General features: G+C 40.5%; 94 protein-coding genes, 1 tRNA gene and 2 pseudogenes (1 of these 97 only partly in view). 85 read left to right on the top strand and 12 right to left on the bottom strand.

Annotated features, from left to right (window positions below):
• The first annotated feature begins 155 nt into the window (after positions 1-155).
• The 26 genes from DAHG_RS15835 (at position 156) to DAHG_RS15710 (ending at position 23,108) form a co-directional block, all read left to right on the top strand.
• The gene (locus DAHG_RS15835; RefSeq protein WP_022939327.1) at positions 156-368 is read left to right on the top strand and encodes a hypothetical protein; all 213 of its coding nucleotides are present in this window, start codon (positions 156-158) and stop codon (positions 366-368) included.
• Complete coding sequence (locus DAHG_RS15830; protein ID WP_022939326.1) at positions 365-820, top strand: hypothetical protein; 456 nt, start codon at positions 365-367, stop codon at positions 818-820. Before DAHG_RS15835 ends, DAHG_RS15830 begins: the two co-directional genes overlap by 4 nt.
• A 154-nt stretch (positions 821-974) precedes the next feature.
• Positions 975-1,388 carry a helix-turn-helix domain-containing protein gene (locus DAHG_RS15825; protein WP_026881028.1) on the top strand — a complete coding sequence of 138 codons (414 nt, stop codon included), beginning with the start codon at positions 975-977 and terminating at the stop codon, positions 1,386-1,388.
• Positions 1,388-2,731, top strand: coding sequence for a terminase large subunit domain-containing protein (locus tag DAHG_RS20700; protein ID WP_022939325.1), 1,344 nt, complete (start codon positions 1,388-1,390; stop codon positions 2,729-2,731). Before DAHG_RS15825 ends, DAHG_RS20700 begins: the two co-directional genes overlap by 1 nt.
• Positions 2,732-2,733: 2 nt before the next feature.
• Positions 2,734-2,973 carry a hypothetical protein gene (locus DAHG_RS15815; RefSeq protein WP_022939324.1) on the top strand — a complete coding sequence of 80 codons (240 nt, stop codon included), beginning with the start codon at positions 2,734-2,736 and terminating at the stop codon, positions 2,971-2,973.
• Positions 2,970-4,604 carry a portal protein gene (locus DAHG_RS15810; RefSeq protein ID WP_022939323.1) on the top strand — a complete coding sequence of 545 codons (1,635 nt, stop codon included), beginning with the start codon at positions 2,970-2,972 and terminating at the stop codon, positions 4,602-4,604. The genes DAHG_RS15815 and DAHG_RS15810 overlap by 4 nt, the downstream gene beginning before the upstream one ends.
• On the top strand, positions 4,579-4,749 hold the full coding sequence (locus DAHG_RS21215) for a hypothetical protein (protein ID WP_022939322.1): 171 nt from the start codon (positions 4,579-4,581) through the stop codon (positions 4,747-4,749). Before DAHG_RS15810 ends, DAHG_RS21215 begins: the two co-directional genes overlap by 26 nt.
• 54 nt (positions 4,750-4,803) lie before the next feature.
• On the top strand, positions 4,804-5,532 hold the full coding sequence (locus DAHG_RS15800; protein ID WP_022939321.1) for a hypothetical protein: 729 nt from the start codon (positions 4,804-4,806) through the stop codon (positions 5,530-5,532).
• A gap of 13 nt (positions 5,533-5,545) precedes the next feature.
• Complete coding sequence (locus DAHG_RS15795) at positions 5,546-6,355, top strand: hypothetical protein (protein ID WP_022939320.1); 810 nt, start codon at positions 5,546-5,548, stop codon at positions 6,353-6,355.
• A 13-nt stretch (positions 6,356-6,368) separates the two neighbouring features.
• Positions 6,369-6,701 carry a hypothetical protein gene (locus tag DAHG_RS15790; RefSeq protein ID WP_022939319.1) on the top strand — a complete coding sequence of 111 codons (333 nt, stop codon included), beginning with the start codon at positions 6,369-6,371 and terminating at the stop codon, positions 6,699-6,701.
• Positions 6,702-6,742: 41 nt separating this feature from the next.
• Entirely contained in the window at positions 6,743-7,333 is a 591-nt protein-coding gene (locus DAHG_RS15785; protein ID WP_022939318.1) for a hypothetical protein, read from the top strand.
• Positions 7,320-9,173: a hypothetical protein gene (locus tag DAHG_RS15780; RefSeq protein WP_022939317.1), complete on the top strand. Its 1,854-nt coding sequence runs from the start codon at positions 7,320-7,322 to the stop codon at positions 9,171-9,173. The genes DAHG_RS15785 and DAHG_RS15780 overlap by 14 nt, the downstream gene beginning before the upstream one ends.
• Positions 9,173-11,053, top strand: a complete 1,881-nt coding sequence (locus DAHG_RS20695; RefSeq protein WP_022939316.1) for a hypothetical protein — start codon at positions 9,173-9,175, stop codon at positions 11,051-11,053. The genes DAHG_RS15780 and DAHG_RS20695 overlap by 1 nt, the downstream gene beginning before the upstream one ends.
• A 1-nt stretch (position 11,054) precedes the next feature.
• On the top strand, positions 11,055-11,978 hold the full coding sequence (locus DAHG_RS21755) for a hypothetical protein (protein WP_022939315.1): 924 nt from the start codon (positions 11,055-11,057) through the stop codon (positions 11,976-11,978).
• A gap of 14 nt (positions 11,979-11,992) precedes the next feature.
• Positions 11,993-12,349: a hypothetical protein gene (locus tag DAHG_RS15765; protein WP_022939314.1), complete on the top strand. Its 357-nt coding sequence runs from the start codon at positions 11,993-11,995 to the stop codon at positions 12,347-12,349.
• Complete coding sequence (locus DAHG_RS21205) at positions 12,346-12,498, top strand: hypothetical protein (protein ID WP_022939313.1); 153 nt, start codon at positions 12,346-12,348, stop codon at positions 12,496-12,498. Before DAHG_RS15765 ends, DAHG_RS21205 begins: the two co-directional genes overlap by 4 nt.
• A gap of 74 nt (positions 12,499-12,572) precedes the next feature.
• Positions 12,573-14,054, top strand: a complete 1,482-nt coding sequence (locus DAHG_RS15755) for a hypothetical protein (RefSeq protein WP_022939312.1) — start codon at positions 12,573-12,575, stop codon at positions 14,052-14,054.
• Positions 14,055-14,066: 12 nt separating this feature from the next.
• The gene (locus tag DAHG_RS15750; protein WP_022939311.1) at positions 14,067-14,441 is read left to right on the top strand and encodes a hypothetical protein; all 375 of its coding nucleotides are present in this window, start codon (positions 14,067-14,069) and stop codon (positions 14,439-14,441) included.
• A gap of 16 nt (positions 14,442-14,457) precedes the next feature.
• A complete protein-coding gene (locus DAHG_RS21200; RefSeq protein WP_022939310.1) occupies positions 14,458-14,622 on the top strand; it encodes a hypothetical protein in 165 nt (54 codons plus the stop codon).
• Positions 14,623-14,626: 4 nt separating this feature from the next.
• On the top strand, positions 14,627-14,881 hold the full coding sequence (locus DAHG_RS15740; protein WP_022939309.1) for a hypothetical protein: 255 nt from the start codon (positions 14,627-14,629) through the stop codon (positions 14,879-14,881).
• Positions 14,868-15,113, top strand: coding sequence for a crAss001_48 related protein (locus DAHG_RS15735; protein ID WP_022939308.1), 246 nt, complete (start codon positions 14,868-14,870; stop codon positions 15,111-15,113). Before DAHG_RS15740 ends, DAHG_RS15735 begins: the two co-directional genes overlap by 14 nt.
• 11 nt (positions 15,114-15,124) lie before the next feature.
• On the top strand, positions 15,125-15,469 hold the full coding sequence (locus tag DAHG_RS15730; RefSeq protein ID WP_022939307.1) for a hypothetical protein: 345 nt from the start codon (positions 15,125-15,127) through the stop codon (positions 15,467-15,469).
• A 3-nt stretch (positions 15,470-15,472) separates the two neighbouring features.
• Positions 15,473-15,766, top strand: a complete 294-nt coding sequence (locus DAHG_RS15725) for a hypothetical protein (RefSeq protein WP_022939306.1) — start codon at positions 15,473-15,475, stop codon at positions 15,764-15,766.
• A 3-nt stretch (positions 15,767-15,769) separates the two neighbouring features.
• Positions 15,770-16,537 (top strand): M23 family metallopeptidase, encoded by a 768-nt coding sequence (locus tag DAHG_RS15720; protein WP_022939305.1) that lies wholly within the window; start codon positions 15,770-15,772, stop codon positions 16,535-16,537.
• 1 nt (position 16,538) lies between these two features.
• Positions 16,539-17,807, top strand: coding sequence for a hypothetical protein (locus DAHG_RS15715; protein ID WP_022939304.1), 1,269 nt, complete (start codon positions 16,539-16,541; stop codon positions 17,805-17,807).
• Positions 17,808-17,819: 12 nt separating this feature from the next.
• The gene (locus DAHG_RS15710) at positions 17,820-23,108 is read left to right on the top strand and encodes a MuF-C-terminal domain-containing protein (protein ID WP_022939303.1); all 5,289 of its coding nucleotides are present in this window, start codon (positions 17,820-17,822) and stop codon (positions 23,106-23,108) included.
• A 39-nt stretch (positions 23,109-23,147) separates the two neighbouring features.
• On the opposite strand, the gene DAHG_RS15705 is transcribed toward DAHG_RS15710, so the two are convergent.
• From DAHG_RS15705 to DAHG_RS15685, 5 genes are all read right to left on the bottom strand, one after another.
• Positions 23,148-24,002 (bottom strand): N-acetylmuramoyl-L-alanine amidase family protein, encoded by an 855-nt coding sequence (locus tag DAHG_RS15705; protein ID WP_022939302.1) that lies wholly within the window; start codon positions 24,000-24,002, stop codon positions 23,148-23,150.
• Between the two features lie 164 nt (positions 24,003-24,166).
• Positions 24,167-24,252: transfer RNA gene (locus tag DAHG_RS15700), tRNA-Leu, on the bottom strand.
• A 181-nt stretch (positions 24,253-24,433) separates the two neighbouring features.
• On the bottom strand, positions 24,434-25,621 hold the full coding sequence (locus DAHG_RS15695) for a HAMP domain-containing sensor histidine kinase (protein WP_022939301.1): 1,188 nt from the start codon (positions 25,619-25,621) through the stop codon (positions 24,434-24,436).
• Positions 25,615-26,298: a response regulator transcription factor gene (locus tag DAHG_RS15690; RefSeq protein ID WP_022939300.1), complete on the bottom strand. Its 684-nt coding sequence runs from the start codon at positions 26,296-26,298 to the stop codon at positions 25,615-25,617. The genes DAHG_RS15695 and DAHG_RS15690 overlap by 7 nt, the downstream gene beginning before the upstream one ends.
• A gap of 48 nt (positions 26,299-26,346) precedes the next feature.
• A complete protein-coding gene (locus DAHG_RS15685; RefSeq protein WP_022939299.1) occupies positions 26,347-26,652 on the bottom strand; it encodes a hypothetical protein in 306 nt (101 codons plus the stop codon).
• A gap of 405 nt (positions 26,653-27,057) precedes the next feature.
• On the opposite strand from DAHG_RS15685, the gene DAHG_RS15680 reads away from it, so the two are divergent.
• The 30 genes from DAHG_RS15680 to DAHG_RS15525 all read left to right on the top strand — a co-directional run bounded on the left by DAHG_RS15680 (position 27,058) and on the right by DAHG_RS15525 (position 56,537).
• A complete protein-coding gene (locus DAHG_RS15680; RefSeq protein ID WP_022939298.1) occupies positions 27,058-27,261 on the top strand; it encodes a cold-shock protein in 204 nt (67 codons plus the stop codon).
• Between the two features lie 242 nt (positions 27,262-27,503).
• Positions 27,504-28,214: a response regulator transcription factor gene (locus DAHG_RS15675; RefSeq protein ID WP_022939297.1), complete on the top strand. Its 711-nt coding sequence runs from the start codon at positions 27,504-27,506 to the stop codon at positions 28,212-28,214.
• On the top strand, positions 28,177-30,423 hold the full coding sequence (locus tag DAHG_RS20685; protein ID WP_022939296.1) for a sensor histidine kinase: 2,247 nt from the start codon (positions 28,177-28,179) through the stop codon (positions 30,421-30,423). Before DAHG_RS15675 ends, DAHG_RS20685 begins: the two co-directional genes overlap by 38 nt.
• 145 nt (positions 30,424-30,568) lie before the next feature.
• Positions 30,569-32,530 carry a helix-turn-helix domain-containing protein gene (locus tag DAHG_RS15665; RefSeq protein WP_022939295.1) on the top strand — a complete coding sequence of 654 codons (1,962 nt, stop codon included), beginning with the start codon at positions 30,569-30,571 and terminating at the stop codon, positions 32,528-32,530.
• 133 nt (positions 32,531-32,663) lie between these two features.
• A complete protein-coding gene (locus tag DAHG_RS15660) occupies positions 32,664-34,043 on the top strand; it encodes an MATE family efflux transporter (RefSeq protein WP_022939294.1) in 1,380 nt (459 codons plus the stop codon).
• A gap of 12 nt (positions 34,044-34,055) precedes the next feature.
• Positions 34,056-35,045: an MBL fold metallo-hydrolase gene (locus DAHG_RS15655; RefSeq protein WP_022939293.1), complete on the top strand. Its 990-nt coding sequence runs from the start codon at positions 34,056-34,058 to the stop codon at positions 35,043-35,045.
• The gene (locus DAHG_RS19975) at positions 35,042-35,455 is read left to right on the top strand and encodes a PTS sugar transporter subunit IIA (protein WP_022939292.1); all 414 of its coding nucleotides are present in this window, start codon (positions 35,042-35,044) and stop codon (positions 35,453-35,455) included. Before DAHG_RS15655 ends, DAHG_RS19975 begins: the two co-directional genes overlap by 4 nt.
• Entirely contained in the window at positions 35,445-36,098 is a 654-nt protein-coding gene (locus tag DAHG_RS15645; protein ID WP_022939291.1) for an HAD family hydrolase, read from the top strand. Before DAHG_RS19975 ends, DAHG_RS15645 begins: the two co-directional genes overlap by 11 nt.
• A gap of 67 nt (positions 36,099-36,165) precedes the next feature.
• The gene (locus DAHG_RS15640; protein ID WP_022939290.1) at positions 36,166-37,395 is read left to right on the top strand and encodes a neutral/alkaline non-lysosomal ceramidase N-terminal domain-containing protein; all 1,230 of its coding nucleotides are present in this window, start codon (positions 36,166-36,168) and stop codon (positions 37,393-37,395) included.
• Positions 37,396-37,496: 101 nt separating this feature from the next.
• Positions 37,497-38,267 carry a PTS sugar transporter subunit IIC gene (locus DAHG_RS19970; protein ID WP_022939289.1) on the top strand — a complete coding sequence of 257 codons (771 nt, stop codon included), beginning with the start codon at positions 37,497-37,499 and terminating at the stop codon, positions 38,265-38,267.
• Entirely contained in the window at positions 38,257-39,054 is a 798-nt protein-coding gene (locus tag DAHG_RS15630) for a PTS system mannose/fructose/sorbose family transporter subunit IID (RefSeq protein WP_084744628.1), read from the top strand. The genes DAHG_RS19970 and DAHG_RS15630 overlap by 11 nt, the downstream gene beginning before the upstream one ends.
• A 9-nt stretch (positions 39,055-39,063) precedes the next feature.
• Complete coding sequence (locus DAHG_RS15625) at positions 39,064-39,555, top strand: PTS system mannose/fructose/N-acetylgalactosamine-transporter subunit IIB (RefSeq protein ID WP_022939287.1); 492 nt, start codon at positions 39,064-39,066, stop codon at positions 39,553-39,555.
• A gap of 60 nt (positions 39,556-39,615) precedes the next feature.
• Positions 39,616-40,488: a ChbG/HpnK family deacetylase gene (locus DAHG_RS20680; RefSeq protein ID WP_022939286.1), complete on the top strand. Its 873-nt coding sequence runs from the start codon at positions 39,616-39,618 to the stop codon at positions 40,486-40,488.
• 144 nt (positions 40,489-40,632) lie between these two features.
• Positions 40,633-40,968 carry a helix-turn-helix domain-containing protein gene (locus DAHG_RS15610; RefSeq protein ID WP_022939284.1) on the top strand — a complete coding sequence of 112 codons (336 nt, stop codon included), beginning with the start codon at positions 40,633-40,635 and terminating at the stop codon, positions 40,966-40,968.
• Between the two features lie 10 nt (positions 40,969-40,978).
• The gene (locus DAHG_RS19960) at positions 40,979-41,404 is read left to right on the top strand and encodes a MarR family winged helix-turn-helix transcriptional regulator (protein ID WP_022939283.1); all 426 of its coding nucleotides are present in this window, start codon (positions 40,979-40,981) and stop codon (positions 41,402-41,404) included.
• A gap of 31 nt (positions 41,405-41,435) precedes the next feature.
• Positions 41,436-42,245 (top strand): hypothetical protein, encoded by an 810-nt coding sequence (locus tag DAHG_RS15600; protein WP_022939282.1) that lies wholly within the window; start codon positions 41,436-41,438, stop codon positions 42,243-42,245.
• A 10-nt stretch (positions 42,246-42,255) separates the two neighbouring features.
• Positions 42,256-43,287 (top strand): YdcF family protein, encoded by a 1,032-nt coding sequence (locus DAHG_RS15595; RefSeq protein WP_022939281.1) that lies wholly within the window; start codon positions 42,256-42,258, stop codon positions 43,285-43,287.
• 27 nt (positions 43,288-43,314) lie between these two features.
• A complete protein-coding gene (locus DAHG_RS15590; protein WP_022939280.1) occupies positions 43,315-44,151 on the top strand; it encodes a putative manganese transporter in 837 nt (278 codons plus the stop codon).
• A gap of 46 nt (positions 44,152-44,197) precedes the next feature.
• Positions 44,198-44,764, top strand: coding sequence for an aminoacyl-tRNA hydrolase (gene pth / locus DAHG_RS15585; protein ID WP_022939279.1), 567 nt, complete (start codon positions 44,198-44,200; stop codon positions 44,762-44,764).
• A 2-nt stretch (positions 44,765-44,766) separates the two neighbouring features.
• Positions 44,767-48,207, top strand: a complete 3,441-nt coding sequence (mfd, locus tag DAHG_RS15580) for a transcription-repair coupling factor (protein WP_022939278.1) — start codon at positions 44,767-44,769, stop codon at positions 48,205-48,207.
• A gap of 68 nt (positions 48,208-48,275) precedes the next feature.
• Entirely contained in the window at positions 48,276-48,764 is a 489-nt protein-coding gene (locus DAHG_RS15575; RefSeq protein WP_022939277.1) for an AbrB/MazE/SpoVT family DNA-binding domain-containing protein, read from the top strand.
• A gap of 27 nt (positions 48,765-48,791) precedes the next feature.
• Positions 48,792-49,073, top strand: coding sequence for an RNA-binding S4 domain-containing protein (locus DAHG_RS15570; protein WP_022939276.1), 282 nt, complete (start codon positions 48,792-48,794; stop codon positions 49,071-49,073).
• A gap of 406 nt (positions 49,074-49,479) precedes the next feature.
• Entirely contained in the window at positions 49,480-50,097 is a 618-nt protein-coding gene (locus DAHG_RS15565; protein WP_022939275.1) for an RDD family protein, read from the top strand.
• Between the two features lie 175 nt (positions 50,098-50,272).
• On the top strand, positions 50,273-50,599 hold the full coding sequence (locus DAHG_RS15555; RefSeq protein WP_022939273.1) for a PTS sugar transporter subunit IIB: 327 nt from the start codon (positions 50,273-50,275) through the stop codon (positions 50,597-50,599).
• Complete coding sequence (locus tag DAHG_RS15550) at positions 50,600-51,943, top strand: PTS sugar transporter subunit IIC (protein WP_022939272.1); 1,344 nt, start codon at positions 50,600-50,602, stop codon at positions 51,941-51,943.
• 1 nt (position 51,944) lies between these two features.
• Positions 51,945-52,469: a GrdB-related putative oxidoreductase gene (locus DAHG_RS15545; RefSeq protein WP_022939271.1), complete on the top strand. Its 525-nt coding sequence runs from the start codon at positions 51,945-51,947 to the stop codon at positions 52,467-52,469.
• Positions 52,470-52,518: 49 nt separating this feature from the next.
• The gene (locus DAHG_RS15540; protein ID WP_022939270.1) at positions 52,519-53,562 is read left to right on the top strand and encodes a zinc-binding metallopeptidase family protein; all 1,044 of its coding nucleotides are present in this window, start codon (positions 52,519-52,521) and stop codon (positions 53,560-53,562) included.
• Positions 53,555-54,616: a M42 family metallopeptidase gene (locus tag DAHG_RS15535; protein WP_022939269.1), complete on the top strand. Its 1,062-nt coding sequence runs from the start codon at positions 53,555-53,557 to the stop codon at positions 54,614-54,616. The genes DAHG_RS15540 and DAHG_RS15535 overlap by 8 nt, the downstream gene beginning before the upstream one ends.
• Before the next feature lie 10 nt (positions 54,617-54,626).
• Positions 54,627-55,745, top strand: coding sequence for a Sapep family Mn(2+)-dependent dipeptidase (locus DAHG_RS15530; RefSeq protein WP_022939268.1), 1,119 nt, complete (start codon positions 54,627-54,629; stop codon positions 55,743-55,745).
• 147 nt (positions 55,746-55,892) lie between these two features.
• On the top strand, positions 55,893-56,537 hold the full coding sequence (locus tag DAHG_RS15525; RefSeq protein ID WP_022939267.1) for an HAD family hydrolase: 645 nt from the start codon (positions 55,893-55,895) through the stop codon (positions 56,535-56,537).
• A gap of 56 nt (positions 56,538-56,593) precedes the next feature.
• On the opposite strand, the gene DAHG_RS15520 is transcribed toward DAHG_RS15525, so the two are convergent.
• Positions 56,594-58,501, bottom strand: a complete 1,908-nt coding sequence (locus tag DAHG_RS15520) for a BglG family transcription antiterminator (RefSeq protein WP_022939266.1) — start codon at positions 58,499-58,501, stop codon at positions 56,594-56,596.
• A gap of 190 nt (positions 58,502-58,691) precedes the next feature.
• On the opposite strand from DAHG_RS15520, the gene DAHG_RS15515 reads away from it, so the two are divergent.
• The 16 genes and pseudogenes from DAHG_RS15515 to DAHG_RS19935 form a co-directional block, all read left to right on the top strand.
• Positions 58,692-59,573, top strand: a complete 882-nt coding sequence (locus DAHG_RS15515; RefSeq protein WP_022939265.1) for a YitT family protein — start codon at positions 58,692-58,694, stop codon at positions 59,571-59,573.
• A gap of 95 nt (positions 59,574-59,668) precedes the next feature.
• Positions 59,669-60,619 (top strand): N(4)-(beta-N-acetylglucosaminyl)-L-asparaginase, encoded by a 951-nt coding sequence (locus tag DAHG_RS15510; protein ID WP_022939264.1) that lies wholly within the window; start codon positions 59,669-59,671, stop codon positions 60,617-60,619.
• Between the two features lies 1 nt (position 60,620).
• Positions 60,621-61,388: a copper homeostasis protein CutC gene (locus DAHG_RS15505; protein WP_022939263.1), complete on the top strand. Its 768-nt coding sequence runs from the start codon at positions 60,621-60,623 to the stop codon at positions 61,386-61,388.
• Entirely contained in the window at positions 61,376-62,464 is a 1,089-nt protein-coding gene (locus DAHG_RS15500; protein ID WP_022939262.1) for a DUF871 domain-containing protein, read from the top strand. The genes DAHG_RS15505 and DAHG_RS15500 overlap by 13 nt, the downstream gene beginning before the upstream one ends.
• Positions 62,465-62,478: 14 nt before the next feature.
• Positions 62,479-62,790: a PTS lactose/cellobiose transporter subunit IIA gene (locus tag DAHG_RS15495; protein ID WP_022939261.1), complete on the top strand. Its 312-nt coding sequence runs from the start codon at positions 62,479-62,481 to the stop codon at positions 62,788-62,790.
• 168 nt (positions 62,791-62,958) lie between these two features.
• On the top strand, positions 62,959-63,621 hold the full coding sequence (locus DAHG_RS19955) for a suppressor of fused domain protein (protein WP_022939260.1): 663 nt from the start codon (positions 62,959-62,961) through the stop codon (positions 63,619-63,621).
• Positions 63,618-64,808 (top strand): DUF4272 domain-containing protein, encoded by a 1,191-nt coding sequence (locus DAHG_RS15485; protein ID WP_022939259.1) that lies wholly within the window; start codon positions 63,618-63,620, stop codon positions 64,806-64,808. The genes DAHG_RS19955 and DAHG_RS15485 overlap by 4 nt, the downstream gene beginning before the upstream one ends.
• 93 nt (positions 64,809-64,901) lie before the next feature.
• A complete protein-coding gene (locus DAHG_RS19950; protein ID WP_022939258.1) occupies positions 64,902-66,968 on the top strand; it encodes an ADP-ribosylglycohydrolase family protein in 2,067 nt (688 codons plus the stop codon).
• 25 nt (positions 66,969-66,993) lie between these two features.
• The gene (locus DAHG_RS19945; RefSeq protein ID WP_022939257.1) at positions 66,994-68,088 is read left to right on the top strand and encodes a BMP family lipoprotein; all 1,095 of its coding nucleotides are present in this window, start codon (positions 66,994-66,996) and stop codon (positions 68,086-68,088) included.
• Between the two features lie 77 nt (positions 68,089-68,165).
• The gene (locus DAHG_RS15470) at positions 68,166-69,722 is read left to right on the top strand and encodes an ABC transporter ATP-binding protein (RefSeq protein WP_022939256.1); all 1,557 of its coding nucleotides are present in this window, start codon (positions 68,166-68,168) and stop codon (positions 69,720-69,722) included.
• Positions 69,715-70,830, top strand: coding sequence for an ABC transporter permease (locus DAHG_RS15465; protein ID WP_022939255.1), 1,116 nt, complete (start codon positions 69,715-69,717; stop codon positions 70,828-70,830). Before DAHG_RS15470 ends, DAHG_RS15465 begins: the two co-directional genes overlap by 8 nt.
• On the top strand, positions 70,823-71,743 hold the full coding sequence (locus tag DAHG_RS15460) for an ABC transporter permease (RefSeq protein WP_022939254.1): 921 nt from the start codon (positions 70,823-70,825) through the stop codon (positions 71,741-71,743). Before DAHG_RS15465 ends, DAHG_RS15460 begins: the two co-directional genes overlap by 8 nt.
• Positions 71,744-71,750: 7 nt before the next feature.
• Positions 71,751-72,683, top strand: a complete 933-nt coding sequence (locus DAHG_RS15455) for a nucleoside hydrolase (RefSeq protein WP_022939253.1) — start codon at positions 71,751-71,753, stop codon at positions 72,681-72,683.
• A gap of 45 nt (positions 72,684-72,728) precedes the next feature.
• On the top strand, positions 72,729-74,006 hold the full coding sequence (locus DAHG_RS19940) for an amidohydrolase (RefSeq protein ID WP_022939252.1): 1,278 nt from the start codon (positions 72,729-72,731) through the stop codon (positions 74,004-74,006).
• The gene (locus DAHG_RS15445) at positions 73,987-75,306 is read left to right on the top strand and encodes an alpha-L-fucosidase (RefSeq protein ID WP_022939251.1); all 1,320 of its coding nucleotides are present in this window, start codon (positions 73,987-73,989) and stop codon (positions 75,304-75,306) included. Before DAHG_RS19940 ends, DAHG_RS15445 begins: the two co-directional genes overlap by 20 nt.
• A 119-nt stretch (positions 75,307-75,425) precedes the next feature.
• Positions 75,426-75,857 (top strand): annotated as a pseudogene (locus tag DAHG_RS19935) (GNAT family N-acetyltransferase); the annotation flags it as partial.
• A gap of 57 nt (positions 75,858-75,914) precedes the next feature.
• Here the strand turns inward: DAHG_RS19935 and DAHG_RS15435 are convergent.
• Positions 75,915-76,745, bottom strand: a complete 831-nt coding sequence (locus tag DAHG_RS15435; protein ID WP_022939249.1) for a histidinol-phosphatase HisJ family protein — start codon at positions 76,743-76,745, stop codon at positions 75,915-75,917.
• 111 nt (positions 76,746-76,856) lie between these two features.
• On the opposite strand from DAHG_RS15435, the gene DAHG_RS15430 reads away from it, so the two are divergent.
• The 4 genes and pseudogenes from DAHG_RS15430 to DAHG_RS21455 all read left to right on the top strand — a co-directional run bounded on the left by DAHG_RS15430 (position 76,857) and on the right by DAHG_RS21455 (position 78,795).
• A complete protein-coding gene (locus DAHG_RS15430; RefSeq protein ID WP_022939248.1) occupies positions 76,857-77,747 on the top strand; it encodes an AraC family transcriptional regulator in 891 nt (296 codons plus the stop codon).
• A 41-nt stretch (positions 77,748-77,788) separates the two neighbouring features.
• Positions 77,789-78,088, top strand: a complete 300-nt coding sequence (gene yabP, locus DAHG_RS15425) for a sporulation protein YabP (protein WP_022939247.1) — start codon at positions 77,789-77,791, stop codon at positions 78,086-78,088.
• Positions 78,088-78,330 (top strand): annotated as a pseudogene (gene yabQ, locus DAHG_RS22170) (spore cortex biosynthesis protein YabQ); the annotation flags it as partial. The gene yabP and the pseudogene yabQ, both read left to right, overlap by 1 nt.
• Before the next feature lie 147 nt (positions 78,331-78,477).
• A complete protein-coding gene (locus DAHG_RS21455) occupies positions 78,478-78,795 on the top strand; it encodes an FtsB family cell division protein (protein WP_060694836.1) in 318 nt (105 codons plus the stop codon).
• A 27-nt stretch (positions 78,796-78,822) separates the two neighbouring features.
• Here the strand turns inward: DAHG_RS21455 and DAHG_RS15415 are convergent, their stop codons facing one another.
• Complete coding sequence (locus tag DAHG_RS15415) at positions 78,823-79,860, bottom strand: HNH endonuclease (RefSeq protein ID WP_022939245.1); 1,038 nt, start codon at positions 79,858-79,860, stop codon at positions 78,823-78,825.
• Between the two features lie 126 nt (positions 79,861-79,986).
• Between DAHG_RS15415 and DAHG_RS15410 the strand changes: the two genes are divergently transcribed.
• Entirely contained in the window at positions 79,987-80,673 is a 687-nt protein-coding gene (locus DAHG_RS15410) for a hypothetical protein (RefSeq protein ID WP_022939244.1), read from the top strand.
• Positions 80,674-80,749: 76 nt separating this feature from the next.
• Complete coding sequence (locus DAHG_RS15405; RefSeq protein ID WP_022939243.1) at positions 80,750-81,367, top strand: manganese efflux pump; 618 nt, start codon at positions 80,750-80,752, stop codon at positions 81,365-81,367.
• Between the two features lie 28 nt (positions 81,368-81,395).
• Here DAHG_RS15405 and DAHG_RS19925 read toward each other — a convergent pair whose 3' ends face one another.
• Complete coding sequence (locus DAHG_RS19925) at positions 81,396-82,751, bottom strand: MATE family efflux transporter (protein WP_034457396.1); 1,356 nt, start codon at positions 82,749-82,751, stop codon at positions 81,396-81,398.
• A 136-nt stretch (positions 82,752-82,887) separates the two neighbouring features.
• Here DAHG_RS19925 and DAHG_RS15395 point away from each other — a divergent pair, with 136 nt between their 5' ends.
• Positions 82,888-83,781, top strand: coding sequence for a LysR family transcriptional regulator (locus tag DAHG_RS15395; RefSeq protein ID WP_022939241.1), 894 nt, complete (start codon positions 82,888-82,890; stop codon positions 83,779-83,781).
• A 37-nt stretch (positions 83,782-83,818) separates the two neighbouring features.
• On the opposite strand, the gene DAHG_RS15390 is transcribed toward DAHG_RS15395, so the two are convergent.
• Entirely contained in the window at positions 83,819-85,813 is a 1,995-nt protein-coding gene (locus DAHG_RS15390) for an alpha/beta hydrolase family protein (protein WP_022939240.1), read from the bottom strand.
• A gap of 166 nt (positions 85,814-85,979) precedes the next feature.
• On the opposite strand from DAHG_RS15390, the gene DAHG_RS15385 reads away from it, so the two are divergent.
• The 4 genes from DAHG_RS15385 (at position 85,980) to DAHG_RS15370 (ending at position 88,841) form a co-directional block, all read left to right on the top strand.
• Positions 85,980-86,549, top strand: coding sequence for an HD domain-containing protein (locus tag DAHG_RS15385; protein WP_022939239.1), 570 nt, complete (start codon positions 85,980-85,982; stop codon positions 86,547-86,549).
• Positions 86,546-86,866, top strand: coding sequence for a PucR family transcriptional regulator ligand-binding domain-containing protein (locus DAHG_RS15380; RefSeq protein ID WP_022939238.1), 321 nt, complete (start codon positions 86,546-86,548; stop codon positions 86,864-86,866). Before DAHG_RS15385 ends, DAHG_RS15380 begins: the two co-directional genes overlap by 4 nt.
• 18 nt (positions 86,867-86,884) lie before the next feature.
• Positions 86,885-87,622, top strand: coding sequence for a PucR family transcriptional regulator (locus DAHG_RS15375; protein ID WP_022939237.1), 738 nt, complete (start codon positions 86,885-86,887; stop codon positions 87,620-87,622).
• A 97-nt stretch (positions 87,623-87,719) separates the two neighbouring features.
• A complete protein-coding gene (locus DAHG_RS15370) occupies positions 87,720-88,841 on the top strand; it encodes an aminotransferase (RefSeq protein WP_022939236.1) in 1,122 nt (373 codons plus the stop codon).
• Between the two features lie 61 nt (positions 88,842-88,902).
• Here the strand turns inward: DAHG_RS15370 and DAHG_RS15365 are convergent, their stop codons facing one another.
• Positions 88,903-89,538, bottom strand: a complete 636-nt coding sequence (locus DAHG_RS15365) for a hypothetical protein (protein ID WP_022939235.1) — start codon at positions 89,536-89,538, stop codon at positions 88,903-88,905.
• Positions 89,539-89,590: 52 nt separating this feature from the next.
• On the bottom strand, positions 89,591-91,426 hold the full coding sequence (asnB, locus tag DAHG_RS15360) for an asparagine synthase (glutamine-hydrolyzing) (RefSeq protein ID WP_022939234.1): 1,836 nt from the start codon (positions 91,424-91,426) through the stop codon (positions 89,591-89,593).
• 168 nt (positions 91,427-91,594) lie between these two features.
• Here asnB and gpmI point away from each other — a divergent pair, with 168 nt between their 5' ends.
• The gene (gene gpmI / locus DAHG_RS15355) at positions 91,595-93,166 is read left to right on the top strand and encodes a 2,3-bisphosphoglycerate-independent phosphoglycerate mutase (RefSeq protein WP_022939233.1); all 1,572 of its coding nucleotides are present in this window, start codon (positions 91,595-91,597) and stop codon (positions 93,164-93,166) included.
• A gap of 121 nt (positions 93,167-93,287) precedes the next feature.
• Positions 93,288-94,381: the 5' portion of an MATE family efflux transporter gene (locus DAHG_RS15350; RefSeq protein ID WP_022939232.1), read on the top strand. Its footprint extends 250 nt past the window's final position; only the first 1,094 of its 1,344 coding nucleotides appear in the window; its start codon is at positions 93,288-93,290; its stop codon lies beyond the right edge, outside the window.

Here is a 94,381-nt window from a genome sequence, read left to right as displayed (position 1 = left end):
GAAGATATAAAAGAAATCGACAGTGAACCACATTATTTGGTTGCTTATTTTGATTGGGGTGCAAAAAAGCCACAGAGCAGATGGCTGCCTGAACATTTGGTTACAAGCTATGTATCTGCTGAAGATTTTGAAAAAGTAAAGATGGTGGTAAAAGAATGAGAATCAAAGAAGGCGACTATATCAACGGATACAAGGTTGAGAGAGTATTAAGAAGAAGTAAACCTATAAGTTACTTAGTCACATACTTTTGCCCGTTTTATCAAAAGCCACAAAGCAAGCAGCTGACAGATGATGATGTGGTTACATACATGAGTAAAGGCGATTTTAACAAGATGTGTAAATACATAGAGAGAGCGAGGCTTAAATGAATTGGAAATCAGAAAAGGATCTCTTGATTGATGAAGAGGACGACTTAAGAAGATATGTCAGAGGCGAGCTGATGAATTACTATCTTTATCTGCATAAATGGCATGTGTTAGAAAGCAAGCGTCAATCACTCAAATGTTCTTCTGGTGGCAGTGTTATACAGATGCCTGATGGTGCATCAGACGGCAAAAGTCCGCAGCAGCGGATGATGGATAAGGACTTCGAGTTGCAGGAGCTTCAAGAACCGTTTGAAAAGCGTATGAGAGCTATTGATCGCTGGGTAAGTGTACTCACAAAGCCTTACTATAACGTGATTAAGGAATACGTGATGAAAAACAGATGCCGAAATCCTAGAGAGGTTGGATTTAGTTTGAAACTGAGCGAAGAGGCAGTCAGAAAGCAAGCTGAAAGGGCAATTTGCCAGATTTGTTCAAGAAATAAGAAAATTTTGTGAAAGTGTCACGGTGTGACGGGTTTGGACGTGTTATAATGATAGTGTGGAATTAGCGGGGATACATTCCCCACCCATTAAGTTCCTGCTAATTCAGGCAAAAGGCATCTATGGTAATCATAGGTGCTTTTATTTTAATCAACAGGAGGTGAATGACATGGCAAAATACGATTACTGGTTAACTGATGATGGCTTGCAGCTGCTTGCAGGATGGGCACGATCAGGATTAACTGATGAGCAGATAGCCCACAACATGGGTATTGCTGTGTCAACTCTCTATGAATGGAAGAAACGTTATTCGGAGATTTCGGAGGTCTTAAAAAACAACAAGGAAATTGCTGACATAGCTGTTGAGAACGCATTGTATAAGCGTGCAATAGGATACTCATATACCGAAACAACCAAAGAGGATGGCAAGGTTATTAAAACAGTTGAAAAGGAAGTAGTGCCAGATACAACGGCACAGATATTTTGGCTGAAGAATAGGCAGCCAGAACGTTGGCGGGATAAGCAGGAAATACAGAACAGCGGCAACATGGACTTCAATGTAACAATCAAGGTGGTTGAGTAATGAATATAGAGATCACCAAGAAGCAGCAATTATTTATAGAATCACAGGCATTTGAGACATTGTACGGAGGTGCGGCAGGCGGCGGTAAATCCTACGGACAATTAATTGATGCCTTTTTATATGCGCTGAAATATCCGACAAGTAAGCAGTTAGTGTTAAGGCGGACTTTCCCGGAGCTTGAAAAGTCACTGATCCGTGTATCGTTAGGTATGTATCCTGCCGAGGTTGCTAAGTACAATTCAGGGAATCATGTGTGGACATTTAAAAATGGTTCATTAATCGATTTTGCTTATTGTGACAACGAGAATGATGTTTACAAGTATCAATCCGCAGAATATGATGTGATTCGTTTTGATGAGCTGACACACTTCACCGAAACCATGTACACCTATTTATTAAGCCGTATTCGTGGTGCTAACAGCTTTCCTAAGTTCTGCAAGAGTTCTACAAACCCCGGTGGTATCGGTCATACATGGGTCAAGGCAAGATTCATTGATATTGGACCGCCTATGCAGCTTCATGACTTCAAAGGAGGATCACGGAAGTTTATTCCTTCTTTAGTCACCGAGAATAAATTTCTCATGGAATCAGATCCGGGTTATCTTGAACGCTTAGAAAACCTAAGTGAATCAGAGAAACAAAAGCTGCGGTATGGTAACTGGGATATCTTCGAGGGACAGTATTTTGATGAGTTCAGACGTGACATTCATGTATGCAGACCTTTTGATATACCGTCACACTGGAAACGTTATTTTACTATGGACTATGGCTTAGATATGCTTGCGGGATATTGGATTGCTGTGGATACTCAAAACCACGCTTATGTGTATAAAGAGGTGTATGAGAGTAATCTTATCATCAGTGCGGCGGCAGAACGCATAAAAGCATGCAATGGTGAAGATAAGATATATAGTTACTTAGCGCCGCCCGACTTGTTCAATCGACGTCAGGAGAGCGGAAAAAGCGTTGCTGACATATTCAGTGAGCATGGTATTGCGCTATCTAAAACATCTAACAAGCGTGTGAATGGATGGCTGGCAGTGAAAGAGTGGATCAAGCCTTATAAAGACGAAACAGAGACATTAACAAGTGCTTTAAAGATATTTCCAAGCTGTGTGAATCTGATTCGAACGTTGCCGGCAGTGCTGCGTGATACTAAGAATTATGATGATGTAGCAAATGATCCACATGAACTGACACACGCACCTGATGCATTGAGAGGCTTTTGTGTTAGCCATACATCACCAACAAGAACGATTCAACAACCACCAAAATTTAATTTTGACTTTGAAAAATCTAAGAAGAAACCGGGAGGGCAAGGCACGAAATCACGTGCGATATAAACATGGAAATCTTAACTATACTAACAACGGTAGCTGTAGGAGCTGCCTTTTTATTTGCGTACCGTAAAGGGCTAAGAGATGGTTTAGCACTTAACAAGAGCGAGGTCAAGACAGCACTTGAACCCTTGTTTAAACCGCCTAAGTTGAAACGAGAGACGAAAGAGCAGCAGCGTGCTAAGTTGATTGCTCAGAATATAGAAAATTATAAAGGGACAGCAGAGGGGCAGGTGAAAGTCAAATGAATGATGAGTTAGCACAGAAAATATGGGAGCTATATCAAAAAGGTGTAGATCATCATAACAAGATGGCTTTATACTCCAAGACCACACAAGCTTATGACTTTTATGAGGATAGGCAATGGGTAGGCGTAGAGGCAGGCGGTGAGACATTGCCCTTTTACAACTTTATCAAGCCCATAGTGAAATATAAAACAGCCTCAATCGCTATGAATGAAATGGCTATTGTTTATACTCCGCTAGAATCCGATGAGGTTTTTCAGCAGGCATGTGAGACACTCAATAGATATGCTGAAAAGCAATGGGAAAAACTGAAAATGGCTACATTGGCATGGAATCTTGTTAAAGCAGGCAATATTGCCGGGGATAGTTACATTTATTTTTATGATGGTGGCAACAAGGCACAAATCATTGACAACACCAATATCTATTTGGGAGATGAACAGCTGGCAGATATACAAAAGCAACCGTATATCTTGATCAGCGAGCGATTAAGAGTTGAAGATGTGAAAAAGATTGCTGAAACTAACGGAATTGATCCTGATGAGATCACCAGTGATGAACAAGAGCATCAAACGAACAAACCAATCGAAGTCAAGGACGAGAACGGCAAGTGTACATCAGTTTTAAAGTTATGGAAAGAAAATGGCGTTGTACATTTTTGCCGAGCTACTAAAAATGTTGTGTATGAGCCGGATACAGCGATTGCCGGTTTAAGCTATTATCCGGTGGCAAGTTTTATCGTTGAGCAGCTGCATAACTCCGCAAGAGGTAACGGCGAGGTAAGACCATTGATCCCTAATCAGATCGAGGTTAACAAGACGTTATACAGACGATCAAGTGCTGTAAAAACTGCTGCTTTTCCTCAAGTTGTTTATGATACTGAGCGTATTGATAACCCTGAAATGATTGGTGAAGCAGGAACTGCCTTAGAAGTACATGGAAGCGTGTCAGCCGTAAAAGACATGATCTCATACTTACAGCCTAACGGCATCAGCAACGATGCGAAGGTGTTGGGCGATGAGATGCTACAAACAACCAAAGACCTTGCCGGTGCTGGTGATGCAGCACTCGGGCAGATCAACCCGGAACAGGCATCGGGTAATGCCATTATTGCAGTACGTGACCAAGCGGCTATACCGCTGAATGAATCCATCAGCAACTACAAACAGTGCATTGAGGATATAGCTAACATCTGGTACAGCATGTGGGTTGCCTACAATGTAGAAGGTATGCAAGTGACGATCACTGATGAAAACGGTCAGGAGCAGCAGGCGGTAATAGATGCAGAAACATTGCAACAACTGCAGGTCAATGTACGAGTAGATGTATCACAGGCAAATCCATACAGTAGGTACGCGCAAGAAAAATCCTTAGAAAACTTATTTATGAACCAGCAACTGAGTTTTGAAGAATACATCAATGCTCTTGATGATAGCTCATCAGTGCCAAAAAATAAGATGCTGGCTGTTATCGAAAAGCGAAAACAGCAGCAAGATAATGAGCTGATGATGCAGAATCAACAACTGCAGGCACAGAACCAGCAGTTAAATGAGTACGTCAATCAAGTAGCTCAGCAATTAGGTTATCAAGATCAAGGAGGACGGCAAAATGTCATGCAGCAAATGCCAATGTGAAATGAGGATCATTAAAGCAGAAAACGTGATCCGCAACGGTAAATTATTTGTTGATCATCATGTCAAGTGCATCAATCCACAGTGTGCGGATTATGACAAGGTGCAGATCATCAGCAATGAGCAGCCGGTAACAATCAGTAATTAAGCGCTAAGGCGCTTTTTATATCGCATTGAATAGCGTAAAAATCAAGGAGGAAGCATGGAAGAATTAGAAACAAGCGTAGAAATGCAGGAGGTCGCTGAACCTGAAACACAAGTCGAAGAGACACAGACGGAACCGGTAGTAGAACAGGCGGAAACGGAGGAAGTCGCCAAACCTCAACAGACACCGGAAGAAAATGCAGCCTTTGCACGTATGCGCAGAGAGCAAGAACAAGCAAGACGTGAAGCAGAAATCTACCGCAAGCAAGCGGAGCGCATGGCACAAGCTGCCAGCAAATTCGGCTATCAAGGTAATCCGGATGAGGTTGCTGATCAGATCGAGGCTGCCGCAACCGGTAAACCGTTAGAACAGGTACGTTCAGAGCGTTTACAGCGAGAACAATCAATGCTTCAAGCCCAGCAGGCGGCTGCGGAAAGAGATCTATACAAAAACCAGCTGATCGAGTTTCAAGTTAAATCCGCAATGGAAAGAGACTTGGCAGCGATCCGCAAGATTGATAAAACAGTGAAAAAACTGGATGATCTTGGCCCTGAGTTTGCGAGTTTGGTAAACAGCGGAGTTGATGCACAGACTGCTTACTTTGCAGTAAAGGCAAAAGAGCAAGCCAACACCAAGCCAAAACCTAAAGATATAGGCGCGATTGGTGCGGGTAACAAAGAGAAAGATTATTATACGCCTGATGAAGTGGATCGTTTAACCGACGAAGAAATGAATGATCCAAAAATCAGAGCGAAGGTAAGAAAGTCAATGACTAAATGGAAATAGGAGGAATAAAACAATGAGTTATGCAAATTTTAAGCCTACATTCTGGGCAAAGGAAATTCAGGTAGCATTAGAAGCAAAATGCAAAATCGTGAATGACTGCTGGACAGCATTCGAAGGCGAGTGTAAGAAAGGGGAAAAGGTTAAAATCATTGGTTTGGGTGAAGTGACGATTGGTGATTACAACGGTCTGCTGCCTGATCCTGAGACACTGGCTGACAGTTCCGTTTATATGGAAATCGACCAGGCCAAATACTTCAACTTCAAGATTGACGATATTGACAAGGCACAGACACGTGAAGGATTAATGGAAATGTATTTGGATGAAGTTACCGATAAGATGGCACGTGTTCGTGACCGTCATGCAGCTTCAATCGCTTTACAGGCTGGAGGCATGTCAGCTTCTACTAAATTGACAACACCGAAAGACGCGAAAGCGTTGATTGATGCCGGTTTACTGTATCTGAGAGAGAATAATGTGGAGATTGAGGATAAGGTTTTCATTGAAATTCCTTATTTCATGTATCAGTTATTTAAGGACAATTTGGTAGAGCTTAAAACCAACAATGACGAGCTGATTAAAAAAGGTATTGTCGGTATGTACGACAACTGCGTTGTTAAGTATTCAAACAATCTATACAATGATGGCACAGACACATACGCAATGATACGTACCAAGAAAGGTATTGCATTTGCTTCGGGCATCGACCAGACAGAAGCATACCGTCCTGAAAAATCATTCAGTGATGCAATTAAAGGTCTAAACACATTTGGCGCCAAATCAGTACGTCCAAAAGAATTATATGCAATTAAGGTACATAAATAGGAGGATATAAAAAATGGCAAAGACAGAAGTAGTAAACACAAAATTAAAATTTAATGAACCAAAAGAAGTCGGTGCAGCCGTAACTTTAACGGCAGAGGGTGCAGTGGTTGATTATACAGGCAGCTCTGATGAATTGATCCTGTTACTGATCGGTGGTGCAGCTGCAACCATCAAAGCCGGTGATGGTATCCAAGCTACCAGTGATCTAGCAGTGCCATTTGTTACTGGAAAGCAGAAAGCCGTTGTCGTGGAATCGGGTAAATACTTATTCCACACCGGAGAAAACAAAGGGAAGATCGTTATTGAAGGAACTGGTGCAACCGTTCAAGTGATTCAATTACCATAGGGGGCTTACAAGCCCCTTCTTTTTGTAAAAGGAGGGTAGACATGGACTGGAAAACTATCAAATTACTAAGTTTGCAGAAGATGTTTTTAATCACAGGCAACAGCATAGTAGAAGATGAAACCACACTAGAATATCTCAATAAGATGTGGGGAGCTGCCAACGAGGCAATGATTCGGCTTGCGACTATCGGTAAGACGATCATGCGACAGAAAACGATTGATCTAAGTGATGAGCGCATTATATCTGCGGATAAAATGTATATCAATTTGCTTGATTTCTGCACTGACTTATTCAATGTCAATACTGCGGGTGTAAGGCTAAACGAAGAACCGTTCAGCCGTTTTGAACTTTACGGTCACACAATGGTGCTAGAACCCCAAGAAGGAATGCTGTCTGTCTTGTATTACGCTTATCCAGCACTTTTAAAGCCGGATAGTCCCGATGATACAGAGATACCACTTGATATAGATGCTGCTGTATTAATACCACTCTATATTGCCAGTGAGCTGTATAAAGATGATGATAACTCACTGGCTACCATGTATCGAAATCAGTTTGAGACAGGGCTTGAAAGTCTAGTGCCTAAACAACAAACAAATAAAGCGAGGTTTGTGCGTCATGGCGCAGTTTAAAGTACCGGCAAGTCCTAAGCTGTACACCGTCAATATTGAGCAATTCAAGGGCGTTGATTTTAGCAATAACCCTACTCAAGTAGCAAATGGTCGCAGTCCCGATGCCGTCAACATGATTAGTAATCAGGCAGGGTTTCCTATTAAAACACAAGGCTACGAGTTAGTCTATGATTTTGGTTCAAGAATCAACGGTATCTATCGCTTGTATGACGGTCAGGAGCATTTGCTTATCCATGCTGGCACGAAGCTGTATGAGGGCTTTACAGAGCCGACATTGCTTAGTGATAACATGGCAGATCAAAGATCAATGGGATTTCAGATGTCGGAGAAATTATGGCTGCTTGACGGTGCATCGTTTAAAGTATACGGAAAATTTGATGATACTTACGCTGTTAAAGATGTCACGGAGATTGCTTATGTGCCGACTACCTCTATTGCTAGGGGGGCAGCTTCCGGAGGGACAAGCTTTGAGAACGTCAATCTATTGCAGCCAAAGAGAAAAAATAGTTTCCTTGCGAAAAAAGACGAAACAACATTTCAGCTTGATGCGTCAGAGATTACCGAGGTGCTGGAAGTTAAGGTGTTGGATAAGTCGGGTGAGTGGGTTGTAAAAACAGTGGATACGGATTATACCGTTGATTTAGCGCTGGGGCAAATCAAGTTTACGACTGCACCTGGTGAAAGCCCTGTACTTGGTCGTGATAACGTGGAAGTCTTGTTTAGTAAGCAAGTAAGCGGATATACAGACAGGATCAATAAATGTACTACTTACGGTATTTATGGTGTCGGCGGTACGGATAACCGTGTTTTCTTGACTGGTAATCCTGATATGGCTAATTTTGACTGGTTCAGTGCAGTTGATGATCCATCTTATATTGGTGATCTTAATTACTCCCGCATTGGGCAATCCTCGGCAATCATGGGATACCGTAAGATCGGTGAGTATATGTCAATCCATAAAGAGGACAACGAACAGGACCCGACAGTGTATTTACGCAGCGGTTACTTGGACAACAACAATAATCCGGTATTTAGCGTTAAGCAGGGTGTTGTTGGTGTCGGTGCGGTGAGTAAATACGCATTTGCTAATTTGCGTGACGATCCATTATTTTTATCAAGACAAGGTGTCAATGCGGTAGTGACTAACTCGATCACTGGCACACGATTTGCACAGGATCGCAGCTATTACATTAATGCCAGATTAACGCAGGAGCCGAACATGGAAGATGCAACAGCTATTGAGCATAACGGCTTTTACTATCTCAGCATGAACGGTCATGTATATGTAGCGGACAGCCGGCAGAAAACCTACGAAAAGAACGCCGTATCAGAAAGTTATCAGTATGAATGGTACTACTTAGATAACCGGGATGCCCGGTGTTGGTTCGCAAACGATGAAAGCTTTTATTTTGGCAGGACAGATGGTAAGCTGTGTAAATTTAATGATTTAATGTTTGACCTTGACGAGCCAACGAAAGCCTATTGGACGACGCCGTTATTTACTTTTGGTGAGCTGATCCATTATAAGACACTCAAACAGTTTATCCTGATGCTGAACCCTTACTTAAAGAGTTCAGTTGATATTTATTATCGGGTGAAGTCGGTGGAGAAGCTAGTTAAAAGCCAACAGTCGGACATTTTTGACTTTAACAATATAGATTTTGAACGTTTTACTTTTAATACAGATGATGGGCCAAGACTTATGGCCACAAATAGAAAAGCAAAAAAATTCATGATGATCCAGTTCTTATTTAAGAATGAACAACCTGAAAGCTTCGGCTTTTTACAGCTTGCGTTGAATTACATCATCTTGAATGCAAGATATAAAGGAGGCAGCTAATGTCACTCAATGATTATAAAATAAACACATTTAGTAAGCCTGTTTCCGCATTGGCAGACAGGCCAAGAATCACCGCTGCCGAGCTTAAAGCATGGTTTGACAGCAACAGTACCAATGAGATTAAAACGAGCATCAACAGTCTTATTGACGCTCTTGTTGCATTGACAGGAGCTGATCAGATCGGTGTAAGTGTAGAGGGTATCGCACAGCAGACCGTATTCGGTGTGCTGACAGCTCTTAAAGTCTTGATCGATGATCGCTATACGATTGCTCAAACAGACAGTCGATTATTATTAAAATTTGATGATGCGAATGCACAGGATTTAGTTAAGACAGTCAATATTGATAGACAGACCGGTGTATTTACTGTTACTAAGTATGATGGCACTGTTGAGACTTGGGACACGGCCATAGAAAAGGTAGCAATTGATGCCAAGCTAGACGGTACAGATTTTGTATTAACGCTGGTTGATGGCACTGAGCAAAGAGTGTCTTTATCAGCCTTTGTAGATACATATAACTTTATTACCAGTGATACGATACAGGTAATAGAGACAGTCGGTAATAGCTCAAAAAGTTACACGTTTAATATAAGACCAGGATCAATCAAAACTGAAATGATGGACCCTCAGTTATTAACGACGATCACAGGTTATGTTGAGAGTGCTTCAGCTTCCGCAGCCAGAGCGGCAAGGAGCGCCGAATCAGCCCTTACATCAAAACAAGATGCAGTAAGTTCTGCGGCAGCTGCTTTAACAAGTGAGCATAACGCAGCGCAGAGTGAGGCTAATGCTTTACTGTATAAAACTGCAGCCGAGGAATCAGCAGCAAGCGCCGAAACATCAGCAACCGAAGCTGCAGAAAGCGCAAAGTCAGCGTTAGCAAGTAAAACCGCAGCAGCTAATTCAGCGACAGCGGCATTATCAAGCGAAACAAAGGCAAAAGCCAGTGAGACAGCCGCAGCAACAGCAAAAGTGTCAGCAGAAGCATCTCAAACTGCCGCATCTACATCAGCGGTTGAAGCGGCGAACAGTGCAGCATCAGCCTTAGCGAGCAAGAATGCAGCTGCCACATCCGCGACAAATGCCTCAGCAAGTGAGACAAAAGCGAAAGCCAGTGAGACAGCAGCGTTAACCTCTCAAACCTCGGCAGCATCATCAGCGGATCGCGCTGAGGAAGCAGCAAAACGAGCTGAAAATATCGCCGGCCTTGAAGTAGTCGTAAAATCAGATATTATCAATAATCTAACATCAGGAGGTGTAGAAAAGGTTCTATCTGCTGAACAAGGTAAAATCTTGCAAACCAATAAAGTAGATAAAGTATCAGGTAAGGCATTATCAACTAATGATTATACGAATGCAGAAAAATCAAAGCTTGCCGGATTGTCTAATTATAATGATACCCAAGTTAAAAGTGATATTACTGCTGCTAACACTGCTATCGGTCAGCTACAAACAAGAGTTGAGAGTGTTGATAACAGTAAAGTAGATAAGGTCAGCGGCAAAGGATTGTCAGAGAACGATTACACGACTGCTGAGAAAAATAAGTTAGCAGGATTGTCTAATTATGATGATACTGAGCTAAGATCAGATGTCGAAAAGTTAAAACAATATCCGATCAACGAAGCATTAACTTTATTAGCCGCTAATTGGTCTAGTTCAACTCCAGCAACTTATACAGTAACAGACAATCGTTATACTGCTGCTGTATCTGATTGGGATATACGTCCCGGTGTAAATATGACAGAGGCAGAGACTGATGTATTAAGTGCAGCTGACATTGATATAGACGGCAGCCATGATGGTTATTTTGTGCTAACTGCAAATGGTGATAAGCCGACAATAGACTTACCAATTTTGATAAAGATATGGAGGTTGTAGAATGATTGATAATCGATTAGTAAAGGCTGGAGGCTCCAGTAATTTACTGTATGTGTTAGAAACTATAAGTGAGAATACGACATGGATCTGTCCGGAAAATATCGCGTCAAAAGTCTGTGTGAGATTGTTTGGCGGAGGTGGTGGTGGCGGTTGTGGAAATTTTAGATATACAAATGGTCCTTTGAATGGGGGCGGTGGAGGCGGAGGCGGACACATGGCTTATGGAGAAATAGATTTAGCTGGTGGAACTTCGGTAAATATAACTATTGGAAGCGGAGGAAGTATTGGATCGAATGCTGGTTCAACAACTAATCTTACTAATGGAGGCAACGGTGGAGCAACATCTTTTGGATCCTATGTATCTGCTCAAGGCGGCGGGGGTGGAAAATCTGCAGGGTCTTATAGTGGAGGCTTAGGAGGCGCTGGCGGTTCAGGTGGCGGTGCTGGCGGTGCTGGCGGTGCTAGTGATAGCTCTGGTGATATATCTGAAGTAGCTGGAGGATCCGCTACTTATGGAGGCATAGGAGGTGCTGGAGGAATCAGGGTTAATCGTACATCTTATGATGGGAAACCGGGTGGTGATGGAATAAATATAACTTTATTAAATAACCCTATGTTAATAAAAGGCATCGCTAAAGGAGGAACTGGTTCTATTGGAGGTTATACAGGAGTTGGAGGATTTAGTAGCTGTTCAGGCGGCGGAGGTGGCGGAGGTGGCTATGGATCACCAGGAACTAACGCCGTGAAAGTTTCTTACAGTGGAGGCTGTGGTGGAGGCGGCGGTGGATATGGAGGCTCATACGGTTATGCTTGCGGAGGCACCGGAGGAGTATATGAAAATACTTCACCAACTAAAGGAACAAAAGGCGTCGTGTTAATTTCATATTTGGTAAAACAAAAGAAGGATGAGTTGTTACCCATTTAATGGAGGAAATATAAATGAGAATAGCAGAAATCAATTACAATCAAGTCGTCAATATCCGAACTGATATTGAGAGTATAGAAGTTGCATATAGAGACTACTATGCCTCTAATATTTTATTAAAAGAAGCCCATGACGAAGTTCTTGTGGGTTGGGGATATGACGAAGAAAATAATCAATATATCCAGCCGAGTGCAGAAGGTATGACATATTATGCAGAGGGTGAATATTGGATGTTGCTGCCGGATGGTTTAACACAGGAACAGATTGTTGCAGATATTCGGGACTCAAGAATCAAGCAGAATCAAGATATTGTGGATTACTCAATTGACAAATACACAATGGAATTGATTGCGGAAGGAGTAATATCATGAGAACTTATGTAGAAAGTTTGAAACGTTGTTTTGATAAGGGGGAAATCACCTCAGTAAAGATACAAATGATGATCACCTTAACGGATGAAGAAAAGGAATACATTCTCACTGAAAAAGACAAGGAGGCAATATCACAAAATGATAAATAATAATATAAAAATCTCGGGGGGGGGGGTATAATAGTACATCATTAATTAGTGATTTTGTATCCCCGTGGTATCTATTGGCACAAGCTGGCAATCTGCGTCCATTTAAAGATCTGGAAAACGAGAATATTGTTGAACCATATTTCACAGGTTTATATACTTGTGTCTATACAAAAAATTATTTTGTATTTTTACAGCAAGCAAGTGACGATGTATATATTTACATCGAAATATATAAGCTTGAAACATGGGAAACCGTATTAAAAAGGAAAATGTTTACTGAATACTCAAACAAATCGGTATTAGGAAGTTGCGTTGCCTTAAACATGACGTATGAGGATGATATTTATTTGATTGCTAGTGATTTTTCGTCGATCTTGAATATAAGGATTGATGAGACTCAAGCAAACAAATATGTATTTAATCTGATTACGCTGCCAAGAAAAATGACTGATTATGTGTCGATTTGTACGCTTGGTAATACTGCGTATATGTTTGGATTCAGGACAGACGGGGGTACATCATCAAGCGCAAACACTACCTACACAAGTGTTATTAAATTTGATGCTCAGTCAAAAGCTGTTACAGTATTAGGCGTAAATACAAGCGACATGGGTTTCAATGTAGGTGACCAAAATTCAAGTAACGCGCAAAGATCGTCCGGGGTTTACGGATGTTTCCCTTATAGTGATAATGAAATCATGATTTTTGGTAAGCACGCAGACACCGAATTAAAGACGACGCGCATGGTCTTATATAACACCATAACAGGTGAAAACAAAAATGTTACTGACGATCCTGAATATACTTATCTAAAAAAATTAAACACATTCAGCACTTTATTCGGTAGTTCGACAAGCAATATTAAAAGCGCAAGAAATCCTGTATCTGCAAATGGTTTGATTTTATATTCAACTTCAAACTCTATAACAATACCAACAGGTGGCGGTAATTCAAACAATAACAACTGGTATTTGGATAATAAAAATTCCGCCCATATTACCTTGCGATTACATATTGTCGTTGATACTAAAGATAAAAAATTGTTTAGTACATGGATCCCGGATATGACACCGTCTTCTGTGTACATAAGTGGCTCTTACAGCAGCGGCAGATATGGACTTTCTTACAAATGGTTAAGTGCTGATGGATCATTTAGACAGGTGCCTTCAGGAGCTAATACAACCGGTATTGATATTCGGCGAGCGCTTGTATATGACTTAAATCGTAAATCAATCAAGGCGTTTTCGATGGATACAACCGATACAAAGCTGAGGGCTGTTGGTGCAATGATGATAGACTTTGTGGTGGTTGTAAAAAAAGGGGTACAGGTTAAACCTTTTTCCGAGATACCATCACCAATGCAAGTGCGCTTCGTGCGGCCGTCAAATCTTAGCATCATAAATGTCGAACCAGATGGAGAAGGTTATTACGAGGCGCCCGAAGAATGTTATTTATACATGGCGATTGAAAACGATAGGGTCATTAAGCCGTCAACATATCCTTTAGATGGGTATCCATACATCAACGAGCAGCCATTTAAAATTTTGGTAAGGTAGGGGGTGTATAATATGCTAAATAGATTAGATGGCTATGATGTAATAGAGGCTGAATTGCAAGAATATCTTGCTGGATTGACAGCGCCGGTATTTGATGTAGAGGTAATAAAAAAAGAAAATATATACGAAGTGTACTGCAACAGTACACTTTTGTATTTTTCGGAGGTGGAAGTGAAAGCCGATGAAGAAAAGAAACGTCTTGAAGATTGCTGGCAGCTGGAACAGGCGCAAAAGCACTTTGCAGACAGAAAGATTATGCCGATGCCTGAGCCTGAACCTGTGCCAGTATTGACCGACAGGGAATTAATAGAACGGATATTAGACATACAAATCGAACAGGCGTTAAACGTTGAATATCTTGCTTGCTTAAAAGAATTAGAAATTTAAAGAAAGGAGTTTTGCAATGACAACTTATGAAATGCTCGAAAAGCATATCAACAGTAAAAAAAGAGATGGTGTATTTGATGATTTAATGAAGGACACACTTAAACACAAACTTGATATTTTCTTGCTGTTTAATCGCATCAGTGAAAGTCAGTATAATATACTAATGAAACAAATGGAGTAAGCAGATGTTCGGTTATGAAATAGTAAAAAAGAAAAAGAAGCGTGATCCAATCCGCTTTTCTAAAAAGATTATGATTATTTCAATGGTATTTATAACAGTCTACATTGTGGGCTGTTTTATTTTGTCTTGGCACGTTGGCACACCAATAGATAGTACACTGCATACATGTGTATTTGCGTATTTTTCGGTAGAAGGTATGGCTAATGCTTGGATAAAAATCACAAAAATAAAGGAGGAAAAGAAAGATGGAATTGAATGAAACGATTAAATTGATGAATAGCAAAGATTATAAGGATAGGTTTAGAGCTGAGTATTATCAGCTTAAAATCAGATATGAAAAATTACATAAAATGGTAGTCAAATATGAAGCTGAAAAGCTAAAATTTACACCTTCATGTACTCTTGAACTTTTGAAGGAACAGAAATCACATATGGGAAGATACTTGTACTGTTTAGAAGTAAGAGCAGAAATTGAAGAAATAGAACTTTAGGAGGAAATCAAATGAAATGGTTAATTGAAAATTGGTATTTAGTAGTAGCTGGTGTCGTGTGCTGTGTAGGCGTTGTTTATGGGTGTAGAGTGTTCATGAACAAGCCGACTAACGAACAGGTGGCAAACATCAAAGAGTGGCTCAGATGGGCTGTTATGGAAGCTGAGAGGGAATTGCAAGGTGGGACAGGGCAAGCGAAGTTGCGTAAAGTCTATGATATGGCTATTGCAAAATTCCCGTGGTTATCGTTTATCGCATTCGATAAGTTCAGTATTTGGGTTGATGATGCGCTTGTTTGGATGAAAGAACAATTAAAAGTAAATGAAAACATCAAGGCGTATGTAGAAGGGAAATAGAGAATGAAAGAATTTTTAATGACAACTTACACGATAGTTTTACCAATCCTTATGGGATACATCGTGTGGCTATTAAAAGAACAGAAGAAAACAAGAGATGCCAACAGTGCGGGTACTCTTTGTCTGTTAAGGGATAAATTGATGTTCTATCATGATAAATACACTGATAAAGGCATGATACCTCCATATGCGCTAGAAAACTGGGAAAAGATGTATAAGGCTTATCGTGAACTTGGTGGTAATGGGATGATCTTAGGTATGGACGCAGAAGTAAGAAAACTGCCATTGGAGCATTAACGTATGGAAAAGTTACAGTTTCCGATGAAATGCATAAATATCACTCAAGGCGTAAACGGCCAGTTATCTCATCAAGGCACTTATGCGATAGATAACGCCGGCAAAGACACAGGTATTGATGATGTCTATGCACCTTGTACTATGATTATAAAATATAAGGATAGCAGCACAAACGGTCATGCTGTATTTGCACAATCTACTGATAAAGTCCAGTTTGCAGACGGTAGCATTAATTATGCAACAATGATGTTTATACATGACAATGACATATCAGATTTAAAGGTTGGTCAAGTAATTAATCAAGGCGAAGTCTTTTATCAAGAGGGAGTGGCTGGAAAAGCAACCGGCAACCATTGCCACATTGAGGTGGCTAAAGGAAAATACACTAAACCTTATGAGTTCAATGTTTATAAAGTTTATATGTTACCAAACTCTGTCCATCCTGCATCAGCATTTTATATTGACAACTGTAAAATTATCAACGGTGCTAACTATCAATGGAAAAAGACCACAGACAAGCTGACTTGCTGGGTAAGCTGTGGCAATGCTAAATGGCAGTATCGCAAAGACGGCCGTTTAATCAAAAATGACATGACATGGGATGCTGAATACGGTGCGTGGTATGCATTTGATAAAGATGGCTTCATGATCCGCAGCTCATTGTTTCAGTTTCAGGATAAGTTCGTATGGCTTCAGGAAAGCGGGAAGATGCTGAAGAATGCAGAGCTGCACTTAAAGGCAGATAACAGCGGTTATCTGAAGGAGGTATAACATGGCTAGAAAAAAATCATCATATGAAGAATACTACAATCAAGCCAAAGCTGATTATGACAAATATAGCTCAGGCGGAAGTGGTAAAGGTTATTGGACAGCTATCGATGATAAAAATTGGAAATACACCGATCAGTACGGAAACTCTACAACAGATGTTAAAAATCCTGACGGTTCTTATAAATATGGATCAACATGGGATTCTAGCGCCGGTAAATGGGTAGGTACTGACAGTTTAGTTGATGCTGATGCTAAAAAGCAATATGCAGAAAACGCTATGGGGTATTTCGGTAGCATGATGGAAGCAGAGCGAGAAGCAGCTCGTCGTGAAGCAGAACGTCGATCAGCTATTGAGGAAGCTTATGCAGCTCAACGCCGTGCAGAACTGGAACGCCAGCAAGCACAGATAGGCCAGATCAATAACTTACGTCCGGAATACAATCAACAAGCTGAAATGACAGCCCAGCAGGCTTATATCAATAAGATGTTAGCCGAGAAAGGATTGAACGAGAAACTGGCAGCTAACGGATTATCAGGAACAGGTGTCAGCGAATCAGCTAAAATCTCAAACGAAAATAACTATGGCAACTCACTCAATCAAACCTTGCAGGCTCGTGATGATGCATTAAGAGGACTGGACAATCAGATACAGGCAGTACAGTCAGGCGGTAATGCAAATTTATCAGCGATCGAAGCTGCCTATCAGCAACAGGTTTTAAATGCCTTAGAGCAGCAGCGTCAAGAAGAATGGCAGATGAAACAGTATCAAGATGCAATGGCTCAGCAGCAGTGGCAGAATCAGTTTGCTCAAAATCAATTTAACACAGCTAACAGTCAATGGCAGCAGCAGTTCGATTATCAGAAGCAGCAAGATGCATTAGCAGCCCAGCAGGCATTGCAGGCAGCTGCGGCAAGATCTTATTCTGGCGGTGGTAGTGGTTCCACAAAATCAAGTGGTTCCAGTATGAAGATCAGTGAAGTTGATAAAATCATTCAAGAAAATTTAAAGAATGGTTATTTACCATCACAAGACATGATGGATGCATACAGTAATTACTATGGTCATGATTTAACCTTACCGTATAACAGCGATAATGTCAGCCAATTAATTGATAAAATCAAAGAGGGGCAAAGATACAACACATTCAAAGCAGCAGATAAAGGGACTGAAGCTAAATTGATTACAGATTACCTTAAAGCTGTTGCTCAAAGTAATCCTCAGTATACGGATATTGATATAGCACAAGTATTAAGGCAGTTAGGCTATTAGGAGGTGTGACTTATGTCTAAACCGTTATCATATTATGTTGATTTAGTAAGAAACGCAAATACAGAGAATTTACCTGCAAGGCTAGAACGGTATCGGGCAGCGTATGAAAACAGCAATAAACCAGCAGAAACAAATCAAGGGGGTACTCAATCGAGTACTCCTTTATTGCCTATAAGACAGCAAGTATCTCTTCCTGGTCCTACTAACAATCAATTATCGAATGCTATCCTGATGCCAAATAACGTGCAAGTTAAAGCGAATCAAGCAATGATACAGCAAGGGTTACAGCCGGCTTATTTGGGGCAAGCTCCAACAATAACACAGCCGCAGCCATTACCTGATCCATCTACTCTGCAACGAATAGGCTCGGGTGCTACCGGTGTAGTAAAGAGTATGTCGGCCACTATACCAATGTTTGTTGATACTGCAGCTCAGACACTCGAAAACAGAAACAAAGACAGTCAAAATCACTTTTATACTGATGCTTATAAAGAATACCAAAATCTGTATAATCAAATTGAAACATATAAAAAACAGCATCCGGATAGCGTGAGAATAATTACTAAACCTGATCCTACTGATCCAAGAGGTGTTAGAAAAATAACTGTTACCGAATATTCTCCTGAATTGCAGGTGTTAATGAATGCAATGAAAGAAAAAGAGGATTTTATGAATTTGCAGAGGGATACCACGCCTGTATCTAGTGATTCTTTAGGCATGGAAATGTATAGAGATGCAAATAAAGATAAAGAATATGCTTTACAAGGCTTAGATGCAACTGGTCGTTTTCTAGGTTCAACATTGATGAGCATTGGACAGAATGCATTAACATTACCATTTGCTACTGTAAATCCTGCTTTATCTCTTGGTATGATGAGCGCAAATGCGGCCAGTGATAGAATGGGTGAATTAAACGAGCAAAGAGTATCTGCCGGTGAAGCATTGGGTAGAGGTCTGTTATCAGGAGGTATAGAAGCATTTACAGAAAAGGTTTCAATTGAAAGTCTTTTAGATATTGCAAAGAAAGCACCTGAGACTTTAAGACAAGCAATTAAAACAACCTTGCAGCAAGCTGGAACAGAAGCATCAGAAGAGGCTGTTTCCTATACTTTAAATGCTTTAGCAGATTATGCTGCTGCTGATCCAGAAGCTGAATTTAATATAAGAGGTTTATTAGAAAGTGCTGCTGGCGGTGCTTTAAGTGGTGGATTAATGGGCGGTGGAGCGAATTTAGTTGGCTATGCAAAAGGTAGCAATAATGTATCTTTTGAAGATTCAAAACAAGCTGTAACATTGCCTTTAGGTCAGCAGTTAGTAAATAACGATATAAATCAGAATTCTCAGATAGATACTATAAAGCCTCAATTGAATCAGGAAAATTTATCAAATGAGCAGATTGACACACACAAACCGCAGCCATTACCGACAGCCAAGAAGCCTATGTACAAAACCATTCCATTAGCTCCGGATTATGCAGCTCAGCTTGTCGGACAAGATACCTATAACACGTTGCAGCAGATTGCTAAGAAAGCTAATACAATGGTATCTATTGTTCAAGGTACAGGTTATGATGGTTACTATCAAGATGGCAGAATTTATATTAATGTGAATAGCGATAAGCCTGTCTTAACAACCATGAAACATGAATTAACGCATCACATTGAAACTTCTGATTCTTACAGTGAATTACAGCAAATGATGATGAATGAATATTCAAGATCATCAAAGCAAGGGGTAGAAAGAGCAATCAAGAACATTCAGAATGATTATGCTGATCGGGGCATTGTGCTAAACTATGAAGATGCAAGACATGAGTTTGCTGCTAAGTATGTAGAAGAAAAGCTGTTCACCGATGAAGCATCTATCAAAAAGCTTTATCAGGAACAGCCTAATTTATTTAAACGTATCTACGAATGGATCAAGGACAGCATTAAATATGTGCGTTCTAGTAATGAACAGCGTGCCTTGATGAAAATGGAAAAAATGTATACTAAAGCAATGGATGAAACTGTTAAAAAATATGTGAGCGATACGAACGGCAATAAGATTGCCTATTCAATCAATAAACCATTTTCTGAACAAGTGGATGATGTGCTGAATGGAACTTTTGATAAAACAAATATGTTATTTGTTACAAATTCAAACGCAATTATGCAAAAAGTGTTAGGAAATGATTATCCAGTTTTAATGACACCATACCATATTGAATCTACTTATTTTTCTGATGGGAATAAAAAAGGTATCAATTATCATGGCTATGGAGAATTAATTAAGCAAATTCCGGAAGCATTACAAAAACCTATTATGATAATTCAAAGTTCATCAAAATTATTAAATAATGCAATTTTCATTACTGAAATAAAAGATAAGAATGGGCATAATATGATCGCTCCAATTGATGTTGATACAAGTGGTATGTATAATAATATACAAATAGATGCCAATGTATTGGACACATTTTATGCAAAAGATGATTCGAAAGGTTTCCTTGAAAAAATAACAGGAGATGACATATTATACTTAGATAATAAAAAAAGCCAACAACTTTTTAACGCGCAAGGGCTCCAATTGCCCAACCGGGTAAAAAAACTTGATGGCTTCATACATAGTGTACGCAAAAGCGATCAAAAAGTCAACTATCAAATGAACGGAAATTACAAGACAGATATGCAAATTGCATTAGAAAAAGCAGGATTGTTAAACTCAGATCAAAAACCATCAATGGGAAAATCATTATCTGACTATGATCAAATGCTGAAAGATTATGGCGCAATCAAAACAGGTGTAGACCCTGCACGTATTGATCCAGTTCCTAAGCAGACATCAGATAAAGATGTAACTAGCTTATATGCCAGAACTTTAATGGAATCAGAAGTTACACCGAATGATGTTGTGAATGATTTGAAAACAGAGATTGCAAATGGAAAGATGAGCCATGAGGTTATATCAGATAAACAATCTTTAAAGTATGCGGAAGATATGCTGAATAATTACGGTTATCAAGCGTCTAAGGCTGTCTGGAACGATATTGTAAATGGACACACCCCTGCCGATAAAAACTCTATTGCTCTAGGGCAGCAGTTATATAATCAAGCGATTAACAGCGGCAATACTGCAGAGGCTATGAAGATCGCTTCTGAGTTAAGTGTTCAAGCTACTAAGGCCGGTCAGAATGTTCAGGCTTTCAGCTTGCTAAAGAAAATGACACCTGACGGGCAGTTATATTCACTGCAAACGATTGAAAATCAGTTGAATCAAGAATTGTCTAAGAAATATGGCAATAAAGCACAACCGGTTAAAATCAAGGAGGGCATGGCTAACGATCTGCTTAATTCTACAAGCCATGAGGAAATGCTGAATCGAGTAGATAACATCAAGCAAGATTTAGCGGATCAGATGCCGGCTAACTGGATGGAAAAATGGAATGCTTGGCGTTATCTATCAATGCTTGGCAATCCTAGAACTCACGTCAGAAACATTGTTGGAAATGCTTTGTTCATGCCAATGAAGCAGATGAAAGATATTATTGGGTATGGTTTAGAAAATGCGTATAAAAATACTTTGGGTACTGATGATTTCAAAATGAGCAAATCTTTGTTGAGCAAAGCGGATCAGCAGCTTGTTCAATGGGCTAAGTCCGATTATGAGCAGTATAAAGATGCGGTTATGGGTGAGAATGGCAAGTATCAGGATAAGATAGGTATTGAAAGACAAAAACGCGTCTTTAAAAGTAATGTGCTTGAATGGCTGAAAAACTTCAATTTCACTGCACTTGAAAAAGAAGATGCGTGGTTTTCTAAATATCATTATGCAAACAGTTTAGCGCAATATCTGAAAGCAAACCAAATTGACCCTAACACCGCTTCAATAACTGTTCTGGATGAAGCTAGAAATTATGCCGTTCAGGAAGCTCAGAAAGCTACATACCGAGATAACAGTTATTTCGCACAGTGTATCAACAACATGAAAAACAAGAATAAGCTGTCTCAGGTCATTGGTGAAGGCTTTATGCCATTTACAAAGACCCCTATGAACATCTTACAACGAGGAATGGAATATTCACCTGCAGGAGTTGTTAAGGGTGTGTATGACATGCTTACGAATGTGCAAGACGGCAAAATGACACCGAATCAGGCCATTGACGAGATAGCTTCAGGTTTAACAGGTACAGGTTTATTCTTATTAGGCTCATGGCTTTCGTATATGGGCATATTGACGTCGACAGGAGACGATGATGATAAGAAAAAAGACAAGTTCGATCAGGCTATGGGCGCACAGGATTATGCTATAAAAATTGGTGATGTATCTTATACAGTAGATTGGGCAGCTCCTTCATCAATGCCAATCTTTATGGGAGCTTCCTTATTTGAGGATATGCAGAATCAAAAAGGTTTCTCTGTTACGAATTTCATTGACAGTGCAGCAAGGATCGCTGAACCAATCATAGACATGTCGATGTTGCAGGGAATTAGTTCCACGATTAAAACCGCAGGCTATAGTGACAGTCCTTTAACTGACATACTGATTAATATGTCAACAAGTTACTTATCGCAAGGAGTGCCAACGTTGCTTGGACAAATCACAAACATTGCAGACGGTACACGACGTGATCCGTATTATGTAGATAAGAACTCACCAATCCCTCAAATACTGCAAATACCTATTAATCGAGCGTTAACAAAGATTCCATTTGCGAATCAATTAGTACAGCCTAAACTAGATGTATGGGGCAATGAACAAAAAGACAGCTTACCGGAGCGTATCTTTGAAAATACATTATCCCCTGGTTATATATCCACAGATAAACGAACCGATCTTGAAAAAGAATTAGAACGTCTGTACAAAATCAATTCAGACTACAACACGCTGCCATCCTATCCAAGCAAGTATTACACAGTCAACGGTGAGACTAAGAACCTGACCGCAGCTGAATACGATCAGTATTCAAAAGAAGTAGGGCAGACATCACATGAATTATTAGAGGATACCATTTATTCAGCCTATTATAAAAAAGCCAGTGATGAACTGAAAGCCAATCTGATCAATGATGTATATGAATATGCGAAGCAATCAGCAAAACTGGAACTTACACCGGGGTATAAAGCTGACAAGTGGGTAACTAGCGCAATGGAAGCTGATAAAGTAGGCATTGAGGTAGATGATTTCATCTATTACAACAACATCAAGGGTAACAATTCAGAAGATATTCAGAAGATGCTGAATGATTCCGGTTTATCAAGAATACAGAAAGCCTATATGTATAGAGTGTTAACGTCTTCTAAAAAGAATCCTTATGAATAGAAAAAAGGTGTAGGCTCTTACGGCTTGCACCTAATTTTTTTATTTAACAAACTTTTTGTAATCAGCATATACCTCTTGATACCATTCTGTTTGATTCTTTATAAATTCTGCTGTATTCTCACTATTTGTATTAAAATCGCCTAGAAAATAATCAACTGTTGTGAGCATTTGGTTTAATATATCAATGTTAAATTCAGGGAAGTATTTTGGTAACTTTTTAGTTTCTACAAATTCATCAAACCAAGTTTTAATTTCAACGACATATAGACGATCATCATTATATTCCTCTTTGAAACATGTACTATCTGCATAACTCAAACTTTCAAATTGATTATACATATCATCAATTTGTTCATATACATACTCGATATATTTTTCTTTCTTTATATTTCGTGCTGTCTCTTTTAAATCATCATGAAAGAAAGTGGTTAGTTGATCAATGTATCCATTTAAATTGTATGCTTCATCGATAGCTGTATCAAAATTGCAAATTAAATCATATTTTTCTGTTTTTATTAAACTACCATCATTTGCAAATGTATATAAATTATCTAAAAGTCGAATTTTACCTACAACCATATCACCAGAATCGGTAAAAAAATATTTTTTTTCGTTGATTGTTTGCCATCCAGTTTGCATTATACCGTTGAAGGGATTCAACCAATACCACTTGTTTCCATCAGCTGCCCAACCTGTTTTCATTGCTCCGGTTTTATAGTCCAGATAATACCAGCAATTCATACTGTCTTTGATCCATCCGGTTTTCTTTTGACCGTTTTCATAAAAATAATAAATTCCATCTTCTTTAATCCAGCCTGCACTTTCTTCAGCTTTTATAGGTGCAGATGTAAACAACATCAACAATGCCAATACTAATGCGGATATTTTTTTCATATTTCCACCCTCCAAAGTTATACTCATTATAACAAAAAAACGAATGATTAATAGCAATTATAAAACAAAATATAAAATATACTAGATAATTGTAGGAGTTTTGTAGGAGCTTTAAGTATTTAAAAATAAAAAAACGCCGATATTTCAGCGTTTTATTAATATCATGGTGCAGAAGAAGGGATTTGAACCCTCACGCACGTGTGTGCACTGCCACCTGAAGACAGCGTGTCTGCCGTTTCACCACTTCTGCATCTGCTTGATAATTTTAACCTATTTTAACTAAATTATCAAGACTAAAAGTGATTTCTTTTGAAAAATAACCGATTTTCTGGCAGATTGTCTTAAGTTGAAGTTAGAATATGATATTATAATAAATTTCAAGATGGATATGCTATCCGAACAAATGATATAGCTTCCCCTTAATCATCTGTTTATTTTTTAAACATTACAGTAAAAACAGTGCCTCTATTTGGCTGGCTGTCTACATCAATTTCAGCATCATGTTTTTTTATTATATCATTCACCAACGATAAACCTAACCCTGATCCGCCCATTAACCGTGAACGGGACTGATCTGCACGATAAAATGGTTCGAATATATGCTGCATATCTTCTTCATTAATACCGATGCCGCTGTCACTGACAGATACCTTGATTTTAGCTTCCTCTTCGATAGCCGTTATCAAAATAGTGCCATTTTCAATATTATACTTAATCGCGTTTTCCACAAGATTAAACAAGGCGCGGTAAAGCATCACAGCATTTCCTTTAAGCTTTATATCATCAGAAATCTGCATTATAACCTGTAAATGCCGGCTGTCGATTTGTGCTGCAAGCTCATCAACTATGCGTGTGAAAACATCTTGTATGTCTATGATATCATTCATATCACATTCTTTATCTGAAGATAACGTAAATAAATTTTCTACTAATTCAATCATTCGCTCAGTATTTGCTTTTGTAACTGTTAATGCCCATTCCATTTGTTCCTGTGTAGGCTTTTCATCAAGCTCTAAGACATCAAGACCAACCTGTATCGTTGCCAGCGGTGTTTTTAACTCATGAGCCGCGTTTGCGCTGAATCTTTTCTGCCGTTCAAAGGAACTATTGACTTTATCCATCATTGTATTAAATGATTTGCCTAACTGACTTATCTCATCCTCGCGCTCAGTAGTTTCTACATGCAGCGATAAATCATTGTTACTGACCTTTTCAATCGCTGAAGATAACTCTCTGACAGGCTTCAATGCCTTGCCAGCCATCAGCCAGGCTGCCGCACCGCCAAGCAGAGTGATTAAACATAAGCCGGCGATTCCCCATAAGTTAAATTGGCGTGTGGCTTGTGTTAAAGTAACCACTATATCAATATTGTTATAGGAAGGATCGGTCTCTGACTCTTGATCCAATGTTTTAGAGTCAACAAGAGCAGCCGAAGGTTCAGCTGCCTTAAATGTTAATGCGACATCTGAATCAGGAGCGGTAAAAATGATTGGCAGATCCTTCACAAAAATTCGGTCTGCGTTAAACATAAAGAAACATGTCAGAAGAACAGCCATACTAGTAGTCAGCAGTGTGGATAACAATGTTAATCTAGCCCGCAGTGATAATTTTTTCAGCATTCAGCATCCTCCTTATTAATTACATAACCAGCCCCTCTTATATTTTTAATAATATTCTCATCACTGAAGGCTGCCAGCTTTCGCCGAATGGTACTGATGTATACCTTGATTTGATTGGAAAAAGGATCTGCTTCACTGTCACAGACATGTTCAAGCAATTCCTCAGCACTGACTGGCCGTCCCATATTCATCATTAAATATTCTAGAATTGAAAACTCACGCATCGATAGTTCAATAGGCATACCCTTAAAGCTGGCCTGCTTTTTATTTGTATCCAGATAAAGACCGCCCCGTGAAAGGGCAGCCTCATTCTGAATAAAGGTACGCCGAAGCAGGACACGTACACGAGCCTCTAGTTCCTTAAAATGAAAGGGCTTGGTCATATAATCGCTGGCCCCTCCATCTAATCCTTCAATCTTATCACTGATATCACAGCGTGCGGACAGAATCAGCACTTTAGCTGGCAGATTCTTATCACGAATATGTTTAAGTACATTTAAACCATCCATGCCGGGTAGATTAAGATCAAGGATCACTAAATCATAATCATTGTATTCACAAAGCTCGACAGCATCTTGACCGTTATCGGCAGCATCTACAGCATAACCGCTTTTGCGCATACCATAGCATAATGCCTGCTGCATATCTTTTTCATCTTCTACAATCAAAATCTTCATCTGCCTCACATCCTTATCTGTTTATTTAAACAATCACAATATTAAACTTTATTTTGCTTTTTTGAAAGTAATAGTCACATTACTGTCATCAAGAGTACCGGTTGTTGTGGTAATATAAACCTTTTCCCCGTTATCCATGATGAAGGTATCACCTTTTTCATCATTGCCTAATTCTAAATTCTGAATTTCACCTTCAGTATCACCGCCGTCAATGACTATAGAGTTTTCTTCAACTGTAACACTAGGTGTAATTTCTGCCGCAATCTCTGTTTCACCAGCTGCGAATGCCGGCAATGCGGTAAGCATAGTAAGCGCTGAAGCGCTAAGTAAACCAAATGCAATTTTTTTAATCATGTTATGATCCTCCTTTAGTATTCATCAGATGTGAGTACTTGTGATTGCATGGTTACTATACCAAAACGATGGTTAAAGAAAAGTTAGAGGATCAAGGAATTTTAAAATGTCTGTTATCACAAACAATTAATATAATAAATATAACGCATCTTGTCGGTCATAGCAAAATTAAACGATGCTTTATTTACGGCACGATGAATAAAAAAGCTTATATTTGCATTATTTTACGAAATAGCTTGACTATTGGGCTGATAACGCTTATGATGAACAAGTAATTCAAAGCAATATCTATGATTCACTTATTCACATTCGAGAGTTGTATTTATGTCTTAGGTACAAGGAAGAATGTGTTTTTTTATACCTATCGACTTCAGCTTGTTTACAGAACAAAATGGAGGTACTAAAATGAGTACAGGAACAGTTAAATTTTTTAATGCAGAAAAGGGCTATGGTTTTATTACTGAAGAAAGCGGAAAAGAAATTTTCATTCATTATTCAGCAATTCAAATCGATGGCTATAAGACTTTAAATGAAGGTCAGCGTGTAAGATTTGCCATTGTTGAAGGAAACCGCGGCGAACAGGCTGCTGATGTTACTTTAATTGCTTAATTAAAAACATGAAAAGTGTTGAAATTCGTTATGAGTTTCAGCACTTTTTTCTATTTAACAGCCATGTGCTTTAAGCCTTACTGTAAGATAAATGAAGATTTGGCAGGATATATCAGCTAAGGATGACTTTTATTTCCGACAATGATACAATTCTTATATCATGTAAGATTTATTTAAGAAAAGCGTTCTGCTTTTTGTAAGAACCGTGTTCTATTATATAGACAGGCCAAGGAGGGGTTAAGATGAATGAATGTGTGCTTGTAGTTGATGATGATCATGAGATTGTGAAAGCCATTGCAATCCTGTTAGAAAAGGAAGGCTATCATGTTTTAAAAGCCTATGATGGTGTACAGGCACTTGAGCTGATTGCTCAGCATTCCATTCAATTGATTCTGATTGATGTCATGATGCCTAAGTTAGACGGCTTGTCTGCCATCATGAAGATACGCGAAAGACGTAATTTACCGATTATTGTGTTAAGTGCCAAGAGTGAAGACACGGATAAGGTTTTAGGGCTGTCCATGGGAGCTGATGATTATATCACCAAACCTTATAACTCACAGGAATTAGTTGCCAGAGTCAGAAGTCATTTAAGACGCTATACGCGGCTTGGCGATATCAACAGTGTTAATTCAGTCAATATTATTAATAATGGAAGACTGCGTTATCATGTGGATGAGCGTTCGCTGTTTGCGGATGATGAGCCAGTAAAGCTGACAGCGATAGAAACTAAAATCATTGACCTGCTGATGCGCAATTTAGGCAGAGTGTTTCCAGCTGAAGAAATATACCGCCGTGTCTGGGATGAAGAAGCTTATTCCTGTGAAAATACAGTAATGGTACATATACGCAGAATTCGTGAGAAAATCGAACTTAACTCTAAAGAGCCAGAGTACTTAAAGGTGGTGTGGGGCATTGGATACAAAATTGAAAAAATGGAAAAAAACATTTAGCTTTATCGCATTTTTCCTCGGTATAAGTATATTGCTTGGCAATCTGTCATCACTGTTTGTACGTTACAGCAGTGTAGACGTTTTAAAAAAAGATGTAAGCAGTGCTTTTTCCGGTGATTATCAGACAACAGATGAATTTAGATACTATGTGTCAGATTATCTGGAACGTTTTCTTGTAATGGCATCCGGCGGCAATATCAGCAGCTGGTATAATTACTATAATGGGTATACAAATGAAATCTATGAGAGCGATATTTATTCATCCTATGCTACAACTTATACTTTTAATAATTTAGTGCCGGATGATGAAGATGATGGTACTGTCAGCCGAAGTCTTATCGATAAGCTGCATGACAGACTTAAAGATGATAAAAATGTCCTCTATCAGATTTATCATGAAGGCAAGCTGTTATATTCTAATAATGATGATTTGAAATTAGATAAGAATGGCACGCTGCCGGAAGGCTATAATTTTTTCCTTCACTTTGATGGTAAACAAGTCACTATGATTAAAGACGGGGAAGAGCTTGACGTATATGGTGACGGTTATTATCGCGATGAGAGTGATTGGTATGTGCCTGGATATAAGAATTTCACATTGGATGAGAAATCAGCAAAATCAGAGATTGTCATAGCCTTTGCGAAAGAACCTAAGATTTACATGTTTGGAAATTATTCTGAGAGCGGCAGTGTTCAGCGTGATAATTCATTATATTGGCTGAAGGTAAACTTTGACAACAGCAAATCAGAGTATATCTCACAGGGCTTGTCAATCATTTTAGGTTTAATTTTAATCGTTATCTATATTATTCTGCGCAAAGATAAAAAAGCAGCGGATAAGAAGATTGCGGAATTGACGGGTCATGTGTGGTTTGAGATAAAATTATTGATTTTAATTCTGCCGTTTTTATTGCTGCTTCTGTCTTTTAAAGAATATCTATATTATTATCTGAATGAGCTTTTCTATGGCTATGAATATATTGAATGGGATTATCTCTATTATGGTCTGCAGCGGATATTGGAAGGCAGAACTTATATCCTTCTTGTATGCTTCTGGCTGATTTATCTTGTAATTAATGATATGCGTTATAATCGAGGTCGTTGGTGGCATGGAATCTGCAGCTATGTTTATAACATATTTAAGACTAGTGAATTGAGACTGCCTTTTCAAAAACGTATTACGAATCGCTATCTGCCTGTATTTATTGCTGAGGTGGTTTTGGCAGCCGCTTCTCTCAGTGCGATTATTGTGGCATGGCGCAGCTATTATGAACCTATCAGTATTACGACTTATGCATTATTCTTCCTGCTGGTTGCCGGTCTGCTGATTTTCTTCCAGCTAGCCTATGCGAAGAATAACAAGACGATCAGTCAGGATGTCGGCGCGCTGATTAATCAAATCGAAGCGGTGCATAACGGCGATTTGACGAATACTCTGCGAAGACCTGAAGACGCTGATCTTGCGAAAGCGGTTAATGAATTAAATGATATTCAACAGGGTATGTTTACGGCGATGAATGAACAGATAAAGAGTGAGCGCATGAAAGTAGAGCTTATTTCTAATGTATCACACGACATAAAAACGCCGCTGACTTCTATCATCAGCTATATTGAATTATTGAAACAGGAAGAAGAGCTGCCTGATCATGTTCGTGAATATGTTGCGATTCTGGATTCTAAATCTCAGCGTTTAAAAGAGATGGTAAAAGATGTGTTTGAGATCAGCAAGGCGGCCAGCGGTCAGCTGCCGGTCAATATTGAAGAGCTTGATTTAGGTAAATTACTGCGTCAGACTTTAGCGGATATGCAGGAGAAGATTGATGAGAGTGATATTATTCTGAGAACTGAAATCATGGCTGATCCGGTTATGATTTTAGCAGATGGTCAGCGTCTCTATCGGGTGTTCCAAAATTTAATTGGTAACGCGCTGCTATATTCGCTGCCTGGTTCAAGAGTCTATGTAACCCTGAATCTTTCAGGTGAAATGGCGATTGCCTGTGTTAAAAATACATCTAGGACAGAAATACCGACAGATCTTGATTTCACAGAGCGTTTTGTACGCGGTGATGAAAGCCGCACAGATGGCGGCAGCGGTCTTGGCTTATCTATCGCGCGCAGCTTTACTGAAGCTTGTAACGGTGAATTCAAAGTCGAAACAAATGCGGATCTATTTACTGTCACGGTTAGTTTTAAGCGAGTTAAAGAGTAATTACTAGAAAGCGGGGTGTCCTCCGCTTTTTGTTTTGGTTAATTTCAAAAGGTTTCTGAAAACTAAGAAAGCGTTTACAACAAAGATTGCTTGTGCTAGAATCAAAATGTCATGAATTTAACGTTAAATGTTGAGGAGAAGAATTATGGAGGCGAACATGCGGGTGATAAAAAAACAGGCAATTATCATGTATTCATTATTGAATGCAAATGAACCAATCAGCGGTTTAGTGCTTGCCAAGCAGAGCGGTTTAAGTTTAAAAACTGTTAAAAAAGAGATCGATACATTAAATGATTATCTAAATACTGTCGGTTTTCAAATTGTAAGCCGTTATGGAGTGGGTTATGAATGTGAAATTTTAGATGAAAAGAAATTCAGCCATTTTGCGGAAAGTTTTAAATCTTTCTATCACAATCATCACTATTTTGAAAATAATCAACGTGAAAGAGTGCATTTTATCATTCGCCGTCTGCTGACCAATACAGGTAATTTATTTATCTCTGATCTTGCTGATGATTGCTGCTGTTCACCTTCCATTATAAATCGTGATATGATTGAAGCTAAGGCGCTTCTGTCAACCTTTCGTTTGCAGGTAAAAAATAAAACCAACAATGGTTTGATTGTAGTGGGCAATGAATGGGATATACGCTTAGCTCTGATTTATGAGCATAAGATTTATAAACGATTCCCATCGGAAATAGACTATGATGAATATGATTTCTCAAGGTTTTTCCTTTCTGGTTTAGGCATCTATAAGCAATTAAAATCCTTGGTACTGGAGAAACTGAAGCAAAATAATCTGCATATGTCAGGTTTAGTCATGGGCAAGGTAGCTTATACGATCATATTGTCAATAACCCGAAAAGCATACAGTGATAATTTGGAACTGCCTGAATTTACATATACTCACGCATCACTGCTGCCATCCTATCAAGCAGCCAAGGAAATTTGGGAATCATTAGCTGCCACGGATGATGTCACTTATACGGAAATAGATATTCTCACTTTAGCGGGGGTCATCAGCGCTTATCAGACTTATCTTCCCTCAGATTTGAATTTTCTTGAATATCCTGAGGATTTTTATAAGCTGGCAGATGAATTTCTAGATTACTTTGACAGCTTTTACAATATTAAATATTTTGATATGATTTCATTTCGAGAAGATCTTGCCTGTAACTTTGCATCCTTATTTTTTAAAACGATTTATCATATATCTGTAGATCATGATATAGTCAGCAATCTGTACAGCGATGGGTTGTCTACACTGGACTACTGTATGATTCTTTATAAATTTATTAAAGAGAAAACAAGTCTGGAAGCTTCAATTTATGATATCGCCAGCTTTTATTATATTTTCAATGAGTTTGTTACAGCGATGAACAAGCAGATTAAAAGAAGGGTATTAGTAACCCTGCGTTCAGGTTATTATAAAGCAAAGAATCTGTGTTCAAATTTAAGTACGATTAAAACACCGTATGATATAGAGTTCATACCTGCAGAATTCAGTGATTTATTTCGGTATAATCCCAATGATTTTGATTTTCTGGCAACCAATATAGAAGCTAAGGATTTAGATGATTCATTAAAGAGTAAGGTGCTGCCAGTCTTTTATTTCCGTAAAAACATCGACTTTGTGCGTTTCATTAATCAGGTGAATAAGCCTAAGTATTTCCGTACACATGAAATGGTTGCGATTGAAGATATCTATTACCCAAAAGATATAAAAAATGGTAAGGATTTGTATGATTATATTGCGGCTGAAGTATTAAAATCATGCGAGAATCTTGAAGCCTTCTTTCAGGAGGTTGATGAAAGAAATGCGATCTTATCACCGGAAAGGAAGAATCAGCTTGCTGTATTGCGTTCGTTTAAAGATATCCTGCATCAAACCTTCCTCAAGATAATTATTTGTGATAAGCCATTTCGCTTTAAGGATGAAATGATTCAGACAATTATTGTCTATAATTCTCGTGATAATAATGTCGAGCATCTTCAGTTTATGAGCCGTTTTATTGCTCGTTTAATGCATAGTGATGAATTAATCTTTACTTTTGAGCGCATGACTGATTATGAAATTGTACGGCGTGTGCTGGAAGAAAGTGAATAAAGTTGGTCTTAGGGCCAATTTTTATTTTACGCCTTTAGTTAAAGGTAAATTTATAAATTAAGTTATTGCTCCTTTTATTTTAAACTATGACTGACAAGCTGGTAGTACAGCTTAAAATGAGGAGAGTGATTGAATGGAGGCAGTTTTAAAAAAAGATAAAGTAGGCATTAATCTTACTGAAGGGAAAATTTTAAAAACGCTTCTTATCTTTGCCATTCCTATTATCTTAACTAATTTGATTCAGCAATTTTATTCAATGGTTGACTTGATGATTATTGGTAAGTATATGGGCAGTGAAGGTACAGTAGGGGTATCCACCGGCGGAGAATTGGCCGATATGCTGATGCCGATTGCCAACGCGTTCGCAATGGCGGGGCAGATTTATATTGCTCAGCTAGTTGGCGCTAAGGATGAAAAAAGGGTAAAGGAAACAATTGGCACATTGCTGACATTGATGATGCTGGTGGCTATTGTTTGTGCGGTATTCGGTGTTTTTTTCCATACGGATATTCTGCGCTTACTGAATTGTCCATCTGAAGCATGGGAACAGGCAGCTTCATATATGATTATAACCGCTTTGGGAGTTCCTTTTATTTTTGGTTATAACGCTGTCTGCGGAGTGTTGAGAGGTATGGGTGAATCAAAGCGGCCATTGTATTTTATTATGATTGCTGCCACGGTAAATATCGTGATGGATATTTTATTGGTTGCGGTCTTTAGAATGGAGGCTGCCGGTACGGCAATCGCTACAATCCTTTCACAATTTGGTTCATTTGCAGCTGCATTTTATTATCTTTACAAGCATAAAGAGCAATTTGATTTTGAATTAAAGCTTTCTTATTTCAAAATGAAATGGGAGCCATTAAAGCTGATATTAATTTTGGGTATTCCGCAAATGGTAAGATCAAGCTTTGTTCGCTTCTCTATGCTTTGGGTTAATTCTAATGTTAATTCATATGGATTGGTAATTTCCGCAACCAATGCGGTAGGCAATAAGATCAATAAATTCCTTGAGGTGTTTGTTTCAGGCGTTAATACAGCTTCAGGTGCTGCGATCGGACAGAATCTTGGTGCCAAAAAGATTGATCGGGCCAGCAAAATCACATGGGTTACTCTGGCATGCTGTCTGGTACTGGCAAGTGTTTGCGCGGGTATCGCGTTATTTGCTCCAAAGGCACTGTTTGCCATCTTTACACCGGATCAGGCGGTTATTGATGAAGGTGTAATTTACATGAAGATTATGATTATGCATTTCTTTATGTCGGCAATCACAGGGACATTCCAGGCAATGGTTACAGGCTGCGGTTTCGTTTCGCTTGGCTTCTTAATTGGTATTCTGGATGGTGTTGTCTGCCGTATCGGCTTCAGTCTGCTGTTTGTTAATGTATTTAATCAAGGTGCTTATGGTTATTGGTGGGGTACCGCATTTGCCCGCACCTTACCAGGACTGCTGTGCTTTGCTTACTTTATGAGCGGCAAATGGAAAACGCGTAAATTGCTTAGTGATAAATAGGAGGTTAATGATATGAAAGGATATCGAGAAATAGAATCACAATTAAAATCAAAACGTATTGTATTCAGAGAAAGTGAAAGTCCGCTTAAGTGGCCGTTTATGAAAATTCTTCGTGAACAGTCAAAGACTAAAATGACGTTTGCATGTAATCCCTATGCGGAAGTATATAAATTCAGAGATAATGTATACGGTATTTTTACGGAAAGTCTTGATGGTATGGGTGATCCGTGGATGTATCTTATTGAGGGGCCTAAAAAAGCGCTGCTTGTTGATACTGGTTTTGGCTGCGGTGATTTAAAGGGTCTGATTCGTGAAATTATTCATGATAAAGAATTAATTGTTGTTAATACTCATTCACATTATGATCATGCTTATGGTAATGCTCAATTTGATAAAATATATTGTCATGAAAATGAAGTATTCAGGATGAAACGAACACAGAATCCACATATCTGGGATTATTTGTTTGATAAAGACGGCAAATGTATCTGGACAGAATTTGACCGTAACGATTTAGTTTCTTATAAAGACTATGAAATTATTCCTATACCGGATAATTATATCTTTGATTTAGGTGATGGCTATGAAGTTGAGGCAATGCTGATTCCTGGCCATACACCGGGCCAATGCGGTTATCTTGATAAGCATAATCATATTTTATTCTCAGGTGATACATCCCACTTTGGGCAGCAGATTGCTGAAGAACCAAATACTCATTTCTGTTCTGTGAATGAATATGTGAAAGCGTTAAGGAAAATTGTAGCGAGAATTGATGAGATTGAAGGAGTATTCCCCGGTCATGGCGCTGTGGATCAAACAAATACAGTGCTTACTAACTGGCTTGAGGCGGCAGAGGCAGTATTAGCAGATCCGCAAAGTTACGATTATAAACGTGAAGTGGAAAGAAATGGTGAACGTTTTATACAATATGGTAAGAAGATTTATCAGGGCAGTCAGCTTACTTATACGATGCAGCATATCTTAAAGGAGGCAAGTGAATGAAGGGATTGGTAATTGTCAGTCATGGTTTGCTGGCGGCAGGGATGCTTGATTCCGCAAAGCTGTTTCTAGGCAGCGAGCTGCCGCAGGTTAAGGCTTGCTGTTTAAAAGCGGATGATTCACCGGAAGCTTTTGGAGATCAAATTCAGCAGGCGATTGATGAAGTGAATACAGGCGAGGGAGCTATTGTCTTTGCCGATTTATTTGGCGGTACACCATTTAATCAGACTTTGCCGCTGCTCAGCGATCAAATTGACTGTATCGCCGGTATCAATTTCGCGATGCTGTTGGAATATCTGTCTAAAAGAACTTTTGAAGAGGTGGATCTGCCTTCAATCGTACAGGGCGGCCAGCAGAATATCATTGAAGCAAAGGGCTACTTGTCAACGCTGACTTTAGACGATGATGATTAAAGCGGTGCTCTTTGATTTTGACGGTGTAATCGCACAAACAGAAACGTATAAGCTAAAACAGCTGATGCTCATGCTGGATCATTTTCAGGTAGCCTATACCAAGGAACAAATCTTTTCCATGGCAGGTACCATTGGCAGTGAGGTTTTGAAAAAAATGCAGAAGTTATTTTATCAGGATGCCGCATTTATTGCTCATCAGGATGAAATTCTTGCTTTTAAGACAACCCGGCCTGATTTAAAAGCATTAAAAACGAAAAATTTAGATGAATTGCTGACGGTTTTAAAAAAACGGTATCTCAAGCTGGCAGTGGCTTCTAACTCATCCGCGGCAAGACTGCAGACGGCTCTTGATTCACTTTCCATTGCTTCGGCATTTGATTTAATTGCCAGCGCAACTGATTTAGGCAGGCTTAAGCCTGATCCGTATGTTTATCAATATGCGATGGCAGTCTTTAATGTCAGACCTGAGGAAACATTAATTATTGAAGATTCTCAGTTAGGGATTGCGGCAGGTAAAAAAGCAGGCGCGTATGTAGCAGCCTTAAAAGACGAATTAGGAGCTATTGATCAGCGAGGCGCAGATATAATCTTGGAGGATATCGGCAAGGTTGTTGAATTTATCGATTTTATAAATTTACCATGAGTAGAGGGAAATTTTCTGAATTGAGTTAAGCGCTTCCATTCGATAGAATGAACATGGAGATGGTAATATGAAAGCAAGCAGTGTAAGAATATGTCTGACACCTGAAAAAGAGTTTTATTTAATTGGCTATGGTAATCGCTATGAAAGCCGCCGTCAGCCTGCCAAGGGTGTACATGATGATATTTATGCAATATGCAGTTTAATTGAAGTAGATAATCAGCAGCTTTATATATTTAATGCTGATTATATTGAATTTGAAGAAGCTTCCTGTAATGAGATCAAGGCCATGCTGGCACAGAAGTATCAATTGAATCCTGATTTGATTTTCTTCAGTGCTACACATGATCATCATTCTGTTATGTCTTATCATAAGCATTGGTCAACAGGTATCTTTGATCAGCAGTATTATGATTCCTTTGTCGAAAAGGTGGAGGCAGGCTATTTGCAATGTGTTAAAGAGCTGCAGGAGAGTGAGGCTTATTATGGCAGCGGTCAATGTTTAGGTTATTATGGCAGCCGCATCTATTATGGTGAGGAAGCCGATAATGAGGTGATTCTGGTAGAATTTAGAAATGCTGAACAAAAAACAGTAGCTGCCTTATGTAACTGGGCAACGCATTCAACGGTTCTTGATCCGGAAAATGATTTGCTGACTGCTGATTTAGCCGGTGCTGTCAGGAATAAACTGGCGGCTGGCATCGGTGTTTATCCCGCGATGATCGTAGGAGCTGCCGGTGACTGCAGTAACCGTGCTTATCGGCAGGGTACAGATTATGACGAATTAGAACGCTGTGCGCAAGGCTGTGCCCAGCAGATTCTGAAGATTGAGGTTAATCAAAAGCTTGACCTTCACTTTGAATCATGTTCTACTGTAACGTATCATGTCCAATATAAAATTAATGATGAACGTGAATACTTAAATGCTTATCGTGAGAAATACAGTTTACAGCTTGCAGCAGCTCAAGATGCTCAGGCCCGCAAGCTGGCATTAGATAACATTGCTCAGATTGACCGTAAGCTGCAGATGCAGGATGTCGATCTGACGTTATATTCAACGATAGTTAAATGCAAGGATTTAGAAATTGTCTCTTCTCCCGGTGAGTTAGGCAGCGAGCTTGGCATCAGCATCAAGCGTCAAAGTCCAGCTAAGTGCTGCCTGATCTTCGGATATACAAACGGTTATTATTCATATATCTTACAGCCCAGATTATATCAGGACTCCGCAAGGGCAATCGGCAGCAAATACCGCAAGGAAGATGTCTTGGGATATATGAATGTTATTGAAGCGAATTTGTAGAATTAAGGATATAACATTGTATATGAATTAACCGTGCGCGCAGTTAATTTTTAAACCAATGAATATCATATATCAATAGCTATAAAGGGGGTAAATTACTTATGTTTACAGCTATGCAGATCATTCTTATTCTGTTATGGTTCACAGGCTATGACGTATACTCTAAATTATTTGGAGGCTTTACAGCCGGTGGATGTGTATTACATGGCGTTGTTGTCGGCACGATCATGGGAAACATGGAGGTTGGCTTATTTATCGGCGGTACTTATGAGCTGATGAATATCGGTTTAAATCCATTAGGCGGATCAACGGTACCTGATTACAATATGGGAACCGTTATCGGTACAGCCTTTGGCGCAATATCTGGTGTAGAAACAGGTATGGCAGTCGGTATTGTAGTAGCTACACTTTCCACAACACTTGATGTTTTTGGTAAAACAGCAGGATCATTCTTCCTACATAGAGCACAAGCTTGTTTTGAAGCTCATGACTTTAAAAAAGGATACAACTGGATTCATATTGGCTTAGCACCGCTGACTTTATTAAAAGTTACAATTCCAACAATTATCGTTTTGGTAGCCGGCAGTGCCTTAGTTGCTGGTATTACTGAAGCCATTCCGGTATGGCTGCTTCAGGGCTTTAAAAATGCCGGTAATATTCTGCCATGTTTAGGTTTTGCCATCCTGCTTCGTCAGTTACAGGTAAAGGGCAATTTCCAATACTTACTGATTGGCTTCTTCTGTTTCGCTTACTTGGGTGTTAATGCCCTGGGTACAGCATTAGTTGGTTTAGCATTAGCGTTATTAGCATTTAACCAGCAGAATAAATTTGCGGTTTTAGAAAAAGCATTAGGAGGTGACGATGATGAGTAAGCTTACTAAAAAGGATGTTCAAAAGGTACAGCTGCGCAGCTGGATGTATCAGTGGCAGTCCTTCTCTTATGAAGCGATGCAGGCAACCGGTTTTACACAGGCAATCGGACCAGCTATCGAAAAGATTTATGAGGGCAATGATGATGTGATAGCAGATAAGCTTCAAAAATATTTGGCATTTTATAACACAGAAAATACTATGTCACAAATCATCATGGGTGCTTGCTTAGCTATTGAAGAAACGGAATCCGATGCCGCTACGGATATTGCAATCGGTATCCGTACAGGTCTTATGGGACCCTTTGCCGGCTTAGGTGATTCATTATTCAAAATCAGTACGAAGGTAATTTTAAGTTCATTAGTTGGTTATATGGCATTAGATGGTTCAGCTTTTGGCTTAGTATTGGCATTCTTAGTGAACATTGTTGCTTTTTACTGCATAAAGTATTATTTCTTCTGGCTTGGCTATCGTGAAGGAACAGCCTTCATTACAACCAAACAGGATCAAATTAAAGCGCTGACAAATGCGGCAACCGTATTAGGTTTAACTGTGGTAGGCTGTATGATTCCTTCTACCGTTAAGCTGCAGGTTATCTTTGAATATGTCAATGGTGACGCTGCTCAGTCGATTCAGGCAATCCTCGATTCAATTTTCCCATTCTTATTGCCAATATGCGCTACGGTTCTGGTATACTTAGGATTAGGTATGAAGAAAATGACGACTGTAAAAATGGTATGGACGATAATTATCGTTGCCGTTTTACTTACCTTCTTCCATATCATTTAGGAGGACATTATGCAAACTATAGTTGCTGTACGTATTGACGAACGTTTAATTCATGGCCAGGTTGCCACAATGTGGGCTGGCGCATGGCGATGCACCCGCATCATTGTTATTGATGATAAATCGGCATCCGATGATGTATTAAAGGCAGTGTTAAAGATTTCCTGCCCAAATGGTATCCGTCTTTCAGTATTAACTGTTGATAAAGCTGCCACTAATCTGAAAAATAATAAATATGACACTGATCGGATCACAATTGTCTGCAAGAACCCAAGAGTGCTTTGGGAACTGCATGAAAAAGGTTTCGACGTCGAAAATATTACAGTAGGCAATATGAGTAAAGCCTCAGATAAAATAGCTGTATGTAAATCAGTAGCTGTTTTACCTGAAGACGCAGAGGCATTTCATAAGCTGGATGAACTAGGTGTTAAGCTGGAATATCAGCTTGTACCTTCAGAAGCCGCTACTGATTTTATGCCTATGCTGAATGCAGCTTTGAAATAAGGATCATGGGAGATAACCGTTTTGGCTATCTCTCATTTTTAATAAAAAGGAGATAATTAAATGAAACTAGTTATGAGAGCTGATGATTTTGGTTATACAAAAGCATATAATGACGGCATGATTAAGGCGGTTAGAGAAGGTGTTGTAACCTATGTGGATCTAATGCTTGACTGTCCTGGAACGGAGGATGCCATTGAACAAATCAAAGCCTATCCATGGGTTTCAGTAGGCTGGCATGGCGGTCATTTCTGGGGACGGCCAGTTGCTGATCCAAAGCTGATTCCATCCTTGCTGAATGAAGCGGGACAGTTTAAATTCAGAGTTGACCAGGCGCTTAAAAATGATGTTGTTTATGAGGAAGCATTGATTGAATGCCGGGCGCAGATTGAACGCTGTATCCGTCTGTTAGGTCATGCCCCAATCTGTACGACCATAAATCATGATTTATTATTTGAAAAAGCACGGGCGCAAGTATGCGATGAATATGGCATTGCTTATGATTTCATGCGCAAAGTTGACCGCAAAACCAGAAAAGAAGCGGTACCGGCGGATCGATGGAAGCATTTGAATATATTTATGCCGTGCCAGCATGATTCATGTTATAAGATTCTCTATTCTGATTATGCTGAAGAAAGAGAAAAGTATGATCCTGTCGCTTATTATCTGAATGATGAGGATCAGCTGTTAAAAGAGGATATCGTCATAACAGCTTGGCATCCAGGTTATCTTGATGATTATATATACTTTGATTCATCGAAACATTTTAATTTAGCTCGGGTGATTGACATAAAGGCAATGTGTGATCCAAAGCTGAAACAATGGATCATCGAGAATAAAGTTGAATTAGTGAATATTAAAGATGCCCTGTATGGCAGTCAGGATTATCAGAACTATCTGCACAGTATTCACAGCCGCTTGTATATGGGAGAATGATTGTTAAATTAAAGAAAGATTCAATTGTGAATCTTTTTTTCTTCATCATGCGAAGTTATCAGTTTTCAGCATTCAGCACCCACTTATCAAAGTATCATAACTGTGTTAAAATAGTGCTGACAGATTAATCGCTGAGGTGAAACAATGGAACGTAGCAGTTTTGGTATTCGATTAAAGGAATTAAGGGAAGAAGCAAACTATTCCCAAAAGGAATTAGCGCCGCTGCTTAATGTTTCAGTAAATACGATATCCTCTTATGAACGGGGTTTGATTCATCCCAGTGACCAGACTAAAATAAAAATTATGGAAGTATTTAATGTAACTATGGACTATCTGTTAGGTGTTTCTGACTTAAAAAGCTGTACATCTGAGAATGATGTAATTTATCTGCCTAGCGGTTTAAGCCGCCGCGCGCAAAGAGATATTCGTTTTGTGATTGAATTTATACTTGATAAAGAACGTAAAGGCTTCTACAAGTGAGGTGATCGTGATGGCTGAATTGAATCCATGTGTAACCTTTGCCAAAATTATTAAAAAAGACCGGCAGGCATGCATGAAAAGCGTTGCTGAATATTCATTAGCGCCAAATGAAATTGATGTATTATTATACCTTTCCAATAATCCTTCATTTAATACGGCTAAGGATATATGCAAATACCGCGGTATTTCAAAATCATTAGTCTGCCATTCAGTAGATTCTCTATGCAGCCGCGGTTTTCTGACTATCAAGGAAGATCCCAAGGACAGAAGAATTTTGCGGTTAACGCTGAGTGAGAGCTCGGCACCCGTGCTTGCCAAACTAAAAAAGGCGAGACAGCAGTTTCAGGCTTCATTGTATCAGGGATTGAGTAAGGAAGAGATCAAGGCTTTTCAAAGTGTATTGGAAAGTATGATTAAGAATGCGCTAAGTGAGTAAACTGTTCTATTAGAATAGCAGGGGGAATAAGATGATAAAATATGATTCCTATGATAAATCAGTCAAAGTGCCGATTGGACTGAATTTTATTGATGTACTCTATCTGGAAGGCCTGCGTGAGAACGGTATTCAGATCTTTATATCATGCTTTCTGCCGACTATTGCCTATCTGGCGCTGATCGTTACGATGAATCTTAAATTCGAAATGTTTGTCTTTCTGCCGATAGCGGTCATCAGCGTCTTGCTTTATCTGGTCATTCATACACGCGGTCTGCAGGCTGAAAGCAAAATATTAAAGGGGTATGAATATATTCAGCAGCAGCATTTTAAAACTGATAAAGTAAGGATTTTCCCGCTGAATGATGGGGATAAATATAAAGATTATGTGAGTCAGTATGGGTTTGCGACCAAAGATAATTTTGAGATTTGGTTTTATGGACAAACTTTAAATGATTTATTGAAGGCCAAGAAATTTAAACCGCGTTTTGAATATGAAGAGGAACGTTGGGTTGAGGAATACCGCAAGACCTTCTTTGGCTATCTCGATGAGGATTATGATGTTGATATCATCTTTGATACGGATTCAGTAAATGCTTATTTAAAAACGATTATGAGTAAGATGACAAAGCTGGAAATCTTTTCGATGCTGTTTAATAATGCGAAAATAATCATCCGCAAAGAGGTACCCTCGGTTTTCACAAACAGTGAGGCAGAGCTAGCCGCGATGGAGGTAGAGAAGCTGATCATTAATAAGCTTTATGCGAATATGACGGTTGATATCTTTATTTGCGGGGGTCTTCAGACTTTTGAGTTTATACGCTATTTTGTTTTAAAGAAATAAGGAGACATTTATGAGATTACTCGCTGAAATTCTGCTTGCAGCCTTTTTTATCTCGTATTTCATCGATAAACGAACAGTTTTAAATGGCAAGCTGTTATGCGGCAGTATGCTCTGTTTTATGATTTATCTGCTGCAGTCTATGCAAAATAGTCCGCATTTGATTATTTCAGCTATGGGCTTTTTCCTGTTATGGGCAATCATGACGGTACTGCCGCTGCTGTTTTTTTCAGTGGGTGCGGCGATGATTTTTAACGGCTTTTTATTAATCAAATTTGAAGGAAAACGGTTGTGCAATCTGCTGTCTTTTGCCGTAGGCTTAGGCATGTTCACAATCTTCCTTTTTATTTTTTATCTGCCTATTTATGCCTCTAATCATGCCCTCTATCTGCCGATGCCGATCTATTACGGAATCGTTGGTTTAGTGGGTTATTTTACGTTTTTATTTGTCAGCTTTCTGGTCAGTTCAATGCTTTTTAATTTGAATAAGCCTAAGCTGGATCAGGATTTTATTATCATTCTTGGCTGTGGTTTGCTTTATGATAAACCTTCACCTTTATTGATGCAGCGTATTGATGCCGGGTATAATTTTTATAAAAAGCAGCAGCATTATAATGACAGCACACCAATTTTTATCGTATCGGGCGGTCAGGGTGCTGATGAAAAGCTTGCGGAAGCGGTGGTAATGAAAATGGAGCTGCTGGCAAGAGGGATACCGGATGAGAAAATTTTAGTGGAGGATCATTCACGGACAACCTATGAGAATCTTATTTACTCTAAGGAAATGATGGATGCGGTTAAGCCAAAATATCGCTGTGTGATAGCGACGCATAATTATCATCTGTTTCGTGCAGGCATCTATGCTCGTAAAGCCGGCTTGAAAAGAGCTGAAGGAATTGGCGCACCAACGGTTTCTTATTATCTGCCGATGGCCTTTCTGCGTGAATTTATCGCCTATCTGAATATGAATAAAGCGATAAATCTCTATATTATCTTATTTGTTCTATTCGTTTCAGTGTTCTTTACCATCCGATCTGTGCTATAATCTAACGTGCCTTTAAGGAGGGATTGCATGATTGATGTAATAATTGACGCATTAGTGGATACAGTTAAACTGCTTCCGCTCTTATATTTATCTTATTTACTGATTGATTTTATCGATAAACGCAGTTCAGCTTACCGTTTAAATTATCTATTTATTAAAAATCTGGGTCCCTTATTCGGAGCCTTGCTTGGTTTAGTGCCGCAGTGTGGTTTCTCAGTTATTGCCGCCTCACTCTTTGCGCAGCAGGGGATCAGTGCCGGTACCTTGGTTGCCTGCTTTATGGCTACCAGTGACGAAGCGCTGCCGATGCTGCTGGCTTATCCTTCAGAATATAAAAGTCTGGGACTGCTGTTAATATTAAAGCTGGTAATCGCCATTCTGTCGGGTTATCTTCTTGATTTTGTACTTTATAAAAAAACACTGAATGAAGAGGATGATTTTGAGATCGAACTCTCTGATCCGGGCTGCAGCTGCGGTTCAAATAGTTTTATGAACGCGCTGAACCGTACTTTGAAAACTACAATGTTTATTTTAGGTATTAATTTGGTAATCGGCTTTGTCCTGTTTGGTATCGGTGAAGATGCCCTGTCCTCATTGCTGAATGTACATCCAATGCTTCAGCCGTTTGCGGCGGCACTGATTGGCTTTATTCCTAATTGCGCGGCTTCTATTCTGCTGGTACAGCTTTATGTGCTGGGCGGCTTGTCTTTTGGTTCAATGGTGGCTGGCTTATGTACGGGAGCGGGCATCGGCATGGCTGTTTTATGGAAGCAAAACAAGAATAAACGCGAGAATAGTCTGCTTTTGTTGTATATGTTTTTATTCTCATCAGCAGCGGGTCTGCTTCTGCAAATAATGCTTTAATTTTAAATTTTAGTACGCTATAATGATTGATACGCGAGGTGATTAGATGAAATTGATCGTAGGACTTGGCAATCCAGGCAGAGATTATGAAAAAACGCGTCATAACACGGGTTTCATGACACTTGATGAGGTTGCTTCAAGGTTGAACACAGATGTAAATACAAAAAAATTTAAAGCGCTGATCGGTAATGTCAAGGTCAAGGGTGAAACGGTGATCCTGATGAAACCGCAGACTTATATGAACCTTTCCGGAGAAGCGGTAGGTGAATGCGCGCGTTTTTATAATATACCAGTAAGCGATATTTTGGTGCTTGTCGATGATTTAGATCTGCCGGTGGGTAAGATTCGTTTAAGAGAAAAGGGCTCAAGCGGCGGCCAGAATGGCTTGAAGAACATCATCGCTCATTTAGGTACGCAGGATTTTAAACGAATACGCATTGGCATCGGCAAAGATCCGCTGATGCTGACGGCTGATTATGTACTTGGTAAATTTCCAAAGGCCGACCGGGCTTTGTTTGAAGCGGCCAGAGATAAAGCAGCCAGTGCGGCTATTGAATTCATCGACCGTCCTTTTGCGGATGTGATGAATAAATACAATCAGAAGGACGCTTAGTTATGAATTGTTTATTAAATGAACTGGTGAAGAATCCAGCGGTCGAGAGTCTGCTGCGCAAAGAAAGCTCATTAGGGAATTTATCATTAACTGAAGAAGCACTGCTTTATGCGGCATTATACAGACAAAGCCGGCAGTCATTACTGATAGTGAAGAATAATGTTTATACAGCACAGAAGCTGATCGAGCGGCTGACCCCCCTCGTTGATGTTGAGGTGCTGCCTTTTGTCGTGGAGGAATCGCTGAGAGTTGAGGCCATTGCCGCCTCTCCGGAGAGTAAAGCGGTACAGCTGGAAACCATGAATGCGATGCTTGAAGGCAAGGCTAAAATTGTTGTGGCTCATACCGGCGCGCTGATGCGTTTTATGCCCTCACCGGAATTATTCAAGGCTGTAAGCATGGAACTGAAGGTTGATGATGAAATCAGCATGGATACATTAAAAATGAAGCTGTTTATGGCAGGTTATGAGCACGTGTCAAGAGTTGACCAGCCGTTATGCTTTGCATCAAGGGGCGGTATTATCGATGTTTATTCAATGAATGAGGATTATCCGATCCGTATTGAATTCTTTGATACTGTTATCGAGAGTATCCGCTGTTTTGATCCGGCAACTCAGCGAACGATTGAAAAACGTGACCATGTGAAAATCATACCGGCTACGGATTTGCTGTTTACCGATGAAGATATCAGCACGATCATCGAAAAGGGCAATGTGCTGAAAAAGAAAGCACAGCGTCAGGCAGAAGCAGCTATACAGCGTCAGTTTGATATTTTTATTGAGAATGATTTTGATGCTTTAAGCAACCATCAAAGAGAAAATCACCTATACCGTTATTATGCTTTGCTGGATCAGCATAGTTCATTGCTGGATTATGCCCAAGACGCATGTATCATTCTTTCTACTGATGAGGAAATTCATGAAGTTGAGAAAAAAGTCAATGAAGAAACTATTGATTACATTCAGGAGCTGAATGCCACAGGTCAGGGGTTGCCTGTCTATACACAGTTTAATTCAATCGATAAGCTGACTGCCGGCCGTGACTGTATTCATGTTAATTTGTTTGTGAACATAGAACAGCCAATCGTCAGCGGTTTTCTGCAGCTGCCGCGCCCTGAGCTTTCTTTAGATAAATGCTTGGACATGGCTGTAAAGGAAAGCAAGAAAAAAAGCGTGCTGTTCTGTTTAGATCATTCAGAAATCGGTATTGTGAAAAAGTATTTTAATGATCATGAGATCCGATATCAAATGATTGATGAAAATGATAAAATTCCAGAGGGTATTTCACTCTGTGTCAAAAAGCTGGCAGAAGGGTTTGAACTAACCGAAGAAAAGATCGTTGTTTATTCATCTAAAGAAATCTTTCATGAACAGAAAAAGCTTGGCCGTTATACGAATAAATTTAAACAAGGTGAAGTTCTTGATGATTATCTTCAGCTTGAAAAAGGTGATTATGTCGTACATAACCAGCATGGTGTGGGTATGTATAACGGGATTGTTACCAAGGAGATTGAGGGTCATCACAAAGACTTCCTGCAGGTAATTTATAAAGATAATGATGTTTTATTCATTCCTTTGGAGCAATTCCGTCTGATTCGAAAATTTGTTTCTAAGGAGGGTGCTTCACCGAAACTGAATAAGTTAGGTTCTAGCGAATGGGAGAAGACCAAGAAGCGCATCAGTCAAAATGTCGCCGAGCTTGCGCAGCGGTTGGTTGCTCTTTATTCATTGCGCAGTGAAGATATCGGCTTCGCTTTTTCTAAGGATACACCTTACCAGCTTCAGTTTGAGGATGATTTTGATTATGATTTAACACCGGATCAGAAAAAAGCGGTGGATGAAATTAAACAAGATATGGAATCAGCGAAGCCAATGGACAGACTGCTTTGCGGTGATGTTGGCTTTGGTAAGACAGAGGTCGCAATCCGTGCGGCTTTCAAGGCTGTGGTTGACAATAAGCAGGTAGCTTATCTGTGTCCAACCACCATTCTTTCGCAGCAGCATTTTAAGACCTTCAAGAAACGTTTTAGAAACTATCCGGTGCGTATCGAAGTATTAAATCGTTTTGTACCGCCGCAGGAACAGAAGAAAATTCTTCAGGATCTGAAGGATGGCAATGTTGATATATTGATCGGCACCCATCGTTTATTGTCCAAGGATGTCGTTTTTAAGGATCTTGGCTTTTTGATTATCGATGAGGAGCAGCGTTTTGGTGTTCAGCACAAAGAGAAAATCAAGGAATTAAGAACCGGTATCGATGTTCTGTCACTTAGTGCGACACCGATTCCGCGTACTTTGCAGATGTCATTAATTGGTGTGCGCTCACTCTCTCAGCTAGATACGCCGCCGATGAACCGTATGCCGGTGCAGACCTATGTTGTTGAGAAGAATTTTAATTTAATTAAAGAAATTATTCAGCGCGAGGTTGCCCGTGACGGACAGGTGTTCTATTTATATAACAATGTTAAGAATATTTATGCGACGGCAACGAAGCTGCGCAATGAATTGGATATGGAAATCGGAATCGCTCATGGCCAGATGGACAGAGAAGAAATCGAAGATGTCATGATGCGTTTTACCAACAATGAATATCAGGTATTAGTCTGCACCACAATCATTGAAACCGGTATCGATATCCCTAATGCCAATACCATTATTATCGAGGATGCGGATAAGTTTGGGTTAAGTCAGCTCTATCAGATTAAGGGCAGAGTCGGCCGTTCAGACCGCTTAGCATACGCATATCTGCTTTATTCACCGCAGAAGCAGCTTTCGGAAATCGCGACGAAGCGTTTAAAATCAATTAAAGAGTTTACGCAGCTTGGCTCTGGTTATAAGATTGCCATGCGTGACTTAACGATCCGCGGCGCCGGTGATATGCTTGGCCCGCAGCAGGCTGGCTTTATTGATACGATCGGTATTGATATGTATATTGAAATGCTGCATGACGCGATTAATGAACAAAAGGGAATTAAAAAAGTCGTGCCAAAGGAAATCAAACGTGCCAATGTCAATGTCGACGCCTATATCCCAAGTACCTTTACCGATCAGGATTATGAAAAGATTACGCTTTATCAGCAAATCGATAAAGTTGAGACTAAGGAAGAACTGCTGGCAATGATGGATATGATTGAGGATAACTATGGTTCACTGCCTAAATCTGTGCAGCTGCTGTTTGAAAAGAAGCGTCTTGATATACTGATTAATGAGGCAAATGTAGAAAATTTCAAAGAAAATGCCAAGGATGCCGAGCTTACCTTTACAGAGCAGTGGTCGAAGCATGCTGACGGTGTGAAGCTATTTGAACAAATCACAGCTTTATCCCGTGATATTGTACTGCGTTATACACAAAATAAGATTAAAATCCGCTTTCCTAAAAACAAGAACTGGCTGAAACAGGTCATTGAGGTTCTGGAAATGAGCGGAACTGTTGTCAGAGAGTAAAAATTTGCATTAATCGGTTATAAAAGCTCATTCTTTGCCAATACTAAACGTGCAAGGAGTGTGAATGAATGAAGGCAACAGGTATCATTCGCCGTTTAGATGATCTTGGACGTTTAGTTATACCCAAGGAGATCAGAAAACAATATCGATTAAAAGAAGGCGATTCCATCGAGTTTTATATTGAAAATGATAAAATTATTCTGCAGAAATATGAGCTGCTTGATAAACATATGCGTGAAATTCAGGATATGTGTGAAACATTGCAGAGTGTATTAAACAAGAAAGTGCTGTTTATTAAGGATGAGGTAACGGGAACCCAGCAGCCCTGCGCGAAATCATTGTTCTCACATGCGGTTGTTTACCGGGATACTCCCTTTACCAAGGAAAAGATTTTTGAGAATGACGCGTCACTTTATGATGGCTGTTTCTTTCCCGTTGTGGTTGAAAGCTACTGGCAGGGCAGTTTTGTTTTATTGAGCAATGAGCCTGTAGATGTGAAGGAGAATCGCTGTGTCGCGGCGTTTGCGCAACTTTTATCTCGCAAATATGAGGTTTAAATGTTAAAATAGTTGCGAGGTGATGGCATGCGTTTAGATAAGTACCTAAAAGTAGCCAGAATTCTGAAGCGGCGAACCGTTTCAAAAGAACTGGCGGATAATGAACGTGTACTGATCAATGGCAGGATAGCAAAACCGAGCAGTGAGGTCAAGGTTGGAGATATCATAACGATTGTCTTCGGATACCGTGAACTGACAGTCAGAGTTTTGATGCTTTCTAAGCAGGTTTCTAAGTCTGATGCGGCTTTAATGTTTGAAATTATTGAAGAAAAAACCGAAAATCATGATTTTTCGACGCAAAATGAATAAATCTTATAAATTTTTGATTTTCATGGTTACATTTATGAAATTATGTTGTATAATGATGTTGACAAAGTTAATAGCTGATTATTAATTTGTTAGATATAACAATAGATTCACAGAAAAACCATTTTTCTCTTCCCCTTAATTATAAACATCTAGCGTTATATTATTAACTAAAGAATCAATCGAAAGATTGATTTTTTTGTTTTTTGTGAATCAGCGTGCAAAAACTTAGAAATGAATGTCAGCACAGAAGCTAAATAATATTCTTTAGCGAAATATCATTTCCTCTATGACTGAATATCATTGATATTTCATTAAAATGGATACAATTTCCTAATGCTAGGAAATTGTAGTTAAGCGTTTTCAGCTTGCTTCGTTTATAATAGAAGCATAAGCTGGAGGATGTACTATGGCAAAGAAAAAAATGGTTGTAACAAATAATTCAAGCCGCGGCGGTTATTTTATAAGAAGAGTGTTGGCATTTGGTATTGATTGGTATTTATCCGGGGTACTGGCTAATATCGCGATTTCACTGTGCTATGGCTTTTTCAATCAGGGACAGATTGAGGTACAGTATAATCTTAACGGGATGACAAGCTCTCAGGCGTGGATATTGATGGCTGTCCTGTTTCTTATTTTCTTATTCTATTACGTCTGGGTGCCATGCCGGATCTGGATTGGTCAGACACCTGCTCAGCGAATGCTTCAGATCAAGGTGTTCCATGATGATCACAGTGAAGTCACTTTTAAAACCATGCTGATTCGTTTTGTGCTTGGCTGTCTTGTATTAGAAGGCACCTTCTATTTCTTCACATCGACATTCAAAACCTTGCTGATTACAAAATATCTGCCATTTGATACAGGCATGATGGACATGCTGCTGAGCGGTCCGGTAGCAGTCATCTGTGTGTTATCCTTATTGCTCGCGTTAAGAGATAAGGATCAAAGCCGTATGATTCATGACAGGATTTCACACACGCACGTGGAAGATATTTATGTTCCCGGCAAAGTTCAGAAAGCATTATAGATAATTATCGAAGCTGACAAATTGATGAAGTCAGCTTTTTTATTTGAAAAGGAAAAAAGTAAGGAAACCGATTTCCGCAGTCAGCTTTACCATTTCCTAATGCACGGAAACAGAATTGATGATAACGCTTCCTTTGCTGAGATATACTTGAATCAGCCAAAGGAGGATATGAATTATGCGTAGAGTTTATTTATTCTGTAATGCAGGGATGTCTACTTCATTGTTAGCAAGCAAGATGCAAAAAGTAGCTGAAGAACACAATTTACCAATTGAAGTAAAAGCATTCCCTGACTCTAAGATGGACAACATTATCGCAGAATTTAATCCGGACTGCATTCTGTTAGGTCCGCAGGTTAAATATCTGTATGAAAAGGTTGTCGAAAGATATGGGCATTTGGGGCACCCAATTTTTGTCATTGACAGTACAGACTATGGTTCAATGAATGGGGAACGGGTACTGAAAGCCGCTATCAAAAAAATGAAAGAGAGCGAGGCGAAATAAATGTTTGATAAATTAGAAAAATACTTATCACCAGTTGCTGACGCTTTATCTAAAAACAAAATATTAAGCGCGATTCGTGATGGTTTCTTGATTACAGTACCAATTGTAATCGTAGGTTCAATATTCTTATTAATTTCCAATTTCCCGATTACTGGCTGGTCAGAAATGGTTGCCAGTGTATTTGGTGAAGGCTGGGAAGTTTATCTTGACGCGCTTACTTCATCTACCTTTGATGTTGTAGCGCTGACAGGTGTCTTATCAATCGGTTATTGCTATGCCCGTGAAAAGGGTGTCGATAAGATTGCCGGCGGTGTAGTAGCACTGACTTGCTTCCTGATCATCACACCAAAGACACATATCGCTTATGTAAATGAAGCCGGTAAAGCATTCAGCGGTTTCTCTTTCGGTAATCTTGGTACATCAGGTATGTTCTTATCAATGATTACAGCGATTCTTTCGGTATCAATCTTTGCTTGGGCAATGCGTAAGAAACTAGTTATCAAGCTGCCTGACGGTGTTCCGCCAGCGGTAATGGATTCCTTTGCTGCATTAATTCCAGCTGCTTTCGCAATGGTTACCTTCTTTATTGTAAATATTATTTTCACGAATACTGCTTACGGAAGTGCTCATGCGTTCATCTATGAAGTCTTGCAGGCACCATTAGTAGGTCTAGGACGTTCTAATCTATTTGAAGTTATTTATCAGTTCTTATCAACTTTATTCTGGTTCTTTGGTATTAATGGACCAGCGGTTACAAATACCATTTTCGCGCCGATCCATAAAGTGCTGACGCAAGAAAACTATGAAGCAGCTAAAGCAGGTATCGCAATGACAAATGTCTTTACTTCTGCTTTCTCTGATTTCTTCTGTAACTATGGCGGCGGCGGTTCTACCTTAGGCTTAGTTATTCTGATGGCCTTTACCGGTAAATCAAACCGTATTAAAACATTGGGCAGACTTTCTCTGCCGGCAGCAATTTTCGGTATTAATGAACCGATCATCTTCGGTCTGCCGATTGTATTAAATCCATTGATGGCGGTGCCGTTTATCTTCGTACCAGTGTTAAATACAATCACGGCGACGATTGCGACATCAATTGGTATTCTGCCGATTACTGCCGGTGTGCAGCTGCCATGGACAACACCAATCTTATTCTCAGGCTGGCTGGTTACCGGAAGCTTTATAGCCTCACTGTTCCAGCTTGCACAGCTAGCGATGGATATGGCAATCTACTTCCCATTCCTGAAAATGCTTGACCGCAAGTATCTGGAAGAAGAAGCAAATACAGCGAATGAATCAGATGAACTTGATGATCTTTCATTTGATGATCTCGTTTTAGAGTAATATGAAAGTCCTATTGATATTTGACTCAGGTCTGGCGGGTGCCGGCGGTAAGAGTAATCCGAATGTTGAGCTTACAGCTAAAAAGGGTATCATCGGTACCGGTGAGATGATGGAGCCATATTTCAAAAAGATCGGGGCTGAGGTTATCGCAACCTTATATTGCGGCGTTGGCTATTTCAAAGATCATCAGGAAGAAGTAGTGAAGAAAATGACCGCAATGGCTAAGAAGCTAAACCCTGATTATGTTGTATGCGGACCTGGCTTTAATTTTGAAGAGTATTCACTTATGTGTGCGATGTGTTCTAAATCGATACTGGAAAATACCGCAATCAAGTCATGCGCGATGATGTCAGTGGAAAACTCGACAACCGTTGATCAGTACGCGTCACTGATTCCAATTGTGAAAATGCCTAAAAAGGGTGGTATTGGTTTAAAGGATTCACTTGAAAATTTATGTGAATTAATCGATGCAGAAGTGAATCATCCGGAAAATGTTGAAGAAATAAAAACTAGAAATTGTTACTAAAATGAAAACCAGTCGAGCATCGGCTGGTTTTTGTAAAGAAAGGACACTAATGGAAAAACAGAATATTGAACGGCTTAAGGCTTTAGTAAATGCGATGGGTGTGAGCGGTGAGGAACAGGATGTCAGAGCCTTATTGAAAAAGGATATGATTGCGGATGAGTGGGTGAGTGATCGTCTGGGTTCACTATTTGCACTAAAGCGCAGTAAGAATCCAAAGGCAAAAACACTGATGCTGGCAGCTAGTCTTGATGAAGAAGGTTTAATGGTCAGTGAGATTCTGCCTGATGGAAAATTAAAATTTGTGACGCTTGAAGCATTGTCACCGGCCAGTCTTTTACATCAGCAGGTTTGTGTATATACAAGAGAGCATCAATGCTTTACCGGTATCATTGGCTGCGATAAGATTAAATTCATGGAAACCGCAGTGAATCAGATAAAGATGGAAGACTTGAGCTTGGATATGGGAATGAGCTATGAAGAAGCATGCGATACATTTACAATTGGCGATTTAGCATTAATCAAGGGTGATTTTACGATGCTGAATGAACACTGCGCGATGGGGAAGGCATTAAATAACCGTTTAATGCTTGAAGTGATGATTGAATTATCACAAGTGCTGCAGGAGAGTGAGCTTGATTATCATTTAGCAATGGGCGGCATTGCTCAGTCGGTAATCGGCTGGCGGGGCAGCAAGACTGCGACCTATGTGATTCAGCCCGACGCGGCGCTGGTATTGACTGGTTTTGATACCGCCAACTCACAGCCGGCTGCCAAACGCGGTAAAGGTGTCACGGTGGGCATTTATGATAAGCAGATGCTGCCAGGCAAACGTCTGCTTCATGATTTCATGGATAAGATTCAGCCTTGTCAGGAATATCTTGGCATTTATGGCAATGATGGTTCATTTATTCATAAAACTTTAAAGGGAACACCAACACTGTCACTTGGTATTGCTATGAGTCATCTTGGCAGCAATCATATTTTAGCTGACCTAAATGACGCGGAATGCTTAAAAAAGGAATTAGTAAAATATTTGTCAGGCTTAAGCAGTGAGGATATCGAAAGCTTTGGTTATGGGGTGTGCTATGATTGATCTGGAGATATTAAAAACATTAAGTGAGGCAGCCGGTATTTCCTCTTGTGAGGAAGCGGTATGTTCACAGCTTGAAACATATATGCAGCCCTATGTGGATTGTGTGATTCATGATGGTTTGGGATCGGTGATTGGGATCAAGGGGGATGATGAAACTGGTCCTAAAACGATGCTGGCTACGCATGCGGATGAGGTTGGTTTTTTTGTGAAAGAAATAGAGGCAAGTGGAACCCTTCGATTGATGCCGGTGGGGAGCTGGTGGACGCATATGCTGCTGGGGCATGATTTTAATGTAATTACTCAAGACGGCCGAAAGATTAAAGGCTTTATCGGCAGTCCGGCAACCCATGGCATGCCTTCAGAACAGCGGGCGAAGACCTTGGCAATGGAAGCAATCTATCTTGATTTAGGTGTTGCTGACAAGAAAGAAGCAGAAGCTCTGGGCATCAGAATTGGCGATATGGTGGTACCCGATACGAATTTCAGAGTGATGAATAATCCTAATTATCTGGCAGGCAAGGCTTTTGACAACCGTGCAAGCTGCGCGGTGGGCCTTTATGTGTTGGAACGATTAAAGGGGAAGAAGCATGTACCACTGAGTTTTGCCTGTACGGTGCAGGAAGAACCAGGACTGCGCGGTGCCCGTACAAGTACAGATCTGATGCATCCAGAGCTTGCCTTCGCGATTGATACAACGCTGGCAGGCGATACACCGGCCAATGCAAACAGCTGTAAACTGGGCGGCGGAGTCGTTATTTCAATGCTGGATTCCAATACTGTTTATCATCGCGGCTTAATCCGTTATGTGGAAAAGGTATGCAAGGAACAGGGGATTCCTTATCAATATGCGGTTTTTAACGGCGGCGGTACAGATTCCGGCAATATTCATAAAAGCTTTGAAGGTATCGTTAATATGACATTATCAATTCCGATTCGTTATATGCATACGAATCAGTCGATCATTCATAAGCAGGATCTTGAAGCTTGTGTAGATTTATTGACTTATATCTTATGTACGATGGATCAGCAGACCTTTGATATGATCTGCGCTTAGTGAGGAACCTATGGAAAAAGAACAATTGTTTGCGATGATTGATGAATTAAAGGATCAGATGATTGAGGATATCTGTGCAATGGTACAGATTGATTCACAGCGCAGTGAGGCAAAGCCGGGCATGCCGTTTGGCGCGGGTGTCAATGAGGCACTATTAAAGGCTTTATCGATTGCGAAACGGGAAGGGCTGATTACTAAAAATGTCGATGGCTACATGGGTTATGGACAGTACGGTGAAGGTGAAAACTATATCGGCGTTATGGGACATCTTGATGTCGTGGAGATAGGTGATGGCTGGCGCTATCCGGCCTTTTCTGCAACGATTGCTGAGAACCGTATCTGGGGACGCGGCGCATTGGATAATAAAGGTCCGTTATTTGCGGCTTTCTATGGCATGCTGGCATTAAAGAAGCTAGGCATTAAACCAAACATACCGATTCGTGTGATTTTTGGTACAAATGAAGAAACCGGTATGGCGGACTGCCGTTATTATTTGGAACATGAAAAAGCCCCTTTGATGGGATTTACCCCGGATAATAAATTTCCGGCGATCTATGGTGAACGCGGCCGCGCAGTCGTGCGGGTTATGGGCAGCAAAGAGCTGGCGGTTCCTTTTATCAATGAATATTTCATGAATGCCAAAGCAAACGGTGATCGGCTTGGCATTAATGTCAGTGATCAGCATTTTGGCGAAATGATAATCCGCGGCAAGAATCTGATTCTTGACAACGATCAGCTTGGGATTCAATTTGCACTCAGCTATCCAACTTGTGATATGAATGACATTATTGATCAGATCCGCACCAAAGCAGCCGGCATGAAGGTTGAACTAATCAGCGACAGCGGTGTTGTCCTCCATGATCCAAACTGCTGGCTGGTGCAGACCCTGAGTGAAGCTTATGCGCAGGTTATGGGCAGCAGCGTGAAGCCAACGACAACGACCGGCGGCACTTATGCTCATGTTTGCCAGACCATCATCCCTTATGGGCCTAGCTTCCCAGGACAAGTGGGCATCGCTCACCAGCCGAATGAATGGGTTGATATCGATGATTTACTAACATGTGCCAAAGTATATGCCTGGTCATTGTATAAACTGTCGCAGATGGATAAAAATATTAAACCTTGGTAATTATCAACAAACTGAATCGTCTGATTCAGTTTTTAAATGCTTATAAAGAAGCATGTCTTATGACAGCCATTGGCAGCTCAACGGAATCGTGATACACTGAATTTATAAGATAATGCCTATAAATACAGCATTGTCAGGGAGGTAAAGGTGGATATTAAATTAATCTGTTTTGATTTAGATGATACATTGATCAGAGGCTGTCATTCAGTCATGCTGCCCTGTATTTTGAATGGCAAAGCGAAGGAGCATGCACTCATTCAGCAAAAGGAAGAGTCTGGTGAACTTGATTATATCAGCGCGGATATCCTTAGAGCTGAATTGTTTAAAGGTTTAAATGAAAAGGAAATTCAGAATCATTTTCTGGAAATAGCCAAGCCGTTAGAGAATATCGCAAAGACGGTAACGCTTCTGCATCAGCGAGATATAAAATGCATCGTAATTACTGTTGGGCCGCTTCAAGTTGCTGAGGCAGTTGCGTCGATCTATAACTTTGATGGCTGTTACGGCAGCGATTATGAAGTGATTGACGGTATTTTCACAGGCCGCATTGTTGATTATATCAAAGCTGAAAACAAGGTCAGCTGTCTGCATGATTTTTGTGAAAGGAATCAGATCAAGCCTTCTGAATGCATTGCTATTGGTGACGGCGCGACAGATATTCCCATCTTTGATATATGCGCTCACTCAATCGCGCTTAATGCCTTAAACAACGTAAAGGAAAAAGCTCAGTATGCTGTTGATACGGATGATCTTTTAGATCTTCTTCCCATTATTGATGAAGTCAGAAAATAAGTACAAGCACATCATATGCTTTTTTTGTAAACAAAAAGCCAGTGCCTAGACACTGACTAATCAAAATATTTAATAAATTCATTATAATTGCTGCATTCCATCAAACTGGTCATCTTATAGACATCATTAGAGAGGTTAATCATCCACTCAAAGAACAGCTTCATAGCTACACTTTCTGTATTGCCTGCCGCCAGCAGGAATACAATTTTCACATCATAAGGTCCCCAGCGAATTGGTTTGCGTAAAATTACAACCGAGATATTAGCCTGATAAACTGTGGAATCTAGGGCATGCGGTATCGCAAACTGATGGATAAACGAGGTTGAGGACATACTCTCTCTGGCCATAACTGAATCAAAGAATTGCTCAGAGACAGCATTTGAACGAACTAAATCATCACACATAAAGCGAATCGCTTCTTCTGAGGTTTTAAATTCCATATCGGTAAAGAAATGCTCCGGTCTGAACATCTGATTCAGACAATCAGCATAAGCTTCTTTTAAATGCTTTTGTTCCAACGCATTTAATGCTGATAAGATATAAGCCTCGTCTTCTCTGGAAAAGAAAATTGAAATCTGAACGGTAGGAATCTCTAATGAATGCTTCAGCGGTACCGAACAAATAATTAAATCAGGCTTTAATTCAAGAATCTTCGTTTCTTCAAAATAGTTAAAGATGCCGATGATATCCATATATTCAGAAAAGATCCGCTGCATGCGAAGAATCGGCGCGTTGGAAATTGCCTGTGTGGTAGGAAAAATCACAATCGCTTTGTATTTGCGCTTTGCATTCTGCCGTTCATATGCCATGCCTAAATGCAGAGCGATGAAGCCGATTTCTTCTTCGGATACTTCCAGATCAAGCCGTCTGGATAAATAATTGGCACAGGATACTCCTAATTCAAAAATCAATGGATATTTACGTTTAATTTCCTGTAAATAAAGATTATTCGCTACCAAATTCTTGGCGGCTCTTTCGATCAGGGACTGCAGGTGAAGGGTTAAGCCGACAATCAGCCCCTCATCATCAGTAAAATTGATGCCGAAGTTCGTGAGGATGTTTTCAAGCATCTCTTGAGCCAGCATGTTGCAAGTGACATTTTCCGGCAAAAATTCCTTTAAGGATTCTGATGAGAAATTCGTGCCTTTTTTACCCATCAGCAAAAATGCCAGCATGACAATTTCACTTTCGACAATCTCTGTCTGATACAGCGCGGAAATCCGTTCATAGAATTCCTTGGCAATCCGATATTCAATCGATGTCATAATTTCATCCGTGTTACGCATTGATTCCACATAGCGAAAGTTGAAAATGCGGTCAATCGATATTCCCACATGGACAATCAGACTAGGAAATGAGACATCATGAACTTCATAGCTGTATTTTTTAAGGATCTTCTCTAACTCCTGTTTACATTTTAATAAATCGAAGTTTTTATAAATTGAAGCTATTTCATCAATATTTAAGAAGTTTTTCTGAGTCTCTTCAAGCAGCATCTGTTTATATAATTCACGAATGGAATGTTCAGGCCCTTCCAGATAAAGGTGGTTGCGGCTTTTGGTAATCTTCAATCCCTCAAAGGTATCAATAAATTCCTTGATATTCTTCAGATCATTATCTAAAGCATATTCAGAAATAAAGATTTCATCAAGTAAATCAATGATTGACAGCTTTTGATTCGTCAGGAGTAATTTTTTTAAGATGAATGTAGAACGCTCCTTAGGTGTCTGCGGAATCAGGGCATCAACTGGCTTTTGGCTCTGATGAACATTTTCTATGATCAGCCGGTAGCCTTTGCGGATATTTGATTCAATCAGCGGTAAATCATATTCATGATTCATAGCGTCAATATCGCTGCGTATTGTACGATCAGATACCTTAAGTATCTGGGAGAGTTCTTTGCCGGTGATCCATGTATTTTGTGATTCAAGTAAACGGAGCAGCTTTTCTTGTCTATCTGTCATTCTATCTTCCCCTTCAATGAAAATCTTACGTTATCATTATTATATAATAATTAAAACCATTTTTATAATGTCTTTTCCTATTATTAGGAAAAGCGGTGATGTTTCTTGAATTTCCTAACAAGAGGAAATGGATTTCCCCATGTGATTTTCAAATGAGATTATAATACAGGTGAATCAGGGGGTTATGCTCATGTCAGAGAAAATTAAGGTTCTGAAAAAAAATTTCGCGGCACGCTGTATCTATACATTGATCATGGTGCTTGCCAGTGCGCTTCTGCAGACGTATGTTATTCAGGTTTTCATTAATGCCAGTAATCTGCTGTCAAGCGGTTTTACCGGACTGGCTATTTTGATTAACCGTATCAGCGGTTTATTCGGAATGCAGTTTGATGTATCGTTAATGATTATATTATTAAATGTGCCGGTAGCGCTCTTATGTCTGAAAAGTATTTCTACAAAGTTTACGATTTTTTCGAGTATTCAATTTTTCTGTGTATCCATCTTTTTAAAGCTTTTCCATTTTACACCGCTGATCGATGATGTCATGCTGAACTGCATGCTGGGCGGTGTATTGTATGGCTTTGCAATCCTGCTTTCATTAAAGGGGAATGCGAGTACCGGCGGCACCGATTTTATCGCTTTATATGTATCCAATAAGATCGGCAAGTCAATTTGGACACAGGTGTTTATATTTAATTGCATCATGCTGTGTATTTTTGGCGCTTTGTTTGGTTGGCAGAATGCGGGTTATTCTATTTTATTTCAATATGTTTCGACTCAGACGGTCAATGCCTTCTATCATCGTTATGAACGGGTTACGATGCAGATTACGACATCAAATGCGGAAGCGGTGGTCGATGTGTATGTCGATCATTACCGGCATGGTATCACGGTTACGCCAAGCTACGGCGGTTTCTCTAAGAAGCGCTACTACTTGCTGCATACGGTTGTATCAGCTTATGAGGTTAAGGATATTGTTTATCTGATGAAGCAGGCCGATCCGCAGCTGCTGGTGAATGTGTATAAATCAGAGAATTTCTTTGGCGGTTTCTATCAGCAGCCCTTGGATTAATGAGGGTTTCCTAATCTTAGGAAAGAGAAAAACGGTTTGTAAGGCTTGATCAGCCTATAATAAAATCAGAAGTAAAACATAAAGGAGGATTTGTTATGTGGGCGATGATTGCGACGTGGCGTATGGCGCTTGAGGGAATTACAGCCGGCGGTGAGATGCTTGAACAAGGAGCGGCTGCCGGGGAGGCATTGGAAAAGGCAATATGTGATATTGAAGATTTTCCATATTATAAATCAGTAGGTTATGGCGGTCTGCCGAATGAAGAAATGGAAGTGGAGCTTGACGCAGCTTATATGGACGGCGATACATTTGATATCGGCGCGGTTGCGGCAATTAAGGATTTTGCGAATCCTATCAAAGTGGCAAAGCGTTTATCCGCTGAATCAGTGAACTGTATGCTGGTTAGTGAAGGCGCGGAGAAGTTTGCGCATAAGGAAGGCTTTGAACGTAAGAATATGCTGACGGATCGGGCTAAGATCCATTATCGCAAGCGGGTAAAGGAAACGGCTCAGGAGCTGCGCCCGTATATCGGTCATGATACAGTAGGTGTCGTAGCCTTGGATCAGCACGGTAAGATGGTTGTCGGTACTTCTACCTCAGGTTTATTCATGAAGAAAAAAGGCAGAGTTGGTGATTCACCCATCAGCGGCAGCGGCTTTTATGCTGATTCAACAGTTGGCGGCGCAAGTGCGACCGGACTTGGCGAGGATTTGATGAAGGGCTGTATTTCTTATGAAATCGTTCGTTTGATGAAGGAAGGTCATCATCCGCAGGCAGCCTGTGAAATCGCGGTCAGCAATTTAGATGCTGAATTGAAAAAACGCCGCGGCAAGGCTGGTGATCTGAGTGTTGTGGCAATGAATAATAAAGGTGAATACGGTGTGGCAACAAATATTGAAGGCTTCTCCTTTGCGGTATGCAGAGAGGGAGAAACACCGGCAGTATATCTAGTTAAGAATGTTGACGGCAAATGTATTCATGAATTAGCGAGTGAGGAATGGCTGAATAATTATATGCAGACACGCATGGCGCCGCTGAGTGAATAGTATGAAAACATTAGTTGAAATCTGCTGCGGAAGCTATCATGATGCACTGATGGCACAAAACGGCAAGGCGGATCGGATTGAACTTAATTCTGCTTTATTTATGGGCGGGTTAACTCCCAGCATCGGAACTTTGAAGCTGGTTAAGCGTGATGTAAGCCTGCCGGTAATCTGCATGGTACGGCCAAGAGGGGCTGGCTTTTGTTATAACGATGCTGAAATTGAATGTATATTTGAAGATGCCAAGGCGCTGTTAGAGGCTGGCAGCGATGGCTTGGCGTTTGGCTTTTTAAAGGCAGATGCCACGATTGATCTGAATCTGACAAAACGGATGATTGCACTGATTAAATCATATGGTACAGAGCGTGAAGCGGTATTCCATCGCGCCTTTGATTGTGTTAAGGATGCGAAACAAGCAATGAGTCAGTTGATTGAATGCGGAATTGACCGTGTATTAACAAGCGGTTTAGCGCCTACTGCCATAGCGGGTAAGGAATTAATTCATGAGCTGCAGAGTGTCTATGGAGATCAGATTGAAATTCTCGCCGGCAGCGGCATTAAGGCGCATAACGCTGTGGAATTTATTAAAACAAGCGGTGTCAGCCAAGTGCATTCAAGTGCTAAAGCGTGGGTTGATGATCCGACAACCGATAACGGTATGGTCAGCTATGCGTATCATCATGAGCTGGATTATGATGTGGTGTCTGAAACAGCCGTTAAGGAGCTGGTGAATATAATCAGGGAAGCGGAGGATCACGCATGCATCGGTTAGGCATATCCATTTATCCTCAGCATTCTACGAAGGAAAAAGATGACGCTTATATGCGTCTGGCGGCCAGCTATGGCTTTACACGGCTGTTTACCTGTATGCTTTCATCAGCGGATGATACCGAAGCGATGATTCAGATGTTCAGCGATCTATGTACAAGGGCTCATCAATTGGGCATGATTGTTTCCGTTGACACGAACCCGCAGATATTTAAAAAGCTTGGTGCTGATCCGCTTAACTTAAAGGTTTTTAAAGATATGGGTGTTGACATTATTCGGATGGATGGTCATTTCAGTGATTTAGAGGATATCGCGTTAACATTGAATCCCTATGGCATACAGATTGAATTTAACGGTTCACAATATCTGAATCTTGACCGCATGATTGAAAAAGGCGCCAATCCGCATAATATGACGATTTGTCATAATTTCTATCCGATGCGTTACAGCGGTTTAAGTGAAGAAAGATTTCATTTCTTCAATAGTAAGACAAAAACATTAAACTTAACGAATGCTGCTTTTGTCAGCTCAAATGAAGAAAACACCTTTGGCCCTTGGCCGGTTTATGAAGGGTTGCCGACGCTTGAGCTGTGCCGGGATAAAGCAATCAGCTGGCAGACGCGGTATTTATACGCAACCCGTGAAATCGATGATGTTTTGATCGGCAATGCTTTCGCGAGTGAGGCAGAACTAAAAGCGATGGCGGATGCTGATCCGAATAAAGTGACAGTTAAGATTGATTTAGATGATACAATCACTGAAATCGAAAAAAAGATTGTATTTGATTGTCTGCATAACCGCCGGTCAGACAGCAGTGATTTATTGATTCGCACCGTTGATTCGCGAATGAAATATCATCATGCTTCAATACCGCAAAGAGTCTGCGATAAAGCAATGTTTACGGTGGGTGATGTGGTTATTGTGAATGATGCACTGAATCATTACCGCGCTGAATTGCAGATTATTCTGAAACCGATTCCTAATACTGGTGACCGGAATCTGGCCGGGCATTTAAATGAGGATGAAATGAAATTAGTAAGCATGATTGCTTATGAAAATATCTTTGGGTTTATTCAATAAAGGAGGCAAGAACCATGGAAGGTTTAGAAATGATTTGTTTTAAAATAATTGCTGGTGTTGGTGCCGCAAGAAGCTGTTTTATCGAGGCGATGCAGATTGCCCGCAAGGGTGATTATGAAAAGGCTGAACAGCTGATTCAGGATGGCGAAAAGGAATTTGTGAATGCCCATCAGGCGCATGCTGAACTGATTACAAATGAAGCAAATGGCAATAAGACGGATGTAACCTTACTTCTGCTGCATGCCGAGGATCAGATTATGAGTGCTGAAACAATTAAAATTATGGCGCTTGAAATGATTGAAATGTGCCGTCAGTTTAATAAATAAAGCTTAAGACTCCTTATGACTTAAATAAGGAGTTTTTTTCTGCCTTTACGAAGATAAAAAGGCGATGAAATGGCATTACTGCTCTTTAAAAGCGGTTACAAGTATATGGTTTCTATGTTATAATGATTAAACCTAAAAAGCTGCTGATATGAGGAAAGGAAGAAATGTATGAGTGAAAATAATGAACCAGACTTTTGTTCATCCGGCTGGGATGCGATTAGTGAGGCATTTGAAAAATTGTATCCAGAGCAGAGAGAACCTTACCATTTTGGAACTTTAATTTCGTGGCAGCTGGGCGGCAATGATCCGCTGGATGGCATCAGTGTTTATGACGGCGGTGATTTTTATCATTTTGTAACTTATGGGCTTTCTGAGCTTTATGAGAAGGAAAGTGAAAATCAGGAATACAGCGGCTATGGTTTTGAACTGACGGTAAAGCTAAAAAAAGCTGGCTTGCGTGATTCAGAGGCTGAGATTCGCTGCATGGCAGGCATCCTGCAGTCAATTGCCCGTATTACTTTTCAAAATAATGAAATTTTTCAGCCGTATGAATATCTGTATACCGGGCAGACAACGGGAATGGATGCGGCCGGAACATCAAGGATCACTGGTTTTATCACCAAGCTCGATGATGCCGGTGAAATTCAGACACCCAATGGCAAGGTAATGTTTGTGGAATTGATCGGCATGCAGGATGATGAGCTGAAGCTGCTTGTTGAGAAGAAGATTCAGGTCAGGGATATTTTGCGTCTGGCACCCAATTTAATGTGTGATTATACAAGAGAAAGTCTGGCTGATAAGCTGTCAGCGGAAAGTGAGGTTCATGTATGAGTGAGAGGCAAGATGCGGTTATAACTTTATATAGTGTGATTAAAAATGATGATTTAATCCTTGAAGCATTTAAAAAAGCATTTGCGGATTTTACAATTGATGTGCTGTATGCGGATCATGCCATGAAGCTGATTCTTCAGGATAACAGTGAGATTGAACTGCATATTATTGATGATGAGAAGGAAATGCGCGGACAGACTGACGGTATGATGAACTTTTTTGCGCAGGCGCCTTTAAATAATGAGGAATTAATGGCTAGTGTCATGCAGCAAATTCAATTATTTAATCATATAACCGGCGTGAATTTTCAGCTGGATGCTCAGGAAGCGCGGACGAATGCGATTATGGAATGTTTATTCGCGGCGGCCCGCAGCACTTCTTCAATCGTATTATATCCGTCAATGTCTTTGTTTACCCCGGATGCGAAGCTCTTGCTGTCAATTGAGGGGGCCAGTGATTTAGAAACATGGCGTCCGATTGCTCATCAAAGTATTTTAGATGAAGAAAGAGTTTATGATGCCGAAGATAAACAGAATTTTATTGATGTGACAGATGAAATAAAAAAACGCGGTTATCCGGCGATTGCTTCGATGCTGCCGATTCAGCTTTCATTAGATACGGTTGAATTGCCAAGTGTTGAGACAATTGCGAAACGTCTGCTTTGTATCTTTGCGACATCCGTGATGGCAGAGTGTGAATTGATGGAGGATGGCAGTTATGCGTTTGGGGTGCAGGAATTTTCAAGACTTAAAGATCAGTTTGCATTTGTTGACGCTTTAAGTGAGCGGGAAAAGGCATTTGTGATGGAGGCGGCTGAGGAGCAGGAGGCAATCCAGTTTTCATGGCGCTATGAATGCGCGGCGGTACTGCTTTGGGCGCTGGGCCTGTATGGCTTGGACGCCACTTATGAGAGTGTATGCAATGTCAGTGAAATGTCAAAGATTATCCGCTCTTATTCATCTTTTGATGAATTATGCAAGGCGGCAAAGCTTAGAAGTAAGCGTGAAATCTTAAATATGCATACCCGGGCTTTATATTATGATTGGACATGTGTGGAAGCCCGCATAAAACATATTGAATTAGAAAATCTTGAATCAGGTGTTGTGCAGGAGCATCATTATGCTTTGAACTGGCTGTGTAATGCCAATCACACCCGCGACTGGGATCAGATTTCATGTAATACATAATCATAGAGCTTGTTAATAATAAAACTAACTTATAGTTAAAAAAGATTCAAGAATGAGTTAAAATATACTTACATATTGAAGATAGGAGATCTTATGGATTTTGAAGCATATTATCGGAAAACATATGCGGCTTGGCTCGGCAAGATCATCGGTATCCGTTTAGGGGCGCCGGTGGAAAACTGGACGCATAAGCAGATTATGGAAACATATGGAAAGCTGGATCATTACCCGGTCGATTATGGTGTTTTTGCCGCTGATGATGATTCCAACGGGCCTTTGTTTTTCGTCAGGTCTTTGGATTATAATCCAAACAAATCGATTTCCAGTGAGGAAATGGGAAACTATGTATTAAATATCCTCAGCGAAGGTCATGGCTTCTTTTGGTGGGGCGGCGATGGTATCGCGACGGAGCATACGGCTTATCTGCGATTAAAAGAAGGCATGAAGGCTCCTTTGAGCGGTGCTTGGCAGACGAATGGCAAAGTAATGGCTGAACAGATCGGCGGTCAGATTTTCAGTGACTGCTGGGGTTATGTCAGCATGGGTGACGCGCAGCTGGCAGCGGATCTTGCTGAGAAAATGGCAAGTGTAACTCATGACTTAGACGGTATCGAAGGCGGCCGCTTTGTTGCGGCATGCATCGCGCTGGCTTATACACATGATACGTGTGAACAGATCATTGAAGAAGCCCTGCGTTTCATTAAACCGGACAGTCATTATGCTAAGCTGGTGCGTGAAATTACGGCTATCTATAAAGCCGGCAAAACGGCTGATGAATGCCTGAAATATATTCAGGAAGTACATGGTTATGATCAATACGAAGGTGTCTGTCATATTCTGCCTAATACGGCAATAATGATTATGGCGATGCTTTACGGCGAAAATGATTTTTCTAAAACAATGACAATGCTGTGTACTGCAGGCTGGGATACCGACTGCACATGCGGCAACGTTGGCTCGATCATGGGAGCACTGGCGGGCATTGAGGGAATTGACGCCAAATGGATCACGCCAATCAATGATTTAATCTTATCAAGCAGCTTGCTTGGTTCTGAAAATATCGATACTATTTCGCATACCGCTTTGCGTTTTGCCGCTTATGGGGCAAAGCTGCATCAAATAGAAATACCGGAAAAATATCAGGCAGAGCTGGATTCTTCCAGACAGCTGTTTAGGTTTTATCTGCCTTATGGAACCCATGCCTTTAAGAGTGAAAGCACCCGATATTTTGAAAGTCAATGTATCGTTGACGGGTCAGCTTTAAAATGTGTGCTGAATAACGCCTTTCCTAATACGGTTGGCAAAGTCTTGCAGAAAAGCTATTACCGCAGCTGTGATATTTATGACGCAAGGTATCAGCCAAGCTTTTCACCAAAGGTTTATCCGGGTGAAACGATTCGCTTCACACTGTCCAATCCACAGGAATTACCCTTGTCAGTTTCCGTTTACGCGCTGGGCAGAAAGCAAAAAACACAGTCAGCGTTCGTTCCTCTTGTGAAAGAACGTAAAGATTACACATTCAGGATTGAACCTTCCGATGACCTGATTTTAGAGTATGGTTTGGAACTGAGGGTGAAAGAACGCATCCTTCACAGCAGTTTTCTGATTCATGAAGCAGCGGTTGACCGCAATTTTGATGTGCTTATTGATTTTAAAAATGAGGTCAATGAAGACTATGGCCTGGACTATGGCGAACTGCGTTTTATTGAGGTAAGTCAGTGTACAACGCTGAGAAATAGGGCTAAAATCGACAATGGCAGCCTTGTGGTAGCCGATGATTTTGTACTCTTTGGCGATGCTCTGGGATCAATTGGCAAAATGGAATTAGAATTAGAACTACACGGAACTGTTCAAATCTGTTATGATGTACAGGGCTGGATGCATTATCAGGCAATCGAACTGAAAGCGGATACAATGAATTTGATTGAAAAGGATAATGTAGAAAAGACAGTCAGCGCAAAAAAACTAAAAAAAGATACAAATGATTGCAAATTTTTATTGAAGCTCGATAGAAATAATGGTTTAATTATAGTAGACGGGGAGTCTCATAGGGTGGCAATGAAAGCAGTTACAGGGTCAGGCTGTGCAGGGTTATATGTACCGGCCGGTTCCAGCTGCATTATACATAGTTGTCAATTAGTATCTACTAATTCTCAATAAATTTTCATTTAGGAGGACAAAAGGAATGAAAAAATTTTTGAAGTATTGCTTAGTTGCTGTTATGACGCTAGGCCTGGCAGCATGCTCATCAAGTAATGGCGGTGAAGTTGACACACCAAAAGATAACGGTGATACGCCATCTGGTGACGAAAAGCTGAAAGTTGCATTAGTATTGCCTTATATCGGTGACCAGTCATATTTCGACATCACGAATAATGGTTTGAAACTTGTTGCGGAACAATACGGCGATAAGGTTGAAACAAAACTGGTAGAAATGGGTACTGATGAAGCTGGTTGGGCTTCTGCTTATCTGCAGACTGCACAGGATGGCTATGATGTTATCATTTCAGGTAACTTCCAGTATGAATCATATATGCTAGAAGTTGCGGAACAATTCCCAGACATCAAATTCTTCAACTTTGACTATTCTGATCCAGAATTAAACAATCTGCCTAACGTTTACGGTGTTGCTTATGCTTCACAGGATATCGGTTATCTGGCTGGCGTAGTTGCTGCTGTTAAATCACAAAGCGGTGTTGTAGGCTGTGTCGGCGGTATGGAAATCGGCGGTATCAAACAATTCTTAGGCGGCTTCTATCAGGGTGCCAGAGATGTTAATCCAGATATTAAAGTATTAAGCGGTTTCGTAGGTGATTTCCAGGATACTGCAAAGGCTAAAGAAATTGCATTAAATATGAATTCACAAGGCGCAGACGTAATCTTCCATGCTGCCGGCGGTGCTGGTAATGGTATGATCGAAGCTGCTGCACAAGCTGACTTCTGGGCAATCGGTGTTGATGCTGACCAGCATGTTACATTAGCTAATCAGCCGGATCTTGCTGACCACGTATTAACTTCAGGTCTGAAGAACTGTGACCAAGCTATCCTTAGAGCAGTAGGACAAATCCTTGACGGTACAGCTCCATTTGGTACACTTGAAGTATTAGGTTATGCTGAAGATGGTGTTGGTGTTGCTGAGAATGATTTCTTCAAAGCGAATATGACTGATGAAGAAATGGCTACATTCAAAGAATTTGCTGACAAATTAAAAGCTGGCGAAGTTGATGTTGTTGACTGTCAGGCTGATGAAGCTGCATGGGCTGAATTAACTTCTAAATAATTAATTATTCAAACTGAATGCAAGAATGCTCTAATAATGAAGTTAGAGCATTCTTTGTATAAAAAGAAGGTGAACAGATGAATGAGACAATCTTAAAATTAGAGAATATTACGAAGATCTATTCGAATGGTGTTGTTGCGAATAGGGATATCAATATTGAATTCAGAAAAGGTGAAATTCATTCCATTGTTGGTGAGAATGGCGCCGGTAAATCAACATTGATGAAGATTATATTTGCCATTGAAAAGCAGACGAACGGTAAAATTTACTACAAAGGGAATGAAGTGCATTTTAACGATTCAATGGAAGCGATTAAGAATGGTATCGGTATGGTTCATCAGCATTTTATGCTGATTCCTTCCTTCACGGTTGCGCAGAATATCGTATTGGGCAGTGAACCTAAAAAAGGTGTGTTTATTGACATGAAGTCAGCAATTGCACAGACGCAGGAACTGGCTAAGAAATATAATTTTGATGTTGATGTTACACAGAAGGTCAGCTCGCTGACGGTTAGTGCCAAACAGAAGGTTGAAATCTTGAAAACGCTGTACCGCAATGCGGAGCTGATTATTCTTGATGAACCGACGGCTGTATTAACACCGCAGGAGACTGAGGCATTGTTTGAACAGCTGAAATATTTTAAAGAAACAGGTCATACGATCGTCTTTATTTCTCATAAGCTGAATGAAGTTAAACAGATTTCAGACCGTATTACGGTTATCCGTAACGGTGAAACTAAGGGAACGCATGACGCGAAGGATGTTACAATTGATCAGCTGACAGAACTGATTATCGGCAGAAAGCTTGAAAATTCATATGATGAGTTTAAAAAGCCGGTTGAGGACGCTAAGGTGATTCTTGATGTTGCTGGTCTGAATTATGCTGAAAAAGGTGTTAAGAAGCTGCAGGATATTAATTTCTCAATCAAGCAGGGAGAAATCCTCGGTATTGCTGGTGTTCAGGGTAATGGACAAGAGGAATTGATTCAAATTATCACCGGTCTGCGCAATAAGCAGGAGGGTGTAATTAAGATTGATGGTGTTGATGTCGGCGGCATGAGTATTTATCAGAAACGTGAAAGCGGTCTTTCTTATATTCCTGAGGATCGTATGCGTGATGGTATCGCGGCTGAAGCTAGTATTGCTGATAATATGATTTCTACATATTACGAACGTAGTGATTTAAGTGGTAAAGTCTTTTTAAAAACCAAGAATATCCATAATGAGGCTAAGCGCCTGATTGAGAAGTTCTCCGTTAAGACGAAGTCTGAGAATGATAAAATCGATTCATTATCCGGTGGTAATATTCAGAAAGTTGTAGTAGCCCGTGAGTGGAATACTAATCCGCATTTGATGGTAGCTGAACAGCCGACACGCGGTATTGATATCGGCAGTGCCAACTATATTCATCATCAGCTGATTGATATGCGTAACAATGGTTCTGCGTTGCTTTTAGTCAGTGCTGACTTAAATGAAGTTATGGCGCTGAGCGATCGCTTGCTGGTCATGTATGAAGGTGAGATCGTAGCTTACTTTGATAGTCTGAAAGGCATTACGGAAAGTCAGCTAGGTCTTTATATGCTTGGTGTTGAACACCAGAGTGAAGAAGAGATCAGGGGGGCTGTATATGAGTAATCCACTGAAGAATGGTGTAGCGAAAAAGAAAATTAAGTGGACGGATGATCTGCCTTTTGAAATTATCCGTATGCTGCTTTCTATTGTTATCGCTTTATTTGTAACTTTTATTGTTTTGTGTTTTGTATCAAAGACACCGGTTGATGATTTTATTCAGCTGCTTACTTATCCGCTGCAGGGTAAATTCTATTTCGGTTATGTATTGATTAAGATGGTACCGCTGACGTTTGCCGGTTTGGCTACCTTGCTGTATTTCAGAACGGGTTTGTTTAACCTGAGTACAGAAGGTATCTTCTATATCTGCGGTGTTGTATGTACCTATTTTGCGGTTGGTTCGATTCCTTTGACAGGAAATGGTTTCATCGATTCAGGGATTTGTATTCTTGCCTCTGGTATCGTGGGAGCGATTATTGCCTTGCTGCCAGGTTATCTGAAAGCTAAATATAATGCGAATGAAATGGTTATTTCATTGATGATGAACAGTATTCTGTTTGGTATCGGTTTCTATCTGATTAAAACTTATCTGGCTGTTGAAGGTGTTTCAGGCAATGCATCAGCACCATTTGCAAGTTCTGCCAAATTAGCGATTATCATGGATGGAACGCAGGTGCACAGCGGTTTGATTTTAATGCTAATTGCTGTGGCAGCAATTTATATTCTGTTATTTAAGACAAAACTAGGCTATACGATTCGTATGACTGGTTTAAATGATCGTTTCGCGAAGTATTCAGGAATGAGTTCATTCGCGTTATTCATGGCTGTGCATCTGATTGCCGGTTTCTTAGGCGGTGCTGGTTCAGCCATTGAATTATTGGGTACTTATAAACGCTTCAGCTGGACACAATTGCCAGGCTTAGGCTTTACCGGTGCGTTGATGGCAATGCTTGGAAAGAACCATCCGATCGGTGTATTGATTGCGGCTTTTGGTATCAGTTATCTGCGTGCCAGCGCGCAATTATTAGCTAACTCAAGTCCGGTTATCGACGTTAAGCTGGTATCCATTGTTGAGGTTATTCTATGTCTGCTGATTTCTTCACAGTACTTCCTGAAGAAGTGGCGTGAAAAACAGCTGCTTAAAAATGAAAAGGAGGAAATGAAAGATGAATAATATTGATATTGTTTCAACCTTCTTTACTCCAGCGTTTATTTTCGTTGTTATCCGTGTAGGTGTGCCTTTGATGTTTGCATCAATGAGTGCCTATGTCGCTTCAATTTCCGGTATTCCAAATATCGCGGTTGAAGGTATTATGATCATGGCTGCCTTGTTCGGCGTGTATTTCAGTGCAATGACAGCGAGTGCATGGCTTGGTTTATTAGGCGCTATTGGTATCGGTATTATCATGGCTTTGGTAATGGCCTTCTTTACGATGAAGATGAAGGCGAATCCAATCATGATTGGTATTGCCCTGAACTTGTTTGCGGCTGACTTCAGCGTATGGCTGCTGTTAGTATGGACGGGTTCCAAGGGCACAACGGCTGCATTGCCTTCAAAGGTACTGCCAACGATTGACATACCAGTGATTAAGGATATACCGATTCTCGGTGAGATTATATCAGGACATTATTTCTTAACTTATGTTTGCATCGCACTTGCGATTTTGATTTGGATTCTTGTTTATAAGACACCATTTGGTCTGCGTATGAAGGCCTGCGGCCTTGATGAGCATACCGCTGAATCAGTAGGTGTTAAGGTTCAGAAAGTGCGTTTAATCGCGATTATCCTTTCAGGTATTCTGGCGGCAATGGCTGGTGCTTATCTGTCAATGGGTTATCTGTCCATGTTCTCAAGCAACATGACGGCATCCAGAGGCTGGATCGGTATCGCTGCTGAGGCGGTTGGTCAAGGCAACTTCCTGATTGTTGTGCTTACAACCATTGTCTTCGCGATTGCTCAGGGTGTAGTAAACCAGCTGATTCTGACAAATCTGCCAGCCGAGCTGGTAAATATCATTCCTTATGTCTGCGTATTGATTGGTCTGGTTATGCTGTCTGTCCGTGAATATCAGAAAGCTAAAAAGTAGGTAATTCATGACACGTAAAGTAATTATTGACTGTGATCCCGGACACGATGATATCATGGCTATTCTGTCATGCCTCGCACATCCGCAAGAAATTGAAATTCTCGGTTATACGACGGTATGCGGCAATAACTTAACGGATCAGGTTACTAAAAATCTATGTTCCGTACTTACTTATTTGGGTATTGACGGCAAAGTGGCAAGGGGTTATCAGGAGCCGATCCTGCTGAAGCCAGAGCCGCAAAGCGCTCATGGTCAAAGCGGTTTAGACGGTCCTGTACTGCCTGAGCCAACGGTTATGCCGATTCAGGAGCACGCGCTTGAATTCATGCGCCAATGTCTTGAGGAATGTGAGGATCAGGTTACGATCATCGCTTTAGCACCGCTGACGAATGTAGCGATGCTGCTTAAGACTTATCCGCATCTGAAAGAAAAAATAGAATGTATTACGATTATGGGTGGCAGCCTGTATTCGGGGAATATTATTGAACGAGCTGAATTTAATCTGTATGCCGATCCGCATGCAGCTAAAATCGTATTTGAAGCTGGCGTACCGCTGGTGCTGAGCGCTATTGAAATCTGTAATGAGGTAGCGATTAAGCACAGTGAGATCGATGCTTTAAAGGGTCAGGGCTATGTCAGTGATCTGGTTCATGACCTGCTTCAGTTCTTCTCTGAATGGGGCCGCAAAAGGAATTACACAACATCGCCGATTTTCGATTTAGTACCTGTGATGCACCTGCTGCATCCAGAACTGTTTCAGGCGAAGCTGTGTCCTGTACATATCGTGACGCATGGCAGCTATACACGCGGCATGAGTGTTGTAAATGAACAGGAAACCAATCCGGATAAATGCAATACATTAGTATTAATGCATGGTGATCGGGATAAGTTCATTGAGTATTTTTTAGAAGATATTAAATACTTAGATAAAAATTATTAAACAAACCCGGATCATTCCGGGTTTACTTATTTTGAAAGGAGCTTTATGAAAAAACAATGTATCGAGTTGATTGACAGTCAGTCAAATGAAATTCTTGAATTAAGCAAAAGATTGTTTGAAACACCGGAATTAGGCTTTAAGGAGCATAAGACTAAAGCGTTGATTCAAGACTTTTTGAAAAAAGAAGGCTTCACCGTCAGCAAAGAATATTTTGAGACAGGGTTTGAAATTACTATTGGTTCCGGCAAACCGCATATCGGTTTGATATGTGAATTAGATGCAATTCCTACTCAGGGACACCGCTGTGCTGATCCTGTTGATCACGCGGCTCACAGCTGCGGTCATTCAACACAGGTAGGTATCATGCTGAGCGCGATTACTGCTCTAAAGAAACTGGATGCGGTGAAGAACGGCGGTACGATTACGCTGTTTTTTACCCCGGCAGAAGAATTCTGTGATTTGGCTTACCGCAAAGAACTGCAGAAAGCCGGTAAAATAAAAACCTTATCAGGCAAGACCAATATGCTGCTTGCCGGCTGTTTTGATGATATTGATTTATGTATTCATATGCATGGCATGGGCGAGTATCGCGGTTATAAATTTTCTGTTGATTCCACATTGGCCGGCTTCCTGTATAAGGAATATAATTTCATCGGCAAGGCTTCACATGCCGCTGTCTGTCCGGACCAAGGTGTGAATGCGTTAAATGCTTTCGCATTATTCCAAAGTGCTGTCGGCATGCTTCGTGAAACCTTTGTGGATGAAGACAAAAACCGTATTCACGGCATGATTACTAAGGGCGGGGATACGGTTAACTCCATTCCATCACATGTTGTTTATGAGGGATATGTACGCTCCTTCAATACTTTGAAGCTGCAGTCAATCAGCGATCAGCTGACGCATACCGCCAAACACTGCGCGCAGGCTTTAAATGGCGAATGTGAAGTACATGATATGCCGGGCTATCTGCCATTCCATCAGAATCATGATTTAAGCATGATTATTTATAAAAATATGCTTGAATTCACTACCGAAGATCAGATTTTAACTGATGAAAAGAGTGTCGCGGCGGGTGATATCGGTGACCTTGGCTGCTTCATCCCAACCATTCAGTTCGGCTACACCGGCTTTAAGGGAACGATGCATGGTAAGGATTTAGAAGTCATCAGCGAACAGGAAGTTTACATTGAGCCGGCAAAGATTGTGGCAATGAGTGTGCTTGATCTGCTTCAAGATCCGTCTTTGGTTGATAACATTAAGAAGAATTTCAAACCGGAAATGACGATGGAGGAATATAAACAATATGTCGGTATTACAGACTGAACAATTTAAGCCTACAAAGGAATCGGTGATGAGTCATCAGGTGCCTGAATGGTACAATGACTGCAAGCTGGGCATTTTTATTCATTTTGGACTCTATTCAGTACCAGCCTACGCGCCGCTTGGCAAGCAGTTGGGTGAGGTTGAGCTTGATGAGCGATGGTATGCTTATAATCCCTATGCGGAATGGTATCTCAATTCATTGCGAATTGGTTATGGCCCTACTTATGAGCATCATGTAAAGACCTATGGCAAGGATTTTGATTACAACCAGTTTACAGAAGGCTTGACCTGTGAGCATTTCAATCCTAAGGCATGGGCTGATTTATTCAAAGAAGCAGGTGCCGGTTATGTGGTACTGACGACGAAGCATCATGAGGGTTATTGTTTGTGGGACAGTCAGTATACGGATTTTAATTCAGTGAAGACAGGCCCTAAACGTGATATCCTTAAGGAATTAAATCAAGAACTGAAAGCCAATGATTTACGCTTAGGTGTCTATTACTCAGGAATCATTGACTGGCAGTATTCGAAGCAGCCAATGATGAGTCAGTATCAGGTTGATCATCCGGATAATGATACTCAGGAATATGCTGATTATGCCTTTAATCAGGTAAAGGAACTGATTGATGAATATAAACCAAGTCTGATCTGGAATGATATTCTATGGCCCTATGCCGGGATGCAGCGGCTTCCTGAACTGCTGGCCCATTACTATAACACGGTCGCTGAGGGTGTCATTGATGACCGCTGGGGTGAGGGCTATCACGATTATACGACAAAGGAATATAAGATGGGGGAACGTTCACTGAGTGAAAAATGGGAAATGACGCGCGGAATCGGGCATTCCTTTGGCTACAATGAGCTTGAGGGCGAGGATGAATTAATTTCATCCAGAGAACTGATTGAACTCTTGATTGATACTGTTGCTTATAACGGCAATCTGCTGATCAATATTGGGCCTAAAAAAGACGGCAGCATCTGTCCGCTGCAGGCACAGCGTTTAAAAGAATTAGGCGCTTGGCTTAAAATACACGGAGAAGCAATCTATAAAACACGGCCTTACAAGCTGCAGCATGAAACAATTGACGGTGGTGAGATTTATTATACATGTACTGATGAAGCCGTTTATGCGTTATGCACGAAACTGACAAGCAGACATCTGGAATTACTGCCGCAGGGCAGTCACGCTGAACTGATCACACCCATTCATGCGAGCTTGCAGATGGACGATAAACTGATCATTGATATCGAGGATGCAATTGAAGATCTGAGCGCGTTAGTGATTAAATTTAAAAGGTAAAAACCGACATTGAGGTAACTATGGAAACACCGATTCTGAGAACAAAGAGACTTTTGTTGAGACCTTTTTGTGAAGATGATACTGAGAATGTATTTAATGGCTGAAAGAGTGATCCAAAGGTCGCTAAATATATGTTTTGGTGCAGTCATAACGATCTTGAGAAAACTAAAAAATGGATACCTTTTGAAATAAATCAGTTACCCTCTAATTATTGGTATCGCTGGGCCGTGATTTTAGCGGAAAGCTGTGAATTAATTGGCACGGGACTTATTTATTATGAAGAGGAATATAATTTGTTTGAGGTCAGTTATAACTTTAACCGTCAATATTGGGGCTATGGATATGCCACAGAAACAATGAAGGCAATTCTTGACTTTGCGAAAAATACTCTTGAACTAAAGGTTATTGTCGCAAGATATGGAAAGGCAAACAAAGCCTCAGAGAAAGTCTTGACAAAATTGGGTTTCAGCTTTGTCAAAGAGATTGTTTTTGAAGCAAATGAAGGACGCGTATCCTATGAAGGTGTTGAATGTCAGCTTAAATTTGAATAACCAGCTTAATCAAACCATTAGAAAAAGCAATCAGTGGTATTCCTGATTGCTTTTTTGCTATAATTGATGAAAAATTGGCTGCATATTTTGATAAGTGCAGAAGGTTTCAAAACCAAGATTTTTTAATATTCGTTTTGCTTCATCAAAGCCGGCACCTAAATGCTCTGGCTTATGGCTGTCACTGCCAATCGTGATAATCTTACCGCCCAGCTCATGATACAGCTTTAAAATATCAATAGAAGGCGTTGTATCTTTCAAACCATAACGGCCATAGGAGGTATTAAATTCAATACCTTTGCCATTCTGGATAACAATACTCAGAATTTTCTCAATCAATGGCTTAATTTTCTCAAAAGGATAAATACCGGCCTCATCATATCTGGTAATCAGATCCATATGAGCAAGTACACAATAGTTCTGATAGTTTTCCACAAGGTGAAGCATCTCCTCATAATAACGTTCATTATATTGCTGCTGACTTCTGCCGCGCTGAAAATCCTGTGTCCAGAATTCTTTATCCTCTACCTGATGAACCGATAATAAGATAAAATCAAATGGATAGCGTTGAAAAAGCTGCTCAAATTGATCAATCGTGTGCATTTGAATACCAAATTCAAGACCGGTTTTAATCGTTATTTTATCCCCATATTTTGCCTGCATATCTTTAATTGCCCGCATATATTTAGGATAATCAACATTTGCCAGCGGATCGTTGTGCCGGTAGACAATTTCTTTGCCGCTGTCCCAGTCAACCTTAATACCATAATCAACATGATCAGTGATACAAATCTCATCCATTTTCATCGCGATGGCGTCTTTAATTACATCCTCTAATGGATAACGGGAATCATCACTGAAATCCGTATGTACATGATAATCTGCAAACATAGCCTGCCTCCTTGTAATGTTTTACTTTATTGTTATAATTATACTGTGCAATTCAATAGTATCATATCGTTTTTATATCAAATTCAATAACAATCCTGTGAGGTGAAGTATATGACAATTGAACTAAAGGATGATCGATCAGAAAAGGTACACTATGATTCACTGAATTATCCAATCTATATCCGCAGGGCAATGCTTTCTCAGTGTCTGAACTATACAGCTCCGAGTCACTGGCATGATGATATTGAACTTATCTATATAATAAGCGGCTTCATGGATTACAATGTGAATGGCAATATAATCCGACTGCATGAGAGAGAAGGAATATTTGTCAATTCAAGACAGGTACATTATGGTTTTTCAAATGAGCAAAAGGACTGTGACTATATCTGTATTTTATTTCATCCGCTGCTGCTATGTACAACATTAGCATATGAACAGGAATTTGTTTCACCCTTAATCAATAATGACGCACTGCCTTATGTCAAATTGAATAAGCATACTGACTGGCAGTCTGAAATCCTCAAACAGATTGTTGCTATCTATGAAAACAGACATAAAAACGCATCCCCTTTGTATTGTCAGGCTGCTTTTTCTGCCATTTGGTTTTATCTTTGCGATAATCTGCCTGTTGAAACAGTGCTGAAAAAACAGTCAGGCAATCTGACAATCATCCGCAACATGGTTGGTTATATTCAGAAAAATTATGCGGAAACGATAACTTTAAAAGAAATAGCAGCGGCGGGTTCAGTTGGGGAGAGTAAATGCTGTCAGTTATTTAAAAAGTTTTTCACACAGACACCGATTGCTTACCTAAACCAATATCGATTGAATAAGAGTCTTGACTATCTGCGGGATACTGATTTTACGGTGAGTGAAATTGCTTTAATTACAGGCTTTGGCAGTGCCAGCTATTATGCAGAGACATTTCGTAAATATTACAAACAGAGTCCTTCTGATTTTCGCAAGCAGCAAATCAATCAGACAAAATTAAACGCATAAGAAAGTGAATAATTTCATAGGATATAGCAGGAGGGATATCTATGAATGATACAGCAAATGGCTTCCACTTTGAAACCAATCCTTACCATAACCTGTCGCTTAAAGACAGAAAAGTATTAGAACTTTCAGGTGTAAAATTAATTGACAGCTTTGACGCGAATGAATTTTTAATGGATACATCACAGGGCTGGATGGTCGTGCATGGTAAAGATTTAACCCTTGCCAAGATGGATACTGATCATGGCGATGTAATCATAAAGGGTGTTATTGATTCAATTGAATACATCACCAATAAGAAAGGAAACGGCAAGGAATCACTGATCAGCAGGCTTTTTAAATAATGCTTTTGCCGCAGCAGCTGCAGTCATTGATTGCGCATTTTCTCGGCGGTGTTATGTTTGCTATGATTTTCAGCCTATATTCATTGATCAGCGCTCGTTTCTCAAGGCTTGCCCGCTGTTTTTGGACGACACTGTTAACCTTGTCTGCAACGTGTGTTTTTTATTATTGTCTCTATCAAATTAATGGCGGTGAAACCCAGATTTACTGTATAGCGCTCTTTGCGATTGGCTTCTACTGCTTCTATAAATGGATTTATTTACTATTTTTGCCCTTTTATATTAGATTTATATCACTTTTTAAACCAATTGTTCACTCTGTCAGGCTTGTCAAAAAGAAAATGTATGCTATAATAACAAGTAGGGTAGGCTTAAAAAAGGGAGGACAAGAAATGGATAATGCGAAAGCATCCGGCAACAAGAAGCGTAGCAAATTACTGTCTCACGCAAAGAACGTTGTTCTTATTGCCTTTTCATGTATCTTTATTTACAATGTCTTCAATGAAGTCATGACAACTAGAGAGTTACAGCAAAACCTTGCGGAAGCACAGGTTGTGGCGAGTGAAATAGAGGCTGAGCGTGCTGATCTTGAAGAAGAAAAAGAGAAGCTGCAGAATCCTGACTATGTGAAGCGTTATGCGCGTGGAAAACTGCTGGTTTCACAAGATGGTGAACAGGTATTTTCACTTGAACCATCAGACGGAAAGTAAATTAAAGAAAGACCCTGTGAGGTCTTTTTATTTTTGCTTTCTAAAGTAGTTTTTCTTGTGATATTTGAAAAATTTAACCCGGCTCTGAGTGCAGTAGCGTTCCTTTAACCGAATAGCTGTGTTAATACCATACGCTTTAAAATGCGGATCATTTAATAATTCTGAACAGATGATCAGCTGACCGTTTTCTTCAAAGCTGATATATCCCTGATCAAACAAATAATCATGATTGCGGCACAGCAGCAGGCCGTTGTTGTTATCCATCGCTTCATAAACATGGGCACAGTCACGGAATGGTTTAATATGACTGGCAATCAGCATCTGCGGCAGATGGATACCGCAGATCGCGCAGCAATGGTTAAACTCATTGAACAGGCAGTCCTTGAAAAAAGTCTGCAGCTCTTTCGATTCATCACGATCAACAGGAATCCCCATCGCAGGCAGGATATCCAAAATTACATCACAGCTGTCATAAGCAATCATTTTATAATCAGTGTTGCGCATTTCCAGCTTTTTCTTAGCGCGGTAAATGTCACGCGTGTATAAAGCACGGACACAGCTTGAAATAATCGGCCGTTTATTTTCATAATCTTCAAGAACCCATTCAATATATTGTTTCAGGTTAGGATTAAAACGGCACAGGGCTTCGTCTACTTCAATAAATAAGATACTGTTCTGCATCAAATAGACAAGATCCTCACAGCCAAGATCAGCCATCAGATCAATCGGATGAAAAGTAAGATCCAGATAGGATAAAAGGACTTGACGATATTTCATTTCACGGATGCAGCATTCAAACAAGGCAGCGGCTTCACATTCAGATTTCTCATAGCTTTTCGCATAAACAGTTGCCGGCTGTGACAGATCGATGCCGTCCTCCAGCGTTTTAAGGTTGCCGGTGGCCTGAAGAATTCTGATCACTTCTTCAATACTGTCCCGGCTGGTTTCACAAAACTGTAATTTTAACTCTTTTTCCAGTTGTGAGATCAGGGAACGAATTGAAGTTTTATTAATTTCCAGCGTGTCAATCAGATTTAAAATACGCTTTATGATATTCTTGTTCATGAAAATCACCTCTTTTACCTATTATACATCAAATTTTGATATTCTTTTTCATATCAGTGACACTATGTGCGTGATTTCGACAAAACCAAAGCGCTACAATAGTAGCAATTGAAGGAGGATTTCGAAATGAAAGGTCCAGGTATTAAAGATTACTTAGAAATTTTAGAAAAGAAAAAACAAGATGCAGCCAAGGCGGGGTTAAAAACGATCGAAATTTCTTCCAAAGGGCTGCATGCGGAGGTGTCACCAAATCACGCGACGATGCCGACATGCTGTCAGGCGATGTATAAGCTGGCATTGACGGGGGATGAAATTCTGAGAAGACCAAAAGGGCAGACAGGATTTGGTTCACATTTGGTAATTCTATATCGTACAGATGAATTAGACAGCCGGGAACGTTTATTCCCAAGTAAGAAGCGCGGAAGACCAAGCAAGTCACCGGAAGAAAAGGCATTGGCTAAAAAGCAGAAAATGAAACGCAGTACGGAGGATTTGAGTAAATTGATCCGTTCATGGCTGGATGAGCATGGTTGGGATTATACAGAAATTAAAAATGAAATATTAGCTCAGCATGAGAATGAACGCTGGGTGATCAATGTTCAGGGAATTAAAAGGGGAAGAAAGCAGACACTGCCTAGTAAAGTCACCGAATTAATTACAAAAATTCAGGACCCTTCAATTCATTATAGTCTGGCATTTAATGATTCACCAATGACCCGCAGACAGTGGAACGAGATTTCTCCAGTGGTGAAAAAACAGCTGAAGCTCAGTGTATTATTAGCTGATAAACAAGGAAATATACAGGAATTATAAAAAGCAAGTCAGACTTCGGTCTGGCTTTTATATTCACACAACGCTGTCTTAGCTATAAACTAGGTTGAGGTGAGTTATGATTGAATGGTTATTTCTCGTCATGGCCTTGAGCTTTGATGCGTTTCTGGTAAGTATCACCTATGGGTTGGATAACATGAAGGTGAACCGTTCTGCCTCAGTGATTATCGCTTTTATTGGTACGCTTTTTTTATTCTTGTCTTTAAGCTTCGCAGCGTTGATTCAAAGCTTATTAAATGAACAGCTGGCATTGGCGTTAAGCGCGGGTCTGCTGATGCTTTTAGGCTGCTGTTCCTTGTTTAAGAGTCTTTGGAAAAGCTGGCTGGGAAGATTAAAACGACAGCCGATGTGTGTGAAATTTAAGAATATCGTATTGCTGCTGGAGATTGCGGAAGATGAAAAGAAAGCAGATGTGGATAATTCCAATACGCTTTCAGTAAAAGAGGCGATTATGCTTGCTACAGCCTTATCCATGGATTCCTTAGCCAGCGGTTTTGCCTATGGTTTATCGATCACACCCTCGATCAGTCTTTATCTGGTGAATTTTATTGTCTGTGTATTGTTTGTACAGCTGGGATTGCTGATTGGCAAGGTGATGAAAGGACGTCTGCGCTGGGATCTGTCATGGCTGAGCGGAGCCTTTCTGATTCTGCTGGCCTTTTCCAGACTGTTATAATCAAGCCGGCAGCGCATGCTTTCTTGTTTTAATTTGCGCTGACTAGCTGAGCTTTTTGATCGGCAATGATCCAAGTGCCTTTGCGGTAGAAGAAAAGTGATAAGGCTGTGGCAATTGTCCAGCCGATCGGCCATGCGAACCAGATGCCGGCTGTCGCAAAGAACCGTGAAAGCACAGCGGCTAAAATTACACGCAGCAGTAAATCGGTAAATGTCGCTGTCATGAATTGTGACATCATACCGGCTCCGCGCAGAATGCCGTCGGCAACCAGTTTAGCGGATACGATGAAGTAGAAGGGGGATAGGATACTTAGAAATTGAACGCCCGTATCTATCGCCAGACCGGTTGAATGATCCATAAAGATATAAATCAGCCAGCGGCCGGCACACAGATACAGCAGCACGAGCGGCACACAAATCAGCCAAACCATTTTGATGCCGGCATGAAAGCCTTCTTTGATTCGCTGCGGCTTATCAGCACCGAGGTTTTGCGCTGTATAATTAGAGATTCCGTTGCCCAAGGTAGTAAATGAGGTAATGACCATGTTATTCAGTTTAACCGCGGCTGAATACCCGGCGATCACACTGGCACCGAAGCTGTTGATGACGCTTTGAATGAGTATGTTGCCCACAGAGATAAAGCTTTGCTGGAGGATGCTTGGGACGGCAATCCGCGCGATTCTGCCAAACATTTCCCATGAATAAAGCTGCGCATGGCCTTCCGTTTTAATTGCGGCAAGCCGTTTTAATACGACGGTAAGCGCGAGGATACAGCTGATCCCCTGACAGAGAAAGGTTGCCCATGCGACACCGGCCACCCCCATCTGGAATGCTTTAACGAAAAGGATATCGACGGCAATATTGGATAATGAGGAAACCGCCAGAAAAATAAAGGGTGTCCGTGAATCACCCAATGCTGAGAAGATACCGGTTGAAACATTATAGAAAAACATAAAAGGAAGTCCTAAGATATAGATATCCAGATATAATTTTGAAGCTGCGATTATTTCTGAGGGTGTATGGATCAGCTCTAACAGCAGAGTACAAAGGGTCAGGCCGCCCAGCATTAATAAGCCGCATAAAACAGCACTGGCAATTAATGTTGTGGTGACCGCGGTTTTCATATCACGATAGTTTTTAGCACCGAATAGCTGTGATACAACGACCGAACAGCCAATGTTGCAGCCAAATGCAAAGGCTATAAAGATCAAGGTTACTTCATAGCTGTTGCCGACCGCAGCCAATGCCTGTTCACCGATGAATTTGCCCGCCACAAAACTGTCAGCGATATTATACAGCTGCTGAAAGAGAATACTGCCAAACAGCGGCAAGCAGAATCTCCACAAGACACTTGACGGCTTTCCTACGGTTAAATCGTTATTCATACCCATCATCCCTTCGTTATTTTGTATAAAAGATTGAACCCTAACCAGCTTCGTATTATACTCTATATAGTATCAGATGAATAATATATAGTTGATATAGCTGATATCATAAATAGTTATATCCGGGAGGTTGCTGATGGCTGTTAATTTTGAATATTACCGTATCTTTTACTATGTCGCAAAATATCGCAGCATGACACAGGCAGCGGCTGCATTAATGAGCAGTCAGCCCAATGTAACCCGGGTGATCAATAATCTTGAAAATGAATTAGGCTGCCGGCTGATTATCAGAAATAACCGCGGCATCACGTTAACGGCTGAAGGGGAGCAGCTTTATAAACATGCTGCCATCGCCTTTGAACAGCTGCAGAGAGGTGAGGCTGAGCTGTCGCAAAATGCTGGTCTGCAAAGCGGCATTCTCTATATCGGTGCCAGTGAAACAGCGCTGCATGGTTTATTGCTGCCCATCCTGCGTCAATTTCATGAGGCTTATCCGGCTGTGCGTTTGAAAATCTTCAATTATACGACCCCGCAGGCCATCAATGCGTTAAAAAGCGGTCAAATTGATTTTGCGGTGGTGACATCACCTACTAAAGTCAGCGGTTCACTCCAAGAAATTAAACTTAAAACAATTCATGAAATATTGATAGCTTCATCATCTTTCACATCATTAGCCAATAAAAAGCTGCATCTAAAAGAACTGACGCAATATCCGCTGATCAGCTTGGCTCAGAATACCCGTACCTATGAGCTTTATAATAAATTCTATCTGGATCATGGCTTGGAATGGGAACCTGATATTGAAGTTGCGACCTCTGATTTAATTCTGCCAATGGTAAAAAACAGTCTGGGTTTAGGTTTTATTCCGGCTGAATTTGCTCAGGAAGCGTTAAGTAAAGGTGAAATCATTGAAATACAATTAGTTGAAAAAACATTAGACCGCACGATTTGTCTGATCCAGGATACCCACCATGGCTTAAGCATCGCGGCCAGAGCAATGCGTGATCTGCTTGTTGAAAAGGTAAAATAAAAGCTGTGTTTCAGAATTTTAGAACACAGCTTGTTTTCTATTTACAATATCGATCAAACCAATGAGTCAGCTCTTTTAATCGTCTCAGCCGATGCTTTGGTTTACCGCTTCTTGATAACTCATGATTTTCACCCTTAAATAAACACATTCTCGTCTCTACATGATGAAGCTTTAAGGCATGAAACATCTGCATGGCATCACACATCCAGCATCTATAATCCTCATCAGATTGAATAAATAAGGTAGGGGTGACACATTGATCCGCATATTTTAAAGGTGAAAAGTCCCACATCTTTGAAACGTCTTGCCAAGGTGTCGCGGCCATTTGAGTCATGTTATGATAATAGCCAATATCAGTCGTTAATGATTTACTGATCCAGTTAGCTATTGAACGCTGACTGCCCGCGCAGCAGAAACGATTTGTATGGCCGATGATCCAATTCGTCATGAAACCGCCGTAGCTGCCGCCGGTTACCGCGATATGCTGATGATCAATCGCTGGATATTGTTTTAATACCTCATCAGTAAAGGTCATTAAATCATTATAATCAATGGTACCATAGCGGTTTACCATATGCATGAATCGATTCCCGCGGCCGTCACTGCCATGCGGATTGGCAAAGAATACAAAATAACCCTGTGATGCCCACGCCTGCATCTCATGAAAGAAGGTTTCGCCATAGACCACCTTAGGTCCGCCGTGAATGTCCAGAATCGCCGGATATTTCTTATCCGGATCATAATTATAAGGCTTCAGCACCCAGCCGTCTACCCGTTCCTGATCCTCATTGATAAAGGAAAGCTTCTCAGGCTTGGCTACATAAGTATCCGCTAAGGCAGCCGTATTGATATCACTCAGTCTTATTTCCTGATTTTGCTTCAGCTGATAGACTTCCTGAAGCAGCATATTACGCATACCGATAAATACTACTGTTTCATCAACTATATCAAAGCATTCAACACTGCCTTCCTGCTGAGTCAGCGCCTTGCATTCACCATCTAATGTTAATTCATACAGATTAGACGCATTATCCACCGTAGCGATAAAGTATAGCTTATCGTTGACATATTTAAAACTGATGCCGCCATAGAGCTTCGCGTCAGAACCAACGCTTGAGCCGATGCCCCAGTCAGGATCAAAGAAACATGTCAGCTCTTTAGTATGCAGATCACAGGCAAAGAATTTATCATTTTCATTTGTACCCCATGTTTTTAAATCTGTGCCGGTAAAGATTAAACAATCCTTACTTAATGCGATATGACTGACATTATATTGATTATCTGCCAATAATGGTTCCGTTTCCTTAGTATCAAGATTAACTTTAAGAATGACTGAATAAGGCTGGCGGATATCCTGATACTCACTGCCGCATAGGATCAATGTCTTCTTATCCTCACTGAGTGCCATTTCATTGACATTCATTAAGGTTGGTGAGAGCAGGCTGTGTTCGCCGGTTTGCAGATTGACCAGAAAAGCCTGTTTGCGGTGCTTGTTGATAAAGCCCTGATTATTGAACCAGTAAGGCAGCTCATCAAGTACCTCATAATCCTTTTCTTCATTCAGTGCCTGAATCGTCTGTTTTAATTCGTCACCGCTTAAAGCAGAAAGATCAGGTTTATTCAGATCCACATTGGCAATCGCAACCGCATATTGTTCATCGATGAGTTTTAAAGAGGTAACGGCAAGCGGTAAGGTAAAGGCTAAAACCGCTTCACCGCCGTTTAAATTTAAACGGTAATAGGCACTGCACTCCTGATGCTCTGCGTTCGCTTTCTTAACAAGCCCGTCACGGTCAGCAGGAAATAAAATAGTGTCTGCGGATTCTAGGATTATACCGCGTTCCTTGCCGCCGCCGCTGCATTGCATAACCTTGTTGTTGATTAAGTCAGCCATCCAGATGTGATGCTGATAGCTGTTGTGATCCAAATCAGCCTGACTGACAACAAACAGGCAGCGCTTCCCATCTTCAGTAAGTTTAATTTCTGATAAATATTGATAATTAGAAAAATCTTCAAGTTCTATTTTTTTCATAAAGCCTCCATTTGTTTTTCATTTTACATCAAATCATGTCGAAAGTGAATGATTTTAAGCTGAACAGAAGCATTCAGTGAGTAAATGCAGAATCAGCAATCGAAGTTCAGCGGCTTAAATGCTATAATACACTTAAAGTAAAAATACTGGAAAGTGAGTGCGGAAAATGGATATCAATGAATGTATCGTCTTTATGAATATTGCAGAAAAGTTAAAGTGCAACACAAGACATAGCTGGACAAGCAGCGGCCGTCATGAAAGTGTGGCAGAGCATAGCTGGCGGATGGGCCTAATGGCAATGGCTGTGGCTGATGAATTCAGCGAGCTGGATATGAATAAGGTCATCAAGATGTGTCTGATTCATGATCTTGGCGAGGCAATTACCGGAGATATTCCGACCTTTTATAAAACCGCAACGGATGAAGTGGTTGAGCTGGATGCGATCGATCAGCTGTTAAGCACAGTCAGCGGTTCTTTTAAGGATACTTTAAAAGCCTTGTTTGAGGAGATGGATGAACTGAAAACACCGGAAGCGAGATTATATAAATGTATCGATAAGTGTGAGGTAGTGCTCCAGCATAATGAGGCGGCGCTGGATACATGGATTGAGCTGGAATATGAATTAAATCAAACACACGGTCAAAAGGAATGCGAAGAGTTTGCCTATATGAAAAGGCTGCGTGAAAAGCTGAAGCTGGATACTTTAGCCAAGCTGAATGAGCTGTCTGCGCAATGAGCATCAAGATTTCAGAATTACTGCAGCAGCCTGCGTTTTCCGCTTTTCGTATCGCCGCCGGTATCAATGGTCTCAATCGTTCTGTCAGCAAGGTAAACATCCTTGATTTTGAATATGACGCACTTAGTGATTCAGAACCCTTCGGCCTTTTTGAGAAGGAAGCCTTTGTATTAACGAGTCTGCTGTTTGCGAAGCATCACCCGGAAATGATTTTAAAATCCATTAAGCTCTTGATTCAGGATGGCGCGTCTGCCTTGGCAATCAAGGAGATTTATTATCATGAGCTGCCGAATGAGGTTATTGAGTACGCGAATTAGCAAGCATTTCCAATCTTGATGTTTAAACGTGAAGGCGGTTATTTTGAGACTTTAATCACTGAGCTGAGCGCATTGATTGAAGCGCGGGGAAATGAAGAATTAAACGAACAAAAACTAAAGCTGCTGATGAATGAAAAATTATCCGCCGGCAGTCAGCGGGTCTTGGCTGAAGAGCTATTCCCTAATCTATCGGTTCCTTTTAGTGCCGCTTATGTGAAAAAGAAGATGCCGCCAGCCTATCTCAGAGCCAGTGATTGCTTCTGTTATGCATATGAAGAAGGCAGCTTTTTAGTGGGCAATCTGCATCCGGAGAGCATCCGGGAAAAAACACAGCCAATCGGTTTTGGCAAGCGCCATGACAATTTAGATGAAATAGATCTGGCTCTCAAGGAAAGCCTGTTTGCCTATGAATATGCAGACAAGTTTAAGCTGCCTCACGTATCCTTTACGGATATCGGCATCTTTCAGCTGATTTATCCATTAAGAGATAATTTATGGGTGCGCAATTATTGTGCTGATATGAAATCAATGATTGAAAAAGAAAGCAGTCATGAGGATCTTATGCAGACCGCGCAGGCATATGTTATGGCTCAGGGTGATGTTGTAAAGGCGGCAAAGCTGCTTCATGTACATAAGAACACAGTGCGTTATCGTCTGGGGCGGATCAAAGAAGCACTTACAGCTGATCATGAACCTGATTACTTTGAATCACAGCTGATGTGGTTTGTGTTAATGAATGAAAATACTAAAGATTAGTTTTGTATTTTAACCAAAAAATGTTGATTAATTTTTTATTTTGACCATTGAGGAATTCCTTTCAATTGTTTATGATAATGTTGCGAGGTGGAAATATATGAAAATTAAACCATTTAAAGTAGAGGAATGGATGAATGAATATGAGGATGATGCGGTTTATAATATTGCGGAAACATGTGTTGATTCAATTTCGCTTGATGAATTATTAGCGTTGACTGGCATTAATCGCAATGCTTTTTTAGATGATCTGGCTTCACAGCGGCTCACCTATGGCGCAATTCAGGGCGCGGCGCCTTTTAAAGCGGGAATCTGCGGCAGATATCGTAATATCCAGCCTGAAAATGTACTGTCAACACATGGTGCAGCGGGCGCGAATCATTTAGTCTTTTATTCGCTGATTGAGCCAGGGGACCGGGTTATTTCTGTATTGCCGACGTATCAGCAGCTCTATTCAATCCCAGAGGCTTTTCATGCGGATGTGCAGCTTTTACATTTAAAGAAAGAAAATGATTATCTGCCAGATGTGAAAGAGCTGCGTCAATTGGTGAATGAAAAAACTAAAATGATTTGTCTGAATAATCCAAACAATCCTACTGGTGCGCTGATTCCTTTAGATATTTTAAAGGAAATTGTAGCGATTGCCCGTTCAGTTGATGCCTATATTCTCTGTGATGAGGTATACCGCGGTCTGAATCAGGATGGCAGCTATACCGAAAGCATTGTAGATTTATATGAAAAGGGAATCAGTGTAAGCAGTATGTCGAAGATTTTCTCATTGGCCGGTGTCCGTCTTGGCTGGGTTGCTTCAAAGGATAAGGCGGTAATTGAGGCATGTTTATCACATCGTGATTATAATATGATCAGTTGTGGGATGCTGGATGAAATGATTGCGGCAGCCGCATTAAAGCATGCCGATAAGCTGTTGGAACGCAATATTCAGCTGATTCAAAACAATTTGGCAATCCTTGATCAATGGATTGCTGAAAATCCGCATTTTTCTTATGTAAAACCTAAGGCTGGCACAACATCGCTGATTTATTATGATTTTGATCTTGATTCCTATACTTTCTGTAAACAGATGTATGCCAAGACCGGTGCCTTTGTAACACCGGGTGACTGCTTTGAACAGCCGCATAGCTTCCGTATCGGTTATGCCTGTGAGGAACAGGTATTAAAGGATGGTTTGGCAGCCATCACCCGTTTTGCGAATCAGCTATAATAATAAAAAGGAAGGGATTCAATCATAATGCAATGTGCATAATGAAGAAACCTTCCTTCTTTTATTTACGTTTACTTTTGATGAAGCCATAAATTCCCAGCAGCAGAATTACTGCCGAAGCCGCTTCAACAATAAGCTTGATCGTATCATAGAGACTCATTCCTTCATTCGCTGACTGAGCTTTAACATCTAATTCAAGCGGATCGTTTTCAATCGGTTTTTTCAGTGACGCGTCTTTTTCTAACAGCGGTTTGATGCCATCAAGGCCAAGCACCTTATAACCTGCGTCATTATATGCCTGATAAGCGGCTTTCTGCAGATCAGATCGCAGGGCAGTAAAGTCATAAAAGCGGTCATCGGCTTCACCGCGCAGTCCTGTGTTAAATTCATCTGCGGTGATGACAACATTTGCTTTCACAAAAGTATCCAGTATCTCTAGGATTTGATCAAAGCCCTGATTCAGTATTTGGATTTCTTCTTCAGAAAAATCATTTTCAATAATTACCTGCCGGGCGGCTTCAATGAAGCTCTTCGGCATTTTCGGATATTCCGTGGCATCACAGCTGCCTAGCTTAAAGACTGATGTTTCATAGCGTTCAATCAATGCTGTTTCATCTTCCCGCAGGGCTTCTTCAGCATGCACTGGAAGCATAAAACAACTAAGCAGTGACAGGCTCAATAGTATTTTTCTAAACATGAAATCACCTCACCTTAAGTTTACTTAAAGGTGACAGTCAGCGCAAGTGAAATCACTCACTAATTTTAATATGATACTTTTTAAGCCAATAATTGATTTGGAGGAAATAAGCAATTGTCTGTGGTGTCGTCATCAGCTGACCATACCATGGCTGAGCGGTTTCATCGGTTAACAGCTTTCTTGCCGCTTCCGGTTTAACAATCTGCCACAGCGGGGCATTGCACTCATTTAATAAGTCATCGAGCATTTCCCGCAGTTTTTGTAAATAAGCGGGATGATGAGTTTTAGGATAAGGACTCTTTTTGCGCCATAGAATTTCATCAGGCAGATAATCCTTCATCGCAACCCTCAGCAGTCCTTTTTCCCGGCCTTCATAATCTTTTAGTGACCATGGCACTGTGTAGAGATATTCAAGAATACGTGTATCACAGAAAGGTACCCTGACCTCTAGGCCGTTTGCCATGCTCATGCGGTCTTTGCGGTCAAGCAGCGTCTGCATGAACCAATTAACATTCAGGTTCATCATTTCTTTCATGCGGGCTTCTAAAGGGGAAGTACCGGGCAATTTATCTGTCTCATCACATGTCTGCTGATAACGCGAATGCACATAATCATTGGCAGTTAAGCCGTTCAGCCATTTATCCTGCATAAAGGAAGCACGGTATAAGGTACTCTGTGACCATGGGAAGCCGTCAGCTTCACGGATATCCTTGTCTCGATACCATGGATAACCACCAAAGATTTCATCCGCGCATTCACCGGATAAGGCCACCGTTACTTGCTTTTTGATTTCTTTCGCAAAAAGCAGCAGTGAACCATCAACATCGGCCATACCCGGCAGATCTCTGGCATCAACAGCTAAGAACAGGCTCTCAATCAAATCGTCGGTGCCAAGGGTGATCGTGGTGTGGTCGCTGTCCAGATATTTAACCATCTTGCCAATGAAATCAGCATCACTGTTCGGCTGAAAATGACTGGCCTTAAAATATTTAGCGTTATCTACATAATCAACGGAGAAGGTCTTTAACCTTTTGCCGCGCTCTTTCATATAACGGGATGCGACTGAGGAAATCAGACTTGAATCAAGACCGCCGGACAGGAAGGTACCAATGGGTACATCTGACACTAGCTGACGCTGGATGGCATCCACTACCAGTTCACGGACTTTTCTGATTGTCTGTGCTTCATTGTCCGTATGCGGCTTATCCTTTAGGGTAAAATAACGATGCTTATCGATTTCACAGCCCTTTACAAAAGCATACTCACCAGGTTTAAGCTCTTCTACATGCTTAAATACACCATAACCCGGTGTTCTTCCCGGTCCAATCAGCATAATTTCGGCAATACTGTGCACGTCAATTTCAGCGTCAAGCAGCGGATGAGCCAGCAATGCCTTAATCTCAGAGCCAAATAGGAATGTATCTTGAACAACGGCATAAAACAGCGGTTTTACACCCACCCGATCACGGGCCAAGAATAAACGCTCCTGCGCGTCATCCCATACCGCAAAAGCAAAGATGCCGTTAAAATGGTCTACACATTTCTCTTTCCATGCGACATAGGCTCTTAGAACCACCTCTGTATCACTGTGTGATTTAAATTCATAACCAAGCTCAATCAATTCCTTGCGTACCTGATTTGTATTGTATAATTCTCCGTTATAAACGATGACGTAACGCTTTTTATCTTCCGTAAAAAACATTGGCTGCTGGCCATTTTCCGGATCGACAACAGCCAGCCGTGTATGAATCAGCGCCACATGCCGATTTGTATATACACCCTCATCATTAGGCCCACGGTTCTTTAATGTATTCATCATTTCACGGAAAATCGGCTTTTGATTCGTAATATCATGCCGGCTGTCCAAGACACCTGCAATACCACACATAAATTCACACTCCTTCTGACGATATTATATTCGCCGCTATTGCAGTATATGCGCGAATCAGCTTACTGAGTGCCGATTATGCAAATTAATTCACGAATTTAGATAGTTTATAATGCCATTTATCTGAAAAAATGGTATATTTATTAGGTAAAGAAGGAGGAAACTCAAATGAGTAAAAGACCGGTAGTATTAGTAGTAATGGATGGTGTCGGTATTAGCGATAAAGATTATGGCAATGCGGTTAATAACGCATATACGCCTACACTTCATGAATTAAAGGCAACATCTCCAAATACAGCAATTAAAGCCCATGGCTTAGCAGTTGGTTTGCCAAGCGATGGCGATATGGGAAATTCAGAGGTTGGTCATAACGCATTAGGCTGCGGACAAATTTACAGCCAAGGCGCAAAATTAGTAAATGAATCCATTGAATCCAAGGATATCTTTAAAACAGATACATGGAAGGCATTGGTTGATAAATGTAAAGATCATGGCAAGATGCATTTCATCGGCTTATTATCTGATGGTAATGTTCATTCACATATTAATCATTTAATGGCATTAATTGAACAGGCGAAGGCTGATGGTATCAAAGAAGTTCGTGTTCACGCGTTATTAGACGGACGTGATGTACCGGAAACCAGCGCATTGATTTATTTAGATCAGATTGAAGCATTCTTTAACACTGTCAATGATGATCATTTCCATGCCTGCATCGCATCAGGCGGCGGCCGTATGAAGATTACGATGGACCGTTATCAAGCAAACTGGCCAATGGTTGAAGCTGGCTGGCATACGCATGTATTAGGTGAAGGCAGACAATTTGCCAGCGCTAAAGAAGCCGTAGAGACTTACCGCAGTGAAACTGGTGTGATCGATCAGGATCTGCCAGCATTCGTTATCGCCAAGGACGGCAAACCAGTCGGCACTATCGAAGACGGCGACAGCGTTGTATTATTTAACTTCCGCGGCGACCGCGCTCAGGAAATTTCACTGGCCTTTGACAGTGAAGTATTCACCGAATTTGACCGTGTCCGCAAACCGGATGTAATGTATGCCGGTATGCTGCAATATGACGGCGATTTAAAGATTCCTAATAATTTCTTAGTTTATCCGCCAAAGATCAAACATACATTATCTGAATATCTTGTAAAGAACAACATTCGTTCTTACGCAATTTCAGAAACACAGAAATATGGACATGTAACGTATTTCTGGAACGGCAACAACTCACAGAAATTCTCAGAAGAACTTGAAGACTGGGTAGAAATCAAATCTGATGTTGTACCATTTGAACAGCGCCCTTGGATGAAGTCTGCGGAAATTACGGATACTTTAGTTGAAGCGATTGAATCAGGCAAATATGATTTCCTGAGAACGAATTTCCCTAATGGTGATATGGTTGGTCATACAGGTAACTATGAAGCTACAATTATCGGTGTTGAAGCCGTAGACTTATGTCTGGAAAGAATCATGAAGGCTGTGAAGAAGGTTAATGGTATCCTGATCGTAACAGCTGACCATGGCAACGCTGATGAAATGTATGAAAAACCTAAGAAGGAAGGCGATAAGCCAAAGGCTAAGACTTCTCATACACTAAATAAGGTTCCATTTATTATTTATAATAAGGATGTTGAAATTGCTGAGGGTGACTTTGGTCTTGCCAATGTAGCTTCAACAGTTGCGAAGCTGCTTGAGCTTGAACCAGATTCTCACTGGCTGCCTGCAATCATTAAATAACGAATAAGTCATATCGAAAGATATGGCTTTTCTTTTGCTTTATGCATAAGTGTAAAAATTAGACTTTAAAAATCCCGATGATAAGAGTATACTAATAAATTATTCAGGGGTGATGTGCAGCATGGAACGAAAAAATAGCGGAATGATGAGCGAGGGTGTCATTTGGAAACAGCTTTTAATATTTACAATCCCGCTGCTGATTGGTAATCTTTTTCAGCAGCTTTATAATACGGTAGATTCAGTAGTGGTCGGTAACTATGTGGGACCGCAGGCTTTGGCTGCCGTTGGCGCAAGCAATCCAATCATTAATTTACTGGTTGGTTTTTTTATGGGACTGTCAACGGGGGCCGGTGTTATCGTCTCTCAATACTACGGTGCTAAGAATAAAGAAGGACTGCATGATTCAGTGCATACATCAATAGCGCTGGCTTTCTGCAGCGGCTTGATTTTAATGGCAATCGGTTATTTGCTGTCACCGTGGATGCTCTCAGCGACCGGTACGCCGGCAGATGTGCTGGACAGTTCAATTCTTTATCTGCGGATATACTTTTTAGGAATCGTACCGGTCATGCTTTACAATATGTGCGCCGGTATCCAGCGGGCAATCGGTGACTCACGGCGGCCATTGATTTATTTGTTCGTCAGCTGCGGCATCAACATTGTGCTTGATTTAGTCTTTGTTATTTATTTTAAAATGGGGGTAGCCGGCGTCGCGTGGGCAACCTTAATTGCTCAGAGTGCTTCCTGCCTGCTAGGCTTGTTTCATTTAATTACCGTAAAAGATGATTATCGAATTAAACTGAAAGAAATTCGTTTTGAAAAACATGTCCTGCTGAGAGTTGTGAAAATCGGGCTGCCGTCTGGTCTTCAGCAGTCAATCATTTCCTTTTCTAACCTGCTTGTGCAGTCGCAGATCAATTCATTTGGTTCATTTGCGATGGCTGGCTGTTCCAGCTATAACAAGATTGATGCCTTTGCCAATCTGCCGATACAAAGCTTCAATCTGGCAATTACAACCTTTGTCGGTCAAAACATGGGAGCTAGGGAATATGAGCGGGTTAAAAAGGGTATCCGTATTTGTATGAGCATGACACTATGTGCTACGATTCTTCTTTCTTTGGGTATTTTTACACAGGCTGACCGTCTGCTTTCAATCTTTTCAAGTGAATCACAGGTTTTGTATTACGGGCATTATATGATGAGCATCTTAGTACC

This window comes from Dielma fastidiosa (assembly GCF_000313565.1).
Lineage (GTDB): Bacteria > Bacillota_I > Bacilli_A > Erysipelotrichales > Erysipelotrichaceae > Dielma > Dielma fastidiosa.
This window is presented reverse-complemented; position numbering and strand designations above follow the sequence as displayed.

Coding starts and splice junctions, on each gene's coding strand:
- DAHG_RS15835 (WP_022939327.1), top strand. CDS start 156: ATGAGAATCAAAGAAGGCGACTATATCAACGGATACAAGGTTGAGAGA.
- DAHG_RS15830 (WP_022939326.1), top strand. CDS start 365: ATGAATTGGAAATCAGAAAAGGATCTCTTGATTGATGAAGAGGACGAC.
- DAHG_RS15825 (WP_026881028.1), top strand. CDS start 975: ATGGCAAAATACGATTACTGGTTAACTGATGATGGCTTGCAGCTGCTT.
- DAHG_RS20700 (WP_022939325.1), top strand. CDS start 1,388: ATGAATATAGAGATCACCAAGAAGCAGCAATTATTTATAGAATCACAG.
- DAHG_RS15815 (WP_022939324.1), top strand. CDS start 2,734: ATGGAAATCTTAACTATACTAACAACGGTAGCTGTAGGAGCTGCCTTT.
- DAHG_RS15810 (WP_022939323.1), top strand. CDS start 2,970: ATGAATGATGAGTTAGCACAGAAAATATGGGAGCTATATCAAAAAGGT.
- DAHG_RS21215 (WP_022939322.1), top strand. CDS start 4,579: ATGTCATGCAGCAAATGCCAATGTGAAATGAGGATCATTAAAGCAGAA.
- DAHG_RS15800 (WP_022939321.1), top strand. CDS start 4,804: ATGGAAGAATTAGAAACAAGCGTAGAAATGCAGGAGGTCGCTGAACCT.
- DAHG_RS15795 (WP_022939320.1), top strand. CDS start 5,546: ATGAGTTATGCAAATTTTAAGCCTACATTCTGGGCAAAGGAAATTCAG.
- DAHG_RS15790 (WP_022939319.1), top strand. CDS start 6,369: ATGGCAAAGACAGAAGTAGTAAACACAAAATTAAAATTTAATGAACCA.
- DAHG_RS15785 (WP_022939318.1), top strand. CDS start 6,743: ATGGACTGGAAAACTATCAAATTACTAAGTTTGCAGAAGATGTTTTTA.
- DAHG_RS15780 (WP_022939317.1), top strand. CDS start 7,320: ATGGCGCAGTTTAAAGTACCGGCAAGTCCTAAGCTGTACACCGTCAAT.
- DAHG_RS20695 (WP_022939316.1), top strand. CDS start 9,173: ATGTCACTCAATGATTATAAAATAAACACATTTAGTAAGCCTGTTTCC.
- DAHG_RS21755 (WP_022939315.1), top strand. CDS start 11,055: ATGATTGATAATCGATTAGTAAAGGCTGGAGGCTCCAGTAATTTACTG.
- DAHG_RS15765 (WP_022939314.1), top strand. CDS start 11,993: ATGAGAATAGCAGAAATCAATTACAATCAAGTCGTCAATATCCGAACT.
- DAHG_RS21205 (WP_022939313.1), top strand. CDS start 12,346: ATGAGAACTTATGTAGAAAGTTTGAAACGTTGTTTTGATAAGGGGGAA.
- DAHG_RS15750 (WP_022939311.1), top strand. CDS start 14,067: ATGCTAAATAGATTAGATGGCTATGATGTAATAGAGGCTGAATTGCAA.
- DAHG_RS21200 (WP_022939310.1), top strand. CDS start 14,458: ATGACAACTTATGAAATGCTCGAAAAGCATATCAACAGTAAAAAAAGA.
- DAHG_RS15740 (WP_022939309.1), top strand. CDS start 14,627: ATGTTCGGTTATGAAATAGTAAAAAAGAAAAAGAAGCGTGATCCAATC.
- DAHG_RS15735 (WP_022939308.1), top strand. CDS start 14,868: ATGGAATTGAATGAAACGATTAAATTGATGAATAGCAAAGATTATAAG.
- DAHG_RS15730 (WP_022939307.1), top strand. CDS start 15,125: ATGAAATGGTTAATTGAAAATTGGTATTTAGTAGTAGCTGGTGTCGTG.
- DAHG_RS15725 (WP_022939306.1), top strand. CDS start 15,473: ATGAAAGAATTTTTAATGACAACTTACACGATAGTTTTACCAATCCTT.
- DAHG_RS15720 (WP_022939305.1), top strand. CDS start 15,770: ATGGAAAAGTTACAGTTTCCGATGAAATGCATAAATATCACTCAAGGC.
- DAHG_RS15715 (WP_022939304.1), top strand. CDS start 16,539: ATGGCTAGAAAAAAATCATCATATGAAGAATACTACAATCAAGCCAAA.
- DAHG_RS15710 (WP_022939303.1), top strand. CDS start 17,820: ATGTCTAAACCGTTATCATATTATGTTGATTTAGTAAGAAACGCAAAT.
- DAHG_RS15705 (WP_022939302.1), bottom strand. CDS start 24,002: ATGAAAAAAATATCCGCATTAGTATTGGCATTGTTGATGTTGTTTACA.
- DAHG_RS15695 (WP_022939301.1), bottom strand. CDS start 25,621: ATGCTGAAAAAATTATCACTGCGGGCTAGATTAACATTGTTATCCACA.
- DAHG_RS15690 (WP_022939300.1), bottom strand. CDS start 26,298: ATGAAGATTTTGATTGTAGAAGATGAAAAAGATATGCAGCAGGCATTA.
- DAHG_RS15685 (WP_022939299.1), bottom strand. CDS start 26,652: ATGATTAAAAAAATTGCATTTGGTTTACTTAGCGCTTCAGCGCTTACT.
- DAHG_RS15680 (WP_022939298.1), top strand. CDS start 27,058: ATGAGTACAGGAACAGTTAAATTTTTTAATGCAGAAAAGGGCTATGGT.
- DAHG_RS15675 (WP_022939297.1), top strand. CDS start 27,504: ATGAATGAATGTGTGCTTGTAGTTGATGATGATCATGAGATTGTGAAA.
- DAHG_RS15665 (WP_022939295.1), top strand. CDS start 30,569: ATGGAGGCGAACATGCGGGTGATAAAAAAACAGGCAATTATCATGTAT.
- DAHG_RS15660 (WP_022939294.1), top strand. CDS start 32,664: ATGGAGGCAGTTTTAAAAAAAGATAAAGTAGGCATTAATCTTACTGAA.
- DAHG_RS15655 (WP_022939293.1), top strand. CDS start 34,056: ATGAAAGGATATCGAGAAATAGAATCACAATTAAAATCAAAACGTATT.
- DAHG_RS19975 (WP_022939292.1), top strand. CDS start 35,042: ATGAAGGGATTGGTAATTGTCAGTCATGGTTTGCTGGCGGCAGGGATG.
- DAHG_RS15645 (WP_022939291.1), top strand. CDS start 35,445: ATGATGATTAAAGCGGTGCTCTTTGATTTTGACGGTGTAATCGCACAA.
- DAHG_RS15640 (WP_022939290.1), top strand. CDS start 36,166: ATGAAAGCAAGCAGTGTAAGAATATGTCTGACACCTGAAAAAGAGTTT.
- DAHG_RS19970 (WP_022939289.1), top strand. CDS start 37,497: ATGTTTACAGCTATGCAGATCATTCTTATTCTGTTATGGTTCACAGGC.
- DAHG_RS15630 (WP_084744628.1), top strand. CDS start 38,257: ATGATGAGTAAGCTTACTAAAAAGGATGTTCAAAAGGTACAGCTGCGC.
- DAHG_RS15625 (WP_022939287.1), top strand. CDS start 39,064: ATGCAAACTATAGTTGCTGTACGTATTGACGAACGTTTAATTCATGGC.
- DAHG_RS20680 (WP_022939286.1), top strand. CDS start 39,616: ATGAAACTAGTTATGAGAGCTGATGATTTTGGTTATACAAAAGCATAT.
- DAHG_RS15610 (WP_022939284.1), top strand. CDS start 40,633: ATGGAACGTAGCAGTTTTGGTATTCGATTAAAGGAATTAAGGGAAGAA.
- DAHG_RS19960 (WP_022939283.1), top strand. CDS start 40,979: ATGGCTGAATTGAATCCATGTGTAACCTTTGCCAAAATTATTAAAAAA.
- DAHG_RS15600 (WP_022939282.1), top strand. CDS start 41,436: ATGATAAAATATGATTCCTATGATAAATCAGTCAAAGTGCCGATTGGA.
- DAHG_RS15595 (WP_022939281.1), top strand. CDS start 42,256: ATGAGATTACTCGCTGAAATTCTGCTTGCAGCCTTTTTTATCTCGTAT.
- DAHG_RS15590 (WP_022939280.1), top strand. CDS start 43,315: ATGATTGATGTAATAATTGACGCATTAGTGGATACAGTTAAACTGCTT.
- pth (WP_022939279.1), top strand. CDS start 44,198: ATGAAATTGATCGTAGGACTTGGCAATCCAGGCAGAGATTATGAAAAA.
- mfd (WP_022939278.1), top strand. CDS start 44,767: ATGAATTGTTTATTAAATGAACTGGTGAAGAATCCAGCGGTCGAGAGT.
- DAHG_RS15575 (WP_022939277.1), top strand. CDS start 48,276: ATGAAGGCAACAGGTATCATTCGCCGTTTAGATGATCTTGGACGTTTA.
- DAHG_RS15570 (WP_022939276.1), top strand. CDS start 48,792: ATGCGTTTAGATAAGTACCTAAAAGTAGCCAGAATTCTGAAGCGGCGA.
- DAHG_RS15565 (WP_022939275.1), top strand. CDS start 49,480: ATGGCAAAGAAAAAAATGGTTGTAACAAATAATTCAAGCCGCGGCGGT.
- DAHG_RS15555 (WP_022939273.1), top strand. CDS start 50,273: ATGCGTAGAGTTTATTTATTCTGTAATGCAGGGATGTCTACTTCATTG.
- DAHG_RS15550 (WP_022939272.1), top strand. CDS start 50,600: ATGTTTGATAAATTAGAAAAATACTTATCACCAGTTGCTGACGCTTTA.
- DAHG_RS15545 (WP_022939271.1), top strand. CDS start 51,945: ATGAAAGTCCTATTGATATTTGACTCAGGTCTGGCGGGTGCCGGCGGT.
- DAHG_RS15540 (WP_022939270.1), top strand. CDS start 52,519: ATGGAAAAACAGAATATTGAACGGCTTAAGGCTTTAGTAAATGCGATG.
- DAHG_RS15535 (WP_022939269.1), top strand. CDS start 53,555: ATGATTGATCTGGAGATATTAAAAACATTAAGTGAGGCAGCCGGTATT.
- DAHG_RS15530 (WP_022939268.1), top strand. CDS start 54,627: ATGGAAAAAGAACAATTGTTTGCGATGATTGATGAATTAAAGGATCAG.
- DAHG_RS15520 (WP_022939266.1), bottom strand. CDS start 58,501: ATGACAGATAGACAAGAAAAGCTGCTCCGTTTACTTGAATCACAAAAT.
- DAHG_RS15515 (WP_022939265.1), top strand. CDS start 58,692: ATGTCAGAGAAAATTAAGGTTCTGAAAAAAAATTTCGCGGCACGCTGT.
- DAHG_RS15510 (WP_022939264.1), top strand. CDS start 59,669: ATGTGGGCGATGATTGCGACGTGGCGTATGGCGCTTGAGGGAATTACA.
- DAHG_RS15505 (WP_022939263.1), top strand. CDS start 60,621: ATGAAAACATTAGTTGAAATCTGCTGCGGAAGCTATCATGATGCACTG.
- DAHG_RS15500 (WP_022939262.1), top strand. CDS start 61,376: ATGCATCGGTTAGGCATATCCATTTATCCTCAGCATTCTACGAAGGAA.
- DAHG_RS15495 (WP_022939261.1), top strand. CDS start 62,479: ATGGAAGGTTTAGAAATGATTTGTTTTAAAATAATTGCTGGTGTTGGT.
- DAHG_RS19955 (WP_022939260.1), top strand. CDS start 62,959: ATGAGTGAAAATAATGAACCAGACTTTTGTTCATCCGGCTGGGATGCG.
- DAHG_RS15485 (WP_022939259.1), top strand. CDS start 63,618: ATGAGTGAGAGGCAAGATGCGGTTATAACTTTATATAGTGTGATTAAA.
- DAHG_RS19950 (WP_022939258.1), top strand. CDS start 64,902: ATGGATTTTGAAGCATATTATCGGAAAACATATGCGGCTTGGCTCGGC.
- DAHG_RS19945 (WP_022939257.1), top strand. CDS start 66,994: ATGAAAAAATTTTTGAAGTATTGCTTAGTTGCTGTTATGACGCTAGGC.
- DAHG_RS15470 (WP_022939256.1), top strand. CDS start 68,166: ATGAATGAGACAATCTTAAAATTAGAGAATATTACGAAGATCTATTCG.
- DAHG_RS15465 (WP_022939255.1), top strand. CDS start 69,715: ATGAGTAATCCACTGAAGAATGGTGTAGCGAAAAAGAAAATTAAGTGG.
- DAHG_RS15460 (WP_022939254.1), top strand. CDS start 70,823: ATGAATAATATTGATATTGTTTCAACCTTCTTTACTCCAGCGTTTATT.
- DAHG_RS15455 (WP_022939253.1), top strand. CDS start 71,751: ATGACACGTAAAGTAATTATTGACTGTGATCCCGGACACGATGATATC.
- DAHG_RS19940 (WP_022939252.1), top strand. CDS start 72,729: ATGAAAAAACAATGTATCGAGTTGATTGACAGTCAGTCAAATGAAATT.
- DAHG_RS15445 (WP_022939251.1), top strand. CDS start 73,987: ATGTCGGTATTACAGACTGAACAATTTAAGCCTACAAAGGAATCGGTG.
- DAHG_RS15435 (WP_022939249.1), bottom strand. CDS start 76,745: ATGTTTGCAGATTATCATGTACATACGGATTTCAGTGATGATTCCCGT.
- DAHG_RS15430 (WP_022939248.1), top strand. CDS start 76,857: ATGACAATTGAACTAAAGGATGATCGATCAGAAAAGGTACACTATGAT.
- yabP (WP_022939247.1), top strand. CDS start 77,789: ATGAATGATACAGCAAATGGCTTCCACTTTGAAACCAATCCTTACCAT.
- DAHG_RS21455 (WP_060694836.1), top strand. CDS start 78,478: ATGGATAATGCGAAAGCATCCGGCAACAAGAAGCGTAGCAAATTACTG.
- DAHG_RS15415 (WP_022939245.1), bottom strand. CDS start 79,860: ATGAACAAGAATATCATAAAGCGTATTTTAAATCTGATTGACACGCTG.
- DAHG_RS15410 (WP_022939244.1), top strand. CDS start 79,987: ATGAAAGGTCCAGGTATTAAAGATTACTTAGAAATTTTAGAAAAGAAA.
- DAHG_RS15405 (WP_022939243.1), top strand. CDS start 80,750: ATGATTGAATGGTTATTTCTCGTCATGGCCTTGAGCTTTGATGCGTTT.
- DAHG_RS19925 (WP_034457396.1), bottom strand. CDS start 82,751: ATGAATAACGATTTAACCGTAGGAAAGCCGTCAAGTGTCTTGTGGAGA.
- DAHG_RS15395 (WP_022939241.1), top strand. CDS start 82,888: ATGGCTGTTAATTTTGAATATTACCGTATCTTTTACTATGTCGCAAAA.
- DAHG_RS15390 (WP_022939240.1), bottom strand. CDS start 85,813: ATGAAAAAAATAGAACTTGAAGATTTTTCTAATTATCAATATTTATCA.
- DAHG_RS15385 (WP_022939239.1), top strand. CDS start 85,980: ATGGATATCAATGAATGTATCGTCTTTATGAATATTGCAGAAAAGTTA.
- DAHG_RS15380 (WP_022939238.1), top strand. CDS start 86,546: ATGAGCATCAAGATTTCAGAATTACTGCAGCAGCCTGCGTTTTCCGCT.
- DAHG_RS15375 (WP_022939237.1), top strand. CDS start 86,885: ATGTTTAAACGTGAAGGCGGTTATTTTGAGACTTTAATCACTGAGCTG.
- DAHG_RS15370 (WP_022939236.1), top strand. CDS start 87,720: ATGAAAATTAAACCATTTAAAGTAGAGGAATGGATGAATGAATATGAG.
- DAHG_RS15365 (WP_022939235.1), bottom strand. CDS start 89,538: ATGTTTAGAAAAATACTATTGAGCCTGTCACTGCTTAGTTGTTTTATG.
- asnB (WP_022939234.1), bottom strand. CDS start 91,426: ATGTGTGGTATTGCAGGTGTCTTGGACAGCCGGCATGATATTACGAAT.
- gpmI (WP_022939233.1), top strand. CDS start 91,595: ATGAGTAAAAGACCGGTAGTATTAGTAGTAATGGATGGTGTCGGTATT.